Raw genomic sequence first — 115,343 nt, 5'->3', positions numbered from 1 at the left:
GATGAACTGGACGTACCGAGCTTGTCGCAACTGTCCGAGCGTGCGCGCACCGGCGAAGCGAGCGCGCTCTACAGCGTGGACGGGCGCGAATGGCTGGGCTTGTCATTGCCCTTCAACGTGATCGACGGCCATGCCCTCAAGCTCCTCATCGCCGCGCCTGGCGACGAACTGCTGGGCCAGCTGGACCGCAATCGCAAGACCATGGTGCTGGTGGCCTTGCTGCTGGTGCTGGCCTTCCTGCCGCTGGGCTGGTGGGCCGGACGCGCCATCGGCCGCAGCATGGAGCGGCTGGCGCTGCAGGCCGGGCGCATGTCGCGCTTCGATTTCCGCACCCAGGGCCGGGGCCGCAGCACCTTGCGTGAGGTCAACATGCTCACCGACATGGTCGATCACGTGAGCCTGACGGTGGAAGCCTTCCTCGACATCAGCGCCATCCTGAGCACCGAAACCCACGTCGAGGAAATGCTGCAGCAAGTGCTGGAAAAATTCGTCCAGGCCACGCGCTGCGATGGCGGCGCGGTCTACCTGTGGCAGCGTGAACAGCGGGTGATGCAACGTGCTGCGGCTTACGGCCAGCAATGCGGCCTGGCCGACAGCATGCCTTATGACGAACAGGAGAGCGCCGCCGATGAAGCGCGCGACACCGAAGATGGCCGGCTGCGCGTGGAACTGGACCTGCGCGGCCGCAATGGCTCGCTGGAGGGCCTGCTGGTGCTGATGCATGCGCACGACAGCGCGCATGAGGATCCGCGCTTCCTGGCCTTTGCACGTCGGCTCTCGGGCATGCTGGCCGTGGCCATCGAAACGCGCCAGCTGATCGCAGCGCAAAAGGCGCTGCTGGAGTCGCTGATCCGCCTGATGGCCGACGCCATCGACGCCAAGAGCCCCTACACCGGCGGCCACTGCGAGCGCGTACCGCACCTGGCCATCATGCTGGTGGAGAGCCTGGCCCAGGAGCGCACGGGGCCCTATGCGGCGTTCACCCTGAACGAAGACGAGCGCTATGCGTTCCAGTTGGCCGCGCTGCTGCATGACTGCGGCAAGGTCACCAGCCCCGAGCACATCGTGGACAAGGCCACCAAACTCGAAGTGATCCACAATCGTCTCCATGAAGTGCGCATGCGCTTTGAAGTGCTGTGGCGCGATGCCGAACTGGAGCTGCTGCGCGCCTTGCACACCAGCGTGCCGCCTGACCAGGCGGAGCGCTTGCGCGCACGTCTGGAAGCGCGGCGGCATCAGCTGCAGGAGGACTTCGCCTTCGTCGCGCAATGCAATGTCGGCGGCGAAGCGATGTCGGAGGAGGCCATCGCGCGGCTGCGCCAGATCGCCAAGCAGACCTGGCAGCGTCACTTCGATGACAGCCTGGGCCTGGCCGATGAAGAAAGCCGGCGCCTGCAGGCCACCCGCGCGGGGCAGCCCGCGCTGACGCTGCCGCAGACCGAACAATTGCTGGCCGATCGCCCTGAACACAAGGTCGTCTGGGATGACGAACATCGTCCTGCGGTCGAACGCGGGGACCCGCGCAATGTGCTGGGCTTCGACATGCAGTTGCCGCAGTACAGGCAGAACATGGGTGAGCTGCACAACCTGACCGTACGGCGCGGCACGCTGACCGAGGAGGATCGGTTCGCCATCAACAATCACATCGTGCAAACCCTGGTGATGTTGAAGAGCCTGCCCTGGCCGGAGTCGCTCAAGAGCGTACCCGATACCGCCGCCAACCATCACGAGAAAATGGATGGCAGCGGCTACCCGCGCCGCCTGCGGGCGTCCGAACTGCCGGTGCAGGACAGGGTGATGGCATTGGCTGACGTATTCGAGGCGCTGACTGCAGCAGATCGGCCTTACAAGCCGGCCAAGACCTTGTCGGAATCGCTGCGCATCATGGCCAGGATGTGCAGCGAGCAGCATCTGGACACCGAGCTGTTCCGCTACTTCCTGCGCAGCGGACTATGGCGCAGCTATGCGGACGAATTGCTGCGCCCGGCGCAGCGCGATGAGGTCGACATTGCGGCGATAGAAGATCTGCTGGAGACACAGTCCGCCTGACCAGGCTGACGCGGCGGGCCAAGCCGATTTCATCGTAAAATCTGCGCTCATTTGTTTGAGCACGTCGACGGGCAGACCTCCCGCCGATCGCCTGTTGTTGTTGCCATCTCCGCCCCGCCAAGATCATGACGCACAAACTCTTCTGGTCCGCGCCCTATCAGACCGAACTCGATACGACCATCACGGCGGTCGATGGTGATCAGGTACAAATCGCGCAGACCATCTTCTTCGCTTTCTCCGGTGGCCAGGAGAGCGACGCCGGCACGCTCGGCGGCCACCCCGTGCTGCAGGCGGAGAAGCGCGACCAGGCCATCGTCTACACGCTGCCCCCGGGGCATGGCCTGCAGGTTGGCGATGCGGTCCACCTGCAGATCGACTGGGCACGCCGCTATCGCCTCATGCGCCTGCATTTTGCGGCCGAGATGGTGTTGCAACTGGTCTACCAGATGCGGCCGGGCATCGAACGCATCGGCGCGCATATCGCCATCGACAAGGCGCGCGTGGACTTTGCCAGCGAGACCAGCCTGGCGCCCCTCTTCCCGGCCATCGAAGCAGCGGCGCAGGAACTGGTGGCGGCGGGCTTGCCTATCGTCACCGCATTCAGCGATGAGGCCGCCGGGCGGCGTTATTGGGAAGTGGAAGGATTTGCGCGCATGGCCTGCGGCGGTACGCATCCCCGCACCACGGCGGAGGTGGGAACGTTGCGGCTCAAGCGCAAGAACACGGGACGCGGCAAGGAGCGCATCGAGATCCTGCTCGATGCGGCCTGAACGTTGTTTTCAATTTCAATACGGTGACCTGAGCGTCTTGCTCAGGTCTTGTAGTCGTACTTCATCTGCTGCGCGATGAGGATGTCCTTGCTGGTGCGCTCGCACAGGGTCACATAATCGGTGAGCGGCCGGGGCGGGCGCATGCCCTCCTCGATCAGGCGCGCGTTGTCGAACAGCACTTCTTCCGCCGCAAAATAGCCATACGCACGGATCGCCTTCAAGACGATGCGCTTGTTGCAGGGACCGATGAGGTCCTTGAAGCGATCCTGCATCTGCAGGAAGCTTTCGTAATGGGTCTGGCGGTAACGGGACATCGGGCTCTCACCGGTGCCCACGCTGATGGCTTCATCGATCTGGCCGAACGTGCAGGAGTGGCTCGGGCCGGAGGAGATGTTATAGGCCGAGTATTTGAGCGTCGATTTATCCAGCAGCAGGTGCAATGCCTCGGCGCAATAGTCCACCGGAATCACGTCGATCTTCTGATCCAGCTCGCAGGGGAAAGCCTGCAGGGCGCGCGCCAAGCGGAACACCCAGTAGATGCTGCCGGAGGCGGCACAGCCCAGCTCGGTATGGCCGACCACGATGGAGGGGCGCGCGACGATCAGCGGCAGCTCGGGCAATTCCGTGCGCAGGCGCTGTTCGGCCTCGTACTTGCTGGCGGTGTAGTCGAGGTAGTGCTCGACATCGTCGCCGGGGGAATAATCTTCCGACACCGGGCGTGGCGCATTGCGCCCGCACGACATGCCGGTGCCGATCTGGATGAAGCGGCGCAGCTTGCGGCCGCGGCAGAGGCCGTGCGCCATGGCCAGCACGCCATCGACGTTGGTGGGGAAGATGGAGCGATGGGTCCCGAAGGAAGCCAGGGCAGCGGAGTTCACCACATCGTTGACCTGCAGCAAGCGGGGATCATCGATCCAGCGCTCCACACCGGTGAGGTCGCCGCAGATGATCTGGTCGGGGGAGAGACGCTGCAGGTCCTGCTCGCTCACGCCATGCAGGCGCAGGTTGGACGCCAGGCGCGCGCGGCCCTCGTCGCGGTTGGCCGAGCGCACCAGGAACAGTGAGCGCTCCCAGCGAGGCGTCTTGAGGAGACGAGCGGCCAGCGCTCCCCCGATGAATCCGGTACTGCCGGTGAGCAACAACATAGACGATGAGAGTCCCAAAGAATACGGAGAGAAAACCGGCATGCCCCCATGACGGCCGGTATCAACGAGGCGGAGAGCCCCTGCCCATTCCAGAAAAAAAATGGGGCAAAAAATTATAAGAGAGAAGTGCGTGGAATTGAAGCAGTCCAAACGGACTGGGCGCGCAAAAACTTCGGTGCCCGGGGCCAGGAATTTACATCCTGCAGCGGCATTTCAGTCCAAACGGACTGATTTCATTTGGGGACGCGAGCATTAGAATTTGATCAATGCCTCCCCTGACTTCCCTGCCTGCACTCTCAGCCGCGACGCGGCCACGAGGAGCCTTCCCATGCCGCTGGTGCCCGCCCTTCTCCTTCCCAGGTCGTCGGCCGTGAGCGAGCACGTCCATGTGCTGCCCCTCCACCGCCGCGTGCAGCTGACGATGGAGGCCGGCTTGGCCGCTGTCGGCGTGATGTTGCTGGCCATCACGTTGCTGGCGCGTTCGCTGCCGACCTATACCGCCTGCACGTCGGTGCTGACGGCGCTGCTGTGCGGCGGATGCTTTGCGCACCTGCTGGTGCGCGGGCGGCGCGGCCTGCCCGAGTCGCCACGCAAATCGACGATGCTGGCGACCTTGATCGTCTGCGTTTTCCTGGCGGGATTGTCGGATGCGGGGCTTGCCAAGGATCAACGTGTAGATTCGCTGGCGATGGCGGTGAGCGCATTGCGCCATGGGGTGTTGCCGCTGGGCATATTTACGTATTGGCTGGTGTTCTGCGGACCCGTGGTGCTGGTGTGGCGCACGGTGCTGCCCTTTGCACCGCTGCTGGGATGGCTGGGATTTGCGGTGATGCAGTCGGTCCAGGCGAGGCAGGTGCGATTTCCCTGGCGCGCGCCGGGCTGGCCGGCGTGGGCCGAAGCGGCAATGCTGGCGGGCTTGATGGTGGTGTTGTTTGCGGTGGGACTGCTGGTGCTGAAGGTGGTCAAGGATTGTCTGGTGGATGCGGGCAGGCGGTCGCGGGCGTTTGGGGATTGGGATGCGGCGAAGTCATCGCGGATGCTGCGTTGAACGCGGGCGATGACGAGGGCGGGACGGTCGTCGTTTTTGTCGCTGCGCATCGATTTCAGGTGGTGGTTTTTTAGCCGCCTACGGGGCGCAAACGCGGCGTTTGCACGCGTCGTATAATTTGCGCCGACGTGCTTTCTGTTCTGCCGCCACATCCCCTTTCCCTGCCTTCCATCGCCTGGAGTCAACGTGCGTGCGTTCCGTCTTTCGTTTTTCTTCGCTGCGAGTTTTTCGCTTATCTCCCCCTTTGTTGCCCTGCCCGCTTCTGCGGACGAACTCCGCGTGCTTGCCGCCGGCGCGATTGCGCCCATCGTGCGCACGGTAGCGGTCGATTTCGAACGGCGCAGCGGCATTCATGTGAAGGTCGACAATGCCACCGGCGGCGTAGTGGACAAGCGGGTGCGCTCCGGTGAACCGGCCGATGTAGTCGTGGCACCGGAGGGCGTCTTGCGCGGGCTGGGCAAGGATGGCTACCTGAACCTAGCCAGCGAGCGCGCGATTGCGCGCGTGGGGATCGCGGTGGCGGTCAAGCAAGGCGCGCCCTCGCCGGCCATCGCCACCGTGGCGCAATTCAGGAAGGCGTTGCTGGACGCGCCTTCGGTCGCAATGATCGATCCGAAGGCGGGAGGATCCAGCGGGATCTATCTGGAGAAATTGTTTGAACAGCTTGGCATCGCAGGCCAGATGCATGCCAAGGAAGTACTGGTGCCGGGCGGGTTGGTGGCGGAAAAACTGGTGGATGGAAGTGCCGTGCTGGCACTGCATCAGCAGAGCGAAATTCTGCTGGTCAAGGGGGCGAAGCTGGTGGGGCCGTTGCCGGCGGCCATTCAGAATTACACCGTGTATGTGGGGGCGGTGGGGGCGCGGTCTTTATCTGCGGTGGCGGGGCGGGCGTTTTTGACGCTACTGGGGGAGGAGGAGGCGCGCAGGGCGATGGTGGAACATGGGTTGGTGCCTGAGGTTCAGTGATGACGATGTCCAACCCGATACGCGCAATCGGCCCGAGGGCGGGATACTGCGAACAAACACTCCACATCAGGAGCCAGGCATCATGAGCGAACGTCGTGTTCCTCCCGTCAGTCCGATTCGCGGCATTCGGCCGCTATCGGAGGTCAGCGTCAAACGGACTTATTTTCGGCAGCTGAATCAATGGCGCAAGATGTCCGAGAAATATGCGAAAGAGAGGAAGGCGCGGGAGGGAAAGGGACCGGAAGAATAAGCCCGAAAACTAATTTCGCCGGTGATCACGGTGATAAATTGGCACATGCGGCGGCCAGTAGGGTGATCAGGAACATCTTAACCAAACTAGTCAACCTGAACGCAAGTAAAGTAGGAGCGATCTGAAGACATTATGAAAATTCAGTCCGAGCAATTAAAAATTTCTAATTGCTGAGATTAAGTATTTTTCACCTTGCAATGACCTCAGATCGCATCCTTAGAAAGGCAAATCGGAGTCATTGAAGAACCAAAGGTCCAAAGAAGATCGACTACCGATACTAAAGACAGAATCTTAAATTTTCGCTGAAACCAGATTACTACTTGAAACCCTTAATGCGTAATCAGAATAATGGGCACCGAACTCTGCTGGCAATCGAAGCGCTTTGCAGAGATAGCTACTAGCCATAACCAAAAACTTACTGGCATGGGGATTTTCGATCAAAATTTGCCTGCTCAAAAAAGTTCCATCTAGCCCATTAAGGAACATAAGACTTAATTCTCGAGCGAGTAATGACGCTGGAAGAGTTTGCTGAGGCGCCTGCAGAAGCTCTCGTACTAGCTGCTCAAATTTTCCAAGCTCAGGGAAAATATCCAAAGCGTCAGCAGCTTGAGAACCAGACGTAATTTTCTTTATTTTTTGTGCTGCCTCCAGATTTTCATAACCACCATATAAAAGCGCTAACAGAGGTGTTGAAAACTCATCTCTTGTGGTTGGTTTAAGCAGAACCAAAAATAATCGGCTTGCAAGCTCCGAAAGTGCTAAAAGAAAAAGACAAAGTGCATCACCAAAAATCGACAGATGATCTGCCTTAGCAGGATCTAATTCATTACGAATCGTTCTTAACTTTGCCACAATTTTCCTACACCTTTCCCCCGGATCTTTGATTATCCAATAGCGAGAGGAGGAAAATGCTAAATAGTCCGCAAGCAACGGGTGCTTGGATCTCATGGAGAAAAAAACTTCCCATGCATCGATATTCGCAGCTGCGGAATCAATGGGAAAAGTACTCCCTCCCATTCCTTTTGCCAGGTCTTCAAACTCCTCCTCCCTGAGCAGCGAGATATTCAAGTCGGTCGCACTTATCCGATGATCGTGACTAATAGCTACTTTGTTATTTAGTACAACAAACCCGTGTGTGGAACCAGCTTTCGTCATTACTCCATGGAGCCAGAAAGCTCGGCTCATGGCTGACTCCTTCGCACTGCTTTTGCAATCGAAAACGACACGGACATGCCCTCCAATTGGTGATGGGCATATCCCTAGAACATCTAAATCAGTTAATAGATACTTGATTTTTTCGGTTTGTCGATAAGGCTCCATAACAACTTCCGGTTGCGGAAGCCATCTTTTTGAGACACACAGCCTTAACGCCAGAATCTTTTGCGCGCGATCCTTAAGCATTCCTAGAACCCTTCTAAAAGAAGTTGTCGCACTTCAAATTCAGACTCTTCAGAAAGAGTGATTTTTTCTCTCTCGCGCATCAACCGTGCGCTAACGAGCGACTCGACATATTCTTGCGAGCCAGTCATCGCTCGCAAAGCATCATCATCAACCCCCTGCTTAGGAAGTGCTCCGTCGGTTATCAAACTGTAAGCGGCGTTCAAAGCTTCACGATTTTCCGGAGTATCAATGATTTGCAGTTGTTTATAACCGTTAGGAAGTGTGATCAGTTGAGCGATGCGAAGATAAACCAAATTTTGATATTGTTCACCGTAATCCGTCGTGGAACCAAGCTTCAAGTCTGTCTTCAATTTGTACAAGACCGCGCCAGGACTTCTTATAGCGAACTTATTTGGAAGTAATTGGCCTTGTCGAACAGCGGAGACGATCGCCAGAGATTTCTCATATTGATCTCGCTTGAGGGGACTTATATTAGTTCCCCCTGGAGTTGGGGTGAAGATGAAACTCGACTGACCAGAATGCGCTGTGGTTATGGAAGGCGGCTTAACCACGCCATCTTGAGCCAATTGTTTTAGCAGAAGAATGTCATCCGGTGATATTTTTGTCCCAGAAATTTCTCCAGTACGCTCTATGATGGGAAGCGGCCAACCTTGTGCCTTACGAATCAGCTCTAATGTTTTTTTTATGCCCGCACTGCCACACTTGGCGACATGATCGGCGAACAACTCTGCATTTTCAGAGAAGTATGTGGGATTAATTAGGATTGTCTTAGAACGGGCGCGTTTCGCTAAAAGAAAATTTCCTTTTTCCCCCAATTCGATACTTGCATTAAAGGCTTTTCTGTCAGCGCCCAATTGGCCAGCAAGTGAATCGGTGTTATGTGGGGATTGAGCTAGGCGATCGACAATTTGCAAAGTCAGACTTTCGAACTCATCTAACTCGCCCGACGTAACTAAATACTCTCCAATACCATCGTATAAATCATCAAAGAAGGGAACTAGAGGCAATATTGTCTCGATCTTTTTACCTGTCTTCTGAATCTTCACGAATTCAATCTCAGCTAGTAGATCGACAATTCTATCCACCGAGAGGCGAGGAATACCCAGCATCGTCGATGCGACTAGTTTTAATCGCTCGTAATCAACAATTGGAAGCCCACGAATATGCAGAGCTAGCTGAACGGCCATACCAATTTCAGGAATTCGCTCAAATCGAGGAACCTCCCTATCTTTAATTGCCAACTGAATTTCATGGCAACGTGCCACAGCAATTTTTCGATCCATTCCCCTCTCCAATTAAAAATTTTCTAAATTGTTAGCTCTCAGTCTATTTGCCGCGACTCCACCAATAGTCGACTTTTAAAGCTTAACTTAAAGTTAAAAATTGCGCTAAGAAATGGATGCTATGCTGATATCAACATTTCGCCCAAACAGTTTATCGGTTGGAAAACACCGGTTGTATCGAGGTATAATCCCGGCGTCTCGCGGGTGTAGCTCAATGGTAGAGCAGGAGCTTCCCAAGCTTAAGACGAGGGTTCGATCCCCTTCACCCGCTCCAGATCGCTTCCCTGCGGCCCTGTTCGCCCGTCCCTGACCGGTGCGACTTTGCGGGCCGCGCCTCAATTGCTTCGAGTCATCCATGTCTGAAAACAAATCCGGCAAGCCGCTGTTCTATGATCCCAGCGAGCGCCGCATCCGCAGCTTCGTCACCCGCGCCGGGCGTGTCTCGGTCGCGCAAGGACGCGCGCTGGAAGAACTGGGACCGCGCTTTCTGGTCCCCTACGACAAGGCCCCGCTGGACCTGGCCGCCACCTTCGCACGCCAGGCGCCGACCATCCTCGAAATCGGCTTCGGCATGGGCGAGACCAGCGCCAAGATCTCGGCCCTCATGCCCGAGAAAAACTTCATCGGCGTCGAAGTCCATACCCCCGGCGTCGGCAGCTACCTCAAGCTGATCGGCGAAGGCAACCTGGACAACGTGCGCATCATCCAGCACGATGCCGTCGAAGTGCTCACCAACATGATCGCCCCCGACTCGCTCGCCGGCGTGCACGTGTTCTTCCCCGATCCTTGGCACAAGGCGCGCCACAACAAGCGCCGCCTGATCCAGTCGCCCCTGGTGCAACTGATCAGCACGCGCCTGGCCCCCGGCGGCTATCTCCACTGCGCCACCGACTGGGAAGAATATGCCATCCAGATGCTGGAAGTCCTGTCGGCCGAACCGACCCTGAAGAACACCGCCACCGATCCCTCCGGCTACGTGCCGCGTCCGCACTACCGCGATACCACCAAGTTCGAAAACCGTGGCCTGCGCCTCGGTCACGGCGTGTGGGATCTGGTGTTTGAAAAGCGCGCCTGAGCACGCGCGCAGGATGCACGGTTCATGCATTGGATCGTGCATCCTGCAGGTGATGAAAGAAAGTGATCACATCGCGGAATCACCAAGGTGATGAATAAAAGCGATCACCTGAACTGATCACCCGTATCACCCAAGGATCGCAACAGCGGCATGCCACGACGGCATGCCGTTTTCATTTGCGCCGTGGCCTCACTTGAGCTTGAACACAGCCACCGCCTGTGACAGCGATTCCGCCTGGAACTGCAGGCTCTCCGCCGCTGCAGCAGCTTCTTCCACCAGCGCCGCATTCTGCTGCGTCACGCCATCCATCTGCACCACCGCCTTGTTGACCTCATCGATCTCTGCGCTCTGCTCGCGGTTGGCGACGTTGATGTCATCCATGATCTCTGCCACTTTGTGGATGGCCGTGATGATGTCTTCCATGGTGCCGCCCGCGCCATTGACCAGGGCCGAGCCGGCGTTGATCTTGCCGACCGAATCATCGATCAGTTCCTTGATCTCGCGCGCGGCCGTTGCGCTGCGCTGGGCCAGGCTGCGCACCTCCGAGGCCACCACCGCAAACCCGCGTCCCTGCTCGCCGGCGCGCGCGGCTTCCACTGCGGCATTGAGCGCAAGGATGTTGGTCTGGAAGGCGATGCCGTCGATGACGCTGATGATCTCGACGATGCGATGCGAACTCTCCTCGATGGCCTGCATGGTCTGCACCACTGCACCAACCATGTCGCCGCCCTTGCGCGCCACGCCCGAGGCATGGTCAGCCAGTTGATGGGCCTGGCGTGTGTTCTCGGCGTTCTTCTGCACGGTGGAGGTGATCTCTTCCATCGAGGCGGCCGTCTCTTCGAGCGAACCGGCCTGCTCTTCCGTGCGCTCCGACAAGTCACGGTTGCCGCTGGCGATCTCGGTGGCCGCCACCGTGATGGACCCCGTGCCGCTGCGCACTTCAGCGACGATGCCGGCCAGGTTGTCGTTCATCTCTTTCAATGAGTGCAGCAGTTGCGCCGTTTCGTCCTTGCCACGAATGACGACCTCTGAGCGCAGGTCACCGGCCGCTACCGTCTGGGCAATCTGCACCGCTTCGTCGAGCGGGCGCACGATGCTGCGCACCAAGGTCCAGGTGATGGCCAGGCCCAGCAGCAGCGACAGGCCGATCGAGACCAGCAGCAGCAAGCGCGCCTGCTGGTAGTCGAACAGACTGTCGGCATTGAGCGCTTCACGCGTCTTGCGGCTGTGCTCCAGCACGGCGACGACGATGTCATCGATCATCTTGGTCGGCACGCGATCCACTCCCTTGACCTGTTCATCCACCCGCGCGACCGAGGCGGGATCGTCGGCGGCGTAGAGCTTGAGGGCTTCCAGATAGCGATTGAGCAGCTCGGCATGGGCCTGCTGGGCCTTGCGGGCGGGCTCGGCCTCCATGCCGATGCGCGGCATCAGGGTTTCCAGGGTCTTGAGCTGCTTCTGGGTGGCGGCGCTTTCATCGATGAAGGCCTGGCGGTATTTGTTGAAGGCGGCGGGGTCCTTGCCGCGCAGCAAAGTGTTCTTCCACTCCTGCACCTGGATCTTGAATTGCACCTGGGCACTGCGGGCGACATCGACCGACTGCTCAATGAGGGCCCCCGTCTCCATCCCCTGCGCCCCCTGGCCGTAGACTTCCCCGACCGCCATCACGCCCCGGATGCCGACAAAGGCGATGGCCGCCAGCAGCAGTACCGACAGCATGCCCAGGCGCACGCCTATCTTCAGATCATTGAGTTTCATGTAGCCCCCCAGCTCACCTTGGTTGGTGTTGAACGCGATTCCCCGTGCTTGATCATATCGTCAGGGATGGTCAGCAAATCAGCGAAGAGGCCGGTAAAAGTGCCGTATGAAGGAAAGTTGTATTACAGGCGCAACGTCGCCCGCAAACGCCCGCCCGGCGCTGCACAGCGCTGGTGCGGATGGCGAAGGAAATGAAGAGATTTGACGAGAATCGACGAGTTTCCGTCATCGGCCCGTCATGCGTCGGCCGACGCCATGCCGGCGATCAGGTCGATGATCTGGGCACCATAGGTTTCCAGCTTCTTCTCGCCCACACCGGTGACGTGGCGCAGGTCGTCCAGCGATTGCGGCCGGGCCTTGGCGATCTCGCGCATGGTGGCATCGTGGAAGATGACGTAGGCCGGCACGTTGTGTGTGCGCGCGGTCTCCATCCGCCACCAGCGCAGCTTCTCGAAGAGCGCCTGCTCTTCGCTGCTGAGGTCGGTCTCGACGAAGGTGGAGCGCTGCGAGCTGCGCTTGGCTTTTTCGGGCTTGCGATAGCGGCGCAGCTGCACCTGCTGTTCTCCGCGCAGCACCGGGCGCGCCGCCTCGGTGAGCTTGAGGGCGCTGTAGTTTTCGGCATCCACCGTCAGCAAACCCAGCGCAATCACCTGGCGCAGGATGGCGCGCCATTCCGCCTCGCTGCGATCGCTGCCCACGCCGAAGACGGAAAGTTGATCATGGCGCCATTGCTTGACGCGCTCGCCATCGATGCCGCGCAAGACCTCGATCACATGGCCGGGAGCGAAGCGCTGGTCAACGCGATAGACGGTCGAGAGCAGCTTCTGCACCTCGACCGTGGCATCGAAAGAAACCGGGGGCGTGAGGCAGGTGTCGCAATTGCCGCAGGGGCTGGATTTCTCGCCGAAGTAATCCAGCAGGTGCACGCGCCGGCAGTGCAGCGTCTCGCACAGGGAGAGCATGGCATCGAGCTTGGTGCCGAGCACGCGCTTGAAGGTCTCGTCGGCTTCGGATTCGTCGATCATGCGGCGCTGCTGCACCACGTCCTGCAGGCCGTAGGCCATCCAGGCGTCGGCCGGCAGGCCATCGCGGCCGGCGCGGCCGGTTTCCTGGTAGTAGCCCTCCACGCTCTTGGGCAAATCGAGGTGGCAGACGAAGCGTACGTCGGGCTTGTCGATGCCCATGCCGAAGGCGATGGTGGCGACCATCACGATCTTGTCTTCGCGCAGGAAGCGCGCCTGGTTCCGGGTGCGCAGCGCGTAGTCCATGCCGGCGTGATAGGCCAGTGCATTGAGGCCTTCGCCACGCAGGAACTCGGCCGTCTCTTCGACCTTCTTGCGCGAGAGGCAATAGACGATGCCGGCGTCTTCCGGGTGTTCGTTCTTGATGAAGTCCAGCAACTGCTTGCGGCCGTTGGCCTTTTCCACGATCTGGTAACGGATGTTGGGACGATCGAAGGAGGAGACGAACTGGCGCGCATCTTCCAGCTGCAGGCGGTGGATGATTTCTTCGCGGGTCTGCTGGTCGGCCGTGGCCGTCAACGCGATGCGCGGGACCTGCGGGAAGCGCTCGTGCAGGATCGAGAGTTTGATGTATTCCGGACGGAAATCGTGGCCCCATTGCGAGACGCAGTGCGCCTCATCGATGGCAAAGAGCGAGATGCGGGCCGACTCCAGCAGATCCAGGCAGCGCGGCGTCATCAGGCGCTCGGGGGCGACGTAGAGCAGGTCCAGGTCGCCCTGGCGCAGGCGGCGCTCGATCTGCAGCGCTTCGTCGAAACTCTGGGTGGAATTGAGGAAGGCCGCCCGCACGCCGACTTCGGCCAACGCATCGACCTGGTCCTGCATCAGCGCGATCAGCGGCGAGACCACCACGCCGGTGCCCTCGCGCAACAGCGCCGGCACCTGGTAGCAGAGCGACTTGCCGCCGCCGGTGGGCATGAGGACAAGGGCATCCCCGCCCCCGGCGACGTGCTGGACGATCTCGCCCTGGTGACCGCGGAAGGACGAGTAGCCGAACACCGTCTCCAGCACGTGCAATGCACGTTCTTGCTGGGTGGCGCCGGGAGGCAGGGAATCGAAATCGACCATGGAAAAACCTGAAGCTGCTGCGTAGCGAAGGCGCTATTTTATTGCAGCCAGCCTCGCGACACCGCCAACAGCAGGAAAACACCCAGCGCAGCTCGATAGACGATGAAGGGCCATGTCGAGAAACGCTCCAGGAATTTCATCAATCCCCAGATGGCGGCGAAGGCCGACACGCTCGCCACGGCCAGCCCGAAGAGCAGCACACCCCAGGCTTCCAGCGGGATATGGGCGTGCAGCAAGACCGCCAGTTCCTTCAGTCCGGCCAGGGCGATGGCAGGCAAGCCCAGCAGGAAGGAAAAGCGCGCCGCTTCTTCACGGCGGAAGTTCAGGAACAGCGCGGCCGTGAGCGTGGAGCCGGACCGCGAGACGCCCGGGATCAGCGCGCCCACCTGGGCCAGGCCGACGATCAAGGCATCGCGCAGGCGCATCTGGTCGACGCTGCGGCGATGGCGGCAGACCATTTCGGAGATGGCCAGCAGTACCGCCATGACGATGCAGGACCAGCCGATCACGGTCAGGCTGCGCAGCGGCGAGCCGCAGGCATTCAGGACATGCGACAAGGCCAGCCCGGCAATGCCGATGGGGATGGTGGCCAGGATGATGGCCATGGCCAGCTTGAACATGGGATCGCTGAAATCGCGGCGGCGCCAGGCCGCCAGGCTGCCGCCGGTGACCGCGCTCACATCGCGCCGGAAGTAGCTGATGACGGCCGCCAGCGCGGCCAGCTGCATGGCCGCGGAGAAGGCCGAACCCGGATCATGCCAGCCGAGGAAGGCCGGCACCACGCGCATGTGGGCGGTCGAGGAAATGGGGAGCAGTTCGGTGATGCCCTGGACGATGCCGAGGAAACCGATCTGCGCATAACTGAGGGAGGCAAAGCCGATATCAAGCCCGGCGCTGCAGACGTTGGCCATGGGGTGTGCTCTGAAGGGAGTTGGCGAAAAGGAAGTTGTAGACCGTCGCCGGCAGCGAGGCCGGCCACGGGTGCTGCAGTGTACCGCGCCCGCCGGGGCGCTGGCTGACAGGCGCCTGACGCCCGCACAGTCCATGCACGGGCATCAGGCAGGGGGGCTTACTCCACCCAGGCGATAGCGCCGGTATAGGCGGTCACCAGGACGATGATGCCGAAGACGATGCGATACCAGGCGAAGAGGGTGAAATCGTGCGAGCTGATGTAGCGCAGCAGCCAGCGCACGCACAGGAAGGCCGAGACGAAAGCAGCCACGGTGCCCACGGTAAACAGCGGCACGTCGGCCGCCGACAGCAGGGCGCGCTCCTTGTAGAGCGAATAGATGGTGGCAGCGAACAGGGTCGGGATGGCCAGGAAGAACGAGAATTCGGTCGCTGCCTTGCGCGACAGGCCGAACATCATGCCGCCGATGATGGTGGCACCCGAGCGGCTGGTGCCGGGGATCAGCGCGAAGGCCTGGGCGATGCCGACTTTGAGGGCATCCAGCGGGGTCATGTCATCCACTGTTTCGACGCGCGCCGAGGCCATGCTCATGCGGTCCTTGTTGCGGCGTTCCACCCACAGGATGATGAGGCCGCCGACGATGAAGGCGATGGCCACCGAGACCGGGTTGAACAGCACATCCTTGATGCGGCGGCTGAACAGGAAGCCCAGGATGGCCGCCGGCAGGAAGGCCACGATCAGGTTGATCACCAGGCGCTGGGCCTTGCGGTCGGTGAACATGCCGGTCAGCACGGTGGCGATGCGGACCCGATACTCCCAGCACACCGCCAGGATGGCACCGGCCTGGATGACGATCTCGAAGACGTCGGCCTTTTCCTTGGAAAAACCGGGGCCGGTGAATTGCAGCAGGCTGTTGGCCAGGATCAGGTGGCCGGTGGAGGAAATGGGCAGGAATTCGGTCAGGCCTTCGACGATGCCCATGATGAGCGCCTTGAGCGCGAGGAGAGTATCCATACGGGTGCTGTGGGTGGCTGTTGATGTGGGGTTGAAGGGAAATGAAGGAAATGGCTGCTTTCAGGCCCGAAAGCCCGCTGATCCGCTTCGTTTGGCACCGATGACCGGGCAAATACGAAGCAATGGGCGGTTTTCTGGACGCCGGCGACGGCCGAACCCTGCAAAAATGCTGTTGAAGGGCCATCCGGAGTGAATTTCTACGCCCTGAAGCGGCCGTTCGACCACGGCAGGCTGAAAAAAGTGCACTCGGTGCGCTGCAACAAAAATGGATTTTACCTTAGCAGGGTGACAAAACTGACGTTTTACTGTCAGCTATCCGCGCTAAGATGGCTTTTTCATTCCCTCTTCCACCTGACGATATGAGCAAGAACACCGGCATCACGATCTATCACAACCCAAAGTGCGGTACCTCGCGCAACGTCCTGCAAGGGCTGCGCGACGGCGGCGTGGAGCCGACCATCATTGAATACCTGAAGCATCCGCCCGACCGCGCCACGCTCGAAGGCATCATCAAGGACATGGGCGTGCCGGTGCGCGAGGTGGTGCGCAGCAAGGAAGCGCTGTACCAGGAACTGGGGCTGGATGCGGCAGGCGTGACCGACGCGCAGCTCATTGACGCGATGCTGGAACACCCGGTGCTCATCAACCGCCCCATCGTGGTGGCGCCCAAAGGCACGCTGCTGGTGCGTCCGAGCGAAAGGCTGGCGGAAATCTTCCCCTGAGCACCGGAACGGGGCGCATCGGCCCGACATCAGCAGTCATTTGATGCCAAACTGGCCAGAAGCGCCCAATCCGTGGTACAAAGGCGGAGTTCCTCCCTCCCCCTATCGACTCAGGAGCAGCGGTGCATCATCGACACGAAGAAAGTACTGCCGATCTGAAGGAGCTGACCACCATCGCTCCCATCAGCCGTGAAGCCCATGCCGCACACCTCAAGGAAAAGGTGGATACCCGCCGGCTCATCGAGGATATCCGCGAAGAAGCCCGACGGCGGCGCGAGGAAGCCTTCTAGACAGGCTTCCCAGCTTCAGGTGCCCCACCTCGCCGGCCAGCTTGGCTGCCCGGCGCCGTCAGCGTCTCCAGTTCACTGAGCCAGGCGATGGCCTGACCGCGATTGTCTCCACACATCTCCACGGATGGCTGCAAGCCGGCGCAGAAGTCCGGACGTTCGGGCTGTCCGAAGATCTTGCAGCGCATGTCCTCGCCCAGTTGCACGCACGGCACGCCGGCCGGCTTGCCCTCGGGCATGCCGGGAATCGGGCTGGTGATGGATGGGGCGATGCAGCAGGCGCCGCATGCGTCTCGGCAGTTCATGGACTTTCCTGGTGGTAGGTGGCGCGGGGGGACTGCATTGTAGTGCATCGGCCGGCGCGCGGTGCCGGCGGCTTGATCTGCCGCTCTTGATCTGGCCGCTTGACGACGGCGCGGCTTGCCACTTACAGTGCCCCGTCCCGCTTATCTTGTCTCTCATGTCTGCATCGGCCAAAGAACCGCGTTGGGAACGACGCAAGCAGGACCGCCCCCAGGAATTGCTGGCGGCGGCCTTGGAATTGTTTGTCGAACGTGGCTACGCCGCTACCCGCCTGGAAGACGTGGCCACCCGCGCGGGCGTCTCCAAGGGTACGCTCTATCTCTACTTCGATGGCAAGGAAAGCCTCTTCAAGTCGGTGGTCCGCACCAACGTGCTGCCCCTGCTGGACCAGGCCGAAGCCCGCATCGAAGGCCACGCCGGCAGCAGCGCCGAACTGCTGCGTGATCTCATCCTGCACTGGTGGCAGTCCGCCTCGCACTTCGGCGTGGCCGGCATCGCCAAGCTGATGGTGGCCGAATCCGGCAACTTCCCTGAACTTGCGCGCTTCTATCATGATGAAGTCACCGCGCGCGGGGATGCGACCGTGGTGCGCGTGCTCGAACGCGGCATGGCACGCGGGGAATTCCGCCGGGTCGATGCCGAGGCCATGAAAAAAGTCATCGTCGCACCCCTCATCATGCTGATGCTGTGGGAGCAGTCACTTGCACCCTGCGCTGCCACGCCCATTGATCCGCTGGCCTACCTGGAGAGCATGATCGACCTTTGCCTGAACGGGCTCAAAGCCTGACATCGGCCTGTCGCGCTCGCATTGCATTGAGGAAAACCCGCAACAGAAGCGCCACCAGCGGTTTTTTCGGCGCATAGATGGGCTGATTAGCCGGGCGGTGTTTGCTAAAATGCTGCCTTTCCGTCGCTATTAGATTAGATCGAGCCAACGCCATGAATATCGAACAAGCCCGCTTCAACATGATCGAGCAGCAAATCCGCCCCTGGAACGTGCTGGCGCAAGACGTGCTGGACCTGCTGATGGTCGTCAAGCGTGAAGAATTCGTCCCGGCCGCCTATCGCAGCCTGGCCTTCTTCGACACCGAGATCCCGCTGCCGGGTGGTGAAAACATGCTGGCCCCGAAGATCGAAGCGCGCATCCTGCAGGAAGCCAATGTGAAGAAACACGAATACGTGCTGGAAATCGGCGCAGGTTCGGGCTACATGGCAGCCCTGCTGGCGCACAAGGCGCGTCACGTGACGACCGTGGAAATCTCGCCGGAACTGAAGGCCCTGGCCGAACAGAACCTGTCGGACTACGGCGTGGCCAACGTCGACGTGCAGCTGGGCAATGGCGCGCAAGGCTGGACCGGCGCCGATGGCAAGGCTGGCGAATACGACGTCATCGTCATCTCGGGCTCGCTGCCGCTGCTGCCGGAGTCCTTCGGCAAGCAACTCAAGATCGGCGGCCGCCTGCTGGCCATCGTCGGTTCGGCCCCGGTGATGGAACTGCAACTGATCACCCGCACCTCGGAACACGCCTTCGAGACCGTCAACATCGTGGAAACCCTGGCCAAGCCGCTGCACGCAGCGATCACGCCGTCCCACTTCACGTTCTGAGCCGGCAGGCCGAGACAGGAAAAGCATCATGGAGCACATCTCTGCCCCGGAACTGGCGGCCTGGATCAACGATCCCGACCGCCCCACCCCCTTGCTGCTGGATGTGCGCGAACCCTGGGAACACCAGACCTGCCACATCGCCGGCTCGCAGCTGGTACCGATGAACACCATTCCCGGCCGCTTCTCGGAGCTGGACGAGGAACAGCCGGTGGTCTGCATCTGCCATCACGGCGGCCGCAGCATGCAGGTCGCGGCCTTCCTGGAACGCCAGGGCTTTACCAAGGTCATCAACCTCAGCGGCGGCGTCCATGCCTGGGCTGCCCAGGTGGATCCTTCGATGCCGACCTATTGAGCCCGGTTTTTTGGTTTATTGATTCATATCGCATTCTGGCCGGCGGGCGCCATGCACATGGCGCAGGCCGGTCAGGCGGGGGCCGGGTTCTCCGGCCTGCCTGAATTCCCTTCCGTTTTATCCTGATTCTTCATATCGCCTGAAACCGCCTGGGTTAGGGGCTCACTCCGGCTGCGCCTTCTGCAGCGACGGTGCGGTCTTGAGCGCGTAGAGCGAGGCCGCCAGGATGCGCTCGCCATCCTTGACCAGGTCGAAACTGTCGGGGGAAAAGAACCAGTCCGTGAGCAAGCCGCTGAAGCTGGCATGCGCCGACAGACAGGCCAGGCGGATATCGAACGTGGCCGGAAGCTGGCCGCGTGCCACCGCATTGAGCAGGATCTGCTCCAGCCGCAGCAATCCGTCCACATGGCACTCGCGCTGGCGAATCAGGATGGGGTCATGCGCGTCGGCGAATTCACACTTGTTGAAGATGATGTCGAACACGCGCCGGCAGCGCTCATCGGTCGCCGCCATGGTCAATACATAGATGCCGCTGCGCAGGAACTGGCCCAGCGGGTCTTCGACCTGCGGGCTGGCGTTTTCTTCCAACACCGCTTCCATGGGCAGGCGCACGCGTTCACACATGGCGTCGAACAGGTCGCTCTTGTTCTTGAAGTGCCAGTAGATGGCCCCGCGCGTGACCTCAGCGGCTTTGGCCACATCGGCCAGCGAGGTCTGCGAGACGCCGCGCTCATGGAACACCTGCTCGGCCGCATCGAGGATGCGGGCACGCGTTTCCAGCGCTTCTTCCTTGGTCGATCGGGCCATGTCAGCAGACTCTCGTGTAAATGGCCATGGCGCAGGCCCTCAGGCGCACCACTGGGCGGCCGTGTTGCGGATGCACATCACCCGGAACCGGCGGAGTTTCGTCAAAGGCTTCATGTGCGCAATTATGGTCATGAAGAAGTAAGTGAGTTTCGTGCACAATATCAGGGCGTCAGATTCGTCTAACCAGCAGCTCGGCCAGTGGCTCGTGGGCATGGCAGAGCTCAGGTTCAGACCAGCGGAAACGGCATGAGAGTAGCTTTCGAACCAAAATGCAAGGAATCGCTCATATTTTGCTACGCCGTTTCGAACAAGTTTGATAAATTAATGTGATGTTGAGAAGAAATACATACATTCATGGATGTATGTATAATAGCATCCGCTTCAAGTCCCTGCCGTTCATCATCTGCAAAAAAATTCATCACCCTGGTAGGAAGGGGGTGGGGACTTTTTTGCATTGCAACAATCTGTGACCCGGCTCATCCATCCCCTCCACCACCGGATGACAGGCACAGCATCATCGTCGTGACCGGTTCTACCGAATTCGTTTCATCGCCGCCCCTGGCGGCTTCAACTTTACTTTCGTGCGAGATATCTATGAGCTCAGTCAGTCGTTTCACGCGCCTCACCATGACCGTCGCCGTTGCCGCCGCGCTGGTTGCCTGCGGACAGAAACCCGCCGCGCAAGGCGGCCAGATGCCGCCGGCCGAGGTGTCGGTGGTGACCATCGCCCCGCAGCGCGTGGCCATCACCAATGAACTGCCGGGCCGGGTGGAAGCTTTCCGCGTGGCGCAGGTGCGTGCGCGGGTGGCCGGCATCGTGCAAAAGCGCGTCTTCAAGGAAGGCAGCGAGGTCAAGGAGGGCCAGGTGCTCTTCAAGATCGATCCGGCCCAGTACAAGGCCAGCCTGGAAAGCGCACAAGCCACGCTGGCACGCGCCCAGGCCAACCTGACGCAAACCTCGCTGACCGCCCAGCGCTACAAGCCGCTGGTGGAAGTCAACGCCGTCTCCAAGCAGGAATATGACAACGCCGTGGCCGCCCAGAAGCAGGCCGAAGCCGATGTCGCCGCCGGCAAGGCCGCCGTGCAGACGGCCAACCTGAACCTGGGTTATGCCACCGTGACCTCGCCCATCTCCGGCCGCATCGGCCGCGCGCTGGTGACCGAAGGTGCACTGGTGGGCCAGGGAGACGCTACCCAGCTGGCCCTGGTGCAGCAGCTCGATCCGGTCTACGTCAACGTGACCCAGTCCAGCGCCGACCTGTTGAAGTTGCAGCAGGCCATGGCCGCCGGCCAGTTGAAGAGCGTGGGCGAGAACAAGGCCAGCGTGACCCTGGTGCTGGAAAACGGCCAGGCTTACGAACAGCCGGGCAAGCTGCTGTTCTCCGACATCAGCGTGGATGAAAGCACCGGTTCGGTCTCGCTGCGCGCCGAATTCCCCAACCCCAAGCGCCTGCTGCTGCCGGGTACCTACGTGCGTACCAAGATCGAGCAAGCCGTGGACGAACAGGCCCTGCTGGTGCCGCAACAAGCGGTCACGCGCGAAGCCGGCGGCTCCTCGGTGATGGTGGTCAATGCCGAGAGCAAGGTCGAGGCACGTCCGGTCAAGACGGGCGGCGCACGCGGCAACAACTGGCAGGTCATCGATGGTTTGAAGGAAGGTGATCGCGTCATCGTGGAAGGCCTGCAGAAGGTCCGCCCGGGCGCCACCGTCAAGCCGGTCCAATGGAATCCGGCGGGCGCTCCCGCACAAGCTTCTGGCCAGCCGGCCAAGCAAGAGGCGAGCGCCCAACCGAAAGCTAACTAAGAGGCTGCCAGATGGGAAAGTTCTTTATTGATCGCCCCGTATTTGCGTGGGTGCTAGCGATCTTCATCATGCTGGGCGGTGCGCTGGCCATTACCGGCTTGCCGGTGGCCCAGTACCCCAGCATTGCGCCACCGACCATCGTGGTCACGGCCACTTATCCGGGTGCGACCGCGCAGACCCTGGACGATTCGGTGACCAGCCTGATCGAACAGGAAATGAACGGCGCCGATGGCCTGCAATACATCGAGTCGCAAAGCCAGGCCAACGGCCAGGTGCAGATCACCATTACCTTCTCGCCGGAAACCAATCCGGACCTGGCGGCGGTGGATGTGCAGAACCGCTTGAAGCGCGTCGAGGCCCGCCTGCCGGCAGCCGTGACGCAACAGGGCGTGCAGGTGACCAAGTCGCGTTCCAACTTCCTGCTCTTCATCGGTTTGTCCTCCACCGATGGCAAGCTTGATCCGGTGGCGCTGGGTGACTACCTGTCACGCAACGTCTTGAACGAAATCAAGCGCGTGCCCGGCGTGGGCCAGGCGCAGCTGTTCGGTACCGAACGCGCCATGCGCATCTGGATCGATCCGAACAAGCTGATCGGCCTGAGCCTGACCCCGGCCGACGTGACGGCCGCCATCACCGCGCAGAACGCGCTGGTGGCCGGCGGCACCCTGGGCGCGCTGCCCAGCCCGGGTACCCAGCAGATCGCGGCCACCGTGGTGGTCAACGGCCAGCTGACCTCGCCCGAGCAGTTCGGCAACATCGTGCTGCGTGCCAATGCCAATGGTTCCAGCGTGCGCCTGCGCGACGTGGCCCGCATCGAAGTGGGTGGCCAGAGCTATGACACCTCCGGCCGCCTGGATGGCAAGCCTTCGTCGTTCATCGGCGTGCAGCTGTCGCCGACCGCCAATGCGCTGGGGACGGCTACCGCCGTACACAAGAAGATGGAAGAGCTGGCCAAGTATTTCCCGGCCGGCGTGAAGTACACCATCCCTTACGACACCTCCAAGTTCGTCAAGATCTCGATCGAGGAAGTAGTCAAGACCCTGATCGAAGCCATCGTGCTGGTGTTCCTGGTGATGTTCCTGTTCCTGCAGAACATCCGCTACACCATCATCCCGACCATCGTGGTGCCGGTGGCGCTGCTGGGTACCTTTGCCACGCTGCTGCTGTTCGGTTTCTCGATCAACGTGCTGACCATGTTCGGCATGGTGCTGGCCATCGGTATCCTGGTGGACGACGCGATCGTGGTGGTGGAAAACGTCGAACGCATCATGAGCGAGGAAGGTCTCTCGCCGGCTGACGCGACCCGCAAGGCCATGGGCCAGATCAGCGGCGCGCTGATCGGTATCACGCTGGTGCTCATCGCCGTGTTCATCCCGATGGCCTTCTTCGGTGGCGCCGTGGGCGCGATCTATCGCCAGTTCTCGCTGTCGATGGTGGCTTCCATGGTGTTCTCGGTGCTGATGGCCTTTACCCTCACACCGGCTCTGTGCGCGACCATCCTCAAGCCTGTTGAGAAGGGTCACCACCACGAGAAGAAGGGCTTCTTCGGCTGGTTCAACCGCAAGTTCAACGTCACCGCCAATGCCTATCAGGGCGTGATCGGCAAGATGCTCAGCAAGGCCGGCCGCTACATGATCGTCTACGTGGTGATCGTGGCCTGCGTGGGCTTGCTGTACGTGCGCCTGCCGGCCTCGTTCCTGCCCAACGAAGACCAGGGCTACATCATCACCAACGTCCAGCTGCCGCCTGGCGCCAGCACCGGACGTACGATCGAGGTGGTCAAGAAGATCGAGGAGCATTACCTGAAGGATCCGGCAGTGGAACACGCCATTGCGGTGCTGGGCTATTCGTTCTCCGGCAACGGCCAGAACGCGGCGCTGGTGTTCACCCCGCTGAAGGACTGGTCCGAGCGCGACAAGTCGCAATCGGCCGATGCGATTGCCGGCAAGGCCTTCGGGGCCTTCTCGCAGATCAAGGATGCGATCGTCTTCCCGCTGAACCCGCCGCCGATTCCGGAACTGGGTAATGCAACGGGCTTCACCTTCCGTCTGCAGGACCGTGCCGGCCTGGGTCACGCGGCGCTGGTGCAGGCACGCAACCAGATCCTGGGCATGGCCTCGCAGAGCAAGGTGCTGGCCGGTGTGCGTCCGGAAGGCCTGGAAGATGCGCCGCAGCTGCAACTGGACATCGACCGCGACAAGGCCAATGCGCTGGGCGTGCCGTTCTCGACGATCAACAGCGTGCTCTCCACGGCGCTGGGTTCGTCCTATGTGAACGACTTCCCCAACCTGGGCCGCCAGCAACGCGTGATCGTGCAGGCTGACGCCAACCGTCGCCTGCAACCTGAAGATCTGACCAACCTGTATGCCCGCAACGCCAACGGCGGGATGGTGCCCTTCTCGGCCTTCGTGACGGCCAAGTGGATCAACGGCCCCGTGCAGCTGATCCGCTACAACGGCTATCCGGCCATGAAGATCGCCGGTGGCGCAGCCCCTGGCCGCAGTACCGGTGAAGCCATGGCCGAGATGGAATCCTATGTGGCCAAGCTGCCGCCGGGCTTCGGTTTCGAGTGGACCGGCCAGTCGCTGGAAGAGAAGACCTCCGGCAACCAGGCTCCGGCGCTGTATGCCCTGTCGCTCATCGCCGTGTTCCTCGTGCTGGCCGCGCTCTATGAAAGTACCTCGATCCCGCTGGCGGTGATGCTGGTGGTGCCGCTGGGTATCCTCGGTGCGCTCTTGGGGGTGACGCTGCGCGCCATGCCCAATGACGTGTACTTCAAGGTGGGGATGATTGCGGTGGTGGGTCTGTCGGCCAAGAACGCGATTCTGATCATCGAGTTCGCCAAGGATCTGCAGGCGCAGGGCAAGGGATTGATCGAAGCGACGCTGGAAGCGGTGCACCTGCGCTTCCGTCCGATCATCATGACCTCGCTGGCCTTCATCCTCGGCGTGCTGCCGCTGGCCATCGCCTCTGGCGCCGGTTCGGCCAGCCAGCGCGCCATCGGTACCGGCGTGATGGGCGGCATGATCACCGCCACCGTGCTGGCCGTGTTCCTGGTGCCGATCTTCTTCGTGGTCGTGCGCAAGATTTTCAAGGGCAGCGAGCGTCAGCGCAAGTTTGACGCCGACCACTCGCCCAAGATCAATAGTGGAGAATGACAATGGCTAATCTGTCGTTGCCGCGCTCGCCTCGCCTGCTGCAGTTGTGCGCAGCGCTGATGGTGGCCGGTGTACTGGGGGGCTGCTCGCTGGCTCCCACCTATGAACGTCCGCAAGCCCCGGTGGAAACGGCCTACCCGGCCGATGCCGCCGGCCGTGCCGAACTGCAGGCCGTCAACCTGGGCTGGCGCCAGTTCTTCCCGGACCAGCGTCTGCAGCAACTGATCGCAGCGGCCCTGGAGAACAACCGTGACCTGCGTACCGCCGTGCTCAATATCGAGGAAGCGCGTGCGCAGTACCAGATCGCCCGCGCTGACCTGCTACCCAACCTGAACGTCACCGGCAGCGCCGCGCGCTCGCGCTCTTCGGCCAGCCAGTCGCTGACCGGACAGCCGTTCATCAGCAACAGCTATCAGGTGGGCCTGGCGGTGCCGGCCTACGAACTGGACTTCTTCGGCCGTGTGCGCAACTTGAAGGATGCCGCGCTGGCGACCTATCTCTCCACCGAAGAAGCGCAGAAGTCGGCGCAGATCAGCCTGGTTGCCCAGGTGGCCCAGGCTTATCTGTCCGAGCGTTCCTATGCGGAACAGCTGCAGCTGGCCAATGACACGCTCAAATCGCGCGAGTCCAACCTCGACCTGGCGCAAAAGCGCCTCGACGTGGGCGCCAGCTCGGCGCTGGATTTCCGCCTGACGCAGACGCTGGTGGAGTCGGCCCGTGTATCGAAGTCCCAGCTGGAACGCCAGCGCGCGCAAGCCGAGAATGCGCTGACATTGCTGGTCGGCAAAAAGGTCGGTGACCTGCCGCCGGCACAGCTGCTGACGGATGAAAAGATCGTCACCGATATTCCGGCGGGCTTGCCTTCCGATCTGCTGACCAATCGTCCGGACATCCGCTCGGCCGAGCAGAGTTTGCTGGCGGCCAATGCCAATATCGGCGCGGCACGAGCGGCGTTCTTCCCGCGCATTTCGCTCACCGGCAGCTTCGGCAGTGCCAGCAACACGCTCAATCGCTTGTTTGAATCGGGTTCGGGGGCATGGAGTTTTGGCCCCTCGCTGTCCTTGCCGATCTTCGACTTCGGCCGTAACAGTGCCAATCTGGATCTGGCTGAAGTACGCAAGAACAAGGCTGTGGTGACTTACGAGAAGACCATCCAGACGGCCTTCCGCGAAGTGGCTGACGCCTTGGTGGCGCGCGGGACACTGGACGACCAGGTCAAGGCCCAGGAAGCTTTCCTGGCAGCACAGCAGGAACGCCTGAAGCTGACCGACCTGCGCTTCAAGAATGGCATTGCCTCTTCGCTGGATCAGCTCGATGCGCAACGTGACCTGTTCTCGGCGCAGCAGGCCTTGATTCAGGCGCGGCAGCTGCGCCTGAACAATGCGATTGATCTGTACAAGGCGCTGGGTGGGGGCATGAATGAGAATACCGTGAGCGTGGCGGCGAAGCAGTAAATCGTCGTTCTCTCCGGGTCAGGATGCACCCGCGATAGCAATAAAAAAGCCGGCTTTGCCGGCTTTTTTATTGTCTGTAGTTTTGGAAGGGTGAGGTCGCGCTGCCAATGCCTGCGGTTGTATGTCAGCGCGTGAGTTGTTCCCGAATCTTAGATTTTTACCTGTGCATAAATTAACTGCTGCCGGGGCTGCTGGCGCAGGCTGTGTATAAATCTAAGGTTTGGATTCCCAGGCATCGCTTGTGATGGGCAGTTGCGGCCGATTGAGTGCCTTAGATCCTAAATGTCTGTCTATAAAAAAATGCACAGCGGCTGGCAGGATTCGCTTCTGGCTGTGAATAAAACTAAGAACAGACGTTGATCGTCGGCAGGAGGAGTTGGCAGTAGCAACAGTTTTTGGTGCGCTGATTGGTGGGGACTGCGTCTGGCACCGGCCAGACTGCATGCAGTGCATCGTTTCTGTGGCTGGCTGAACCTGGTTGCCCCGATCATCCGAACCGTACCTGGCCTCAACTGCCCTGCAGTCACAAACCGAACGCACAAAACAAAAACCCTCGCTACTTTCGTAACGAGGGTTCTTGAGGATAACAAGCCTGACGATGACCTACTTTCACACTGGTTGCAGCACTATCATCGGCGCGAAGTCGTTTCACGGTCCTGTTCGGGATGGGAAGGGGTGGTACCAACTTGCTATAGTCATCAGGCATAACTTGTAAAGCCAGTTGCTCTCGATGGAGCAGCAACTAACCCAAACTGGAAGAAGTATTTAATAGATTCTTGGGGTGTGATGCACTAGGGCAAACACAATATATGCTCAACTTGTCTATAACAGAGCTAATGTTATAGGAACAAGCCGCACGGGCAATTAGTATCAGTTAGCTTAACGCATTACTGCGCTTCCACACCTGACCTATCAACGTCCTGGTCTCGAACGACCCTTTAGGGGAATCTAGTTCCCGGGAAGTCTCATCTCAAGGCGAGTTTCCCGCTTAGATGCTTTCAGCGGTTATCTCTTCCGAACTTAGCTACTCGGCAATGCCACTGGCGTGACAACCGATACACCAGAGGTTCGTCCACTCCGGTCCTCTCGTACTAGGAGCAGCCCCCTTCAAACTTCCAACGCCCACGGCAGATAGGGACCAAACTGTCTCACGACGTTTTAAACCCAGCTCACGTACCACTTTAAATGGCGAACAGCCATACCCTTGGGACCGGCTACAGCCCCAGGATGTGATGAGCCGACATCGAGGTGCCAAACTCCCCCGTCGATATGAACTCTTGGGAGGAATCAGCCTGTTATCCCCAGAGTACCTTTTATCCGTTGAGCGATGGCCCTTCCATACAGAACCACCGGATCACTATGTCCTACTTTCGTACCTGCTCGACTTGTCAGTCTCGCAGTTAAGCACGCTTATGCCATTGCACTATTAGCACGATGTCCGACCGTACCTAGCGTACCTTCGAACTCCTCCGTTACACTTTGGGAGGAGACCGCCCCAGTCAAACTGCCTACCATGCACTGTCCCCGATCCGGATAACGGATCAAGGTTAGAACCTCAAACAAACCAGGGTGGTATTTCAAGGTTGGCTCCATAGGAACTAGCGTCCCTACTTCAAAGCCTCCCACCTATCCTACACAGATTGGTTCAAAGTCCAATGCAAAGCTACAGTAAAGGTTCATGGGGTCTTTCCGTCTAGCCGCGGGTAGATTGCATCATCACAAACATTTCAACTTCGCTGAGTCTCGGGAGGAGACAGTGTGGCCATCGTTACGCCATTCGTGCAGGTCGGAACTTACCCGACAAGGAATTTCGCTACCTTAGGACCGTTATAGTTACGGCCGCCGTTTACTGGGACTTCAATCAAGAGCTTGCACCCCATCATTTAATCTTCCAGCACCGGGCAGGCGTCACACCCTATACGTCCACTTTCGTGTTTGCAGAGTGCTGTGTTTTTATTAAACAGTCGCAGCCACCATTTTATTGCAACCCTTTTGTCCTTCTGGCGCAGGCCAGTCAAACTACTTGGGCGTACCTTATCCCGAAGTTACGGTACCAATTTGCCGAGTTCCTTCTCCCGAGTTCTCTCAAGCGCCTTAGAATACTCATCTCGCCCACCTGTGTCGGTTTGCGGTACGGTCTCGTTAGACTGAAGCTTAGAGGCTTTTCTTGGAACCACTTCCGATTGCTTCGCGAACAAGTTCGCTCGTCTCACACCCTTGAATTACGCTGCCGGATTTGCCTAACAGCCTTCTTCGATGCAAAAACCGACTATTCCAACAGTCGGACAACCTTCCGCGATCCGTCCCCCCATCGCATCTAACGACGGTGCAGGAATATTAACCTGCTTCCCATCAGCTACGCATCTCTGCCTCGCCTTAGGGGCCGACTCACCCTGCTCCGATGAACGTTGAACAGGAAACCTTGGGCTTACGGCGTGCGGGCTTTTCACCCGCATTATCGCTACTCATGTCAGCATTCGCACTTCTGATACCTCCAGCATCCTTTACAAGACACCTTCACAGGCTTACAGAACGCTCTCCTACCATATCCTTACGGATATCCGCAGCTTCGGTGACTGGCTTAGCCCCGTTACATCTTCCGCGCAGGACGACTCGATCAGTGAGCTATTACGCTTTCTTTAAAGGATGGCTGCTTCTAAGCCAACCTCCTGACTGTTTTAGCCTTCCCACTTCGTTTTCCACTTAGCCAATCTTTGGGACCTTAGCTGGCGGTCTGGGTTGTTTCCCTCTTGACGTCGGACGTTAGCACCCGGCGTCTGTCTCCCAAGCTCGCACTCATCGGTATTCGGAGTTTGCAATGGTTTGGTAAGTCGCGATGACCCCCTAGCCATAACAGTGCTCTACCCCCGATGGTGATACTTGAGGCACTACCTAAATAGTTTTCGGAGAGAACCAGCTATTTCCAAGTTTGTTTAGCCTTTCACCCCTATCCACAGCTCATCCCCTAATTTTTCAACATTAGTGGGTTCGGTCCTCCAGTGCGTGTTACCGCACCTTCAACCTGGCCATGGATAGATCACTTGGTTTCGGGTCTACACCCAGCGACTGAACGCCCTATTCGGACTCGATTTCTCTGCGCCTTCCCTATTCGGTTAAGCTTGCCACTGAATGTAAGTCGCTGACCCATTATACAAAAGGTACGCAGTCACCCCTTACGAGGCTCCTACTGTTTGTATGCACACGGTTTCAGGATCTATTTCACTCCCCTTCCGGGGTTCTTTTCGCCTTTCCCTCACGGTACTGGTTCACTATCGGTCGATTACGAGTATTTAGCCTTGGAGGATGGTCCCCCCATGTTCAGACAGGATTTCACGTGTCCCGCCCTACTTGTCGCAAGCCTAGTTCCACACCATCGATTTCGCATACGGGGCTATCACCCACTATGGCCGGACTTTCCATTCCGTTTTGCTATCGTTGATGCTAAATCTTGCAGGCTGATCCCATTTCGCTCGCCACTACTTTGGGAATCTCGGTTGATTTCTTTTCCTGTAGCTACTTAGATGTTTCAGTTCGCCACGTTCGCTTCGTTACCCTATGTATTCAGATAACGATGACCTTACGGCCGGGTTTCCCCATTCGGAAATCTGCGGATCAAAGCTTGTTTGCCAGCTCCCCGCAGCTTATCGCAAGCTACTACGTCCTTCATCGCCTGTAATCGCCAAGGCATCCACCATGTGCACTTATTCGCTTGTTCCTATAACGTTAGCCTCTTTTGCAAGAGCGTTATATGAAGCGTTGAGTTTTAGCGTTTGCCGTATTCCAAAGTAAGTCTTCTAATTGCTAAGATCACTTCGTAATACTTTGATTGATACAATCACACCCATTTTTACTTTCGCAAGAACCGAAGTCCTGGCGATCGTTTAAATGAATCTTTACTTCTTCCAGATTGTTAAAGAACAAAAACAGCCATTGATCGTAAAAGATCAAACCTAAATCACTACGTCATACGCATAACGCTGACTTAGGTTTGACATTTCTTGGTGGAGGTTGACGGGATCGAACCGACGACCCCCTGCTTGCAAAGCAGGTGCTCTCCCAGCTGAGCTAAACCCCCGAAACTTTGGTGGGTCTGGTTGGGCTCGAACCAACGACCCCCGCGTTATCAACACGGTGCTCTAACCAGCTGAGCTACAGACCCGCTTGGATCAGTATCAGTAGCAAGTCATCACAGCGTTGTGCTGCAGACCGTGCTTCACCAAATAACTGTTCTTGATTTACAGCCGATAAGTGTGGACGCTTAACTTCGTGCGCACTCTAGAAAGGAGGTGATCCAGCCGCACCTTCCGATACGGCTACCTTGTTACGACTTCACCCCAGTCACGAATCCTACCGTGGTGAGCGCCCTCCTTGCGGTTAGGCTACCCACTTCTGGTAAAACCCGCTCCCATGGTGTGACGGGCGGTGTGTACAAGACCCGGGAACGTATTCACCGCGACATGCTGATCCGCGATTACTAGCGATTCCAACTTCATGGAGTCGAGTTGCAGACTCCAATCCGGACTACGATACACTTTCTGGGATTAGCTCCCCCTCGCGGGTTGGCGGCCCTCTGTATGTACCATTGTATGACGTGTGAAGCCCTACCCATAAGGGCCATGAGGACTTGACGTCATCCCCACCTTCCTCCGGTTTGTCACCGGCAGTCTCATTAGAGTGCCCTTTCGTAGCAACTAATGACAAGGGTTGCGCTCGTTGCGGGACTTAACCCAACATCTCACGACACGAGCTGACGACAGCCATGCAGCACCTGTGTGATGGTTCTCTTTCGAGCACTCCCAAATCTCTTCGGGATTCCATCCATGTCAAGGGTAGGTAAGGTTTTTCGCGTTGCATCGAATTAATCCACATCATCCACCGCTTGTGCGGGTCCCCGTCAATTCCTTTGAGTTTTAATCTTGCGACCGTACTCCCCAGGCGGTCTACTTCACGCGTTAGCTGCGTTACCAAGTCAATTAAGACCCGACAACTAGTAGACATCGTTTAGGGCGTGGACTACCAGGGTATCTAATCCTGTTTGCTCCCCACGCTTTCGTGCATGAGCGTCAGTGTTATCCCAGGGGGCTGCCTTCGCCATCGGTATTCCTCCACATATCTACGCATTTCACTGCTACACGTGGAATTCTACCCCCCTCTGACACACTCTAGCCGTGCAGTCTCAAATGCAATTCCCAGGTTGAGCCCGGGGATTTCACATCTGACTTACACAACCGCCTGCGCACGCTTTACGCCCAGTAATTCCGATTAACGCTTGCACCCTACGTATTACCGCGGCTGCTGGCACGTAGTTAGCCGGTGCTTATTCTTCAGGTACCGTCATTAGTAATAGATATTAGCTACTACCGTTTCTTCCCTGACAAAAGAGCTTTACAACCCGAAGGCCTTCTTCACTCACGCGGCATTGCTGGATCAGGGTTGCCCCCATTGTCCAAAATTCCCCACTGCTGCCTCCCGTAGGAGTCTGGGCCGTGTCTCAGTCCCAGTGTGGCTGGTCGTCCTCTCAGACCAGCTACTGATCGTCGCCTTGGTAGGCTTTTACCCCACCAACTAGCTAATCAGATATCGGCCGCTCCAGGAGCATGAGGTCTTGCGATCCCCCACTTTCATCCGTAGATCGTATGCGGTATTAGCTAGTCTTTCGACTAGTTATCCCCCACTCTAGGGCACGTTCCGATATATTACTCACCCGTTCGCCACTCGCCATCAGGAGCAAGCTCCTATGCTGCCGTTCGACTTGCATGTGTAAGGCATGCCGCCAGCGTTCAATCTGAGCCAGGATCAAACTCTTTAGTTTAATCTCTGTTTTGTGTCATTTCTGACTACCCCGAAGGGCATCGCTCTCTCAAAATACTGACAGGTAATTTCTTGCGAACTTACCTATATTTCTTGTGAGCATTTAATATTTAAAGTTTCCAGAACCGAAGTTCTGTCGCACTTCATTAAACGCCCACGCTTATCGGCTGTTAATTTTTAAAGATCTTGTCTGCCGCAAACGCGCTTGGCGCTGTTTGCATCGCTGCGAATCGTTTTGTTCGTCAGCAGCAGAGAAACGAGAGTATGTAGCAGTTTGTTTATCGCGTCAACTACTTTTTTGCGATTCGTTTTAAATTTTTTTCGTCTTCGCTTTTGCTACCGCTTCGACTACTTCCATTTAAAACGCCTTACAACCTGCTTCACACCTCTTTGCTTCGCCCACCTTCGTCGCTCTGTTTTTCAACTTCGCTTCGTGTGTCGCGTCAGCAGGGGGCGAACTATAGCAACGGCCCACCCACCGCGCAAGTACTTTTTGAAAAATAATCGAAAATAATTTAGCTCGCGGTTTTCAGCCGGGTCCTGCCTGATCCAAAGGCATATGAAGATTGCGTCCCACCATCGGCATGGCGCGGGCATCTCCCCCGCCACCAAGAAAGAAATTTCCCCGGCCCGGTCCATGCAAATCAGCGGAGTCTGCTCAATTCCCTATATAGAGGGAGCGGCTCGGCCAGATGCTATCCTTGTCTCCCCTTAGTTTGCTCCTGTATCTATCTCATGCACATCCTTGTCACTGGCGCCTCGGGCTTCGTCGGCCAAGCCTTGCTGGGCCGACTCGCCTGGGAAGGTCAACACCAGCTACGTGCCGCTTATCGATCTGTGCCTGCGCCGCAGCCACTGCTCAAGGACGTCGACGCCGTGACCATCGGAGATCTGGGTGCCGAGACCGATTGGGCGCCAGCACTGCGGGCTATCGAGACCGTTGTTCATTGCGCCGCTCGCGTGCATGTCATGGACGATACCGCAGCCGATCCCTTGTCTGAATTTCGCCGCATCAACGTCGCCGGCACCCTGGCCCTGGCCCGCCAGGCCGAAGCGGCAGGCGTCAAGCGTTTCATCTTCATCAGCTCGATCAAGGTCAACGGAGAGAGGACCGAACCCGGGCGTCCCTACACCGCCGAAGACGCACCCGCCCCAGGCGATCCCTACGGCGTCTCAAAGATGGAAGCCGAACAAGCCTTGCTGGCGTTGGCGCGCACCGGTGAAATGGAAGTGGTGATCATCCGCCCCGTGCCGGTCTACGGACCGGGCGTCAAGGCCAACTTCCTGAGCATGATGCGGTGGCTGGATAGAGGCGTGCCCCGGCCCCTTGGCGGCATCGACACCAATCGCCGCAGCCTGGTTGCCCTGGACAACCTGGTGGATCTGATCCACGTGTGCCTGTCCCATCCTTGCGCGGCCGGGCAGATATTGCTGGCCTCTGACGGCGAGGACCTGTCGACCACGCAGATGCTGAGGCGGCTGGGAGGCGCACTGGGCAAGTCCCAGGCCTTGCTGCCCATGGATGGACACCGCCGTTATCGGTCGACGCCGCCTTCAGGAAGACCGTCGACGCCTATCGCCGCGCCTGAGCTTCATCCAGCAGCGGTGCCAGCAGCGCCATGGTGCGCGCAGTGGCCCCCTGGTGGCGCCGGGCAAAGGCCGAAGCGGCCCCCGCCATGTGCGCCATCTGGTCAGGATCAGCCACCAGCGCGCCCCATTGCCGCAGCAAAGTCACGGCATCCTCGACCCGAGAAGCAGCGCCAGCCCCGACGGCATCCTCGGTAGTGCGCTGGAAATTGAAAGTGTGCTCCCCGATGAGCACAGGTTTGCCCAGCGCCAGCGCCTCGATGAGGTTCTGTCCACCCAAGGGCAAGAGGCTACCGCCAATGAAGGCCACGTCACAGAGCGCGTAGTAAGCGAACATTTCGCCCATCGAGTCGCCGAGCAGCACGTCGACTTCGTCCCATGCACCGCCCGGCCCCAGTTCGGCACGCCGGCGCAGCCGCAAGCCATGCGCCTGGACCATCGCGGCCACCTCATCAAAGCGCTGCGGATGGCGCGGCACGATCACGGTCAGCCAATCGGTCCGTCCCAGCTTGGCGAGCGCATCCAGAATCAAGGCCTCCTCGCCCTCGCGGGTACTGGCGCAGAGCAGGATCTTGCGCTCGCCGATGGCACGTTTCCAGCCCAAGCCACGCTCGACCATCTCGGCCGGCGGCTGGACATCGAACTTGAGGCTGCCGGTCACCTCCACATGGTGCGCGCCAAAGGCCAGCAGGCGCTCGGCATCCGCCTCGGACTGGGCCGCGACCACATCGATTGCCTCGGCGGCCGGGCGCAACAGCGCGGCAAAGCGCAAGCCGCGCCGCAATGAACGCGCCGACAGGCGGGCATTGGCCAGCATCACCGGCACATGATGGCGGCGGCACTGCTCGATCAGGCTGGGCCAGACCTCGGTTTCCATCAGCACGCACACGGCCGGACGGAAATGGCGCAGGAAACGCCCGCACATCCACCCGGTGTCGTAAGGCAGGAAGCTCTGGACCACGCGTGCCCCGTGCTTCCCATAGACCTGAGCGCCGGTGGCCCGGCCCGTGGCCGTCATGCAGGTGAGCAGGATGGAATGCTGCGGATACTGCTGCAGCAAGGCGTCGATGAGCGGCTCGGCGGCGCGGGTTTCGCCCACCGAGACCGCATGAACCCAGATGAAACGCGCCTGTGGATCAGACAGGCGCGCATCGTATGAATAAAAACCCAGGCGTTCGGCCACGTGGGCCCGATAACCGGGCTCCTTGCGGCCGCGCCGCCACAGCCGCAGCAGCACCAGCGGCAGCAGCAGCCACCAGATGAAGGAATACAGCAGCCGCATCTCAGACCAGGGGATGGCCGACCAGGCGCGTCAAGATGGCCAGCGGGCTCGATTGCTGATCGTATTGCTGTTCCGGCGCCAGATGCAGGGTCTGTTCCATCATGTACTGGCCGGACATGACCGCATGCGAGGCCTGGTCCGAGAAACAGATCCAGACCGAGCCGGCGGCAAAGGGCATGGTCACCTGCTGGGCGTCTTGCTGGTACTGCATGTCGCCCTTCATGCCGTCATGCAACTGCAGCATGAGGTGATCGTATTCACTGCGCAAGGACTTGGTCACATGCAGCGCCTTGAGTACGCTGGCCTGCCAGCGCACATAAGGCTTGGCACGCGGCAGGAAACGCCGGGCCACGGTCTCGAAAGGCTCGCCCACGCGCCAGACGCGCGGCACGCCGTCCGGATTCACATTGGTGAAAACGCGCAGGATGCGTTCGCCATAGTTGGGGCGCGAAGGGAAGGCATCGACGTGCATGCGGCGGTCATCGGCGCGCCAGGACTGGGCGCGCGTTTCCACCTGCATCGGACGATAGCTGGTCGGGGCGATGCGCAAGGCATCGCGGTACTTGGGCAACAAGGTATGCACCAGCGCCAGCGCCTGCTCCCGAAAGCGCCCGACCATGGCGGCCAGGGCCAGCTGCTGCTCGGTCCCGCCGGCGGCGCCCTTGATATGACCACGCGCATCCAGGCTGATATTGCGCGACTTCGGATCGCGCACGGCCGGATCGAGCAGCTTGCGCTCGGACGCCATCAGCTGGAAAGCCAGATGCGGGAAATACAGCACCTTGCCGGCTTCCAGCGCGGTGATCCATTCCTGATTGGGATTGTCGACCTGCCATTCGGTCAAGCCGATCTCGATAATTTGCGATTCCATGGCGCGTATTATGCCCGCAAGCGCCCTGCCCGTGTGGTCAAGACCGCCGCGTCGGCACGCCGGGAAGGCAAGCTGGATGCGGCTCGTCACGCATAGTTGGCGCTTTGAGCGGGACGTTTGATCTGCTTCAACGCATGCCCAAGTGGCGCTGGGCGCGGGCGATGAAGCTCAGGCCAGGAGATCCAGCGCGGCCTGCAACACCTCGTCCTCCGCAGGCGGCTTGCCCAGGTCGCCCAGATTGCGGATGGAGGGCGACCAGTTGCCCTCGGTCTTCCAGCGCGGCGAATCGCAGTAGAGCTCGACGGTGGGCCTGCCATAGGCGGCGGCGATATGGGTCAGGCCGGTATCTAGCCCGATCACCAGCCGCGCCTGCTGCACCAGTGCGACTGCCTGCATCATCGGCAAGGCCGGCAGGACGGTAGCGCCGGGAATGCCGGCGGCCAGCTGGCGCGCGGCCTCCTGCTCCTTGGCACTGCCCCACGGCAGCAGGACCGGCATGCCGCGCGCGGCCAGGGCCTGGCCCAGCCGGATCCAGCGGTCCTGCGGCCATTGCTTGGCCGCACGGGCGGTGCCGTGGAAGAAAACGACATAGGGCTGCTCGGGCATCCAATCCCACCGCGCCGGCTCGGGCGGCCGCAGGGCGAAGTCGGGCTGCCCTTCCATCTGGTAACCCAGCGCACCCGCCGCCACCAGGCGGGCCCGGGTCACGGCGTGCGTACGCAGGCCTACCGGGATGCTCTGGTCGTGGAAGATGCGGGAGACAGGTTCATATCCTGAACCCTCTGTTGCATTGGCCAGGCCGATACGGCGGCCTTGTGGGGCCAGGCGGGCCATGCGCATGACCACGCTGGTCTTGAGCAGGCCCTGGGTATCGAACACGAGGTCATAGCGCTCGGAGCGCAACTTGCGGCGGAAAGCCCCGATCTCGGCGCGGGTGGCCGCCGAGAAGAGAGTCTTGCGCCAGCGGCGCAGGGCGATGGGAATGATGCTGTGGACGTAGCCGTTCAGGCCCACCAGGCTGGTATAGGCCTCTTCGACCACCCAATCGATCTGGGCACCGGGGAAATGACGATGGATGTCCGCCACCATCGGCATGTTATGGACGACGTCTCCCAGGGAGGAGACACGGACGATAAGAATCTTCAAGGCTGACCCACGTTGGCGTGACTTTAATGGTGGGCCAGCATCTTACCTCATCGGCAGATCAGAACGGCAGAGTCACATCCGGGCGTGCCGCCAGGATGACCTTGCGGAACTCACCCTGGATGCGCTCCAGCGCTTGCGGCGTCTCGGCCTCGAAACGCAGCACCACTACCGGCGTGGTGTTGGAGGAACGCGCCAGGCCGAAACCGTCGGCGTATTCCACGCGCAGGCCATCGATGGTGATGATGTCCTGGGCGCCCTCGAACTTGGCATCGCTTTGCAGCTTGCCGATGAGCGCGAAGTTCTCGCCTTCCTGCAGCTTCAGTTGCAGTTCCGGGGTGCTGACCGATTGCGGCAGGGCGTTGAGCACGGCCGACGGGTCGCTCTGGCGGGCCATCAGTTCGAGCATGCGCACGCCGGCGTAGAGGCCGTCGTCGAAGCCGAACCAGCGGTCCTTGAAGAAGATGTGGCCGCTCATTTCGCCGCCCAGCGGGGCGCCGGTTTCACGCAGCTTGGCCTTGACCAGGGAGTGCCCGGTCTTCCACATCAGCGGCTGGCCGCCGCGCGCGGTGATCCAGGGCGCCAGGTGACGAGTGCACTTGACGTCGTAGAGGATTTCCTTGCCCGGGTTGCGGGTGAGCACGTCTTCGGCGAAGAGCATCAGCTGGCGGTCCGGATAGATGATCTGGCCATCCTTGGTCACCAGGCCGAGGCGGTCGCCGTCGCCATCGAAGGCCAGGCCGAGTTCGTTGTCGGTCTCCTGCAGGCAGCGGATCAGGTCCTGCAGGTTTTCCGGATGAGCGGGATCTGGGTGGTGGTTGGGGAAATTGCCATCCACTTCACAGAACAGTTCGGTGACTTCACAGCCCAGCGCGCGGTAGATTTCACCGGCAAAGGCGCCGGCCACGCCGTTGCCGCAATCTACGGCGATCTTCAGGGGACGCGCCAGTTTCACGTCCGAAATCATGCGGGCAATGTAGGCAGCCTTGATGTCGTGCGTGCTGTAGCTGCCGGCGCCTTGGGGGAATTCGCCCTTGACGATGGCCTGGTACAGTCCCTGGATGGTCTCGCCGTGAATGGCTTCACCGGCCAGCACCATCTTGAATCCGTTGTAGTCCGGCGGGTTGTGGCTGCCGGTGACCATGATGCCCGATTGCGTATCAAGCACGTGGGTACCGAAGTAGACCATGGGCGTGGCGACCATGCCCAGGTCGATCACGTCCACACCGACGGCCTGCAGGCCCTTGGCCAGCGCGGCCGACAGCGAGGGACCGGAGAGCCGGCCATCACGTCCGATCACGACTTTCTTCTGGCCCTTGGCGAGGGCGGCGGCGCCGAAGGCCTGGCCGATCTGGAAGGCCACCTGGTCGTCCAGGGTTTTGTCGATGATGCCGCGGATGTCGTAGGCTTTGAAGATGGAAGGGGATAAAGTGTGAGCCATAGAAATAATCAAAGTAGTAGGTCTTGATAGGAATCTGAGTCCGCGATCCGGCGCAGCTTGTGCAAAACTATTTGCGAGGGAAATGACAAGACCCGAGGATCCACTTTACCGCAGCGCAGCATAAAAACCATTTTTACAACACAGTTGAATTTCGCCTTAGCTGATGAGCTGGTCTATCCACAGCCCTATTTCATTGCAATTTATTCAACCAATCACCCTAATTCTATCCGACTATCCGCGTGCAAAATATATACATTGACAACTTCTTGCAGGCGCGTTTTAGCCATCAGTGCCTCCAATCATACGCCCCACCCTTGCAATGATTGATGCCACGCAGCAGTTACATGTAAACTAACAACATCTCACGCCGCCGGAGAACAAATCGATGCATTGGCATCTCGTACATACGAAGCCCAAGCAGGAGCTTTGCGCGCTGGAAAATCTCCAGCGCCAAGGGTACCGGGGCTATCTACCGACAATCAAGATCGAAAAGGTTCGCCATGGCAAGGCGGTGACGGTACCCGAACCGCTATTCCCACGCTACCTGTTCGTTCAGGTGAACGATAATTATTTCGGCACAAATTGTAGCCCTATACGCTCAACCAAAGGCGTAAGCAGGCTAGTGACCTTTGGCTCGGCAGCAGCTAAAGTTGACGACAGCCTGATCAGCCAGATCCGCGAGCTAGAGCAGTCAGCAAATACATCTACGCCTACACCTTTCGACACGGGGGAGGAGGTGATGATAGTCAATGGGCCCTTTGGAGGCCTGCGCGGCATATTTGACATACACGACGGAGAGCGGCGGGTAATCGTGCTGATCGACCTGTTGAGCAAAACAGTGCGTGTCAATTTACCCGCAACGAGCTTACGGAAAGTAGGTTAAGTCTAGTTACTTATCTATCCCTGTGACATAATAATGCGGCTGTTGGGCGTGAGCTAAGTATGTCGCGTGAGTTGATTTCTGAAATATTCATTAAATTCGCGCTTGCTGATCGTGACACCGCACGGCGGTAGCATGCCTAATCGAGCCAAATCAGACGTCGCCCTGGCGGCATGTTTGATTTATCTGGACGCATAAAACTCATTTGCAAAAGTCAAAACGGCCGCGGGCTGGAATCTGCAACTGCATTGGGATTTGCTGATTAGCCGTGTTTCCACGAATTCGCCGTTCTTCCCACGCCCGATAACTCGAATAATAGCGGCGGCTATGCTTCCTGCGCGCCCATGAAAAACAAATTGCAAGCAAATTGCGCGATCAATTGCCAGCAACGGAATTGATCAAGTCAATTCTTATTCTACTAATAAGATCAGTGAGGCCTCCCCTTGAGCATTGCCCCAAAAATCTACGTTGCCGGGCATCGGGGCATGGTTGGCTCTGCCATCATGCGAGCGTTGCAACAACAAGGCGATGTAAATGTTATTACACGCAGCCACAATGAGCTGGACCTGACGGACCAGCAAGCCGTGCGCAATTTCTTCAACGCAGAGAAGCCAGATCAGGTTTATCTCGCTGCCGCAAAAGTCGGGGGCATTCATGCCAACAGTACTTATCCTGCCGACTTCATCTATGCGAACTTGATGATTCAAGCGAATGTAATCGAAGCAGCTTTTCGACACGGCGTGAAGAAGTTGCTCTTCTTGGGTTCAAGTTGTATTTACCCCAGATTAGCGCCACAACCGATGGCGGAAAATTCTTTACTTACGGGCACACTGGAAGCAACAAACGAACCGTACGCAGTTGCAAAAATTGCTGGCATCAAACTCTGCGAAAGCTACAACCGCCAATACGGCGCCAGCCTCGGAATCGACTACCGTAGTGTGATGCCGACCAATCTCTATGGTCCCGGGGACAACTATCATCCAGAAAATTCCCACGTCATCCCCGCGCTAATCCGCCGTTTTCATGAAGCAAAGGTAAAGGGATTGCCTTCCCTGCCTATCTGGGGCACGGGCAACCCTAAGCGAGAGTTCTTGTTCGTGGACGATATGGCAAGCGCGAGCCTAACCGTGATGAATCTGGAGAAATCAATCTATGAGGCGCACACGAGCCCCATGTTGAGCCACATCAATGTGGGTTGCGGCTACGACATCACCATCAAAGAGCTCGCAGAGACCATTCGAAAAGTAATAGGTTTCCGGGGTGAGATCACATTCGACACGAGCAAACCTGATGGTCCGCCACGCAAGCTAATGGACAGTGAGCGTATTCACTCCCTCGGTTGGCGCCACAAGGTCGAATTGGAAGATGGCTTGCAAATCGCGTATGAAGACTTCCTAAAAAACAATAGTAGTGAGCGCTAGAAAGAGAATCATGACGGAACAAAATAAAGTAGCTTTGATTACCGGTATCACTGGACAGGATGGCAGCTACCTTGCCGAATTTCTTCTAGAGAAAGGCTATACCGTCCATGGTATCAAGCGCCGCTCTTCGTCCTTCAATACCACCCGCGTCGACCATATCTACCAAGACCTCCATGTAGCTAACGCACGTTTCAAGCTTCATTATGGCGACTTGAGCGACACCAGCAATCTCGTGCGGATCATCCAGGAAACGCAGCCGACCGAGATCTACAACCTCGGCGCCCAGAGCCATGTTGCCGTCAGCTTCGAAAGCCCTGAATATACGGCTGACGTTGATGCAATGGGGACGCTGCGTATCCTTGAGGCCATCCGCATTCTCGGCATGGAAAAAAGAACGCGATTCTATCAGGCGAGCACAAGCGAATTGTATGGGCTGGTTCAGGAGACACCCCAGCGGGAAAGCACGCCCTTCTATCCGCGGAGTCCGTATGCGGTTGCAAAACTTTATGCCTACTGGATCACGGTAAATTACCGCGAGGCCTACGGAATGTACGCATGCAACGGAATTCTGTTCAACCACGAAAGCCCACGTCGAGGAGAAACTTTCGTCACGCGGAAGATCACTCGTGGATTGGCCAATATTAGCGAAGGCTTGGAAACGAGTCTCTATATGGGCAATATCGATGCGCTTCGTGACTGGGGACACGCCAAGGATTACGTACGCATGCAATGGCTCATGCTTCAACAAGATCAGCCTGAGGACTTCGTCATTGCGACCGGAAAGCAATATAGCGTGCGCCAATTCATCGAGTGGACTGCCGAAGAACTAGGCATGAAACTGCGATGGGAAGGTAAAGGCGTCGAGGAGAAAGCCTATTGGACAAATCGTCCGCACAATCTGGGAGGCAATGAGATACCCGTTGTGCAAATCGACCCGCGCTATTTCCGCCCGGCTGAAGTTGAAACATTGTTAGGCGATCCCACTAAAGCCGGCGAGAAGCTTGGCTGGAAGCCAGAGATAACTGCTCGAGAAATGTGTGCAGAAATGGTGGCATCTGACCTGGCCCAGGCTAAGCAACACGCATTACTCAAACATCATGGCTATGATGTCAACGTCAGTGCCGAGTAAGCTTACGCATTATAAATTTCTTACCAAATAAAAATAGATACGCATGATAAATTTCGCTCTCATAGGTTGCGGCCGAATTGCCAAGCGTCACGCAGAGTTGCTCGGCACAGGACAGATTGCAGGTGCACGACTGGTAGCGGTGTGCGATAACCAAGCTGATCGAGCGGATCGATTTGGTCAAACCTACAATGTCCCGTCTTTTCATTCGATAGATGAACTTCTCCTGCAAGAAAATATTGACGTCGTCTCTATCCTGACGCCCAGCGGGATGCATGCGGAGCATGCGATTGCTGCTGCCAACGCACACAAGCACGTGGTAGTAGAAAAGCCGATGGCGCTGACCCTTGATGATGCAAACGCGATGATCGCTGCGTGCGACGCCAATGGCGTTCGCTTGTTCGTCGTCAAGCAAAATCGCTTTAATGTTCCTGTCATGAAGGCACGAGAAGCCTTGGAGGCTGGGCGCTTCGGCAAGCTGGTGCTTGGTACGGTTCGAGTGCGCTGGTGCCGTGACCAAGCCTATTATGATCACGACAGCTGGCGCGGTACTTGGGCTCAGGACGGGGGAGTTCTTTCGAATCAGGCCAGCCATCACGTCGACATGCTTAGCTGGTTCATGGGCGAAGTGGAGAGTGTTCACGCACGTGGCGCGACCGCGCTGACTCGTATGGAAGCCGAAGATACTGCGGTGGCCACTGTGAAATTCCGAAACGGAGCTCTAGGCATCATTGAGGCCACTTCAGCCACGCGCCCTCGAGACATGGAAGGTTCACTTTCAGTGCTGGGGGCTACTGGAGCAATAGAGATCGCAGGATTTTCCGTTAACAAAATTCGTACATGGCAATTCACCAATCCATTGGATTCGGACCACGACGTGATTGAGAATTTCTCCGTCAACCCGCCTAACGTCTATGGTTTTGGCCATCAAGCGTACTACGAACATATAGTGGATTGTTTCAACAACGGGACCGAGGCTTTGGTGGATGGCCATCAAGGCAGGCAGAGCCTTGAACTGATTATGGCGCTGTACGAATCAATTGCCTCGGGCAAGGAAGTGACGCTGCCTTTAAAGGTAGATCAATGCAAACTCGGACGCAGGCAATGAGAACCCCAACCCTGCTGACGGTTTGCGTTCGTGATGTCATCGCAGGCGTGGGTGTGCGTATCGTAGAACCAGCCAATGTCTACGAATGCGAATTAGGCGACCACTGCTTCGTAGGGCCATTTGTAGAAATTCAAAAAGGGGTACGCATTGGAGCGAGAACCAAGATCCAATCGCATGCCTTTGTGTGTGAATTGGTAGAAATTGGAGCGGACTGCTTTATTGGTCACGGAGTAATGTTTACCAATGACGTTTTCGCGAAGGGCGGGCCTGCCCGTGGAGACAGGAGCCTATGGAAGACCACGCGGATAGGTGATCGCGTGTCGATCGGATCCAATGCAACACTTCTTCCTATCTCGATTTGCAATGATGTCGTCATCGGCGCTGGCTCTGTGGTGACTCGCGACATTACCGTAGCAGGTGTTTATGCGGGTAATCCGGCACGCATAATTCGCGAATTGCCCGGCAAATGAAACTGAAATGTTCCATGACAGTAGTTTATGGATCGTTTATCTCAATTTGCCAGATCCTAAAAAAAACTTCCTGGTGATTAAGTTTGGCCTGCGTTGTTGTTCCCATGGATAGGGACCGCAGGCGACCGCTTAACGTTGCAATCTGGGACATACGTATCTCATCTTGCTGTACTAATTTTTTATTGCTGACTTTTGACGCAGCAGGCCGCAGCGGAATAGCTATGCAGAGGGAGGCCTTGGTCGATAAAGCCATAGCCTCTCTCCGATATGATCCGGCTTTTATCTGCTGTTCCTGCCAGCAATTTGCATGCTCGCAGGACAGTCAGCCTGAATTTCACCGGCGATTGACATTCGGCTTGCAGCAGCAACTTCTGGCGAGACCCTCTTCTGGGCGGCCGTTAGTTTGAAATCTATGGAACGACCATTGGTTCGTTGCGGTCGCTTTCCCCTCATTGACTCGTATCATCTATCAGAAAGAAACTCATGAACGTGCCATTTGCAGACCTGCACAGCCAATACCTGTCCATACGCGAAGACATTGACGCTGCAATTGCGGCGGTAATTGCGAGCTCAGCATTCATCCGAGGCCCATTTGTTCAAAAATTTGAAGAAGAATTTGCCGCAGCCGTAGGTGCTGAGCATTGCGTTTCTTGTGCCAACGGAACTGATTCACTTTACATTGCGATGCATGCCTTGGGTGTGAAGGCAGGTGATGAAGTCATTACCACCGCCCACTCTTGGATCAGCACGAGCGAGACAATCAGCCAAGCCGGGGGCACCCCTGTTTTCTGCGACACGGACGCTGAATCGTTCACCATTGATCCTGCCAAAATCGAAGAACGCATCACTGCGAAGACCGTCGGCATTATCCCTGTTCACTTGTACGGACAGCCCGCTGATATGGATAAGATCATGGCGATCGCTCGCAAACATAAGCTTTGGGTCATCGAAGATTGTGCGCAAGCCCACTTGGCGAAATACAAGGAGAAATTAGTGGGGAGCTTCGGCAATGCGGCCTCTTACTCTTTTTATCCCGGCAAGAACCTTGGCGCCATGGGTGACGCAGGCGCAATTACCACCAACGATGCAGATCTCGCCAAGAAGATGGCGATGTTTGCCCGTCACGGCGGGATCACGAAAGGCGACCACCAGATCGAAGGTATCAATAGCCGCTTAGATGGCATGCAAGCAGCGATTTTGTCGCAGAAACTTCCTCACTTGGCCGCATGGACGAAACGTCGGCGCGAGATCGCAGCACGCTACGATACTTTGCTGGCTGACATTCCTGGCATCACCTGCCCACCGACTTTTGCGGAGCGGGAAGCTGTGTATCACCTGTATGTCATTCGTCATGAACAACGTGATGCACTGGCCAAACACATGAATGCACAAGGAATCCAGACAGTGATCAGTTATCCGATCGCACTTCCTTTCCTGCCCTGCTATGCCGGCTTTGGGCATGATCCTAGTGACTTCCCCAATGCTTACCATAATCAGTCCCGCATATTGTCCATCCCTATCTTCCCGGAGATGAGCGATGCGCAGATTCAAACTGTGGTTGACAGTATCCGCAGCTTCGAAGCCTGATGCCTAACAAAGCAATCGGCACATCCAAGGGAGGACTGCTCTCCAACTCTCGTTGGAATCTGCTGGCATTTGGGATCGCGCTCATTGCACAATTCCTGAGCATCCCCTTCGTAGTGCGCTGGATAGGCCTCGAAGAGTTCGGGATTGCTGCCGTACTTATTGCTGTCTGCGCCCCGATGACCTTGATCGGCACGGTTTTGGGACAAGCATTGACGCGCGAAGTCGCATCTAGCGCTACGATTGATGATCTCAGCCTGTCCAGAATGGTAGCGGCCACCTTGCGACTCGGATTAATCTCGTGCGGTGGCGGGGCCATCTTATTGCTCTGTGTCGCGCCATTCATTGCTCACCGTCTGATCGGCTCGAGCGTGCAGGTCACCACGTTCGACTATGTGGCTCCTTTGCTGATTGTGACTGCAGGATGCATAGCACAACAGGTATCGCTCATCTTGCAGGGTATCAGCGCAGCCAAGCAGGACTATCGCTCGATTGCCTTCATCACGCTGTTTTCTGCCGTTGCAGGGACTGGCGTCACATTGATCCTGACGCGACTCCTTCCTTCAAGCACCGGCTATTTATTGGGATTGTCCAGCAGCTTCGGCATTACCATGGTGATCTGGTTTTTTAGATGGCGTAGTTCTATTGATTGGCACCAGGTACTCACTTCCGGTCACGCTGCCACCTCTGCTCCATTGATGCGCTTCGGGAAATGGCAAGGTTTGGCACAACTTGCCGGAATGCTCGGAAACCAGATCGACCGGTATGCATTAGGCGTATTGGCTCCAGTTACGATCGTGGGCCAGTACTCCATTGCCAATCGTCTGCAAGAAGCTGCCTACATTGGGGTCGTTAAAGTGGGGGAAGTATTGTTCCCGCGTTTCGGCGCCATGAGTGATCATTCGCTCCCTGAGCGGCAGCAGTTCTTTCAACTATGCTCGTGGAGCCTGGGGGTGATCAGCACGTCGATGCTTGTGCCCCTGGCTCTTCTGGCCCATGACGTGTTGAGTTTGTGGGTGGGGAAAGAGGTTGCCGCTGGCGGAGATCGAATTCTCGTTGTGCTGGTGCTGGGGGGCGTTGTTGGCGCTGCCTCCAACGTATTTACGTATTACGCAATGGGTATGGCCCGCAACGTCGCAGTAGCAGCGATTTCAGTATTGTTTTCCGTACTGACCGTTTCGCTAACCGTTATTTTCATTGCGACCATAGGTGCAGCGGCCGCCGGTGTGGGCTTGCTATTGGCCAGCATTGCGCGGGTGGCAGCTTCCATGATCCTGACACGACGCATTTTCTTCCCGTCTCTGCTGTGGAAAGATCTTTTCGTGTCCACCGCACTCCCCGTAGGTATCGGAATTGCAGTCACCATCCTGTGCAGAAACTTTGTGGACTTCAACGTCAATAGCTGGTTCAGTCTCATCCCCATATATGCTGCATTAGCTACGCTGATCATGGCCATCTGCGTTGCCCTAAGTTGTCTCACGTCATGCGGACGTGAATTCATTCAATTAATCGCTTCCTCAATCAAAAGGCATCGTTACCCATGATCACAGTTGTAGACTATGGCGTTGGCAATGTCGGCGCAATCATCAATATGCTTGACTACCTTGGCATTGATGCCAGGTCGTCGAGCGATCCAAAACAGATTGCAAACGCAGACAAATTGATACTCCCAGGCGTCGGGGCTTTTGACAAAGCAATGTTGACGCTTCGGGAGCGAGAACTGATCCCGTATCTGAATACAGCCGTATTGGAAAGAAACGTACCGGTACTCGGCGTCTGCCTTGGAATGCAGCTGCTCGGACTATCCAGCGAAGAGGGGCGAGAAGCAGGCCTCGGTTTCATCAATGCTCGCTCTGTCCGCATCAACGTTTCCGATACCTCGAATCTCAAGGTCCCGCACATTGGATGGATGGAAGTCAGTCCCACAGGAAACGGTCGCCTCTTTGCGCCCGCAGATACTCAGGAAAGATTTTATTTCGACCACAGCTACCACGTGGTGTGTGATGACCAACATGCAATCAGCGCGACCATTCCATATGGTGCGCAGCTGGCTTGTGCAGTCGAGCACGCCAATATTTTTGGCGTCCAATTCCATCCTGAAAAAAGCCACCGGTTCGGCATGCGCGTGCTGACCAGCTTCGCCCAAATATGAGGAAACGCATTATTCCTGTGCTGTTGTTGGACAAACGCCGACGCCTGGTAAAAACGATCAATTTCGGGGCCCGGACCTATGTGGGCGATCCCTTTAATGTAATACGGCTCTTTAATGAAAAAGAAGTAGACGAGATATGTATTCTCGACATTGATGCGAGCCCCAGTAACTGTGGACCGGATGTCGGGTTCATGAAGGAACTTGCTAGCGAATGCTTCATGCCATTGGCCTATGGTGGCGCATTGAGCAATCTCGCGCAGTGCGAAGAGCTCAATCGGGCAGGCGTCGAGAAATTCATCCTCGGCCGGGCCGCTAAAGATACCAACTTCATTAATACTTTGGTGAGCGATCTGGGCAGTCAAGCCGTTGTGGCATGTGTTGACGTCGAGGGGACCGGAACGCAAGCGCGATGCCTTTCGAATAGAAATTCTAATGATCGGCCTACGCCACTGGCCGAATGCCGGCGGCTTCAAGATTTGGGTGTGGGTGAAATCATCCTCCAATCGGTGGATCGCGACGGCCTGCGCACCGGCTATGACCTGGACCTCATACGTTCGGTCGCACCGAATCTATCTATTCCCACCGTCGCTCTGGGCGGCGCTGGCGAAGCCCTGCATCTTGCCCAAGCGCTGGCAGCAGGGGCGTCAGCAGCTGCGTCGGGAAGCGCATTCGTATTCATCGGAAAGCTTCGTGCCGTCTTGGTGAACTATCCAAGCATGCAGCAAATGGACTCAGTGATCGCGTCATTGCCATGAACAACACCTATCAGATTTGTACATTCTGCGTAATGGACAGCTCAAACCCTGCCATCAAATTTGACGAGAAGGGGCAGTGCAATTGTTGCAAAGACGCTCTGGCGCGTCGCTCTAGCGAATGGTGGCCCAATCCAGAAGGCGCGCAACGAATGGACCGTCTTGTCGCGCACCTCAAGCGGCAAGGCCAGGGCAGACCGTATGACGCAATGGTCGGACTCAGCGGTGGGATTGACAGTGCCTATCTTGCACATCTGGCGAGCAAGAAATACGGGTTACGACTGCTGGCCGTACACGTAGACGGAGGATGGAATTCGGAGCCAGCCGTGGCCAACATCGAATCCATGGTGAGAGGCCTCAATATAGACTTCCACACGCATGTTATCGAATGGCAGGAGATGCGTGATCTGCAGGTAGCTTTCCTGAAAGCATCTGTGTTGAATCAGGACATGCCCCAAGATCACGCCTTCTTCGCAACGTTGTACCGGACCGCTAGCCGGTTCAAGATTCGCGACTTCCTGAGCGGTGTAAATTTCTCATCCGAGAGCATAGTGCCTCCAGGATTTGGCCATCCATCCATTGACGGCAAGCACATACGTGCCATCCATGATGAGTTCGGTCATTCGGAATTGAAGTCCTATCCATTCATGGGAGTAGTTGAGTACTTGTGGCTGACCCGGGTTCGTCGCCAGCTGACGATCCATCGTCCGCTGAATTACTTTGACTACAACAAAGAACTTGCTCAAGCGGAGCTAAGGTCGGAATACGGATGGCGCGACTACGGTGGCAAACATAGCGAGTCCCGATTTACCAAGTTCTACCAAGATGTTTACTTGCCCAGAAAATTCCGCTTCGACAAACGTCGCCTACACCTGTCCAGCCTGATTGTCGCGGGACAGACCAGTCGCAGCGAGGCGTTGGAAGAGTTGGAACTGCCGCCTATCACTGAAATACAAGCAAGGCGAGACATCAAATTCGTCGCCAAGAAACTGGGAATGACAGAAAAGGACCTGGCAGGTCTCATTGAGGCGCCTGCAAAGCAGCATGCTGATTACCCAAATCATCTGGCTCTTTTTTTAGCGATGCGAGATATGAAAACATTGCTCCGCAAACGATCCTCGGAAAGAAAATAATGACGGCTAGTCTCACTTTTTTCATCGCAGCGGATATTGCGGCGTTTATCTTCTTGCTGCGCTACCTGAAACCCACACTTTCCTTGAGCTCAACGGCTCTGGGCATGCTGCTGTTTTTCCACGGTCCGGCTTATTGGTATTACACGCGGCGCTGGGCCTTTGGAGAAGGCGTGGCCGTGGCTGCATACAACAAAGCCTGGCCGCAAGGAGGCGGCGGATCTGCACCTACAACTGCCCAACTGGAGTGGAGCAGCAATTTTTATACGAACATGACCATCGCAGTACGCAACCCGGACATTGTCAGCAACATGGATATTGCACTGGGGCTGACCATGCTGCTGTTTTGTCTCGGGGTCTGGTTGGTTGATCGATTGTACAAATATGGCCCCGCTGCAAATGGTGCAGCCATCAACCGGTGGAGTAACGCCGCCTATCTGCCATTAAAGCAGGGGCCGTCAAACCGCATTCTGGCGGCAGCAGTTCTCGGCACCCTGTTCATGCTCTATTTCATGGTACGCGACGCACAACTAGAGAAGATTTTTACCTACTTTGCCAGCAATTTAGGTGAATTCGACAAGATTGCGATGCGTAGAAGCATGGGGGGATCCAAGAGCTACTTCTTCAATCTCATGCTTGGAACCTTGCTACCTTTTACCGCATTCGCTCTGTGGGCAGAGTGGAGAGACAAGGGTGGGATGAAACTTGCGATCGCAACGACGGTGTTCATTGTGTTGGTCATCACCGCCAAACTTGCGACGCTTAGCAAAGCACCCGCTGCTGTCTTCGTGATTCAGTTGATCGTCATAGAAATCCTGCGTCGATCGCTCACTATCAGCCCTCGGCAGGTCTTTGCCATTGTCTGTGGAAGTACTCTCCTGTTCTCGATCATGGCCTTCGTCGCCAACTCGGATCTGGGCGGTGCGAGGCAAGCGATAATATTTCTCTTTTATCGGATCTTGATGATCCCGAATGAAAGTCTGCTTGAATACTTTGCAGCTTTCCCTTGGCGCATACCTCATACGCACGGCATGGACATCCGGTGGTTGGCTGGACTATTGGGGCTCGATACACTGCAGCCTAGCTATTTCCGCGTGGCTGAGCTGCATCGAGGAGCCCCGGGCTCCTCCACCACAGCGATGTTCATGGCCGATGGCTGGGCGGCCTTCTCCTGGGTGGGCGCTACTACCGTGTCCTTGGCATTCGGAGCCTTGCTGCGCTGGATCGATATTCAGCTCGTCGAAAAACGAGGGCGCTCCGGACTGACCATTGCCGCATTTGGCATGGGCCAATATGGAATCTTCATCGCATTGTCCACGGCCTTCCAAACAGCATTGCTGACCGGCGGCTTAGGTCTGATCGTACCGTTGCTACTTCTGCTCGAAGGAGTATCTCCTTGGCACCAGAGGGGTAGCTTCAGACAAACGATCCCAAAATAACAAACATCATCTATGCGTATTTTTCAAAACTCAGGTGTGTATCCCGCCTATAGAAAACGTTTGGCCAGCCTTCGCAAGAACGACAGCACATTCAAAGAATTGATGTCGACATTCATGGCCGATCGCTACGCTGTGGCTCACTATCTGCTACCGGTCCTAAATGAAGCGCCCGATGCATATTTTACTAACGGGGATGACGAGGACGCTCAACGGGTATGGGCTGTCGAAAACGGAATGTCCCGGAAGGCAACGCCCCAGCAGATCCTGCGAGCGCAAATCGAGCACCATCGGACAGAAGTATTTTATAACCTGGATCCGATGCGCTATGGCAGCGACTTCATTCGTACGCTTCCAGGATGCGTCAAGCGTTCATTCGCATGGCGCGCCGCGCCGTCGCGCGGAGCCGACTTCAGCGCGTACGACCTGATGCTATGCAATTTCCCGAGCATTCTTGAAAGTTACCGCGAGCAAGGTCTGAAGGCGGCCTATTTCTGTCCAGCACATGACCCCGTCATGGATAAATTTGCCGCCAATGAAGACCGTCCAGTCGATGTATTGTTCGTTGGGGGGTACACGAGGCATCATAGCCGTCGGGCAGTCTTGCTCGAAGAAGTGGCAAAGCTCTCAGGGGAATTCAACGTCAAGTTTCACCTGGACCGTTCAAAAATGACCCGTCTGGCAGAATCGGCTCTCGGTCTTGCACTACCGCTGGGGAAATACAAGCGACCGCAAGCTATCCGCGAAGTGAGTCAAGCGCCAGTATTCGGCCTCGATCTTTATGGTGCATTGGGCAACGCAAAGATAGTCTTGAACGGCGCCATCGATATGGCCGGTGCTGACAGGGGAAACATGCGCTGCTTTGAGGCAATGGGATGTGGTGCCTTGATGGTAAGCGACACAGGAATTTACCCCGCTGGCATGAACGATGAAGAAAGCATGTTCACTTACGACAATGCGGCCGAAGCGGTCTCCCGCATTCGCCGGCTAATCGCTGACGGATCAACGCGTACACGCGTTGCCAAACGAGGCCACGAAATCATGCAAAGCATCTACTCGAAAGCTCAGCAATGGCAAGCCTTTGAGAACCTCGCAGGATGATCGCGATGAAGATGCTTCGTAATCTCTCAGCCTGGATCTTTCTTCAGTTATTGAAACGGCGTGTCAGCCTCACGCTTGGAAGAAACGTGAAAGTTCATTGGCCAAGGCTAATGAGAACCAAAGGAGGCGTTCTGGCGATCGGAGAAAATTCGATCGTGAACGCGAAAATTGATTTCGATGGCCCGGAAGGATTCGTCAGTATCGGCCAACGCTGTTTTATCGGCGCCAGTCACCTCGTATGTCGTGAACGTATCTGCATCCACGATGATGTCGTAATCTCTTGGGGGGTCACCATTGTCGATCACAACTCCCACTCACTGTTTTGGAACCATCGGAGCAAAGATGTCCTGGACTGGGCCAATGGCCGCAAAGACTGGAGCAACGTCCAAATCAGACCTGTAGAAATCCATGAAAAAGTGTGGATAGGTTTTGGCGCATCAATACTGAAGGGCGTCTCGATTGGAGAAGGGGCAGTAGTAGGCGCCTGCGCAGTGGTGACACGAGACGTACCTCCTTACTCGGTAGTCGCAGGCAATCCTGCGCGCATCATTAAACAGATAGAAAAGAGTGAATCCAATGGAACAGAAGATTAACGGACCTCACTTCTCGAGTTGGGAAAGTGCGGTTCAATGGCTTCGTAATCAGCCGGACCGTCAAGATCTCGTCCGCTCAGCCTATTACGATGATCCGTTATCCGAAGCGGTCGATCGCTATTATCGTAGCGAAGAGTGGGCCGAAATTTCCCTCATGCTTCCTGCATCGCGCGGCCAGGCCTTGGACGTCGGCGCCGGACGGGGCATCGCAAGTTATGCACTAGCCCGTGAGGGCTTTAAGGTCACCGCTCTCGAACCCGATGATAGTCAGGTGGTAGGAGCCAACGCAATACGGGCGATGGCTGAAGAAACTGGTGTCGACATTGAAGTCATTCAGGATTTTTCTGAAAAATTGCCTTTCGCAGATCACCAGTTCGACGTAGTTTTTGCTCGCGCGGTACTCCATCACACACGAGATCTACAAGCCGCTTGCGCAGAATTCTTTCGGGTATTGAAGCCGGGCGGAAGGCTTATCGCAGTGAGAGAACATGTAATTTCCCGCGATGAAGATTTACAGGCCTTTTTGGACATTCATCCTCTTCACAAATTGTATGGTGGAGAGAATGCGTTCCGATTGGCGCAATATGAGTCGGCAATTAGAAAAGCAGGGTTTCTTCTGGATCGCGTCAGCAGTCCGTTGGAAAGCCCCGTTAACTATTTTCCCTATACGCTACGTAGCCTGCAAAGTGAAATTGCGATCAAGGTGAGTCGAAATCTACCAGTGCTTCGCACCCTGCTAGAGCATCTTCTCCGCCAACCGTTCATTTGGGCCATGGCGCTGCCCCTCTTGACGAGATTGGACAGGCGTCCTGGACGTCTCTATTCTTTCCTCGCAACACGTCCGGCTTGATCATGGCACGCATTCTCATTACCGGCGCACATGGTTTTATCGGGAAACATCTGGCTCGTCATCTCGCGCTGGAAGGGCATCAAGTCAGCGGCTTGGGGCACGGCATCTGGCCGCCCATCGAAGCCTCAAAATGGGGAATAGCGCACTGGCTCAATGGCGAAGTGCAGGCAGCCAATTTGCGTACGCTACAGCTGCGCAACGATCCCGATATCGTTTTTCACCTCGCAGGTGGCTCATCGGTCGGTGCCGCAATTTCCAATCCCCGCGAGGACTTTTCACGAACGGTATCTGGCACTGTCGAGCTGCTGGAATGGTTGCGCCTTGACGCGTCAAAAGCACGTTTGCTCGCGGTCTCAAGCGCGGCCGTATACGGAGCGGGCCATGAAGGGCCGATTGCAGAGCACGCAATGGGCACACCTTATTCACCTTATGGCCATCACAAACGCATGATGGAGATGTTGTGTCAATCGTATGGTGACACCTACGGGCTCCATTACAGGATCGCGCGCCTTTTCTCGGTATTTGGTCCGGAACTGAAGAAACAACTCCTTTGGGATATTTGTACCCGACTGAACGCAGGGGAAACAAATATTGTTCTGGGAGGAAATGGAAATGAGTTAAGGGATTGGACTTTCATTTCCGATGTCGTTCGCGCACTCGCATTGCTGGCGAAGGTCGACGATGCACCATGGAGTGGCCTGACGGTGAACGTCGGTACGGGGGTCCCGACTTCGGTAAAAGAGATTGCCCAAAAAGTGACAGACGCGTGGATATCCGCCAGCAATGGCATGAAGCCGTCGATTTCGTTCTCTGGTCAGTCAAGAACCGGCGATCCATTTAGCCTGGTAGCCGATCCGAAAAGACTTGAAGATCTCGGCTTCATTTGGTCCTCGGTGTTGGACGAGGACATTGCATCTTTCGTGCGCTGGTTCCGGCAGATCGCTATTTAACATGATAAGAATTGCATTTACTCTGATAGGCGGGAAGTCTTGGACTGGTGGCTACAATTATCTTCTCAACCTGCTTCGCGTAGTGACTGAAAAGCGTCCGGGAGCGCTTCAACCAGTCTTGTTTTTTGGCACGGATATAGATCCCGAAGACGCTGCCCCTTTTGAGGAGATCAAGGGAGTAGAGATCATCCGGTGCCCGCTGATGAATATGGACAGGCGCAATAGCAACTTGCTCAAAAGCTTGGTGTTGGGTGCATCGCCTGCAATTCGCAATTTGTTTCAACAGCATCGGATTGATGTGCTTTTTGAGAACGCTCAGTTCTACGGGCGAAACATTGGGGTCCCTGCCATCGCATGGATACCGGACTTTCAACACCGAGAACTATCTCATCTGTTTTCCCGTGGCGCGTGGTGGAAACGTGAATTAGGCTTTCGGGCCCAGATACTTGGCTCACGCACGATCATGCTCAGTAGCAACGATGCGCGTAGTAGCTGCGAGTCTTACTACCCGAATACGAAAGGCCGCACTCATGTTGTCAGATTTGCCGTACCGCCTTCCCACATACCCGATGCCAATGAAATAGCGTCAGTACGAAGCACCTATGATCTGCCGGAACGCTATTTCTACCTTCCGAATCAGTTCTGGCAGCACAAAAATCACTTGTTGGTCATCGACGCGCTTGCACTGTTGAAAGCGCGTGGAGAGAAAATTCTGGTTGTAGCCTCAGGAAACCAGCGCGACCCCTATCGGCCTGAGCATTTTGAGAAGATACGGACAAGGTTGCAGTCAACCGGTGTCAGTGACCAGTTTCGGATGCTCGGCCTTATCCCGTACAAAAACATCGCTCCACTGATGGCAGGAAGTATTGCTTTGCTAAATCCGTCACTGTTCGAAGGATGGAGTACTACTGTTGAAGAGGCTCGTGGATTGGGAGTGCCCATGATACTTTCCAACCTGCCGGTGCATCGAGAACAAGCCGATGGCATCGCGCGTTTCTTTGATCGGCATACTGCGGCAGATTTGGCTGAGACCTTGCATTCAGCGTGGATTGACTCAGCAAATTTCTGTCCGTCGGCTGAAAATCCTCAGAAAGACCAACTCGATCCTGTGCAGCGTTTCGCCGATGATTTCGTGACGCTGGCAGAGCAAGTCAGCATGCAACACATCAAAAGAACCAAAAGATCAAAGTGAAAATTTCTGTCATTACTACTACCTTCAATAGCGCTGCAACCATTGGCGACACGATGAAATCGGTGGCAAGCCAAACCTATGAAAACGTGGAGCATTTGGTCATTGATGGTGCTTCAAAAGACCGCACGCTCGACATTGTCAGAGAATTTTCAAGCTCGAGAACACGCGTTTTCTCCGAACCCGACAAGGGCATTTATGATGCGATGAACAAAGGGTTTTCTCAGGCAGAAGGTGAAGTGATCGGATTTCTGAATTCCGATGATCTCTTTGCCGACAATGATGCCTTGGAACACGTGGCTCAAGCATTCAAGGATCCGGAGGTCGACGTTTGCTTTGGTGATCTGGTTTATGTCACCGAAGACAATCTCAAGATCGTTCGTTATTGGAAATCCCAGCGATATATTCCGGGGACATTTGCACGTGGCTGGGCTCCGGCTCATCCAACATTTTACGTCCGCCGGCGCGCTCTTGAACGTCTCGGAAATTTTGATCTGAACTATCGCTTGGCTGCGGATGTAGAGTTCATGGTGCGCTATCTGGAGCGTGGACAGCTGCGCTCTGCGTACATTCCACGCGTTCAGGTCCGAATGCGCCTCGGAGGCGCAACGAATCAAAGTTTTAAAAATATCGTGCGCCAAAATAGAGAAGTACTTCATTGCCTTCGGAAAAACGGAATCTCTTATTCACCCCTGTCATTCATTATTCATAAATTGCTGAATCGTATATGGCAACGTTGGGCTGGATCAAAACTATAAAGAACGATCACGAAAAAATTAGAACCACAACATATCCTGCTCATCCGCTTCAGATGGTGAGCCGTCTCCCAGGCAGAAGGTGGCTTTTTCCGCAAGTCATGCAAAGCTAACAAAATGTGTTCCAATTAACTGGGCAGTTTCAAATGCTGATACGTTTTTTCGATTTCTTCTTCTCCCTATGCGGCCTTCTACTCGGTTCGCCCATCCTGCTGATACTTTGGCTGCTCGGTGTATTCGATACCGGCTCTCCGCTATTTCGCCAGCAAAGAGTGGGACTCGGCAAAAAGCCCTTCACTCTTGTCAAGTTTAGAACCATGGCACCCGATACCGCTTCGGTGGCGACGCATCTGGCAAACGCCAGTGCGGTTACAGCGTACGGAAGCTTTCTGCGTCGGAGCAAACTCGATGAGTTGCCCCAACTTTGGAATGTGCTCAAGGGAGAAATGAGCTTGGTTGGGCCTCGCCCCTGCCTGTTGAGTCAAGAAGAACTCATCGCTGAGCGCACGGCACGCGGTGTCTTCAACGTCAGGCCAGGCATTACGGGGTTAGCCCAGATTCGCGGAATCGATATGTCAACACCTACCAAATTGGCGGAGACAGATGCTCAGATGATCAGCAGCCTCTCGGTTACCTCATATTTCCGGTACATATTGCTGACCGTTGTGGGGAAAGGATCGGGCGACCGAATCAAATCAGACTCGTTCAAATGACATCGACCATGCTGAGGAATTACCTTTCGCGGCTAGCACCGCCAATACTCGGATTACCCAGACCAGCCAAGCGTATGGTTGTCATGCTGTTGGACATATGTCTTTGCATTCTAACGGTCTGGCTGGCTTACTACTTGCGTCTCGGCGAGTTCATCAGCTTCAACCGAAGCAGTCAATGGGGCTCCGGAGCCAGCTGGGCTGCAGCCGTATCCATTGTATTTGCGCTTCCCCTTTTCATCGTCAGCGGATTCTATCGGGCAATTTTCCGCTACGGTGGCTGGTCGGCCTTGGTGACTGTAGCGCGCACCATTGGCAACTATGGGCTGATTTACATATGCATCTTTACCGCAATCGGTATAGACGGCGTTCCTCGTACCATAGGGATCATTCAACCGATATTGCTATTGCTTTTCGTGGGAGCATCCAGAGCGCTGGCGAGGATATGGCTCGGAGATCAGTATCGACTCCGGCTTCGACACGCTGCACGACCTAAGGTATTGATTTATGGTGCGGGAACGACTGGTCGCCAGCTGGTTGCGGCGATGTCCAACAACCATGAAATGCAGGTTGTCGGATTTCTCGATGATGATGATCGGCTGCACGGACACGTTCTCAATGGCCAGCCGATTTACAATCCTGTTGACCTGCCGGAGCTTGTCTCGAATCTGGCAATCAGCAACGTGTTGCTAGCCATGCCAGGCATAACACGTCATCGTCGCAATGAAATCCTGACAAATATTCGAGGGGCGAGAGTATCGGTAAGAACGCTCCCAAGCGTGACGGACCTAGCACAGGGTAGAGTGAGCGTATCGGATCTGCGAGACCTGGATATTGATGATCTTTTGGGACGGGAGCCCGTCGTACCGAATCATTTGCTGCTCACGATGAAGGTGGCGGGAAAGGTCGTCATGGTTACTGGTGCCGGCGGATCCATAGGCAGCGAACTGTGCAGACAAATTATTTCCCTCGCTCCTGCGAAATTGCTCTTGATCGAGCAAAGTGAATTCGCACTCTATGCAATTCACCAGGAACTTGAACAGCGCACGGGAAATAGTGGCATCAGTATCGTACCGCTGCTCGCCTCGGTTCAGGATGAGGACAAGATGCGAGAAATCATGGCCACTTGGCACCCGGATACTGTCTATCACGCTGCTGCGTACAAGCACGTACCCCTGGTAGAACATAATCCGGCAGCGGGGATAAAGAACAATGTATTTGGCACATTGCGAACCGCGCAGGCTGCGGCTGAAAGCGGAGTCGCAGATTTCGTGCTTATTTCTACCGACAAAGCAGTTCGGCCCACCAATATTATGGGTGCAAGCAAACGCCTTGCTGAAATGATCTTGCAGGCCCTGGCTGCTACCAATCCGGCGACGAAGTTTAGTATGGTTCGTTTTGGCAACGTATTGGGCTCGTCCGGCTCTGTCGTGCCAAAGTTTCGCCAACAGATCAGGGACGGTGGACCCATCACTCTGACCCACCCGGAGATCACTCGCTACTTCATGACCATTCCTGAAGCCTCGCAATTGGTAATCCAGGCGAGTGCCATGTCCAAAGGTGGGGACGTATTTGTCCTAGACATGGGGACATCGGTAAAAATCATCGATTTGGCGCTAAGAATGATCGAGCTGTCCGGACTGACCGTGAAAGACGCGACAAACCCCGAAGGCGATATTGCTATCGAAATTACCGGCCTGCGTCCTGGCGAAAAATTGTATGAAGAGTTACTCATCGGCGACAATCCCAGTCCGACCCCTCACTCTCGTATCATGAAAGCACATGAAGAGTTCATTCCGTGGGAAACGCTCGAATCCGGCCTTCGCTCATTGGAAATGATCCTGAATGTGAATGACAGCGGCGTCATTCATTTGATGATGGAGAAATTGGTCAACGGCTATACGCCAAGCAAAGAAATTGTCGACTGGATCTACTTGGAACAACAAGCTGAGGCGAAGTCTCTCGGTTTCAACGATTGAAGCAATACCCGAACCCGATAACACCACGCTTCATGGACAATTCGCACATTTTCGTTGTCGGTGACCTCCAAGGTTGTGCAGAACCATACAATCGCCTGGAGAGGATGTTGGAGTCTGCGGATAGCAGCGCGCAAATTATCTTCGCCGGCGACCTCATCAACCGCGGCCCCCAGTCCCTGCAAACCCTGCGCACCGTGATGCAGATGGGCGAGCGCGCCCAGTCCGTGCTGGGCAACCATGACCTGCACCTGCTGGCCGTAGCCTGCGGCATCCGCCCGGCGCACCGCGACGACACCCTCGACGAGATCCTCAACGCCCCCGACCGTGAGGAGCTTATCGACTGGCTGCGCCACCGTCCCCTGGCCATCCACGAACAAGGCCACCTGATCGTGCATGCCGGCGTGCTGCCCCAATGGGACCTGCAACAAGCCCTGGCCCTGGCCAGCGAAGTGGAAACCATGCTGCGCAGCGACCAGTGGATGGACTTCCTGCGCCACATGTACGGCAACCAGCCCGACCGCTGGAGCGACGATCTGGCCGGCCACGAACGCCTGCGCTGCATCATCAATGCCTTCACCCGGCTGCGCTTCTGCCAGGCGGACGGGACGATGGATTTTGCGGTGAAGGAAGGCGCGGCGGCCGCGCCGGAAGGACTGATGCCCTGGTTCGAGGTGCCAGGGCGAAGAACCGAGGACGTGACCGTGGTCTTCGGTCACTGGTCCACACTGGGCTTGGTGATGCGCCCCAACCTGATCGCCCTCGACACCGGATGTGTCTGGGGCGGCAAGCTCAGTGCGGTGCGACTTGAGGATCGGGCGCTGTTCCAGGTGCAGTGTCCGCAGGCGCGGCGGCCGGGCTGAGCGATTCCAGCGAATAACCCAGGCCGGTGGCAATGACTTCACGTGCGGTGCGCGCGAGGTCGCGGCGATGCGCGCCGTCCGTGCTGATCAGGGGCAATTGCTTCAGTTCGGCCGTCATCCCCCTGGACTTGAGGATGCTCATGATGCTCTCGGCAATGGACATGTCCCCGATGAAATCAGCCGCCGCATGCAGCCGGCCCTCGCCATCCACATAACGCAACGCATACGGCTGCACCGGGGCTTTGGCATCGATGGCGGCCTCGAACAGGTTGGCGTGGAAAGGCAGCAGCGTGCCCTGGGCGGCCGTTGTGCCTTCGGGGAAGAAGGCGACGTGCTCGTCCTTCTCGATGCTTTCCACCAGGCCTTTGAAAATGCGCCGCACGTCGCTGGCCTTGCCGCGCGAGATGAAGATGGTGCCGGTCTTGGCGCACAGCCAGCCGATCAGCGGCCAGCTGCGGATTTCCGACTTGGCCACGAAACGGCAGGGCTGCAGCGAATTGACCACGAAGATGTCCAGCCAGCTCACGTGATTGGACACCAGCAACGAACGCGGAATCGGCAGCGGGCTGTCGATCTTGATGGCGATGCCGCAGATGCGCAGCAGCTTGCGCGACCAGCGCCGGATGTGCGCCTCCCGCCCCTTCTCGGAGGTGAACGGGAACAGGAAGGCACAGACCGCCATGCCCTTGAAGAGATGCGCGATCAGGCGCAGCAAACGGAAAACGAACATGGCGTATTCGGGTCTTGATGAGGTCGTGATCGAATCGTTGCGACGAAAAAAAGCTTGATCGAAATTCACTATCGAGGTTGCCCGCAGTCAACTATCGATCAAGAAGGAATCAAGCTGAAAATCAAGCGACAGGTTTTCAGCGCTCGAAGGCAATATGCCCCGAGACGATGGTCGCCTTGACTACACCCGGCAGCTCATAGCCCAGGAACGGGGTGTGCTTGCCCTGGCTGGCCAGTGCCGAGCCCTGCACCTTCCACAAGGTATTGGGATCGAACAGGCACAGGTCGGCCACGCTGCCCACGGCCAGGTTGCCGGCCTTCAAGCCCGCCACCTTGGCGGCGCGGTGCGTTACTTTCGAGATCGCCTTGGAGAGCACTTCCTTGCCCTCGCCTTCGGTCTCCAGCGCCCACTTCAGCGACAGCGACAGCAGCAGTTCGAGGCCGGTTGCGCCCGGCGAGGCTTCGCCGAAGGGCAGCAGCTTCTCATCGTCATCGACCGGGGTGTGGTCCGAGCAGACGGCATCGATGGTGCCATCCAGCAAGGCCGCGCGGATCGCTTCACGGTCGCGCTGCGCGCGCAGCGGCGGCGTCATGCGGGCATTGGAATCGAAGAAGCCGATGTCCAGGTCGCACAGGTGGATGTGGTGTACACCCACATCGCAGGTCACCGGCAGGCCTTCGCTCTTGGCCTGGCGCACCAGCTCCAGACCGGCGGCCGAGGACATGCGGCACAGGTGGACGCGGGCACCGGTGGCGCGCATCAGTTCGAACAGGGTGTAGAGCGCAATGGTCTCCGACATCACCGGCACGCCCGACAAACCCAGGCGCGAAGCGGCCGGGCCGCTGTGGGCGATGCCGGTGCGGCCCAGGTGCGGGTCCTGCGGGCGCAGCCAGACGGTGTAGTTGAAGGTCTTGGCGTATTGCAGGGCCGACAGCAGCACGGTGGTATCGGTGATCGGCTCTTCGGCTTGCGAAAAGCCGATGCAGCCGGCTTCGGTCAGCTCGGCCATTTCGGTGAGCGCCTTTCCCTTCAGGCCGGCGGTGAGCGCGCCCAGCGGATAGACGTGGGCCTGGTTCAGCGAACGGGCGCGGTGCTTGAGCATTTCCACCAGGCCGGGTTCGTCCAGCACCGGATCGGTATCGGGCGGGCAGACCAGGCTGGTCACGCCGCCCTGGATGGCGGCCTGCATTTCGGATTCCAGCGTGGCCTTGTATTCGTAGCCGGGCTCGCGCAGGCGGGCCGACAGGTCCACCAGGCCAGGGGCCACGATCAGACCGGTAGCGTCGATGGTCTTGTTGGCCACGAAGTCGGCCGGGGCCTGGCCGACGCCGACGATCTTGCCGGCGGCCACATACACATCCTGCTGGGCATCGATGCCGTTGGCCGGGTCGATCAGGCGGCCGTTCTTGATATGCAGTTTCATCAGTTCTTGTCTTCTTAACGGATCGTTCAAAACGTCGCGGTGATGGTCGTCGTCACCCGGGTTCAATTGCCAGCCACGATGCTCATGACCGCCATGCGCACCGCAATGCCGAAGGTCACCTGCGGTAGGATCACGGCCTGTGCGCCATCGGCCACGGCCGAATCGATTTCCACGCCGCGGTTCATGGGACCAGGGTGCATGACGATGGCGTCCGGCTTGGCCAGCGCCAGGCGTTCCGGGGTCAGGCCGTAGCTCTTGAAGAACTCCTGGGCCGAGGGCAGCAAGGCACCGCTCATGCGCTCGTTCTGCAGGCGCAGCATGATGATGACGTCCACATCCTTCAAGCCCTCTTCCATGTTGTGGAAGACGCGCACGCCCATCTGCTCCAGGCCGCTGGGCAGCAAGGTGCGCGGGCCGATGGCGCGCACTTCGGGCACGCCCAGGGTGGTCAGCGCGTGAATGTCCGAGCGCGCCACGCGGCTGTGCAGGATGTCGCCGACGATGGCCACACGCAGGTTGGTGAAGTCTTTCTTGTAGTGACGGATGGTGTACATGTCCAGGAGACCCTGGGTCGGGTGCGCGTGGCGGCCGTCACCGGCGTTGACCACGTGGACGTGTGACTGCTTCGTATCGATCAGGTGCTTGGCGATCAGGAAGGGCGCGCCCGATTGCGCATGGCGCACCACGAACATGTCGGCGTGCATGGCCGCCAGGTTGTCGATGGTGTCCAGCAGCGACTCGCCCTTGCTGGTGCTGGAGGCCTGGATATTGAGGTTGATCACGTCCGCCGAGAGGCGCTTGGAGGCGATCTCGAAGGTGGTGCGGGTGCGCGTGGAGTTCTCGAAGAACAGGTTGAAGACGCTCTTGCCGCGCATCAGCGGCACCTTCTTGACTTCGCGGTCGCCGATGCTGACGAAGGACGAGGCGGTATCGAGGATGTGCGTCAGGATCGAGCGCGGCAGGCCCTCGATGGTCAGCAGGTGTTGCAGTTCGCCGTTTTTGTTGAGTTGGGGATTAAGCATGGACCACCGTAAGGGAGAAGCGGCCGTCGTCGGCGCGTTGCAGTTGCAGGTTTTCTTGTTTGCTCAGTTCGACCGAGGCCGCCACGAAATCGGCGGCGATGGGCAGCTCGCGGCCACCGCGATCCACCAGCGCCGCCAGCAGCACGCGCGCCGGACGGCCATAGTCGAACAGTTCGTTGATGGCGGCCCGCGTGGTGCGGCCGGTGTAGAGCACGTCGTCGACCAGCAGGATGGTGGCCCCCTCGACATCGAAGGGAATCTGGCTGGGCTTCACGTCAGCGCGCAGGCCCTTCTCGGAAAAATCGTCGCGGTAGAAGGACACGTCGACGAAGCCCAGGCGCTCGGCCAGGCCCAGTTCGCTGGCCAGGCGCTCGGCCAGCCAGGCACCACCGGAGTGGATGCCCACCAGCGCAACCTCGGTTGCGCCCTGCAGGCCGGCTTTGATCTGCTGCACCAGGGTCTGGTACAGCGCTTCTGCATCAAGCTGGGAAGGTGTTGTGCTCATGAATGTGCGTCGTCAAAGTATTGCTGCAAAATGATGGCGGCCGCCTGGTCGTCGATCTGTTCGCCGCGCTGGTGCTGGATGACCGCCGAACTGTAACGTTCATCCACCAGCGTGACCTCGATGCCGTAGCGGCCGTGCAACTGGTTGGCAAAGCGGCGGCAGCGCACGCTCATCTCGTGCTCGGCGCCGTCCGGATGCAGGGGCAGGCCGACCACGCAGCGTGCCGGTTGCCACTCCGCAATCAGGCGCGCAATGGCCGCGAACTTGCCGTCGTTGGTCGCTTCGCTGATCACCGCCAGCGGCTGCGCCTGCTTCAGGCCCGTATTGCCCACGGCCACGCCGATGCGCTTCAAGCCGAAGTCAAAGGCCAGGATGGTATCCAAACGTCCCCGCTCCCTCAGGCCCGGCCGGCGTCGCCGGACAGCATCACCGGATCGATGCCCAAGAGGGCCAGCGCCGCCGTGAAGCGTTGCTCCACCGGCAACTCAAAAATAATGGCCGGATCAGCCTTGACGGTCAGCCAGCCATTGCGGCCGATCTCGCCTTCGAGCTGGCCCGGGCTCCAGCCCGAACAACCGAGGGTGACCAGCACACGCTCGGGGCCATCACCGTGGGCTACCGCTTCGAGCACGTCCTTGGAGGTCGTCAGCGCGACCTCATCGGTGACCTGCAGGGTCGAGGAATACTTTTCCGAGGTCGAATGCAGCACGAAGCCGCGCTCCACCTGCACCGGGCCGCCGAACATGACCGGGCGGCGATACAGCTCGGGCATGGCGTCGGGGGTATCGGGCTGGATCTCGAGCTTGAGGTTGATGCGGTCGAACAGCACATCCATGGTCATGTCGGTGGGCTTGTTGATGACCACGCCCAGCGCGCCGTTGTGGTTGTGCTCGCAGAGATAGACCACGGTGCCGCCGAAGATCGGGTCCAGCATGGACGGCATGGCGATCAGGAAATGATTGGTCAGGTCCAGTTCCAGCGGGGGACGGACCTCGTCAGCGGCATCGTCGCCCTCGGCCTGGCTGCTGGCATCGGAGCCGGCAGCGTGGCGGGAAGGAGCGTCGGAATGGAATGGGTCGAAAGCGCCAAAGGAATCCACGGATTCATCGAAATCCTCGGCTGAGAAACTGAAGGGAGAATTGCGTCTCTTGATCATCCCGGCATTTTAGCAGTTTTGGCCGGGATCCCATGTGGCTCGTGGGGCAGCGCGCGTAAAGCCGGTCGCATGCAGCCGGCTTTACTGGCCTCAATTGCCTTCGAGCATCTTTTTGACAGCCTGCCTCGCCTGCGCACCGAGTTCGGCCAAATCCACGCCGGGGATGGCGTCATCGCGGACCACGGCGCGGCCACCGACCCACATTGCCTTCAGGAAAGGCCGGCCACCCGAGGCCACGGGACCGATGGCCGGATCATGCAAGCCGAAATAGCGAGGATCATCCAGCCGGTACAGAGCGATGTCAGCTTGCTGACCCACCTGCAGGCCCTGCAACCCCTCCAGGCCGAGCACGCGGGCCCCGCCGGTCGTACCCCAGCGCACCACATCCTCCACCGTCGCTTCGTCGGCACCGCCTTCGAAGGCCCCGCCCCGGAACGACGGCGTGGCCTCCTGGCCGCGCCGGGCGCGCTGCATCAGCCAGGCGGCGTGCGTTTCCGAGATCATGTCGGCTGCCTCGTTGGAGGCCGCGCCATCCACGCCGATGGACACCGGCACGCCCGCCGCCTCCAGCGCGCGGATCGGGGCGATACCGCTGCCCAGGCGACCGTTGCTTTGCGGGCAATGGGCGATGCCGGTTCCGGTACTTCCCAGCAAGGCAATTTCCTCGGCATCGAGCTTGACCAGATGCGCAAACCACACGTCCGGCCCCAGCCAGCCGATGCGCTCGCAGAATTCCACCGGGCGGCAGCCATGCATGGCGTGTGCGCTGTCCTGGTAGCCGACGGTCTCCGAGAGATGGCTGTGCAGTCGCAAACCCAACGCCCGCGCGGCATCGGCGATAGCGCGCATTTCCTCCGGGGCCGCCGAATACAGCGGCGTGGTCGGTGCCATCACCACGCGCCGCATCGAAGCGGGCGCGGGATCATGGAAGCGCCTGGCCAGGCGCTGCATGTCGGTCAGGAAAGCATCGAGCGTCTCCGGACGCAGTGCACTGGGCAACTCCGCCTCCAGCTGCCGCGTGCGGGTGGCGGTGCCCCGGCACAGGACGAAACGCAGGCCCAGCTTTTCCGCTTCCTCGAACAGGATCTCCGAGGTATCGAAGGGCATGCCGGGGTAATACAGGTAATTGTGATCGGCAATCGTGCCGCAGCCCGAGCGCATCAGTTCGACCATGCCGATGCGTGCAGCCAGGCGGAACAGCCCGGCATCGAATTTGGCGCGATAGCGATAAGGCGTGGCCGCCAGCCAGTGGGTGAGCGTGGCATTGATGCCCAGCGGATCACCCTTCAACAGCGACTGGAACAGGTGATGATGGGTATTGACCCAGGCCGGATAGGCCACGCAATCGCCGGCATCGATCACGTTCTCACCAGGCAGTGCATCGAGCTTTCCGATGGCGGCGATCACGCCGTCGGCCACACGGATGTCGGGACCGGCGTGGCGCGCGGCCTCACCGGGCAGGCCGGTCAGGATGGCCTGCAGGTTGCGGATCAAAAAAGTGTTCATGACAGGTCGGCTCCTTGGACAGTCGTCATCATGCCATCTCGCTCTCATGCCAGCCGGCCAGCATGGCGCGCGAGAGCGCACTCATCAGCCAGAACAGCAGGATGCCGGTCAGCGTGATGAGCAGCAGGGCCGCAAACAGACGCGGAATGTTGAGCTGGAAACCCGCCTGCAGGATCTGGTAGGCCAGTCCCGATCCGGTGCCACCGGTGCCCGCCACGAATTCAGCAACGACGGCCCCGATCAGCGCCAGCCCGCTTGAAATACGCAGGCCGCCAAAGAAATACGGCAAGGCACTGGGAATGCGCAGGCGGCGCAAGGTCTGCCAGCGCGTGGCCTTGTTGAGCCGGAACAGGTTGAGCAGGCCCGGATTGACGCTGCGCAGTCCCAGCGTGGTGTTGGAGATGATGGGGAACAGCGCCATGATGGTGGCGCATACCGTCAGCGCGGCCGTGGTGTCCTTGACCCAGATGATGATGAGCGGGGCGATGGCGACGATCGGTGTGACCTGCAGGATGATCGCGTAAGGAAAAAGGCTGACCTCGATGAAGCGGCTCTGCACGAACACGAAAGCGATGGACACCCCCAGGATCACCGCCAGCACGAAGGCCAGGAAGGTGATCTTCAGCGTCACCAGCAGCGACTCCATCAGCATGCCCCAATCGGCCACCAGGGTCTTGGCAATCAGCGCGGGCGTGGGCACCAGGTAAGGCGGCACCTCCAGCAGCGTGCAGACGATCTGCCACATCAGCAGCAGGGCGATGCCAATGGACAGCGGCGCCACCACGCGCCAGAACCCGGGTCGATTGACCAGCGGATCAGTGTTGGGCTTCATGGCCGTCTCCTTGCTGGTTGGCCAGCGTGAGGTAATCGGAAAGCGTCTTGCAGTACTGCATGAAGGGGGCCGAAATACGGAAAGCTTCATCGCGCGGACCGTCCACCTCGATGGCCACATCGGCAATCACCCGCCCGGGGCGGGCTGCCATCACGATCACGCGCGAGGACAGGAACACCGCTTCATAGATGCTGTGGGTGACGAAGACCACGGTCAGGTCCTGCTTGCTCCAGATGTCGCGCAGGTCGGCATCGAGCTTGTTGCGGGTGAATTCATCGAGGGCACCGAAGGGTTCATCCATCAGCAGCAGGTTGGGCGAGGTCGCCAGCGCACGGGCAATGGAGGCCCGCATCTGCATGCCGCCCGAGAGTTCGCGCGGCAGCACCTTGTGGAATTTTTCCAGGCCCACCAGTTTCAAGGCCTCGGCCACGCGCGCATCGGCCTGCGCGCGCGGCACGTGGCGCAGCTCCAGCGGCAGCCTTGCATTCTGCTCCACCGTGGCCCAGGGCATCAGGGTGGCTTCCTGGAACACCATGGCCAGCGTGCGTTCGGGCGTACCCACCGTGGCCAGGTTGCCGCCCCACCAGCGGATGTGGCCGTGGGAGGGTTCTTCCAGCCCGGCAAACATCTTCAGCAAGGTGCTCTTGCCGCAACCCGAGGGGCCCAGCAGCGAGACGAACTCGCCGCGCCCGATATCGAGCTTCACCTCGTCGAGCGCACGCGTGCCGTTGCGATAGGTCTTCTCCACCCGCTGTGCCGAGAGCACCGGCGGCGCATCAGACACAGCGGCCACCCTCTCCTGCTCCCATGCCGCGGCCTGCGACATGGCGAATTCATCTCTGTCCATGGGATCTCCTGGCGGGTTCATGCAGCGGGGTGGATGCGGAACACTTCGGATTCGCCGTGCTCTTCCAGCAATTGCAGCAGCATGCGGCGCATGATGAGGCCGGGCCGATCCGAGGCCATGTGGAATTCCTGGCGGCGGCGCACGTCGATGCAGGCATCGGGGTCGGTGGCCTCCAGGATCTCGCGGTCTTCCACCAGGATGGGCGCATCCCAGGCGATCAGTTCGGCTTCCGAACAATCCTCCTCGGTGTCGTTGCGATAGAGCCATTGCGACAGCATGATGGAACCATCATCGATGGGCGTGGCGCAGTTGTAGATGATGTGATGGCGGCCGCTCTCCGGATAGGTGCAGCCGAAGCGGCGCACGAAGGGCAGGTACCAGCGGTTGAACATGTGGCGCACCGTGGTGTCGGCGGTGCTGCCGGTGACGCGATGGCTGGCCGGGACGTTCTTGATGGGCACGCGGGTTTCGGCTTCGAAGCCGTAGTCGGTTTCCTCGATCTCGTATTTCTCCGGCTTGGGCTGGTCATACAAGCCGAAGGTGGCACGATGCACGTAACTGAAGTGCGAATTGTCGAAGGAGTTTTCCATCATGCGCAGGGCACTGGTTTCCCAGCGCTCGTAGAACTGGAAGATGCGCCGGTAGCCGGGCGCCCCATCCTCGGGAAACTCCGGGATATCGCGCAGCGGTTCTTCCAGCGCCACCCACACATATCCGTAGCGCTCCTTGCAGAAATACGACTTCACGCAGGCGCCTGACGGCACGCTGCCATCCACGCTCTGCGGCACGCGCACGCAGGCGCCCTCGCCGTTGAAGGTCCAGCCGTGATAGCCGCAGACGATGTTGCCGTTTTCCACGAAGCCCTTGGACAACCTGGCCGTGCGATGGCAGCAGCGGTCCTGCAACGCGGCGGGTGAGCCATCCTCCTTGAGCCACACCACCAGCTTCTCACCCAGGAGCGTGAAGGGCTGCGGACCGTCCTTCAATTGCGTGACGGGCATGAGCGCGTACCAGAACTTGCGCAAGACTTTTTGTTGAGTTACCAGCATGAGGCTGCTCCTTCTGCTTGGACTGCGAACGCCATGGTTCGCAGTGGTCCGGCCGGCGTGCCAACACGGTCGCCTTCGCCGAAATACATTGGCTTCGGGGTGTCATACGGCAGCTCAGGCCGCCGCTACCACCCCGAAGGTCTGCTTCACTTTCATTTCCAGGTAGTCACCGATGGTGCAGGGGACGTAGCGCGCCGGGCGTTCATCGCTGCAGCAACTGGGCAGGCAGGCCACCACGGCCGCCTGGTCGCCATCCTGGAAGAACGGCAGGGAATAGCGCGGTGCACTGCCCGCGTTGAGCACGCGATGCGCATTGCTGTGATACAGGTCATTGCTCCAGCGCTGCAACAGGTCGCCGATGTTGACCACGAAACTTTCCGCGATGGGAGGCGCGCTCACCCATTGGCCATCGGCATTGCAGATTTCCAGTCCGCCGATGTCGTCCTGCGCGAGGATGGTGACCAATCCCCAGTCGGTATGGGCACCGGCACCGATCTGGTTGTGCCGGGCACCGTCAGGCTGGGGCGGATAGTGCAGCATGCGCTGGGTGGCGATGGGTGCCTGCAGCACCGGCTCGAAGAAATCCTCGGGCATCTCCAGCGACAGTGCGATCACCCCCAGCAGACGATGCGAGAGTGCGCGCACGGCGTCGTAATACAAGCGTGAGTGCGCCTCGAAACCGGGCAGGTCCTGCGGCCACAGGTGGTGGCCATAGCGCAGCAGGCCGCGCTGCACATAAGGATGATCGGGTGCGATGTCAAAGCCGAACTGGAAGCCTTCCTTCAGGTCAGCGGGCGATCCTTCATCGAGGGCCTGCGCCCCCATGCGCTCGTATCCGTAGCCGGACGGAGAGTGCCGCATGTCGATGGCCGATTTGCTGGCCTGGGGCAAGGCAAAGAAACGCCGCGCCCAGTCGAACTGCTGCTCGACCAGCGAGGGCGCGACACCGTGATTGACGAGGTAGAAGAAACCCACGTCGCGCGAGATCTTGTGGATCTCCCAGGCCAGCGCCTCGCGGCGGGCCAGTTCGGGCGAGAACGCATCGGCGAAATCGATCACCGGAATGCGGCGCGCGGTCATGGGTACTGTGTAGGGAATCATGGCGTCCTCACGCTAAGGAGATCGCTGATGCGGACAACACATGGCAGCAGCGACCAGCGGGTCACAACATCAGGGCATGACCTTCATGTCCTTGACGAACTGGGTGGTGTAGGCCTTGTGATAATCGGTACCCGCCTTGAGCAGCCCGGTGGCGACCATGACGTCATAGGTCTGTTTCCAGCGCTCATCGGTCATCACGCCGATGCCCAGCTTGGCCGCATCCCCCCCGGTGACGACCTTGAGTTCCTTGAGCTTGCCCAGCGCATAGGCCAGTTGCTCATCCCCCATGTTCTTGTTGTCGGCCTTGATGAGGGCATTGGCCGCTGCCGGATCTTCCAGGTAGCTCTTCCAGCCTTCGGCGGTGGCCTTGACGAAGCGCTGCACCAGGTCAGGCTTGGTGGCCACCGTCTTCTGTAGCGTGACGATGGTGGTGCCATAGGGCGGATAGCCATCGCTGGCGAAGAGGAAGAACTTGCTCTTCACGCCGGCCTTGTCGGCCTGGAACAGTTCGGACGAAGGATAGGCCTGCTGCGCGATATTGGGATCTGCAAAGAAGGGCTGCAGGTTGAAGGTGTAGGCTTTGGACTGCGCATCGGTGTAGCCATACTTGGACTTGAGCCACGGCCACCAGCTCGACTGGCCCGAGCCCGCGACCAGGATGGTCTTGCTCTTCAGGCCGCCCAGGCTGCTGACATCGTCGTGCGTCATCATGCCCTGCAGGTCGGACTGGAAGGACGTCCCCACGGTCACCAGCGGCAGCCCCTGCTCGATGCCCTTCATCACGGCGAAGTCATAGCCCATGCTGAAGTCAGCCTGCCCGGCCACCAGGATCTGCATGTTGTTGACCTGCGGACCACCCATCTTGATGGTCACGTCCATCCCATATTTTTTATAGATACCCTTGGCCACCGCCTGGTAGAAGCCGCCGTGCTCGGCCTGCGCATACCAGTTCGACAGCAGCGTGACCTTGTCCTCGGCGAGGGCCAGGCCCGTCACCGACAGGGCAGCCGCGCCCAGCCACAGCGCGGCCAGCTGCCGCAGGAATGTCCGCTTTTGCATCGATTGCTTCTTCATAGCCTTCCTCTCCAGGTGGGTTGAACTTGCTTTGCGTGCTAACCAATTACAGATCCAGAACCAATCGCGTGCCGGCACAGCGCGATACGCAGGGCAGGATGCGGCGGCCACTGGCGCGTTCGGCGTCAGAGAGCACGCTGTCGCGATGCAGGGGCTGGCCTTCCAGCACGGTGCTCTCGCAACTGCCGCAGAACCCTTCGCCGCAGGAGGTGCCGATGACCACGCCCAGTTGCGCGGCGGCAGCGACGATGCTCTGGCCGGGCTGCACCTCGCAGCGCAGGCCGGAACGGTGCAGGACCAGTTCGAAGACGTGCTCTTCGGCCTGAGCCTGCGCGGCGGATTGCGTTTCGGCATTGGCCATCACGGGCGCCGCGAACCATTCGAAATGAATGTCCTGCTCGCGCCAGCCCGCCCGTTGCGCATGACGGCGCGCGGCTTCGATGAAAGGTGCAGGTCCGCACACGTAGAGCGGCGACGAAGACGGCACGGCGGCAAGGGCCGCTGCAATGGCGCGCTCGGTCTCACTACCGTCCAGCCCCAGGTGCAGCGACATGCCTTGCGAACAGGCGGCCAGTTCATGGAAAAACGCGGCGTGTGCCAGGCTGCGCGCGAAGTAATGCAGGCGATGACGCCGGCCCTGCGCGGCCATCTCGGCGGCCATCGCATGCAGCGGCGTGATGCCGATACCAGCGGCCAGCAGCAGCGGCGCACGCGGGTCGGCGATGAGGGGAAAGGCATTGACGGGAGACGATGCGCTGATCGAATCGCCCTCCTGCACCTGTTCATGCAGATAGGCGGAACCACCGCGCGAATCGCTCTCGCGCTTGACGGCAATCACGTAGCAGTCGCGTTGTTGCGGCGTATTGCAGAGGGAATAGGCACGCACCAGACCGTCCTGCAGATGCAGGCGCAAGTGCGCGCCCGGCGTCCAGGGCGGCAACGCGGCGTGGTCTTGCGCCACCAGTTCAAGGAGACGAATCCCTTCGGCCGCGTGACGCACTGCCCTCACCCGCAAACGCAGCGTGGTGGCGGCACTGCCGTTGAAACGATCGGTGACGGCGTTCATCGCCCACCTCGGATGGCATTGCCGGAAAGGGAATCGATCAAGGGAAATGCTGCGAAAAACGGCAACACAGAATGAGAGGGCGCTCGGGCAATGTGCATGGTCTCGTGTCCTGTCAAAAGAGAGGGACCATCGGAAGGCTCCGATGGCATCACGAGCAATGCCCCGCAAGAAGGTAAGTGTCTTCGTTACCGACTGCTAGCCGCTTCTACTCAATCGCTTCTTTAGCAAACGGCGTGCCAAGGCCGGCAGCGCCGTAAACCCATGTGTACTTACTGAGATTCAATGAAAAAGGGACGGAAAATTCCGTCCCTTTGCCTGCGCGCTGCACATCTTGGTGCGCCCTGCCTTGATCTGCATCAGAAGCGCACCAACAAGAAGCTCGCTGAATTATTGCATCAGCATCAGGCCACGCCATGCTGCTTGAAGAAGGCCACGACCTTGCTCCACGCATCCTTGGCATCCGCCTCCACATAGCTGGGGCGGTAGTCGGCGTTGAAGGCGTGGCCCGAATTGGCGTACACGTGGAATTCGGATTTGTTGCCCGCCTTCTGCAGGGCTTCCTTCATCTGCTCCACGGTGGAAACCGGGATGCCCTGGTCCTTGCCGCCGTAGAGGCCGATGACCGGCGTCTTCAGCGTCGGCGCGATATCGATGGGCTGCTGCGGGAACAGCGCGGTCTTGTCGCCCACCAGGCGGCCATACCAGGCGGCTCCGGCCTTGACCTGGGGGTTGTGGGCGCTGTAGAGCCACACGATGCGGCCGCCCCAGCAGAAGCCGTTGATGCCCAGGCGCTTGATGTCGCCGCCGTTCTCGCCGGCCCACTTTACATAGGCATCGATGTCGCCCATCACCTGCGCATCGGGGACCTTGGAAATGATTTCCTTCTGCAGCTCGGCAATGGAGGTGTAGGCCATGGGATTGCCCTGGCGCACGAAGAAGTCCGGCGCGATGGCCAGGTAGCCCAGCTTGGCGAAACGGCGCGCGATGTCGGCGATGTGCTCATGCACGCCGAAGATCTCGGAGACCACGATGATGACCGGCAGTCCGGTCTTGCCCTCGGGCTGGGCGCGATAGGCCGGCACGCGCTGGCCGTTGACCTCGATGGAGACCTCGCCTGCGGTCAGGCCCTGGGTATCGGTCTTGATCATGGTCTGGGCGCACACCGGCAGCACGGCGGCGGCAAAGCCGGTACCCAGGGCGGTCTTGAGGAAGGTGCGGCGATCAGCGTTGCCGGACAGGTTGCTCTGGCCCAGCAGGCTGTTGAAATCATTGCGAAGGTCGTTCATCGGGTTCTCCATCTTGGTGGCACTTGGCCTCGTTGTGGTGGAAGTGATGGTGATGCGGGGGAGCGCCAACATGAAAAAGCGGTCCTTGCAGACCGCTTTCATGGCACCGGACAAGCTGGTATTTTTCGCACGCTGGCTTCATCCCCTGCCGGAGTCTAACCGCAATCGGCAGAACGTGTTGAGCGCGGCTTGACCAGGTTTTGACCCTGCTTCATCCCTGCACCGCCAGTGCCGCATTGCCGCCCGGCAGCTCCGGCGCACCGGGCGTGACGTCGACGACGCGCTCAGCCGAAGCCGGTTGTGCATAAGTTGCAGAAGTGGACGAAGTCACGCGCGCCTGTGTCGCATCGATGCGGAACACGCTCACCAGTTGCTGCAACCCGGCTGCCTGTTCCTGCAGCTGGCGGGCAGCCGCCGCTGCCTGTTCGACCAGGGCGGCGTTCTGCTGGGTCATGTCGTCGATCTGGATGATGGCCTCGTTGACCTGTTCGATGCCGCTGCTCTGCTCGCGGTTGGCGTGGGTGATCTCGGTCATCACGTCGGTGACGCGGCGGATGCTGGTGACGATCTCGGTCATGGTGCTGCCGGCCTGCTCGACCAGCTTGCTGCCGTTTTCCACCTTGCCGACCGAGTCGCCGATGAGCACCTTGATTTCCTTGGCGGCCGAGGCCGAGCGCTGCGCCAGCGAACGCACTTCGGACGCCACCACCGCAAAGCCGCGCCCCTGCTCGCCCGCACGCGCCGCTTCCACTGCGGCATTGAGCGCGAGGATATTGGTCTGGAAGGCGATGCCATCGATCACGCTGACGATGTCGGCCACCTTCTGCGAGGAGGCATTGATGGATTGCATGGTCTCCACCACCTGCGAGACGATGCTGCCACCCTGCACCGCCACGTCGGAGGCGGCCAGCGCCAGGTCGTTGGCCTGGTGGGCGTTCTCGGCATTCTGTTTGACGGTGGAATTGAGCTGCTCCATGGAGGAGGCAGTCTCTTCCAGCGCACCGGCCTGCTGCTCGGTGCGGCCGGAAAGGTCGAGGTTGCCGCGTGCAATTTCGGTGGAGGCGGTGGTGATGGTTTCAGAACCGCGCCGCACTTCCGAGACGATCGCGGCCAGCTTGTCGCGCATCACGCGCATGGCCGCCAGCAGGCTGTCGCTGTCACCGGCGCGGGTATCGATCACCACCGCCAGATCGCCTTCGGCAATCTGGCCGGCGATCTGCACCGCGTAGTCCGGTTCGCCACCCAGCTTGCGCAGCAGCTGGCGCGTGATCCAGATCGCTGCCAGGATCGCGGTGACCACGCCGATGGCGCTGATGAGCAGCATCAGCAGGCGCGCACGGGAATAGGCGGCGGCGCTGCTGTCGGCGGCTTCGCGGTTGAGCTTGTCTTCCAGTGCGGCCAGCGCCTTCAGTTCGACCTGCCAGGATTTCTGCACCGGCAGGTATTGCTCCTTCAGGAATTGCGCCAGCTCATAGGCTTCGCGGCGCTTGCCGAATTCGACGGCTTCGTTGATGAGCTTCTCGGCGGTCGCGGCCTGCGCCTGGATCTTGGGCAGGGCCGCCTTTTCTTCCTCGGAGGTGTCGGCGGAGTCGGCAAAGAGCTGTTGCAGCTTCTGCGCGGCGACCTTGTATTTCTGGGTCTGGCCTTCGATGTATTGCGCCTCGATGTCCACGTCTTCGGGCGCGGCGGGCAGCATGAGGTTGCGCAGCGAGATGGAGCGCTCGCCCACCGTCTCCAGCATCTCCTTGACCAGTGCGCTCTCGGGATTCTTGACCTCCACCACGTGGGTGAAGCGTCCCTGTACCTGGTGCATGTTGTAGATGCCGAAGCCGGTCACCAGCACCAGCAGCAAGACCACCCACGCAAACCCCAGCCCCAGGCGCGTACCTACCTTCATTCCTGACTTCATGACGTCTCCTCCCATGTGTTCATCGGAGGCCGGACGGAAAGACGGAGATGACAACGGCCACGGACCGCATGCGGTCATGGCCGGTAATGAATGTGCTTGTCCCCTGCCTTCCTGCCTCAGCCTCGGTTGCCCGGACCCCGTCCGGTACCACCCAGGGCGTCATCCCGTCTTTGTTCGTCTGCGGTTGCGACGCCGGTCTGCTTGTCTTGTCATTCAGGTGCTGGCTTGGACGGCGGTGCTGACCCCTGCTGACCACGCGGGTCGCGTCAGGGCGTGAGCTTGCCTTCCTGCCAATCTTGCTTTTTACCCAATCCTTCACGCCCCACGCTGGAGGGCGGCGCAAAGCCGCGTGTTTCCGGAGGGGGTGTGAAGATTAATGCGCTTCGTCCCAATTCTTACCGATTCCGACCTCGGCAAGCAAGGGAACTTTCAGCTCCGCAACATTTTTCATCAATTCAGGCAGCTTTTCACGCACCACCGCCAGCTCATCCTGGGGCACTTCCAGCACCAGTTCATCGTGGACCTGCATGATCATGCGGCTCTTCATGCCGGTCGACTCCAGCCAGTCCTGCACGGCGATCATGGCCAGCTTGATGAGGTCGGCGGCAGTGCCCTGCATGGGCGCATTGATCGCCGCGCGCTCGGCGCCTTGCCGGCGCGGGCCATTGGGCGAGTTGATCTCGGGCAGCCACAGGCGGCGGCCGAAGACGGTTTCCACGTAGCCGCGCGCCTTGGCCTGCAGGCGCGTTTCATCCATGTAGCGCTTCACGCCCGAGAAGCGCATGAAGTACTTGTCGATGTACATCTGCGCGGCAGAACGTTCGATGCCCAGGTTGCCGGCCAGGCCGAAGGCGCTCATGCCGTAGATCAGGCCGAAGTTGATGACCTTGGCATAGCGGCGCTGCTCGGACTCGACCTGCTCGGGCGCGATGCCGAAGATTTCGGCGGCGGTGGCCTTGTGGATGTCTTCGTTGTTGGCGAAGGCCTTCAGCATGTTCTCGTCTTCGGAGATGTGCGCCATGATGCGCAGCTCGATCTGCGAATAGTCGGCCGAGACGATCACGCAGCCTTCGGGGGCGACGAAGGCTTCGCGGATGCGGCGGCCTTCGGGCGTACGGATCGGGATGTTCTGCAGGTTCGGTTCGTTGGAGGACAGGCGGCCAGTGACTGCCACCGCCTGTGCATAGTTGGTATGCACGCGGCCGGTGGCCGGGTTGATCATCTTGGGCAGCTTGTCGGTATAGGTGGACTTGAGCTTGGCCAGGCCGCGATAGTCCAGCAGCACTTTGGGCAGCGGATAATCCTCGGCCAGTTTCTGCAGCACTTCCTCATCGGTGGACGGTGCGCCCGAGGCGGTCTTCTTGACCACCGGCAGCTCCAGCTTGCCAAACAGGATCTCGCCCAGCTGCTTGGGCGAATTCAGGTTGAAAGGCTGGCCGGCCAGGTCGTAGGCCTGCTGTTCGATTTCCAGCATGCGTTTGCCGAGATCGTGCGATTGCTGGCCCAGGCGCTCGCTGTCGATCAGCACGCCATTGCGTTCGATCTTTTGCAGCACCACCGAGGTCGGGACTTCGATCTTCTCGTAGATGAAGCGCAGCTTGTCATCATGCTCGATCTGCGGCCACATGGCGTGATGCAGGGCCAGCGTGACTTCCGCATCTTCGGCGGCGTATTCGGTGGCGCGTTCGATGGCTACTTCATTGAATCCGATCTGGGACGCACCCTTGCCGCACACTTCGGCATAGGTGATGGTCTTGCGCTCCAGGTGGCGCGCGGCCAGGCTGTCCATGTCGTGCGGACGATGTGATTCGAAGACATAGGATTCCAGCAGCGTGTCGTGCTTCACGCCGGCCAGACGTACGCCGTAGTTGGCGAAGATGTGGCTGTCGTATTTCAGGTGCTGGCCGAGCTTGGGCTTGCTGGCGTCTTCCAGCCAGGGCTTCAGTTTGGCGAGCACATGCTCGCGCGACAATTGTGCGGGCGCGTCCTGGTAGGTGTGTGCCACCGGAATGTAGGCAGCACGGCCCGGCTCGCAACACAGCGAGATGCCGACCAGCTCGGCCTGCATCGCATCCAGCGAGGTGGTCTCGGTATCGACGGCGGTCAGTTCGGCGGCGTTGATGGCGGCGATCCACTGATCCAGTTGTGCATCGGTGAGCACGGTCTCGTACTCGACCTTGGGCGCAGGGGCGAAGAGGCCACCCTGGGCCGGCGCTTCCAGTGCCGCCGCGGCGCTGGCACCAACCAGCGGGGCCTTGGCACCGGTGGGCTCGCTGCCCTCGCCCAGTTCGCGCAGCCAGGTGCGGAAGTTGTAGCGGGTGAAGAGATCCTTGAGCACTTCCTTGTCGACCGGCTGCATGGTCAGCGATTCGAGGATGGACTTCATGTGCTCCGACAGATCGCAATCGGTCTTGACGGTGACCAGCACGCGGCCTTGCGGCAGCCAGTCCAGGGCTTTGCGCAGATTTTCGCCAACCACGCCGCTGATCTTGTCGGCATTGGCCATGACGCCATCGAGCGAGCCATAGGCGGAGAGCCACTTCACGGCGGTCTTGGGACCGCACTTTTCGACGCCGGGCACGTTGTCGACGGTGTCGCCGATGAGGCTCAGGTAATCGACGATGCGCTCGGGCGGCACGCCGAATTTTGCAGTCACGCCGGCAATGTCGAGAACTTCATTGCTCATCGTGTTGACCAAGGTAACGTGTTCGTTGACCAATTGAGCCATGTCCTTGTCGCCGGTGGAGACGATGGTGTCCAGTCCGGCGGCGGTGGCTTGTACCGAGAGCGTACCGATGACGTCATCGGCCTCGATGCCCTCGACCATCAGGATCGGCCAGCCCAGGGCGCGCACGGCGGCGTGGATCGGTTCGATCTGCAATGCCAGGTCTTCCGGCATGGATTTGCGGGTGGCCTTGTAGTCGGGATAGAGATCATCACGGAAGGTCTTGCCCTTGGCGTCGAACACACAGGCAACGTAACTTGCGGGATAATCGTTGCGCAGTCGGCGCAGCATATTGATGATGCCGTACAGCGCACCGGTGGGCGCGCCTTCCGCGTTACGCATATCGGGCAGTGCATGGAAGGCCCGATAGAGGTAACTGGAACCATCAACTAACAACAAGGTTTTTTGCATATGGAACAGAGAGGAAAAAATGTCCCGCGTCTGCGGGAGGTGGGGGACATCGAACGCGCGACGGCCAAGAAGGCGCGCGAGTCGTGGCATGTACTCACGATTATGGCAGAATTCATCGAATCGACCGAACGTCTCTCCGAGCTGCGTCCTGCCGTTTCCATCTTCGGTTCTGCCCGGATCAAGCCCGACAATCCCCATTATCAACTGTGTGTGGAGATCGCCCGTCTGATCTCCGACGCCGGCTATGCCGTCATCTCCGGCGGCGGCCCCGGCATCATGGAGGCTGCCAACAAGGGCGCCTACGAAGGCGCTTCGCCCTCGGTGGGCCTGAACATCGAACTGCCGCACGAACAGCACGGCAATGCCTGGCAGGACATCTCGCTGTCCTTCCGCCATTTCTTCGCGCGCAAGGTAGCGTTCGTGAAATACGCCGATGCCTACGTGGTGCTGCCGGGCGGTTTCGGCACCCTCGATGAGCTGACCGAAGCACTGACCCTCATGCAGACCGGCAAGTCGCGCATGATGCCGGTGATCCTGGTGGGCAGCGAGTTCTGGGCCGGCCTGGTGGACTGGATCAAGACCCGCCTGGTGGACGACGGCATGATTTCGCCCAAGGACGTGAACCTGCTGCAGGTGATCGACGAACCTGCCGAAGTGCTGGCAGCGATCCAGAAATTCCACGCCGAGAAGTCCAAACCGGCGGAAACCCAGCAGGAGGCGGAGCGGCAGAGCGGGATGTATCTGTAACCCTCCCGCTCTCGTTGTCCCTTCGAAGGCCGGCGCGCAGCCATGCGTGCCGGCCTTTTTCTTTGCCACGCGCCAGGCCGCATCGCGCCATCGATAAGCGAAACAAAGTTCACTTCCCCTCACCAACGTACGATTTTAAACAACCGTTCAAGAATTCATGATGCAAGGCAACTACATGAAGGTTCCCTCCATTCTCCTACCTTTGCATCGCCATGCCCGTCGCCCGCGCCTATTTCACGCAGCTCTTGCTGAGCACGCTCCATGCGGCGCTGTTGCTGTGCATGCCGCCCCTGGCCGCAGGCGCCACCCTGCTGCTGCTGCCCTACGAGCTGCTGCAGCAATGGGGATGGAATCACTGGCACAGCGCGCTGCAGCAGCATCGTGAAACGCTTTACTGGCTGGCAGCCATGCTCATGGCGGCCACCCTGGCCTGGTTCTATTACGGCATGGGCCGCATCATCGTGCTGGCCAAACCGCGCTGGCGTCCGGCCTACCAGACCACCACCCTGCTGTACATGCTGGTGATGAGCTATGGCGTGGCCATCGCGGTAGTCACCGCCACCCGCCCGCACTACCAGCAATGCGCGATGTACACCGAAAAACTCAACGGCGGCCAGCGCCACTATCGCGGCGAACATTTCATGGTCGAGCTGTGCGGCACCGGCAGCAATGCGGACCGGCGCGATCACATCCGCCTGCGCATCTTCGATGAGCAGGGCCGCTGGCGCGCGGTACGTTACTTCACCGTGCACTGGGGCGGCCCCTACCCGCAGCTGATCGACTACGCCCGCGACCACCTGGCCTACTTCGACGCCAGCGAAGGCGAAGAGGAAGATTTCGTCAAAGTCGTCCCCATGCCGCCCACCCTGGCCGATTGGCTCAGTACCCGTATCCCGCTGCTGGACTAGCGCCGCACGTGGGGCACACGTAAAGCGGCTCCCCGCACTCGCGTTCTTCTGTTGCCTTATTGATCATTCCCATGAAGAAACGCGAGGGTCCCGCCTTGATGGTTTGCTACAATGAAGAAAACGACACCCCCCTTTTTCTTCACAAGATCATGAAACCATCCCAACTCCGGTTCAAAGAGTCCCTGGCAGCCGTGCTGCTGTGCGCATCGGCTGGCCTGGCCGCACCGCTGGCCGTAGCGCAAACGCCGCCTGCCGGCCTGGCCGCCCAGCCGGCCCCGCCGCCGCCCGAACTGGAGAAGCTGGAAGAAGGCGAACCGCCGGCCGTGACCATCCGCAAGCCGGGCGAAGACAGCCGCACCCAAGGCAACAGCATCAAGGAACGCCGCGACCACGGCCAGACCAAGGAAATCGAAGTCAAGTCCGGTCCCAGCACCTACTACGTGCGTCCCAACCCGCAACTGGGCGGCTCCACCCCGGGCGACGCACAAAGCCCGCCGCCGAGCTCGGCCCAATGGAAGGTCGGCGAGTTCGACTGGGGCGTCAAGAAGCCCCAGGAAGGCGACACCGACGGCACCACCAAGAAGTGATCCCGTGATCGCGCCCCTCGCTACGCGGTGAGGGTGCGCCATCCACAGCGATCAAGCGCATCACCCGGCCGCACTGCGCGGCCGGTTCAGGAACAGGAAGGACGGCGCATCTGCCCTCCCCCTCGCGCAGCGGCCGGACTTGCCGGCAGCGCGCCCCAGCCAGCATCCTCTATTCATTTTCGTCATGGCAGTCTTTACACCGGTCAGTCTGGAACAACTCTCGGACTGGATTGAACAATTCCCGCTCGGCCGCGCCACCTCGATCAAGGGCATCTCCTCGGGCATCGAAAACAGCAACTTCTTCATCGGCACGGAGCAAGGCGAATACGTGCTGACGCTGTTCGAGAAACTGCATATCGAACAGTTGCCCTTCTACCTGGAACTGATGCGCCACCTGGCGCAGCGCGGCATCCCGGTGCCGGCGCCAGTGCCCAATGACAAGGGCGCCATCGTCAACCTGCTCAACGACAAGCCGGCGGCCATCGTCAGCAAGCTCGAAGGGCAGTCGCAGCTGGATCCGCAACCGGTGCACTGCGCCGCGCTGGGCGACATGCTCGCGCGCATGCACCTGGCAGCCAAGGATTTCAAGATCCTGCAGCCCAACCTGCGTGGCCTGGCCTGGTGGCTGGAAACCACCCCGGCGGTACTGCCCTTCCTGCCGGCCGAGCTGGGCCAGCTGCTGGCCAGCGAAGTGCAATACCAGAAGGACTTCGCCGCCACCCCCGACTACCGTGCCCTGCCGCGCGGACCGGTGCATGCGGACCTGTTCCGCAACAATGCGATGTTCGTGGGCGAACAGCTCTCGGGTATCTTCGATTTCTATTTCGCCGGCTGCGATACCTGGCTCTTCGACCTGGCCGTCACCGTCAATGACTGGTGCGTGGACCTGGAGACGGGCGTGCTCGACACTGCCCGCAGCGAAGCCATGCTGGCCGCCTATCGTGCCGTGCGTCCGTTCTCGGAGGCCGAACGCATCGCCTGGCAGCCCATGCTGCGTGCCGCCGCGCTGCGCTTCTGGCTCTCGCGCCTGTACGACTTCTACCTGCCGCGCGAAGCCGAAATGCTCACGCCGCACGATCCCACGCACTTCGAACGCATCCTGCGCCTGCGCATCCAGGATGCGCCACCGGCGCTGTAACCACTGGAGCTATGGAAAAGATCCCCGCACACACCGGCTGGTCCTGGGTCAAACAGGGCTTTGTCCTGTTCAGAAAACAACCGGCCGAGATCTCGACGCTGTTCCTGGCCTACATGTTCCTGATGCTGGCCCTGGGCATCATCCCGGTGCTCGGCCAGATGCTGCCGCTGATCCTGATCCCGCTGTTCTCGATGTCCTTCATGCAGGCCTGCGCGCAGATCGAGCGGGGTGAACGGGTCTTCCCCAACCTGCTGTTGATCGCTTTTCGCAACCCGGCGCGCAATACGCTCTTGAAGCTCGGCCTGCTCTACCTGCTGGTGGCCACGCTGGTGGTGGCGGCCTCGGCCCTGGCCGATGGCGGCACCTTCTGGAAAGCCATGATGGGCGGTGGCCTGTCGACCCAGGAACTGGAAAGCGCCGCCGGCAGCATGCGCATCGCCATGCTGGTGGCAGCTGCCCTCTACGTGCCGGCGGCGATGGCCTTCTGGTATGCGGCGCCCCTGATCATGTGGCAGCAGATGCCGCTGGGGAAGGCGCTGTTCTACAGCTTCTTCACCGTGCGCCGGGCCGGCCGGGCCTTCCTGGTCTACGGCCTGGCCTGGATCGTGATCGCCATCGTGGTGCCCACGGTCATCAGCATGGCCATCACGCTGCTGACCGGCAGCATTGCGGTGGTGTTCTTCATCCTGCTGCCGATCTCGATAATATTGACGGTCATCATGTACTGTTCCTTCTATCCGACCTACACTAGCGTCTTCGGAAAGCCCCGCAGAGGGTCCGACAGCCCGCACAACGGAGACAATCCCATCGTCTGACGCGTCATTCCCGTCAGGCAGGACCTTGCGCCAGGCTGTCGCTGCCTGGCGCGCCTGGTCCGACGTGTTCGCAAGGGAGAGGCGAACACCTTCGGCACCACCGCCCGCCCCCGCCAGCTGGACTTTCCAACAACACAGCTTCTTACACGGGGGTATCAGATGCGCATGAACATGCCGGTCACAGGGCAGGAACGCCTGCTCATCGATGGCAAGGCCATCGTTTCCAAGACCGATCTCCAGGGCAACATCACCTACGTCAATCCTTACTTCATCGAGATCAGCGGTTTCGAGGAAGAGGAATTGCTGGGCGCGCCGCAAAACCTGATCCGCCATCCGGACATGCCGCCGGAGGCCTTCGCCGACATGTGGGCCACCATCAAGGGCGGCACCCCCTGGACCGGACTGGTCAAGAATCGCAGCAAGAGCGGCGACCATTACTGGGTGCGTGCCAACGTGACGCCCATCCGCGAGAGCGGCCAGGTGGTCGGCTACATGTCGGTCCGCACCAAGCCCGAACGCGCGGCGGTGGAAGCGGCCGAGAAACTTTACGCAAGCATGCGCCGTGGCCAGGCCAAGGGTATTGCCCTGCATCGTGGTGAAGTGGTCCGTACCGGACTGGCCGGATGGCTGGGCAAACTCGGGCGCATGCAGTTGAACACCCGCCTGAACTGGTCGATGGGCGTGATGCTGGCGATCCAGATCGCCGTCGTACTGGCCGGCATGATGGCGCTGCACCAGTGGTGGATCAGCGCGCTGGCGGCGGCGTCAGCGCTGCTGTCCATCGTGCAGTGGATCGCCCTGCGCGCCGCGCTCATCAAACCGCTGCAGCAGGCGCTCGATATCACCCACGCCATCACCGGGGGCGACCTCTCGGTGCGCATCGAGACCGGCCGCCATGATGAACTGGGCCGCCTGCTGGCCTCGCTGCGCCAGATGAACGTGAACCTGACCGCCATCATCGGCGACGTGCGTTCCAACGTCGAGACCATCAACCTGGCGACCCGTGAAATCGCCACCGGCAACATGGATCTCTCACGCCGCACTGAACAGCAAGCCGCGAATCTGGAAGAAACGGCATCGAGCATGCACCAGCTGGCCGGCACCGTGCGCCAGAATGCGGATCACGCGGGCCAGGCCAACGAGCTGGCCGGGACCGCATCGTCCATTGCCATGCGCGGCGGCGATGCCGTGGCCAGTACCGGCACGACGATGAACGAGATCAGCGAATCCTCCAACAAGATCGTGGACATCATCAGCCTGATCGACAGCATCGCCTTCCAGACCAATATCCTGGCGCTCAATGCGGCGGTGGAAGCGGCACGCGCCGGCGAACAGGGACGCGGCTTTGCGGTGGTGGCCTCGGAAGTGCGCATGCTGGCGCAGCGCTCGGCCGCGGCGGCCAAGGAGATCAAGCAGTTGATCGACGACTCGGTGGCCAAGGTGGAAGTAGGCAATCGCCAGGTCGAGCAGGCCAGCAGCACCATGCGCGACATCGTGGCCTCGGTGCAGCGGGTCTCGGGCATCATGAGCGAGATCAACGAGGCGACCCAGCAGCAGAGTGCGGGCATCAACCAGGTGCATGAAGCCATCACGCAGATGGATGCCAGCACCCAGCAGAATGCCTCGCTGGTGGAAGAAGCGGCGGCCGCGGCCACCAGCCTGGAAGAGCAGACCATGCGCCTGCTGCAGGCCATTTCGGTGTTCAAGTTCAACCGGCGATGAGGCGCTACCGCCCGGGCAGCGGATCTACAGCGGGAGGCTCAATCAGGGCTGGTCAGCTCCCTCCAGCACTTGGTGATAAGTGATATAGACTTGCTCCCGCTCATAGCCCAGCGCTTCGTAAAGCCGCTGGGCGGTCACGTTGGTCGTGGCGGTATCGAGAGTGATCCTTTGCGCTCCCCGCGCGCTGAAGTGATCGCGAAGGTACTGCATCAGCCTGCGGCCATGGCCTTGCTGGCGCGCAGTGTGAATGACATACAGGTCGGAGAGATACTGGTAAGGACGCATGCTCAGTGAACAGGTTGCGGGATAGCACTGCGCGAAAGCAAGCGCGCTTCCCGCGTCATCAATCAGCAAGAACATCGAAGACCGCCGCAGCCGCAAGTTCTCTTCCAGAAAGTGACGACATGCCGGCAAGTCGTCCTCATATTCATAGAAAATCCGGTAATCGTTGAACAAGCCGGCCAGGATATCGAGCTGGGCTTCACTGCATTCGATGACCTGCATATTTCTCCTCTGATTGAAGTTAAGCGCCCTCCCCATACAAGGGCGCAAACGGCGCATAGATCGCCCGATAGCGTTGCAGCCGCACCTGCAAGGCCGCATGCCGTGCCGCATCGGGCTGGTACAGCGCCTGCTGTGCCGGCTTGCGGCACACCTCGGCTTCATCGCCGCCATCGGCCAGCCAGGCCAGGCGCGCCGCACCCAGCGCACCACCGGCCTCGCTGCCCACATGGGTGACGATGCGCACCTGCAGCGCATCGGCCAGCAACTGTGCCCAATAAACGCTGCGCGCACCACCTCCTACCAGCGACAATTCGGCCACATCCGTGCCCGCTGCGCGCAGCGCATCGAGTCCATCCACCATGCCGAAGGCCACGCCTTCCAGCACCGCATAGCCGAGTGCAGCGCGCTGGTGTTCGGGTGTGAGCCCGTGGAAGACGCCGGTAGCATAAGGATCGTTGTGCGGGGTGCGCTCACCTGACAGGTAAGGCAGGAACAGCGGCGCATTGTTGCGCGCTTCCTCGTCGAGCTGTTCGATCTCGGCCAGGAGGCTCTTCTCATCCACGGAACACAAGCGGCAGAACCAGCGCAGGCAACTGGCCGCCGAGAGCATCACGCTCATCTGGTGCCAGCGCTGCGGCAGGGTATGGCAGAAGGCGTGAATGGCCCGCCCCGGATTCGGACGGAAACGGTCATTGACCACGAACAGCACACCGGAAGTACCCAGCGAGAGGAAGCCATCCCCGGGCTTGACCGCACCGATGCCCACCGCACTGGCCGCGCCATCACCGGCACCACCGGCCACGATCACGTCCGCACGCAAGCCCCAGGCCTGCGCCACTTCCGGCAGCAGCGTGCCGGAGACCGCACTGCCATCGACCAGCGCCGGCATCTGATCGCGCCGCATGCCGGAGGCGGCCAGCAATTCGTCGGACCAGTTGCGGCCTTCCACATCCAGCCACAGCGTGCCGGCGGCGTCCGAGGGATCGCACACCTTGCGCCCGGTCATCATGAAACGCAGCCAATCCTTGGGCAGCAGCACGGTCGCGATGCGCGCAAACAGTTGCGGTTCATGGCGCGCCACCCACAACAGCTTGGGCGCGGTAAAGCCCGGCATGGCCAGGTTGCCGGCGATGCCATGCAGGCGCGGGGCGCGGCGTTCCAGCTCGGCGCATTCGGGGGCACTGCGCGAATCGCTCCAGAGGATGGCCGGACGCAGCACCGCATCCTGCGCATCCATGAGCACCGCACCATGCATCTGCCCGGACAGGCCGATGGCGCGGATGCGGCCGAAGCGCTCACTGCCGAGCTGCTCGCGCAGCTTGTCCACGGTGGCACAGGTGGCCTGCCACCAGTGGTCCGGACTCTGCTCGGACCAGCGCGGATGCGGACGCGACACCGTCAGCGTACTGCCGGCCAGTGCCAGCAGCGCGCCCGTCTCATCGATCACCACCGCCTTGACCTCGGACGTACCCAGGTCGATCCCAAGATACATGGTGCTCCTCGTTATTCGTTATTGAATGGCAATTCTATGACGCCCTGGGCACAAAAGGCAGCGTCAGTGCGCCTGCCCCAGCCACTGCTGCACGCGTCCGTAAGCCGAGCGCACCAGCGCCACCAGACGCGCATCCCCGGCCAGTTCGCCCCACAGCACGGCATCGGCGCAGAAGGCCTGCACTACATCCTCTGCGGCCAGCATGCGGCGCGCGGCGGCGGCGTCGAAGATGCCGTCCTGGTATTCGTAAGGCAGCTCACCGGCCGCCCAGCGCTGCAGGAATACCAGGAACAGCGCAGGCAGCATGGCCGTAGCCTGCGGATCGCGGCCGGCCGCCAGGCTCTCCTGCAGGGTCGGGCGGATGAAGCCGGGGATCTTGGAATAGCCATCGGCAGCCACGCGCTGGTTGGTGTCCTGGATGGCCGGGTTGGAGAAACGGGCCAGCGTCGTATCGCGGTACGCCGCCAGGTCGATCGGGCTGGGCGTGAGGCAGGGGATCACGTCCTGCGTCACGTAGTCATGCGCCATCTGGCGAATGTCCTCGCGCAGCGTGCCTTCGTGGATGTATTGCAGCCCGGCCAGCGTGCCGGCCCAGGCGATGCAGCTGTGGCTGGCGTTGAGGATGCGGATCTTGGCTTCTTCATAGGGCAGCACCGATTGCACCATCTCCACGCCAGCCGCTTCCAGGCGCGGACGGCCGGCCTGGAAGTCGTCTTCGATCACCCATTGGATGAAGGACTCGCCCATCAGGGCGCAGGGATCGTCGACCCCTGTATTTTCTTTCACCCGGGCCGCAACCGCCGGTGTGGGGCGGGGGGTGATGCGGTCCACCATGGCGTTGGGACTGGTGGTATGGGCGTCCATCCAGGCCACCAGTGCGGTCTCGCCACGCAGGGTCAGGAACTGGCGCAGGCCGTCGCGGAAGCGCTCGCCGTTGTGACGCAGGTTGTCGCAGTTCAGAAGCGTCAGCGCCGCCTGCGGATGCGCCTGGCTGCGTGCATGCAGGATGGCCGCAATCGCGCCGTAGATGGTGCGCGGTGCACCACTGCCATCGAGGGCGCAGCGCAGGTCGTCGGCCAGGTCGGCGTTGCCGGTGTCGAGCTGGTAGTGATGGTCGAGGTAGTAGCCGCCCTCGGTGACGGTGAAGGAGACGATGCGGGTGCGTTCTTCGGCACCGGCGGCGATCAGTTGCGTGAGCCGTTCATCCCAGGGCAGGATGCGGCCGATGGAGGCGATGCGCTGGTAGCTGCGTTCACCCTGGGGCGTGACGGTCTCCAGCGTGTACTGGCCCTGCTGGCGGGCCAGCGCTTCGAGGAGCGGGCTCATGTCGGCGCGGATGTTGGCCAGCGCCAGTTGCCAGCGGCGGTCGGCACCACTCTCGCGCAGCGCGTTCAGATAGACCGCCTGGTGGGCGCGATGGAAAGAGCCGGCACCGATGTGCAGCCAGGTCAGGCTATCGGCGGCGTCCTGGTCGAGGGAAGTGGCGGAACTGGTCATGCCTGGTCCTTGTCGAGGAAGTGAATGGGCGAAGGGATCAATGCGGGCGCGGCGCGGCCACGCTCGATGCCAGGCGCGGCAAGGCCTGGCCGTCGGCACCGAACAGATGGCAGCGCGCCGGATCGGCAGCCAGTTGCAAGACGCTGCCGTGCGGCGGATCGAGGCTATCTGGTACGCGCAAGATCAGCGCATCGTCGCTGCCTTCCTGGGCCGCATAGAGGTAAGAGAAATCACCCAGCAGTTCCAGCGCCGTGCAGCGTGCCTGCAGCGCGGCCTGGCCCCGGGCGATGTTGAGATGCTCGGGACGCACGCCCAGCGTGACCTTCTGCCCCGCTTGCAGCGTGCTGCCGTCAACCGCAGCCCACTGCAGACCGCCACCAGGCAATTGCACCTGCACGCCATCGGCCTGCACGGCCGCCACGGTGCCATCGATGAAGTTCATCTTGGGCGAACCGATGAAGCCGGCCACGAAACGATTGGCCGGATGGTGATACAGCTGCTGGGGCGAACCGACCTGTTCGATGCGGCCCTCGGAGAGCACCACGATCTTGTCGGCCAGGGTCATGGCTTCGATCTGGTCGTGGGTGACGTAGATCATGGTGGTCTTGAGGTCATCATGCAGCTTGGCGAATTCCAGGCGCATCTTCACGCGCAGCGCGGCATCGAGGTTCGACAGCGGCTCATCGAAGAGGAACACGCTGGGCTGGCGCGTGATGGCGCGGCCGATGGCCACGCGCTGGCGCTGGCCGCCGGAGAGCGCGCGCGGCTTGCGGTCCAGCAGGTGATCGATGTGCAGGATCTTGGCGGCATGCTGGACGGCGGCATCGATCTCGGCCTTGGACTTGCCGGCAATTTTGAGGCCAAAGGCCATGTTGTCGTACAGGCTCATGTGCGGATAGAGGGCATAGGACTGGAACACCATGGCCACGCCGCGCTTGGAGGCGGGCACATCGTTCATGCGGCGCGTGCCGATGTCGAGGTCGCCATCGCTGATCTCTTCCAGGCCCGCGATCATGCGCAGCAAGGTCGACTTGCCGCAGCCCGAGGGGCCGACGAAGACGACGAATTCGCCATCCTCGATTTCCAGATTGATGTCGCGCATGACTTCGTTGTCGTCGTAGCGCTTGGCCAGGTTCCTGATGCTCACGGCTGCCATGGGGTTCTCCTCGTTCTCTTGTAGGGGGACTGCGCGCTCTTTGCTCAGCGCAGCCAGATCAATTCACTCACCAGTTGCGGAAACTGTTTCATGTCCTCGAATACCTGATGCGCGCCGGCATCCTTCAGCTTGCGCGCCATCGTCTTGCGGTCGTGCGCCACGCCGGTAAAGCCCAGCACGTGCATGCCGGCGGCTACCGCTGCACGCACGCCGGTGACGCTGTCATCGACCGCCACGCAGCGCGCCGGATCGACCTTGAAGCCCGCCGCTGCCGCCAGATACACATCCGGTGCCGGCTTGGGATGGGCCACATCGTGACCGCTGTAGATGCGGCCGGCGAATTGCGGAAACAGGCCGCAGCGGCGCAAACCGGCTTCGATGCGCGGCGCATCGCTGTTGCTGGCCACCGCGCGCGGCAGGCGGATGGCCTGCAAGGCCTCGACCACGCCCGGCACCGGCTGCGCTTCTTCGCCGCAGGCCACGGCCACGGCCTGGTGGATGCGCTCGGCGGCGGCGGCATCCAGGCCCAGTTCGAATTCCAGATCGACTTCGCCCAGCAGGATGTCGGTGTACATGCCCAGCCGGTGCGCGATGGCAGTGTGCAAGGCCTGGCTGCGCTGCGCTTCCTGCTCTTCATCGTCAGCGCCGCTCCAGGCCGGCAGCAGCGGCAGCAATTCACGATGCAGCACGCGCAGGGCAATGCTCTCGCTGTCGAGCAGCACGCCGTCGCAGTCGCAGATCAGGTGGGTGATCGCCTGGCGCGCCATCATCACTTCACCGCTCCGAAGGTCAGGCCGCGCACCAGCTGCTTCTGCGCCAGCCAGCCCAGCGCCATGATGGGCGCAATCGCCAGCAGGGAGGCGGCCGACAGCTTGGCCCAGAACAGGCCTTCCGGATTGGAATAGGAGGCGATGAACACCGTCAGCGGCGCCGCATTGACGCTGGTGAGGTTCAGGCTCCAGAAGGCTTCATTCCACGACAGGATGATCAGCAGCAAGCCCGTGGAAGCCAGGCCTGGCATGGCGGTGGGCAGCAGCAGGTAAATCATTTCCTGCCAGGCGTTGGCCCCGTCGATGCGGGCCGCTTCGAGGATTTCCTTGGGCACGTCATTGAAGTAGGTGAAGGCCATCCATACCGCGATGGGCAGGTTGATGAGCGTATAGATGATGGTCAACCCCGTTACCGTATCAAGCAGGCCGGTATTCTTGGCCAGCAGATAGATGGGGATCAGTACGCCCACGGCCGGCATCATCTTGGTCGACAGCATCCACAGCAGCAGCTTCTGGGTGCGCCCGGTCGGGAAGAAGGCCATCGAATACGCCGCCGGTACCGCCAGCAGCAGCGACAGCAGCGTCGAGCCCAGCGAGACGATCAGCGAATTCTGCACGTAGCCCAGGTAGTGGCTGCGGCTGAAGACTTCGCGGAAGGTCTCCAGCGTGGGCAGGAACACCAGCGAGGGCGTGTAGGCCTGGGACTCGGTCTTGAAGGCCGTGACCGCCACCCAGAAGATGGGGAAGAACAGCACGATGGCGCAGGCCCAGCCCAGCACCGCCACCCACAGGGGGCTTTTCTTTGGATCGCTCATTTTTCGTTGACTCCCTTGAGGTTCCTGGCCAGCATGCGCACCAGGAAGAACGAGACGATGTTGGCCAGCACGACCGCGAAGATGCCGCCGGCCGAAGCGATGCCGATGTCGAACTGCTGCAGGCCGATCGAATAGACCAGGAAGGTCAGGTTGGTGGTGGCCGTGCCCGGACCGCCCGCGGTGGTGGTGAAGATTTCCGCGAAGACCGAGAACAGGAAGATGGTCTCGATCATGATGACCACCGTAATGGCGCGCTTCAGGTGCGGCAGGACGATGTAGAAGAAGATGCGCACCGGTCCCGCGCCATCGAGCTGGGCGGCTTCCTTCTGATCGGTATCGAGCGACTGCAAGGCCGTGAGCAAAATCAGGAAGGCAAACGGAATCCACTGCCAGGCCACAATGATGATGACCGACAGCATGGGATACTCGGCCAGCCAGTCGATCGGCTCCAGCCCGAGGTGGCGCATCACGTAGGCCAGGATGCCGTAGACCGGATGCATGATCATGTTCTTCCAGATCAGCGCGGCCACGGTGGGCATGACGAAGAAGGGGCCGATCACCAGCAGGCGTGCAATGCCGCGCCCGCGGAAGGGCTGGTCGAACAGCACCGCCAGCAGGGTGCCGCCGATGACGCTGATGGCCAGCACCGACCCGATCAGCAGGGCGGTGTTGCCGATGGAGGGCCAGAAGGCCGGGTCCTGCAACAGGAAGATATAGTTTTCCAGACCCACGAAACCGGTCTGGTCAGGGGCCATCAGGTTGTAGCGATTGACCGAAAAATAGATGGTCATCACCAGCGGAACGATCATCCACGCCAGAAGGATCAGCACCGACGGCGTCTGCATCAGGCGAATGGGATTGAAGCGCTCCTTGCGCGGCGGACGGGTCTGCTGCTTGCGTGCAGCAGGCGGGGAAGAACTCTGCATCATCGGTGAGGTGGACGACACCTGGGTGGAGTGGATCGTGGACATGACGGCCTCGGGATTTCAATCCGGGCGGCGCACGCAAGGTGCGCACAGCCGGGGAGAACGGCGCGATGCAGCCGTCATGCAGGCATGACGGTCACATCGCGCGCGGGACATGCAGCACGGGCTGCATGCCAGCGGAACCACAAGCGGCAGGGCTTACTTGATGTAGCGGCCCTGGCGCATCATCCGCACTGCCTGCGCCTGGGCAGCATCCAGGGCGGCGTCCGCGCTGGTCTTGCCGGCCAGTGCACCGGCAATGGCCTGGCCGGTCACGGTGCCGATCGACTGGAACTCGGGGATGGTGGCGAACTGCACGCCGGTATAAGGCACCGGTTTCACGGTCGGCTTGTTGGCGTCGGCAGTCTGGATCGCATCCAGCACGAAGTCAGAGAACGGCGAGACCTTCTTGTACTCCGCCGACGCGTAGGTCGAGTTGCGCGTACCCGGCGGCACCAGGGCCCAGCCGGAATCCTTGGCCACCAGATTGATGTATTCCTTGGAGGTGGCCCAGGCGGCGAACTTCTTGGCGGCGTCCTGCGACTTGGAGGACTTCGGCACGGCCAGCGACCAGATCCACAACCAGTGCGAACCCTTGTCGGTTACCTGCTGCGGCGAGGGCGCGAAGGCGGTCTTGTCAGCCACCTTGGAATCCTTGCCGTGATAGAGCATGCCGGCCGCCACGGTGGCATCGACCCACATGCCGCACTTGCCGCTGGAGAACAGCACCAGGTTTTCATTGAAGCCGTTGGAGCTGGCGCCGGGCGGGCCGTACTTGCGCATCAGGTCGACATAGAAATTGACCGATTTCTTCCATTCCGGCGAGGACAGCTGCGGCTGCCATTGCTCGTCGAACCAGCGGCCACCCCAGGCATTGGCCATGGTGGTGATGATGGCCATGTTCTCGCCCCAGCCGGCACGGCCGCGCAGGCAGATGCCGTAGACGCCCTTGGCCGGGTCATGCAGTTGCGCGGCCAGCTTGGCGACCTCATCCCAGGTCGGATGCTGCGGCATGGTCAGCTTCTTCTGCTCGAACAGATCCTTGCGGTAGTAGGTCATCGAGCTTTCGGCGTAGAAGGGCAGCGCATAGAGCTTGCCGTCCACGGTCAGACCCTCGCGCACCGGCTTGATGAGATCGGCCTCATCGTAGTCCGCCGGCAGGCCGCTCATCGGTGCCAGCCAGCCCTTCTTGGCCCAGATCGGCGCTTCATACGCACCGATGGTCATCAGGTCGAACTGGCCGCTGTTGGTGGCGATGTCGGTCGTCAGGCGCTGGCGCAGCACGCTTTCTTCCATGGTGACCCAGCGCAGCTTGATGTCGGGATTGGCCTTCTCGAACGCCGGTGCCAGCTTCTGCAGTTCGATCATGTCGGGGTTATTGATGGACGCGATGTTCAGCGTCACCGGCTCGGCTTGCGCCAGGCCGGCGGCAAACAGGGCCGAGACGGCCGCAGCGGCCAGGGTGAAGCGAATGCGGGTAGCGCCGGACGCACGGGTGCGCACGAGTTTGGACATGCTGGTCTCCGAATGTTATGTGCCCTCCTGCACGTTCTTCCTGGGGTGGCCGCGGCAGACGATGCCAGGGCACACATGCAGGGGAAGGCGGTTTTCGTGAACGACTTTTTTGAGCAAATATTATTTTTATGGGCAAATATTCATCGATTCTCGAATTCGTGTCAAGCATTTGCTTTTTGATTGAGCATTTGCCCAAGCTTGGCAATAATGGAGGGGCCAAGTCGCCGTAAAATGGCGACCCTACAGGGGATTCACCGGGAAGCCCCCGCAACCAACATCACAGCAACAGCACACGCCCGCCTGTACCTGCAGCCGGGCCGGCTGGCGAGGAGAACATGTCTAGCAGCGCATCCAAACTGGACCTGGCGGCGCGTGCCGCGTGGATGTACTACGTGGCCGGCAATACCCAGAACGAAATCGCCGAGCGGCTCGGCATCTCGCGCCAGATGGCGCAGCGCATGGTGGCCTATGCGGCCGATGCCAACCTGGTGAAAGTGCAGATCACGCACCCGGTCTCTTCCTGCCTGGAACTGGCGCAGGGCCTGCAGGCGCGTTACGGGCTGGAGGTGTGTCGCGTGGTGCCGGGCGCAGGCGGGGCAGAGAATCCCAACGAATCACAGGAAGTGCAGCAGATGCTGGCCGTGGCCGGGGCCGAAGTGATGGAGCAATACCTCAGTTCGGAAGCCCCGCTGGTGGTCAACGTCGGCTCGGGGCGCACGCTCAAGGCCGCCATCGAGCGGCTGACGGAACTGGAGCGCCCGCAGCACCAGATCGTCTCGATGATCGGGGCCTTCGCCTCCGACGGTTCGGCCAATCGCTACGACGTGGCCCTGCAAGCCGCAGAAAAACTGGGCGCGCGCTTCTACCTGCTGCCCGCCCCGCGTGTGGCCGAGAGTGAGCGCGACCGCCAGCAATGGTGCAACCACCGCGCCTACAAGATCGTGACCGGCCTGGCCGAGCGCGCCGATGTGACTTTCCTGGGCATCGGCACCATCGCCCTGCAGGGCGCGATGCACGAAGACGGTTTCATCGATGACGAGGAGGTGGCCGACCTGCAGCGCCAGGGCGCGGTAGGCGAGATGATTTGCCACGCCTTCGACATCGACGGCGTCATGCTGCCCTCTTCGCTGGCCGAGCGCGTGACCACGCCGCCGCTGGCGCAAGCGCCGCAGCGGCCGGTGATCGCGCTCTCCGGCGGCAGCAAGAAAGCCGACGCCGTGCGTGCCGCCTTGCGCGGTGGCTGGCTCACGGGCCTGGTGACCGACGAGACCTGCGCGCGCCACGCCTTGCAAGACTGAACCGACCATTCATTGCTTACCCCCATAACGACAAACCCACGGAGACCAGCATGACCCAGAGCGCCGCATTCGTCGTCTTCGGCGAAGCCCTCACCGATTTCATCCGCCAGCCTGACGGCCAGTGGCGCGCCATTCCCGGCGGTGCCTGCTGGAACGTGGCACGCGCCGCCGCCCGCCTGGGCGTGGCCACCGGCTATGCCGGCAGCGTCAGCACCGACGTCTTCGGCGCCGAACTGTATGCGCTCACCGAAGCGGCCGGACTGGACATGCGTTTCACCCAGCAGCACGCCAAGGCACCGCTGCTGGCCATGGTGACCTCGACCACGCCGCCCGATTATTTCTTCATCGGCGATGACAGCGCCGACCTGCATTTCGACCCGCAGCGCCTGCCCGCCGGCTGGATGGACGCGGCCCGCGTGCTGCACTTCGGCTGCATCAGCCTGGCCCGCGAACCGCTGGCCTCGCGCCTGCTGCAGATCGCCCAGGAAGCGGCGCTGCGCAACAAGAAGATCGCCTTCGATCCCAACTGGCGCAAGTTGATGGACAGTCCCTCCTATCGCATCCTGCTGCAGCAACTGCTGTCGCTGTCGCATTACGTGAAGGTGTCCGACGAAGACCTGGAGCGCCTCTTCCCCGGTGACGGCAATGCGCTGGCCACACTGCAAGCGCTGGCTCCACAGGCGGAAATCCTCTACACCCTGGGGGCCAAGGGCATGCAGTGGATCAAGGGCGGGCAGGTCATCGACCAGCCGGCCTATCGCGTCGAGGTGGTCGATACGGTCGGCTGCGGCGATGCCTCCATGGGCGGCTGGATCGCCAGCCAGTTGCGCCAGCCCGAGGCCCCGGCGCAGGTCCACCTGCAATGTGCGGCGGCCGGTGCGGCCATTGCCGCTTCCAAGGCCGGGGCCTATGCCGCGACCTGGGACGAAGTGCAGGCCATGATCGCCGGGGCCTGAGGCTGGGGACTGCGCTTGTGGGCGCGTGAGCGAATGGCTAGAATCCGGCACCACTGCTCTTCTTTGTCTCCATGAACAAGCCCACCCCGCAAACTGTTGCCATCGTCGATGGCCAATCCGCCATGCGCCTCTCTCCGGCTCAGGAACAGTTCAATGCGCTCATCGACGCCATCGGTACGCGCCGCGCGCAGCTCAAGGAGTGGGAAGCGGCCAGTGATGAATTCCACAAGAAGTTCGCGGCGCAATACGTACCGCTGGAACAGGAAGTCCTGGGCCTGAAACGCCAGGTGGTCTATCGCCTGCACTCCGCCTGGCCCGACAAGGCACTCGGCAAGGGCGAGCGCATCGCGCTGTCGGCGCTGATCGCGGACATGGCACAGGCGCTGTTGCAGCGGGCCGATGATGCGGAGCTGGCGCTGATCTACCAGCAGCATGCGGAGGAAGAGGAGACGGAAGCACCAGCCTCCTTGGCGGAGGTGCGCGAAGACAAGGCTGCACAAGCAGAACCCGTCATCGCCGAAGACGACTTCACCACCGGCACGCCCGAAGAAATCATGCAACGCATGGAAGCGATGCTGGAACGCCAGGAGCGTGAACGCATGCAAGCCGCGCAAGCGCGCGAGGCCCAGCGTGCCAGCCGCAAGAAGCCGCCCAAGCAGCGCGCCGCTGAAGCCCGGCAGCAGGAACAGCGCATCGAATTGAGCCAGTCGATTCGCGCCGTTTATCGCCGGCTGGCCAGCGCCCTGCATCCGGATCGCGAACCCGACGAGAGCGAACGCGCTCGCAAGACGACGCTGATGCAACGGGTCAACCAGGCGTATAAAAAGAATGATTTGCTGACGCTGCTGGAATTGCAGCTGGAACTGGAACACATCACCCGGCAGACGCTCAACGAAGTCAGCGAGGCCCGGCTGGCGCACTACAACCAGATCCTGCAGGAACAAGTGGCCGAGCTGGACCAGGAAATCACACACCTGCAACGGCAGTTCCGTCACAGCTATGGCCTGCCATCGAGCGCACGGCTGACGCCGGAGAAGGTGATGCGCTACCTGAACCGGGGCATCACGGCGCTACGCCAGGAGGGCCAGGACCTGCGCGTGGCCCTGGGGGCATTCGGCGACATCGATCAGGTCAAGGGCTGGCTGGCACACGCACGGCGCCAGCGCAGCCACGGCTGGGAAGACGATTGAGGCCGCATCACGGCCACGTCTGCCTCGCATCCTGATCAGATCTTCTCCAGCTTCGCCACCGACAGATCCAGCAATTTCATCCCGAACTTGCCAAAGTTGATCTGCGCCCGCGCCGCACCGCCGCCGCCTTCGATGTTGACGATGACGCCCTCGCCGAACTTGGCATGGGACACGTTCTGTCCGATGCGCCAGCCGGAATCGGTCTGGCGCGAGAAGTTCTGCGCAATGCGGTTGTTGCCCGCTTCCGGCACTTCATCCCAGGCCGACTTGGGATTGGCGAACCAGTGATGCTGGGCGATCTTGGGCGAGAGCCACTTGATCGACTGCTCCGGCATCTCATCGAAGAAGCGTGAACGCATGTTGTAGCGCGTCTGGCCGTGCAACATGCGGGTCTGCGAGAAGGTCATGAAGAGGCGCTTGCGCGCCCGCGTGATGGCCACGTACATCAGGCGGCGCTCCTCTTCCACGCCGCCCTCTTCCTTGGCACTGTTCTCGTGCGGGAACAAGCCCTCTTCCATGCCGGTGATGAAGACCGCGTCGAACTCCAGCCCCTTGGCCGAGTGCACCGTCATCAACTGCAAGGCATCCTGGCCGGCCTGCGCCTGGTTGTCGCCGGCTTCCAGCGAGGCATGCGAGAGGAAGGCCGACAGCGGCGACATGATGGTCACCAGCGGCGCATCGGCATCGAGCACCTCCACGCCATCGGCGGTGGTGATGGCCGTGCCGGCCGAGGCCTGCGCCTGCGGGCCGAGGAAGGCCGGGGCATCCAGGCCATAGCCTTCTTCGGAGACAAATAGCGTAGCGGCACTCACTAATTGCTCCAGGTTCTCGATGCGGTCGGCGCCTTCCTTTTCGTTGCGATAGTGGGTCATCAAGCCGGACAGGTCCAGCACCACCTTGACCATTTCAGGCAGCGGCAGATGCTGGGTTTCGAAACGCGCGCCTTCGATCAGCTTGATGAAAGCGTTCAGCGATGAGCCCGCCTTGCCCGCCACATAAGGCACGGCGGCATAGAGCGAGCAGCCATACTGGCGCGCCGCATCCTGCAGGGACTCCATGGCCTTGGCACCGATGCCGCGCGTGGGGAAGTTGACCACGCGCAGGAAGGCCGAGTCATTGTGCAGGTTGTCCATCAACTGCAGATAGGCAATGGCGTGCTTGATTTCGGCGCGCTCGAAGAAGCGTTGGCCGCCATAGACGCGATAGGGAATGGCCGAGCTGAAGAGCGCGTGTTCCAGCACCCGCGACTGCGCGTTGGAACGATAGAGGATGGCGATCTCGCTGCGCGCCCAGCCCTCGGCGATCAGGTCCTTGACCTGTTCGATGATCCACTGCGCCTCCTGCAAATCGCTGGTGGCTTCATAGACGCGCACCTGCTCGCCGTGGCCGGCATCGGTGCGCAGGTTCTTGCCCAGGCGCTTGCTGTTGTTGGCGATCAGTTCGTTGGCGGTGTCCAGGATGTGGCCGTGCGAGCGGTAGTTCTGCTCCAGCTTGATCAGGTTCTCCACATGGAATTCCTGCTCGAAGGCCGACATGTTGCCCACGTTGGCACCACGGAAGGCATAGATGCTCTGGTCATCATCGCCCACCGCGAAGACCGCGCCGTGCTGGCCGGCCATGAGCTTCAACCATTTGTATTGCAGGTCGTTGGTGTCCTGGAACTCGTCGACCAGGATGTGGCGGAAGCGGCCCTGGTAGTGCTCGCGCAGCGGCTGGTTGCGCGAGAGCAATTCGTAGGTGCGCAACAGCAGCTCGGCGAAATCGACCACGCCTTCGCGCTGGCATTGCTGGTCGTAGAGCTCGTAGAGCTCGACGAACTTGCGGTTGTAGTCGTCGTAGGCATCCACATCCTTGGCGCGCAGGCCCTGGTCCTTGGCGCTGTTGATGAAGTACATCAGGTTGCGCGGCGGATACTTCTCGTCATCCACGTTCATCTGCTTCAGCAAACGCTTGATGGCCGAGAGCTGGTCCTGCGTATCCAGGATCTGGAAGGTCTGCGGCAGTCCGGCATCTTTGTGATGCGCACGCAGCAGGCGATTGCACAGGCCGTGGAAGGTCCCGATCCACATGCCGCGCGTATTGATGGGCAGCATGCCCGACAGGCGCGCGGTCATTTCCTTGGCGGCCTTGTTGGTGAAGGTCACCGCCAGGATGCCCGAGGGCGAGACCTGCCCGGTCTGGATCAGCCAGGCGATGCGGGTGGTCAGCACACGGGTCTTGCCGGAACCGGCACCGGCCAGGATCAGCGCCGATTGCGCGGGCAGCGTCACGGCGGCGAGCTGCTCTTCATTGAGGTTGTGGAGAAGATTTTGCATCCCGCGATTATAAAGGGCGCGTGCCCTGACCGGGCGGGCAGGCGCGGCGCTATACTGCCGCACAGTTGATTTATCCACAGCCGCACCCGGCACTCACCTCAGCAATCGACTCTTCCGACCATGCGCCGCCTGTCTTCCCGCTGCTTCGCCGCCCTGCCCCTGATCGCCACCCTGCTGCTCGCCGCCTGCGCCACCACGCCGCCCCCGGCCGCGCGCAGCGATGTCGGACAATTGCTGAGCCTGCAGAAGACCCGGCTCGACGTGGCCGCTCCGGTGGCGCGCAGCAAATGGAATTCGCATGCGCCCATCGATGATCCCGCACGCGAGGCGGTGATCCTCGACGACGTGGCTGCCCGCGCACAGAAGCTGGGACTGGATGCGGCATGGACGCGGCGCTTCTTCCAGGACCAGTTCGAGGCCGGCAAGATCGTGCAGCGCGACCTGCATCGCCAGTGGCGCGTGGAGCAGCGAGCGCCCTTCGCCAATCCGCCGGACCTGGCGCTGCAAGTGCGCCCGGTACTGGACCGCCTCACCCCCGCCCTGCTGGCAGCCCTGGCCCGCCTCAACGGCCACTGGTGCGAACCGGCCGTGCAGCGCGACCTGGCCGAGCTCGATCCCGAGATCCTGGGCGCCGACTACGCCCCCGCCGTGCGCGAACGCGCCACCGAAGCACTGCGTTGCCAGCGCTGAATTGCAGCCTTTAAGCGACATGACGTCGCACAAAAACGACTAAGTTGCTGAATTGACAGGCAAAAATCTTTTGCTGTCCTGCAGCATTTTTAGGGCGGGAGTAAAATTCGGTCTGGCTGTTCACGCGCACACCGGCGCGCGCGGCCTGCTCATTCCGGTTTGCCCATCCGGATTCACATTCCGACTTCCCCGCCATGTCCGACGATTCCTGTAGTCCCAGTACCACCGGCACGCCCGTGCCCGCCGCCCCGCCGCGTCCGCTGACGCCGGCCAAGGTCACGCGGCAGATCATTGCCACCGCCTTCTTCACCTTCCTGGTTTATCTGGCCATCGGTATCCCGATGGCGGTGCTGCCGGGTTACATCCACCTCGATCTGGGCTACAGCTCGGTGATCGCGGGCCTGGGTATCAGCGTGCAGTATTTCGCGACCTTCGTGAGCCGCGCCAATGCCGGCCGCATGATCGATACCATGGGCGCCAAGCACACCGTCATGCGCGGCATGTTGCTGTGTTCGGCCAGCGGCGGCTTGTTGCTGCTCTCGGCGCTGGCGCAGCCGCTGCCCTTCCTGTCGCTGGTGCTGCTGTTTGCCAGCCGCGCCTTCCTGGGTCTCGGCGAAAGCCTGGTCGGTACCGGCGCCATCATGTGGGGCGTGGGCCGCGTGGGTGCCGAGAACACGGCCAAGATGATCTCCTGGAACGGCATCGCCACCTATGCGGCGCTGGCCATCGGCGCGCCGCTGGGCGTGGTGCTGGACCGCTCGCTGGACTTTGCCGTGATCGGCCTGACAGGCATGCTGCTGACCGTGCTGGGCTACGTGCTGGCGCGCGGTGGTCCGGCAACGCCCGTGGTCCAAGGCGAACAGCTGTCCTTCAAGCTGGTGCTGCGCAAGGTGTTTGCCTATGGCATGGGGCTGGCCTTTGGCACCATCGGCTTCGGGTCGATCGCTACCTTCATCACCCTCTATTACGCCGATCAGCACTGGAGCGGCGCGGCCTTCGCGCTGACTGCGTTCTCGTCTGCCTTCGTCGGTGCGCGCCTGCTGTTCGCCAATGTCATCACGCGCTTCGGTGGCTATCGCGTGGCGGTGGTGTGCTTCCTGACTGAATCGGTCGGCCTGCTGCTGCTGTGGAGCGCGACCACGCCCGCGCTGGCATTGCTGGGCGCGGCGCTGGCCGGGTTCGGCTTTGCGCTGGTGTTCCCTTCGCTGGGGGTGGAAGCCGTCAACCTGGTGTCGCCGGCCAATCGTGGCGCGGCATTGGCGGCGTATTCGGTGTTCCTCGACCTGGCGCTGGGCATCACCGGCCCGCTGGCCGGGGCCATCGCGGGACAGCTGGGATATCCCCAGGTGTTCCTCTTCGCCGCCATTGCGGCCATCGGTGGCGTGGCCTTGTCGCTGTCCTTGTATCGCAGTGCGCAGCAGGGCGCAAAATCCTGATCGGATTGCCGTTGCAGTCGATGAGAAGTCGGGCCGATAGATTTTGATTTATCGGCCCGATTGATTTATAGCCGTGCATTTATCTCCAAAATCGATTGAAATGGGGAACGTCGGCCCCATCCTTTCATCAATACTTGCGTGGTCGCAGTTTGTCCGTTTGCGATTTGCAATAGAATCGCGGTGTTGCGCAGTGTATGAACCCGCTTACGAAAAACCGAACAGCTAAGGAGCGAATAATGGCAAAGAAGAATGTGGCAGCCCCCTCGATCAACATCGGCATCAACGACAAGGACCGCAAGAAGATTGCAGACGGCCTGTCCAAGCTGCTGGCAGACACCTACACGCTGTACCTGAAGACCCACAACTTCCACTGGAACGTGACCGGTCCGATGTTCAACACCCTGCACCTGATGTTCGAAGGCCAGTACAACGAACTGGCGCTGGCAGTGGACCTGATCGCTGAACGCATCCGCGCGCTGGGTTATCCGGCACCGGGTTCGTACAAGGAATTCGCCAAGCTGTCTTCGATCCCTGAGGCTGAAGGCGTGCCCAATGCACAAGAGATGATCGCCCAGCTGGTGGCCGGCCAGGAAGCCGTGACCCGCACCGCACGTTCGATCTTCCCGACCGTCGATGCCGCCGCTGACGAACCGACCGCCGACCTGCTGACCCAGCGCATGCAGCTGCATGAAAAGAATGCGTGGATGCTGCGCAGCTTGCTGGAAGGCTGATAGGAGAGCTGGCTCCTTTTGCGAGGCACGCAAGGCGCTCGCACGCTGTAACCTGCAGCCCCGGTCGTTCACACGGCCGGGGCTGTTTTTTTATCGAGCGATAGCGTCGGCAGGCCCGGTGTCAGTCAGTCGGGTCTTCAGCGCTTCATTGCCGAAGTCGTCATTGGGCAGTTGCCAGTTTCCATGTGGAAACACTACAATGCGGGCCAGTGTTGCATCAGGGAGGGATACTTGATGAGCACAGGATCTTCGCATGCCCAAAGCGCCCCCGGGTCTGGAACAGCTGCTTCCGGACACTCTCTCCGTCCGCATTCTGCGGCGGGTTTCCCCGTTTCACCTCGTCTCCCAACATGAACGGCTAGTCAACCGGCTTGACGCCTGCGCGCGGTTGCCACGCGACTTCGCGCCTGTTCTTGGGCGCTTGGCCGATCACACCTGGCTTGGACTAAACGACTTGCCCTGCGCCCCGGTCGACATGACGCGGGATGCGGTGTCATGACGACCAAAGGCGTCATCCTCGAACAGGCTGACAGGTCGTTCACGCACATCGAGCCGCACGGTGGCGGAGCCAATGCAGCCATCAAGGCAGAGACTGCGGCCGAGAAAACGTTTTGGCAGAAGTCCAGTCCTTGGGTGCACGGTGTGCTGGGCGTGGCCAGTTTCGTTCCTGGCTTGTCGGTCATCACGGGTGCGATCGACGCGGCGATCTATACCGCCGAGGGCGACTACGTTGAAGCGGGGATTGCTGCTGCGAGCATGATCCCGGGTGGCAAGGTAGTGACCACAGTTGGCAAGGTCGCCAAGCGTGCGGTCGGCATGGCAAAGGGTGCAGGAATGGCATCCCGGGTTGGCAAAGGTACGCATGAGGCAGAAGAACTCGCCAAAGCAGCCAAGTCGGCAAAGGAAGCAGAAGAAGCCGCCAGAGCTGCTCGCGAAGCTAAAGTCGCCAGAGAAGCTGCACCTGGGCCCCAAAAGCCCAAGGACCCAAAGAAGGATGTCACCGTCAAGGCCCGGCCATTCAAAGTGCCTTGCTTCCATCCCTATGACAAGAAACAATTCATGCGGATGAGCAAGGAGGAACAGAAGGCATTTCTGAAAGAAATGGCGGAGCAACTTAGACGTCAAGAGGAGGCCATCAATAGTCTGACCGCAAGCGAATATGCGATGGCGAGAGATGCGTTTAAGAGAATGAATCGCAATCCGGCGGCCAACGCCGCGCAGGACAGGCATCGGAAACAAGTCCTTGATCAAATCTCGAATAGTATTGCCGACAGCCTGCATAACCAAGGCGTGAGTGATGCAAAGGTAGAAAAACAGGCCGAAATTCGTGCAAAAGAACTGATGGGAAAATTAGCTGCACTGCATGAGCCAGACATGGTCGCAGGAGGTTGGATGCAACATAAAACGACGAGTATCGGCCGCGCCGACGTGAATAAGTCAATTGGAGCAAGCTGGAACCAGGCTTACACGCCACCCGGAAGCCAGAATTCGGGGCAGAAACCGCTGACCAGGGTGCAGGAGATGGATCGCGAAGCCAAGCATGCCATCGATAACGGTCGAGGAAATCAGAAAATGAATGTCAAACTGGAGCCTTGCCGTGGCAGGGGAATGAGATGAGAGACGAAGGATTCGAATATTTTATTAGCAAATTTGGCGAAGCCACCCAGCAATCCCCCGTGCCCGCCGCAAGCCTTGAAAAATGGCGCGGTAAGCTGCCAGAAAAGTTATTGAAATACTGGGAGCTAGAAGGATGGTGCGAGTATGCGAATGGCCTCTTTTGCACAGTTGACCCTGATGACCATGAAGACCTAGTTGATGAGTGGCTAGCCGACACAGGCCTGGATGCAATTGACGCGTTCCATGTAATTGCAAGATCGGCATTTGGCACTCTCTATGTATGCGGCGAGAAGACCGGGTGCAGCGCCACGATTCATTGCGCGCTCAATATGGTCACCGCTTTACAAAACGAATTGAAAACAAAAACTAAGGAACGCCAGGATTCTTCCGTCCGTTCGTTCTTCGCATTCAGCAAGCCAGCCAAGTTTGACATGGAAGACGAGAACGGACAGCCGCTCTTTGAACGCGCCAGATCCAAGCTAGGCCGGCTTGCACCGCATGAAATATATGGTTTCGAGCCCGCTATCGTATTAGGAGGAAAAATTCTCCTCGAAAATGTAGTCAAGGTGAATGCCAATGTGCACCTGACGATTCTCCGCCAGTTCGCGGAGCCGGAATTACCACTCTCCGGGATCGATATCGAACAGTTGCTCGACTCTTGAAACGTACCGCCGTGACAGATCAAGTATGCGAGAACACACCATCACATCGTACGTAGGCGTCGGGCCGCTCAAATTTGGAATGACTCGGGACGAGGTTCATCAACTACTAGGCAAGCCGCAATCTTCAAAAAAAAGCCGCTTCTTCGAAGAATCGAGGGAATGTTGGAGCGACAACGGCTTGCAGCTAACTTTTTCGGAAACGGGGGATGGGCTATTGGAGATTGGCTTGTGTCCCAATCTCGCCAACGTCCAGTTCAATGGACTCCGATTGTTCGAGGTGCCGGGAGCGGATGTGTTCAAGGCCCTCCATGATTGGGACGATGCACCACTAGATAGAACTGGAACAAGTGTCTTTTCTTAAACTCGGATTGGCTGTGCATGGTTTTTTGGACGACGATGACAGTGACAAGGCAGTCGCCGCTTTTGTAAAAGGAAGATGGGATGAATAAGCATACGCAAAGGAACTTGCATCCTCTTATCTCGCGCTTTCTTATTCATCGCCTCCATCGGCCAGGGACCGACAAGCCGGCAAAAGCGAATCCAATATGCACCTGATTTTGATATTTCTCGAAGGGCAGTGCTTACTGCCTTGGACTCTAGTATGAGAGAACACATCATCATGTCATACGTCGGCGTCGGACCGCTCAGGTTTGGAATGACTCGCGACGAGGTTCATCAACTTATAGGCAATCCTCTATCTATCGATAAAAGCGTGGGCTCCGATGAGTTGACAGAATATTGGAGCAACAACGGTCTGCAACTAACCTATTCGGAAATGGATGAAACATTGTTAGAAATCAGCTTGTACCCCAATCTCCAAAACGTCCAATTGAATGGACTTAACTTGTTCGAGGTTCCGGGCACGCAGGCATTCAAGCTTCTGCACGATTGGGACAACGCACCGCTAACAATAGTTGGCGTGAGTATTTTTCTCAAACTGGGATTAGCAGTGAATGGATTTTTTCACGACGATGACGGTGCCAAGTCGGTAACGGCTTTCGCAAAAGGAAGATGGAATGACTGGCCACCAAAAGAAAAATGAAGCCTTATCTTCCGAGACCTTTACAAAATAAATGGCTCACCCAAGTGAAAAAGACTATGGAATTCGCGAATATAAAAAATATTCCAGATGTCGGAGCTGACGACGATTTAGCATTCTCTGCTTTTTCTCGCCGTCATTGGGACGAAAATCTTGAGAGCATGAAAGCGGATCAACGTTGATCTTCTCGATAAGTAGCAAGTCCCTGAATACTTCAAATACCGCGAAAAGAAAACGTTTTAAGGTAGCGAAAATTGAATGAAAAAGAATCGTTCGAACTCGTCCCGCATATTGGAGCAGGAAGAATATGCTTCGGTATGACGCCTCAAGAAATTGAGAAAATTTATGGTGCCGCAGACAGCGTCACCTTCAATCATCTGAAGCAGAAAGTGGAATTGCGCAGCTTCATGAATCTAGGCTATTCGCCGGGTTCTGCAGAAGCCTTATCTCATATCGGCTTCGGGCGGCAAATGAAAAACATCCGATTCAAGGACAATAATCTGTTTCTTGATGACGAAAGCGTCATTCTTGCGAAGCTGGTCGCGGAAGACGGAAATCCACTCACCTGCCTTGGTTTCATCGTGTTTTTCAATCTTGGAATAACCCTCACCGGATTTCACGACCAAAACGTTTCCCAGAAGGCGCTGACCATGTTCCCGCGCGGCGCTTGGGACAAGTGGATACCAAAACTCAAACCGTTTACCCAAAAGCATTGAAGAGGAAAGGCACGACCAAAGATTTCTTCCTTTCTTGACACTGGCCGACCTAGTTGCGGCGTATCGAAGGCGCAGCTGCACTGGAGTGTCTTCGGTGCGTCTTCGATACGACCCTGCGGGTCTACTCAGTCCGAACTGTCAGAAAGTATGAAGATGCGCCTCAGCGATACAAATCCGCCAACTGCCGCGTCTTGCGTTCCTCTACCGGCACCAGATAGACGCTACTGATGACCGCCACCATATCAGCCCCCTGTGCCACCAGCGGCGGCGCGTTCTCCAGCGTGATGCCACCGATCACGACCACCGGCAAGGGGATCTCGCGCTTGGATTGCGCAATGATTTCCGGGGCGGTCCGGAAATCATATTTTTTCACGCGCGACGGATAGAAGCCGCCGAAGGCCACGTAACTGGCCCCATCGCGATACGCCGCATGCGCCAGCTCCAGCGTGCCGTAGCAGGAGGCCCCGACGATGCGGTCGGGCCCCACGGCCTTGCGCACCTCGGCAATGGAGGCATCGGTGCCGCCGACGTGAATGCCATCGGCATCGATCTCCAGGCACAGGTCCACGTGGTCGTTGATGATGAGCGGCACATCATATTGCCGGCACAGCGCCAGCAATGCCGAAGCCTGTGCGCGGCGTTGCTCCACGCCGGCGGTCTTGTGGCGGTACTGCACCAGCGCAGCACCGTTCTGCAAGGCCAGCTCGGTAGCGGCCAGCAATTGGGCGGTGTCATCCCAATCCGGCGTGACGATGTAGAGGCCACGCAGATGCCTTGCGTACTCGGGTTTCATGTCAGGCTCCTGCCGCAACGGCGGCGTCAATAACAGGTTCAAAGGCAGGCACGCGATTGGGAATGCGCTGCCCCTCGGCAATCGCATAGGACGTCGACAGCGCGTGCTGCGTGTACTGCTGCGCCAGGTCGATGGCCTCGCGCATGGGCAGCCCGCGCGCCAGGCAGGCCGACAACGCGGCCGCCAGCGTGCAGCCGCTGCCGTGGAATTCATCGGGCAGGCGGGTCCAGCGCCAGCGTGCGCTCTCGATGGCCTCCTCGGCAAACTCGGAACGGAACATTTGTCCGTACCAGCGATTGATCACGTCCTGCTCCTGCGGACCATGGCCGCCCTTGAGCAGCACATGCGCGCAGCCGCGTTGCATCAGCAGCGCCGCCTGCCGCGCCGGTTCCACATCGCCGCAGAGGCGGCGCGCCTCGTTGAGGTTGGGCGTGATGACGGTGGCCAGTTCGTACAAGGGTTCGATCACGCGCGCGGCATCATCGCGCGAGAGCTGGTCACCCTTGCCGTTGGCCAGCACAGGATCGAGCACCACCGGCAAGTGCGGCTTGCGCGCGCGCAATTGCCGGATCAGGCCGGCGATCACTTCGGCATTCTCATGGCTGCCTGCGATGCCCAGCTTGACGGCAGCGATGTCGAATCGATTGATCAGCACCTGCGCCTGGTAGCGCACCAGGTCAGGATCGAGCGCATGCACGGCAAAGACGCTGACGTTGTCCTGTACCGTCAATGCGGTCGGCACCGACAAGGGATGCGCACCCAGTGCCGTGATGGCCGGGATATCAGCCTGCATGCCGGCCCCGCCGCTGGGGTCGGAGCCGGAGAAGACCAGCACGCAGGGTGGCGTGGTGCGATAAGCTGCCTGCATGCTCACGCCACGCGGCCGGCCATCGGCGAGGACGGTGAGGCCGCAAACTTGCGCGGGACGCGGCCCGAAAGGAAGGCTTCTCGGCCCGCTTCCACCGCCAGCTTCATGGCGCGCGCCATGCGAATCGGATCGCGTGCACCGGCAATGGCCGTATTCATGAGCACGCCATCACAGCCCAGTTCCATCGCAATGGCCGCATCAGAAGCCGTGCCCACGCCGGCATCGACCAGCACCGGCACGCGCGCCTGTTCGATGATGAGCGAGAGATTCCAGGGATTCAGAATGCCCATGCCCGAGCCGATCAGCGAGGCCAGCGGCATGACGGCGGCTACGCCCAGGTCTTCCAGCATGCGCGCCTGGATCGGATCGTCGCTGCAATAGACCATCACGTCGAAACCATCCTTGACCAGGGTCTCGGCAGCTTTGAGCGTTTCGGGCATGTTGGGAAACAGCGTCTTCTCGTCGCCCAGCACTTCCAGCTTGACCAGCTTGTGGCCACCCAGCAGTTCACGCGCCAGTTGCAGCGTGTAGACCGCATCGGCGGCGTTGTAGCACCCCGCCGTATTGGGCAGGATGGTGAATTCGGAGGGCGGCACCGCATCCAGCAGGCTGGGCGCATTCGGGTCCTGGCCGATGTTGACGCGGCGGATTGCCACCGTGATGATCTCGGCACCGCTGGCGACCGTCGCCGCGCGGGTTTCGTCGAGGTCCTTGTATTTGCCGCTGCCCACCAGCAGGCGCGAGCGATAGGTCTTGCCGGCGATGGTCAGGCCCTTGTCCTCGCTCAGGAGGGGGGCGTCGTTCATGTTCATGTCGTTTCCTTGTCTGTGAGAGCTGCATGCCACGGGAGGCGGCCGCTGGCGACATGCACGTGCCGCAGCGGAACAATCGTTCATCCGCCCCCGATGGCGCGCACTACGTCTACCTTGTCGGCCTCGGCCAGCGCGCGCGCAGGCCATTGCGCGCTGGGCACCACCTGGCGGTTCACCGCCACGGCCACCGCCTTGCCGGCCAGTGACAGGCCGGCAATGAGCTGGTCCAGCGTGGCGCCGTCAGGCAGCGGGTGAGGCTTGCCGTTCAGTTCGATCTGCATGGCGCTTACTGCTTCGAATAGATCTCGGCGCCCATCTTGACGAACTCGACCGATTTCACCTGCATGCCTTGCTTCAAGGCGTCGATCTCGGAGATGCCTTCCTTGGCGGCGTAATCGCGCACTTCCTGGGTGATCTTCATGGAGCAGAAGTGCGGGCCGCACATGGAGCAGAAGTGCGCCACCTTGGCCGAATCCTTGGGCAGGGTTTCGTCGTGGAATTCGCGCGCCTTGTCCGGGTCCAGGCCGATGTTGAACTGGTCTTCCCAGCGGAATTCGAAGCGCGCCTTGGACAGCGCGTTGTCGCGGATCTGCGCGCCCGGATGGCCCTTGGCCAGGTCGGCGGCGTGGGCGGCGATCTTGTAGGTGATGATGCCGTCCTTCACATCGGTCTTGTTGGGCAGGCCCAGGTGTTCCTTGGGGGTGACATAGCACAGCATGGCCGTGCCATACCAGCCGATCTGCGCGGCACCAATGCCGGAGGTGATGTGGTCGTAGCCGGGCGCGATGTCGGTGGTCAAGGGGCCGAGGGTGTAGAACGGCGCTTCATGGCACTGCTCCAGCTGCAGGTCCATGTTCTCCTTGATGAGATGCATGGGCACGTGGCCGGGGCCTTCGATCATCACTTGCACGTCGTGCTTCCAGGCGATCTGGGTCAGTTCGCCCAGGGTGCGCAGCTCGCCCAGTTGGGCTTCGTCGTTGGCGTCGTAGATCGAGCCGGGACGCAGGCCGTCGCCCAGGCTGAAGCTGACGTCATAGGCTTTCATGATCTCGCAGATCTCTTCGAAGTGTTCGTAGAGGAAGGATTCGCGGTGATGCGCCAGGCACCACTTGGCCATGATGGAACCGCCCCGCGAGACGATGCCGGTCATGCGCTTGGCCGTCAGCGGGACGTATTGCAGACGTACGCCGGCGTGGATGGTGAAGTAATCCACGCCCTGCTCGGCTTGCTCGATCAAGGTGTCGCGGAAGATTTCCCAGGTCAGGTCTTCGGCACGGCCGTTGACCTTTTCCAGCGCCTGGTAGATCGGCACGGTGCCAATGGGCACCGGCGAATTGCGGATGATCCATTCACGGGTCTCGTGGATGTTCTTGCCGGTGGAGAGGTCCATGACGTTGTCGCCGCCCCAGCGGATGGCCCAGGTCATCTTCTCCACTTCCTCGCCGATGGAGGAGGTCACGGCCGAGTTGCCGATGTTGGCATTGATCTTGACCAGGAAATTGCGGCCGATGATCATCGGTTCCACTTCCGGGTGGTTGATGTTGGCGGGAATGATGGCGCGGCCGCGTGCGACTTCGTCACGCACGAATTCCGGAGTGATCTCGGCGGGAATGGACGCACCGAAGGACTGGCCGGGATGCTGGCGGCCCATCAGGTCGGCCAGCTTGTTGCCCATGGGGCCGGAGGCCTTCAGTTGCTCCAGGTACTCCTTGCGGCGCAGGTTTTCGCGGATTGCGATGAATTCCATTTCCGGCGTGATGATGCCGCGGCGCGCATAGTGCATCTGGGTCACATTGGCTCCGGCCTTGGCGCGGCGCGGCTTGCGGTGCAGGTTGAAGCGCAGCTCGGCCAGGGCCGGGTCGTTCAGGCGCTGCTGGCCGTATTCGGAAGTCGGGCCGGGCAGTTCCTCGGTGTCGTTGCGTTCCAGAATCCAGGGCAGGCGCGGGGTGGAGAGACCAGCGCGGATGTCGATCTTCACATCCGGGTCGGTATAGGGGCCGGAAGTGTCGTAGACATAGATCGGCGGATTCTTTTCGGAACCGAACATGGCCGGCGTGTCGGCCTGGCTGATCTCGCGCATGGGCACGCGGATGTCCGGGCGCGAGCCGGTCACATAGATCTTGCGGGAATTCGGCAGAGGCTGGACGGCTGCCTCATCGACGGTGGCCGTCGCGGACAGGAATTTCGGGTTGGCATTCATTTCGGCTCCTTTGCTTGATGACTCTTGGCTCGGAGCCAGCAAAGGAGGTTGCGGAAGAGGACGGACGGCGTGGCGGTAATACAGGGCCGTAGGTGCGTCATGCTGCCGGTTGCTTCCCTTCGCTGGCATTATCCAGATCAGGTTCAAGGGTATTTCTCACCCGGCTGCCAGAGCATGTGCTCCGGTGCCAGGACCCCTAGCGATGCGACGCGGGCCACTTGCGCAGCCCTTGTCGTGGGCCGGATTCTACTCCAATTGGCGTGAGGAACAAGGCTTCATTTCGGATGGGCTGGATGTGCAGCGCAGCATTCTGACCGGGCAACATGCCCTGGGGCAATGGATTGGCGGGCGGCCCAAGACCGGCGTTGAGCGCGTCAATTTCGCGCCTGTGGTGAGATTTGCCCTGTCCGTCCCTTATAATCTTGGGTTTCGCAAAAACACACGTCAAATCATGGAATTAGCCAAGTCGTTCGAGCCCGCCGAGATTGAGAAATTCTGGCGCGAGGAGTGGGAAAAGCGCGGTTACTTCGCCGCCACCACCGACGCGGAGAAGCCCTCGTTTTCCATCCAGCTGCCGCCGCCCAATGTGACCGGCACCCTGCACATGGGTCACGCGTTCAACCAGACCATCATGGATGGCCTGACGCGCTACCACCGCATGCGCGGTCACAACACTGCCTGGATCCCCGGCACCGACCACGCCGGCATCGCTACCCAGATCGTGGTGGAACGCCAGCTGGATGCGCAGAAGATCTCGCGCCACGACCTGGGCCGTGAAAAATTCGTCGAGAAGGTGTGGGAGTGGAAAGAAAAATCCGGCTCCACCATCACCGGCCAGATGCGCCGCATGGGCGCCTCCACCGACTGGGCCCGTGAATACTTCACGATGGACCCCAAGATGTCCAAGGCCGTCACCGAAGTCTTCGTGCGCCTCTACGAGCAGGGCCTGATCTACCGTGGCAAGCGCCTGGTGAACTGGGACCCGGTGCTGGGCACCGCCGTCTCCGACCTGGAAGTGGTGTCGGAAGAAGAAGACGGCTCCATGTGGCACATCAAGTACCCGCTGGCCGATGGCAGCGGCCATATCGTGGTGGCCACCACCCGTCCGGAAACCATGCTGGGCGACGTCGCCGTGGCCGTGGACCCGACCGACGAGCGCTACGCCGCGCTGGTGGGCAAGATGATCAAGCTGCCGCTGGTGGGCCGCGAGATCCCCATCATCAAGGATGAATACGTCGACAAGGAATTCGGCACCGGCTGCGTGAAGATCACCCCGGCGCACGACTTCAACGACTACCAGGTGGGCGCACGCCACAACCTGGAAATGATCAGCGTCTTCACCTTGAAAGCCACCATCAACGAGAACTCGCCCGAGAAGTACCAGGGCCTGGACCGCTTCGAGGCGCGCAAGCAGATCGTGGCCGACCTGGACGCACTGGGCCTCTTGGAACAGGTCAAGCCGCACAAGCTGATGGTGCCGCGTGGCGACCGTACCGGCGTGGTGATCGAGCCGATGCTGACCGACCAGTGGTTCGTGGCCATGAGCAAGCCGGCACCGGAAGGGACTTACTTCCCCGGCAAGTCGATTGCCGAAACGGCGCTGGAAAAAGTTGCCTCGGGCGAGATCAAGTTCGTCCCCGAGAACTGGACCAACACCTACAACCAGTGGCTCAACAACATCCAGGACTGGTGCATCTCGCGCCAACTGTGGTGGGGACACCAGATCCCGGCCTGGTACGACGAGGACGGTGGCATCTACGTCGCCCGCACCGAAGAAGAAGCGAAGAAGCAAGCCGGCGGCCGTGCCGTCAAGCGCGATGAAGACGTGCTCGACACCTGGTTCTCCTCGGCGCTGGTGCCCTTCTCCACCCTGGGCTGGCCGGAAGAAACGCCGGACTACAAGCTGTTCCTGCCCTCCTCGGTGCTGGTGACGGGCTTTGACATCATCTTCTTCTGGGTGGCGCGCATGGTCATGATGACCACGCACTTCACCGGCAAGGTGCCGTTTGACACCGTCTACGTGCACGGCCTGGTGCGCGATGCTTCTGGCCAGAAGATGTCCAAGTCCAAGGGCAACACGCTGGACCCGATCGACCTGATCGATGGCATCGGCGTGGATGAACTGGTGGCCAAGCGCACCGTCGGCCTGATGAATCCCAAGCAGGCAGCCAGCATCGAGAAGGCTACCCGCAAGGAATTCGCCGATGGCATCCCGGCCTTCGGCACCGATGCGCTGCGCTTCACCTTCGCCTCGCTGGCGACCCTGGGCCGCAACATCAACTTCGACCTGAACCGCTGCGAAGGCTATCGCAACTTCTGCAACAAGCTGTGGAACGCCACCCGCTTCGTGCTGATGAATACCGAAGGCCAGGACTGCGGATTCGACGGCCACGAGAAGGGCGTCTGCGACAAGGAAAAACTGCAGTTCTCCAAGGCTGACCGCTGGATCGTGTCGCTCTTGCAGCGTACCGAAGCCGAAGTCGAAAAGGGCTTTGCCGACTACCGCTTCGACAACATCGCCACTGCCATCTACAAGTTCGTCTGGGACGAGTACTGCGACTGGTACCTGGAAATGGCCAAGGCCCAGATCCAGAGCGGCAATGAAGCGCAACAGCGCGCGACCCGCCGCACGCTCTTGCGCGTGCTGGAAAGCGTGCTGCGCCTGGCGCATCCGGTGCTGCCCTTCATCACCGAGCAGCTGTGGCAAAGCGTGGCCCCGCTGACCGACCGCAAGCCGGATCCGGCGGGCGACTCCATCATGCGCCAGGCCTATCCGCGTCCCGACCTGGAAAAGATCGATACCGATGCCGAAGCCTGGGTTGCCCAGTTCAAGGCCTACACCGATGCCTGCCGCAACCTGCGCGGCGAGATGCAACTGGCGCCGTCGCTGCGCGTGCCGCTGATCGTGGAAGCCGCCGATGCGTCGGCCGTGGAATCCTTCCTGCCCTACCTGCAAGGCCTGGTGCGCCTGTCGGAAGCCACGGTGGTGCCGCAACTGCCGGAGTCGCCGGCACCGGTGGCCATCGTCGGCGAAGTCAAGCTGATGCTGAAGGTGGAAATCGATGTGGCCGCCGAGCGTGAACGCCTGGGCAAGGAAGTCACCCGCCTGACCGGCGAGATCGCCAAGGCCAACGGCAAGCTGTCCAATGAAAGCTTCGTGGCCCGTGCGCCCGAGGCCGTGGTGGCGCAGGAAAAGGAACGTGTCGCCAACTTCAGCGCTACGCTGGAAAAGGTGAAGGAACAGCTGGCCAAGCTCAAGTAAGCCGGCCTGTTTCTTCATGAAGCCGTCGTCCCCTTGCGGGCGGCGGCTTTTTTTTGTGCTTGCCTTGCAGCGCGGGCTTGTCTAGACTGGATCGAAAAAATTAGAACAATCGTGCTTTTTTATGGCATTCGACTTGATAACAGGAGACCAGCATGAACCGTATTTCCTCCCCTTCCCGCCTGGCCACGCTGTCGCTGCTGGCTGCTACTTTGCTGGCCAGTGCTGCCGCCTGGGCCGATGGCTCGCCGTTGGGCTTGTGGAAGAGCATCGATGACGCCACCGGCAAGCCCAAGGCGCTCATCCGCATCAGCGAGAACAATGGCGAACTGAGCGGCAAGATCGAGAAGCTCTTCCGTGCGCCGGAAGAAGACCAGAACCCGGTCTGCCAGAAGTGCGAAGGCGAGTTGAAGGACAAGCCGGTCATCGGCATGACCATCCTGTCGGGCCTGAAGAAGGACGGCGAGGAATACAACGGCGGCCAGATCATCGATCCGGCCAATGGCAAGGTCTACAAGAGCAAGCTGACGGTCGTCGATGACGGGCAAAAGCTCAATGTGCGCGGTTATGTCGGCATGCCGATGCTGGGCCGCACCCAGACCTGGCTGCGGGAGCAGTAACGCCGGCCCGATCAGGCCGGACGTGAAGCTTTGAGCACGTAACGGTCCAGCTCGCGGGCGAAGGCGCGGCCGTCGCTGGCGCTGAAGGCGGCCGGGCCGCCGGTCTCCACGCCGCTGCTGCGCAGCTCTTCCATGAAATTGCGGGTGCTGAGGTGATGGCCGATGTTCTGCGCCGTATAGAGTTCGCCGCGCGGATTGAGCGCCAGCGCGCCCTTTGCCACCACATCGGCGGCCAGCGGGATGTCGGCGGTGATGACCAGGTCGCCGGGTTCACATTGGCGGGCGATTTCCTTGTCGGCCACGTCGAAGCCGGCCGGCACCACCATGGATTTGATGTAGCGCGAAGGCGGCGTGCGCAAGGGACGGTTGGCCACCAGCGTCACGATGATCGTGGTGCGCTCAGCCACCCGGAACAGCATGTCCTTGATGACGCCCGGACAGGCATCGGCATCCACCCAGATCGCCATCAGTGTGCGTTCGCCCGCGTCAGACGAAGGACACGGTCAGGCCCGGCAGGGTCACGCCCGAGAAAGCGGTGGTCCAGGTCTGGCCGGGCTCGATGGGACAGGCATCGGTCCAGGTACCGGTACTGATGATCTCGCCGGCCTGCAGCTGGCGGAAGCGCGACTGCTTCTGCAGCAGCTGGTGCAGGTGCCACAGGGCGTGCAGCGGGCTGTCCATCTCGTCGTTGCAGAAGCCGGCGGCACGCAGCACGCTGGAGGACTCCGTATTGCAGGACAGGGATACGCTGGCGCTGGCCAGGATCTGCGGCAGGTGGTGCTTGGTTGCCGAGGACAGCACATGGGGCTCGCCCACGATCAGGGTGCCATGCAGGCCGAAGGCGGCAATCGAATCAGCTACGGTGAATTCCCAGTTGGGGAAAGGACAGACCACGATCTCGAAGCCATGCGCCATCCACTCCAGGCAATCGGCCAGTTCAATGAGCGAGGCCCCGGGCGCCGGGGTCTTGCCAAGCTTGAAGACGATCTCCGGCTCGATGCGCGGCTGCACCGCACCGGTAAGCGATTGCGCGCCGTGGTTGTCTTCGGCGAAGCGCACCGTGGCGTCGTACATCGGCGCCCAGGTCGGGATGCGGGCATCGTCGATGATGCCGTAGCGCTCCCAGTTCTTGCGCACCACAAAGCCGATCTTGCGGCCGATCGGCTGCTCGCCTTGGGCGACACGGATATTGCGGATGTTGTGGGCGATTTCGTAGGCGTCTTCCACCGACAGCGGCTCGGACTCGGAAATGCGCGGGATGATCCGGGACTGGGCGCGGGCATCCAGCAGCTGATGCGCGTATCGAAGGGCTTGGCTCGACATTAGCATGGAGGGCTCACATCGAAAGATAGTGAATAGCTATCCATTGTCGATGACGATTAATTTTTGCACAAGCAAAAACTCGCTTTTATACGAGATCTGACAAAAATTTCATCT

The 115,343-nt window shown here is 59.9% G+C and carries 98 protein-coding genes, 3 tRNA genes, 3 rRNA genes, 2 pseudogenes and 1 riboswitch (1 of these 107 cut by a window edge); of the genes and pseudogenes, 55 read left to right on the top strand and 51 right to left on the bottom strand.

The window, feature by feature from the left end; genetic code table 11:
- Together ACLRDN_RS02665 and ACLRDN_RS02660 are read left to right on the top strand one after the other, a co-directional pair.
- A protein-coding gene (locus tag ACLRDN_RS02665; protein ID WP_413458855.1) for an HD domain-containing phosphohydrolase crosses the window boundary here: on the top strand, nt 1-2,049 show its 3' portion. The gene continues 873 nt to the left of window position 1, outside the view; 2,049 of the gene's 2,922 nt are visible here — the last part of the coding sequence; its start codon lies beyond the left edge, outside the window; the stop codon is at nt 2,047-2,049.
- A gap of 125 nt (nt 2,050-2,174) precedes the next feature.
- Nucleotides 2,175-2,819 carry an alanyl-tRNA editing protein gene (locus ACLRDN_RS02660; protein ID WP_413458854.1) on the top strand — a complete coding sequence of 215 codons (645 nt, stop codon included), beginning with the start codon at nt 2,175-2,177 and terminating at the stop codon, nt 2,817-2,819.
- Between the two features lie 41 nt (nt 2,820-2,860).
- Here the strand turns inward: ACLRDN_RS02660 and ACLRDN_RS02655 are convergent, their stop codons facing one another.
- Nucleotides 2,861-3,964 (bottom strand): SDR family oxidoreductase, encoded by a 1,104-nt coding sequence (locus ACLRDN_RS02655; RefSeq protein ID WP_413458853.1) that lies wholly within the window; start codon nt 3,962-3,964, stop codon nt 2,861-2,863.
- A gap of 328 nt (nt 3,965-4,292) precedes the next feature.
- On the opposite strand from ACLRDN_RS02655, the gene ACLRDN_RS02650 reads away from it, so the two are divergent.
- From ACLRDN_RS02650 to ACLRDN_RS02640, 3 genes are all read left to right on the top strand, one after another.
- Nucleotides 4,293-5,012, top strand: a complete 720-nt coding sequence (locus ACLRDN_RS02650) for a hypothetical protein (RefSeq protein ID WP_413458852.1) — start codon at nt 4,293-4,295, stop codon at nt 5,010-5,012.
- Between the two features lie 186 nt (nt 5,013-5,198).
- A complete protein-coding gene (locus tag ACLRDN_RS02645) occupies nt 5,199-5,978 on the top strand; it encodes a molybdate ABC transporter substrate-binding protein (protein ID WP_413458851.1) in 780 nt (259 codons plus the stop codon).
- An 82-nt stretch (nt 5,979-6,060) separates the two neighbouring features.
- Nucleotides 6,061-6,228 (top strand): hypothetical protein, encoded by a 168-nt coding sequence (locus ACLRDN_RS02640; protein ID WP_413458850.1) that lies wholly within the window; start codon nt 6,061-6,063, stop codon nt 6,226-6,228.
- Nucleotides 6,229-6,519: 291 nt separating this feature from the next.
- Here ACLRDN_RS02640 and ACLRDN_RS02635 read toward each other — a convergent pair whose 3' ends face one another.
- Both ACLRDN_RS02635 and ACLRDN_RS02630 read right to left on the bottom strand, forming a co-directional pair.
- On the bottom strand, nt 6,520-7,413 hold the full coding sequence (locus ACLRDN_RS02635; protein WP_413458849.1) for a hypothetical protein: 894 nt from the start codon (nt 7,411-7,413) through the stop codon (nt 6,520-6,522).
- A gap of 218 nt (nt 7,414-7,631) precedes the next feature.
- Complete coding sequence (locus ACLRDN_RS02630) at nt 7,632-8,912, bottom strand: hypothetical protein (RefSeq protein WP_413458848.1); 1,281 nt, start codon at nt 8,910-8,912, stop codon at nt 7,632-7,634.
- Nucleotides 8,913-9,112: 200 nt separating this feature from the next.
- On the opposite strand from ACLRDN_RS02630, the gene ACLRDN_RS02625 reads away from it, so the two are divergent.
- A tRNA-Gly gene (locus ACLRDN_RS02625) sits at nt 9,113-9,186 on the top strand.
- A gap of 81 nt (nt 9,187-9,267) precedes the next feature.
- A complete protein-coding gene (trmB, locus tag ACLRDN_RS02620) occupies nt 9,268-9,987 on the top strand; it encodes a tRNA (guanosine(46)-N7)-methyltransferase TrmB (RefSeq protein WP_413458847.1) in 720 nt (239 codons plus the stop codon).
- 189 nt (nt 9,988-10,176) lie between these two features.
- Here trmB and ACLRDN_RS02615 read toward each other — a convergent pair whose 3' ends face one another.
- The 4 genes from ACLRDN_RS02615 to ACLRDN_RS02600 all read right to left on the bottom strand — a co-directional run bounded on the left by ACLRDN_RS02615 (nt 10,177) and on the right by ACLRDN_RS02600 (nt 15,759).
- Nucleotides 10,177-11,745 carry a methyl-accepting chemotaxis protein gene (locus ACLRDN_RS02615; protein ID WP_413458846.1) on the bottom strand — a complete coding sequence of 523 codons (1,569 nt, stop codon included), beginning with the start codon at nt 11,743-11,745 and terminating at the stop codon, nt 10,177-10,179.
- 236 nt (nt 11,746-11,981) lie between these two features.
- Nucleotides 11,982-13,835 carry a DNA helicase RecQ gene (recQ, locus tag ACLRDN_RS02610; protein ID WP_413458845.1) on the bottom strand — a complete coding sequence of 618 codons (1,854 nt, stop codon included), beginning with the start codon at nt 13,833-13,835 and terminating at the stop codon, nt 11,982-11,984.
- A gap of 38 nt (nt 13,836-13,873) precedes the next feature.
- Nucleotides 13,874-14,746: an undecaprenyl-diphosphate phosphatase gene (locus ACLRDN_RS02605; protein WP_413458844.1), complete on the bottom strand. Its 873-nt coding sequence runs from the start codon at nt 14,744-14,746 to the stop codon at nt 13,874-13,876.
- A gap of 158 nt (nt 14,747-14,904) precedes the next feature.
- Nucleotides 14,905-15,759: an undecaprenyl-diphosphate phosphatase gene (locus ACLRDN_RS02600; RefSeq protein WP_413458843.1), complete on the bottom strand. Its 855-nt coding sequence runs from the start codon at nt 15,757-15,759 to the stop codon at nt 14,905-14,907.
- 359 nt (nt 15,760-16,118) lie between these two features.
- On the opposite strand from ACLRDN_RS02600, the gene arsC reads away from it, so the two are divergent.
- Both arsC and ACLRDN_RS02590 read left to right on the top strand, forming a co-directional pair.
- Nucleotides 16,119-16,481, top strand: coding sequence for an arsenate reductase (glutaredoxin) (gene arsC, locus ACLRDN_RS02595; protein ID WP_413458842.1), 363 nt, complete (start codon nt 16,119-16,121; stop codon nt 16,479-16,481).
- A 122-nt stretch (nt 16,482-16,603) separates the two neighbouring features.
- Nucleotides 16,604-16,771, top strand: a complete 168-nt coding sequence (locus tag ACLRDN_RS02590; RefSeq protein ID WP_008325257.1) for a hypothetical protein — start codon at nt 16,604-16,606, stop codon at nt 16,769-16,771.
- On the opposite strand, the gene ACLRDN_RS02585 is transcribed toward ACLRDN_RS02590, so the two are convergent.
- Entirely contained in the window at nt 16,768-17,073 is a 306-nt protein-coding gene (locus ACLRDN_RS02585) for a YkgJ family cysteine cluster protein (RefSeq protein WP_413458841.1), read from the bottom strand. The two genes, ACLRDN_RS02590 and ACLRDN_RS02585, sit on opposite strands and share 4 nt — an antisense overlap.
- A gap of 155 nt (nt 17,074-17,228) precedes the next feature.
- Here ACLRDN_RS02585 and ACLRDN_RS02580 point away from each other — a divergent pair, with 155 nt between their 5' ends.
- The 3 genes from ACLRDN_RS02580 (at nt 17,229) to ACLRDN_RS02570 (ending at nt 19,028) form a co-directional block, all read left to right on the top strand.
- Nucleotides 17,229-17,858, top strand: coding sequence for a TetR/AcrR family transcriptional regulator (locus ACLRDN_RS02580; RefSeq protein ID WP_413458840.1), 630 nt, complete (start codon nt 17,229-17,231; stop codon nt 17,856-17,858).
- Between the two features lie 152 nt (nt 17,859-18,010).
- Nucleotides 18,011-18,676 carry a protein-L-isoaspartate O-methyltransferase family protein gene (locus ACLRDN_RS02575; protein WP_034338812.1) on the top strand — a complete coding sequence of 222 codons (666 nt, stop codon included), beginning with the start codon at nt 18,011-18,013 and terminating at the stop codon, nt 18,674-18,676.
- A gap of 28 nt (nt 18,677-18,704) precedes the next feature.
- Nucleotides 18,705-19,028, top strand: coding sequence for a rhodanese-like domain-containing protein (locus tag ACLRDN_RS02570; protein ID WP_134135591.1), 324 nt, complete (start codon nt 18,705-18,707; stop codon nt 19,026-19,028).
- A 162-nt stretch (nt 19,029-19,190) separates the two neighbouring features.
- Here the strand turns inward: ACLRDN_RS02570 and ACLRDN_RS02565 are convergent, their stop codons facing one another.
- Complete coding sequence (locus tag ACLRDN_RS02565) at nt 19,191-19,835, bottom strand: TetR family transcriptional regulator (protein ID WP_413458839.1); 645 nt, start codon at nt 19,833-19,835, stop codon at nt 19,191-19,193.
- 594 nt (nt 19,836-20,429) lie between these two features.
- On the opposite strand from ACLRDN_RS02565, the gene ACLRDN_RS02560 reads away from it, so the two are divergent.
- From ACLRDN_RS02560 to ACLRDN_RS02550, 3 genes are read left to right on the top strand one after another with little or no spacing between them, the layout of a single operon-like run.
- The gene (locus ACLRDN_RS02560; protein ID WP_413458838.1) at nt 20,430-21,638 is read left to right on the top strand and encodes an efflux RND transporter periplasmic adaptor subunit; all 1,209 of its coding nucleotides are present in this window, start codon (nt 20,430-20,432) and stop codon (nt 21,636-21,638) included.
- A gap of 11 nt (nt 21,639-21,649) precedes the next feature.
- On the top strand, nt 21,650-24,796 hold the full coding sequence (locus tag ACLRDN_RS02555; RefSeq protein WP_413458837.1) for an efflux RND transporter permease subunit: 3,147 nt from the start codon (nt 21,650-21,652) through the stop codon (nt 24,794-24,796).
- A 2-nt stretch (nt 24,797-24,798) separates the two neighbouring features.
- Nucleotides 24,799-26,250: an efflux transporter outer membrane subunit gene (locus ACLRDN_RS02550; protein ID WP_413458836.1), complete on the top strand. Its 1,452-nt coding sequence runs from the start codon at nt 24,799-24,801 to the stop codon at nt 26,248-26,250.
- A 590-nt stretch (nt 26,251-26,840) separates the two neighbouring features.
- Here the strand turns inward: ACLRDN_RS02550 and rrf are convergent.
- The 5 genes from rrf to ACLRDN_RS02525 all read right to left on the bottom strand — a co-directional run bounded on the left by rrf (nt 26,841) and on the right by ACLRDN_RS02525 (nt 32,062).
- Nucleotides 26,841-26,953 (bottom strand): 5S ribosomal RNA (gene rrf / locus ACLRDN_RS02545).
- Nucleotides 26,954-27,093: 140 nt separating this feature from the next.
- Nucleotides 27,094-29,965: ribosomal RNA gene (locus tag ACLRDN_RS02540) — 23S ribosomal RNA — on the bottom strand.
- A gap of 284 nt (nt 29,966-30,249) precedes the next feature.
- Nucleotides 30,250-30,325, bottom strand: a tRNA-Ala gene (locus ACLRDN_RS02535).
- 7 nt (nt 30,326-30,332) lie between these two features.
- A tRNA-Ile gene (locus tag ACLRDN_RS02530) sits at nt 30,333-30,409 on the bottom strand.
- Nucleotides 30,410-30,529: 120 nt separating this feature from the next.
- Nucleotides 30,530-32,062, bottom strand: a 16S ribosomal RNA gene (locus ACLRDN_RS02525).
- The 16S, 23S and 5S rRNA genes sit together here with 2 tRNA genes alongside, the layout of an rRNA operon.
- Nucleotides 32,063-32,796: 734 nt before the next feature.
- Here ACLRDN_RS02525 and ACLRDN_RS02520 point away from each other — a divergent pair.
- Nucleotides 32,797-33,417 (top strand): annotated as a pseudogene (locus ACLRDN_RS02520) (NAD-dependent epimerase/dehydratase family protein); the annotation flags it as partial.
- Nucleotides 33,418-33,634: 217 nt separating this feature from the next.
- Here ACLRDN_RS02520 and waaA read toward each other — a convergent pair.
- From waaA to ACLRDN_RS02500, 4 genes are all read right to left on the bottom strand, one after another.
- Nucleotides 33,635-34,930, bottom strand: coding sequence for a lipid IV(A) 3-deoxy-D-manno-octulosonic acid transferase (gene waaA, locus ACLRDN_RS02515; RefSeq protein ID WP_413458835.1), 1,296 nt, complete (start codon nt 34,928-34,930; stop codon nt 33,635-33,637).
- A 1-nt stretch (nt 34,931) separates the two neighbouring features.
- Entirely contained in the window at nt 34,932-35,801 is an 870-nt protein-coding gene (locus ACLRDN_RS02510; RefSeq protein WP_413458834.1) for a Kdo hydroxylase family protein, read from the bottom strand.
- 168 nt (nt 35,802-35,969) lie between these two features.
- Nucleotides 35,970-36,947 (bottom strand): lipopolysaccharide heptosyltransferase I, encoded by a 978-nt coding sequence (waaC, locus tag ACLRDN_RS02505; RefSeq protein WP_413458833.1) that lies wholly within the window; start codon nt 36,945-36,947, stop codon nt 35,970-35,972.
- A gap of 58 nt (nt 36,948-37,005) precedes the next feature.
- The gene (locus tag ACLRDN_RS02500; RefSeq protein WP_413458832.1) at nt 37,006-38,385 is read right to left on the bottom strand and encodes a phosphomannomutase/phosphoglucomutase; all 1,380 of its coding nucleotides are present in this window, start codon (nt 38,383-38,385) and stop codon (nt 37,006-37,008) included.
- 385 nt (nt 38,386-38,770) lie between these two features.
- Between ACLRDN_RS02500 and rfaH the strand changes: the two genes are divergently transcribed.
- The 5 genes from rfaH to ACLRDN_RS02475 all read left to right on the top strand — a co-directional run bounded on the left by rfaH (nt 38,771) and on the right by ACLRDN_RS02475 (nt 43,390).
- Nucleotides 38,771-39,268: a transcription/translation regulatory transformer protein RfaH gene (gene rfaH / locus ACLRDN_RS02495; RefSeq protein ID WP_413458831.1), complete on the top strand. Its 498-nt coding sequence runs from the start codon at nt 38,771-38,773 to the stop codon at nt 39,266-39,268.
- 440 nt (nt 39,269-39,708) lie between these two features.
- Nucleotides 39,709-40,686, top strand: a complete 978-nt coding sequence (fcl, locus tag ACLRDN_RS02490) for a GDP-L-fucose synthase (RefSeq protein WP_413458830.1) — start codon at nt 39,709-39,711, stop codon at nt 40,684-40,686.
- A gap of 10 nt (nt 40,687-40,696) precedes the next feature.
- Nucleotides 40,697-41,815, top strand: coding sequence for a GDP-mannose 4,6-dehydratase (gene gmd, locus ACLRDN_RS02485; protein WP_413458829.1), 1,119 nt, complete (start codon nt 40,697-40,699; stop codon nt 41,813-41,815).
- 43 nt (nt 41,816-41,858) lie between these two features.
- Entirely contained in the window at nt 41,859-42,920 is a 1,062-nt protein-coding gene (locus tag ACLRDN_RS02480) for a Gfo/Idh/MocA family protein (RefSeq protein ID WP_413458828.1), read from the top strand.
- Entirely contained in the window at nt 42,917-43,390 is a 474-nt protein-coding gene (locus ACLRDN_RS02475; protein ID WP_413458827.1) for an acyltransferase, read from the top strand. The genes ACLRDN_RS02480 and ACLRDN_RS02475 overlap by 4 nt, the downstream gene beginning before the upstream one ends.
- Nucleotides 43,391-43,415: 25 nt before the next feature.
- Here the strand turns inward: ACLRDN_RS02475 and ACLRDN_RS02470 are convergent, their stop codons facing one another.
- Nucleotides 43,416-43,643 (bottom strand): hypothetical protein, encoded by a 228-nt coding sequence (locus tag ACLRDN_RS02470; RefSeq protein WP_413458826.1) that lies wholly within the window; start codon nt 43,641-43,643, stop codon nt 43,416-43,418.
- A 230-nt stretch (nt 43,644-43,873) separates the two neighbouring features.
- On the opposite strand from ACLRDN_RS02470, the gene ACLRDN_RS02465 reads away from it, so the two are divergent.
- The 15 genes from ACLRDN_RS02465 (at nt 43,874) to ACLRDN_RS02395 (ending at nt 59,431) form a co-directional block, all read left to right on the top strand.
- Nucleotides 43,874-44,977, top strand: coding sequence for a DegT/DnrJ/EryC1/StrS family aminotransferase (locus tag ACLRDN_RS02465; RefSeq protein WP_413458825.1), 1,104 nt, complete (start codon nt 43,874-43,876; stop codon nt 44,975-44,977).
- Complete coding sequence (locus tag ACLRDN_RS02460) at nt 44,977-46,518, top strand: lipopolysaccharide biosynthesis protein (protein ID WP_413458824.1); 1,542 nt, start codon at nt 44,977-44,979, stop codon at nt 46,516-46,518. The genes ACLRDN_RS02465 and ACLRDN_RS02460 overlap by 1 nt, the downstream gene beginning before the upstream one ends.
- Nucleotides 46,515-47,126 carry an imidazole glycerol phosphate synthase subunit HisH gene (gene hisH / locus ACLRDN_RS02455; RefSeq protein WP_413458823.1) on the top strand — a complete coding sequence of 204 codons (612 nt, stop codon included), beginning with the start codon at nt 46,515-46,517 and terminating at the stop codon, nt 47,124-47,126. The genes ACLRDN_RS02460 and hisH overlap by 4 nt, the downstream gene beginning before the upstream one ends.
- Entirely contained in the window at nt 47,123-47,881 is a 759-nt protein-coding gene (locus tag ACLRDN_RS02450; protein ID WP_413458822.1) for a HisA/HisF-related TIM barrel protein, read from the top strand. Before hisH ends, ACLRDN_RS02450 begins: the two co-directional genes overlap by 4 nt.
- Complete coding sequence (locus tag ACLRDN_RS02445; RefSeq protein ID WP_413458821.1) at nt 47,878-49,011, top strand: N-acetyl sugar amidotransferase; 1,134 nt, start codon at nt 47,878-47,880, stop codon at nt 49,009-49,011. The genes ACLRDN_RS02450 and ACLRDN_RS02445 overlap by 4 nt, the downstream gene beginning before the upstream one ends.
- The gene (locus ACLRDN_RS02440) at nt 49,011-50,447 is read left to right on the top strand and encodes a hypothetical protein (RefSeq protein ID WP_413458820.1); all 1,437 of its coding nucleotides are present in this window, start codon (nt 49,011-49,013) and stop codon (nt 50,445-50,447) included. Before ACLRDN_RS02445 ends, ACLRDN_RS02440 begins: the two co-directional genes overlap by 1 nt.
- A gap of 12 nt (nt 50,448-50,459) precedes the next feature.
- Nucleotides 50,460-51,545, top strand: a complete 1,086-nt coding sequence (locus ACLRDN_RS02435) for a glycosyltransferase (protein ID WP_413458819.1) — start codon at nt 50,460-50,462, stop codon at nt 51,543-51,545.
- A 5-nt stretch (nt 51,546-51,550) separates the two neighbouring features.
- Nucleotides 51,551-52,138 (top strand): acyltransferase, encoded by a 588-nt coding sequence (locus ACLRDN_RS02430; RefSeq protein ID WP_413458818.1) that lies wholly within the window; start codon nt 51,551-51,553, stop codon nt 52,136-52,138.
- On the top strand, nt 52,122-52,988 hold the full coding sequence (locus ACLRDN_RS02425) for a class I SAM-dependent methyltransferase (protein ID WP_413458817.1): 867 nt from the start codon (nt 52,122-52,124) through the stop codon (nt 52,986-52,988). The genes ACLRDN_RS02430 and ACLRDN_RS02425 overlap by 17 nt, the downstream gene beginning before the upstream one ends.
- Before the next feature lie 2 nt (nt 52,989-52,990).
- On the top strand, nt 52,991-53,938 hold the full coding sequence (locus ACLRDN_RS02420; protein WP_413458816.1) for an NAD-dependent epimerase/dehydratase family protein: 948 nt from the start codon (nt 52,991-52,993) through the stop codon (nt 53,936-53,938).
- A gap of 1 nt (nt 53,939) precedes the next feature.
- Complete coding sequence (locus ACLRDN_RS02415) at nt 53,940-55,130, top strand: glycosyltransferase family 4 protein (protein WP_413458815.1); 1,191 nt, start codon at nt 53,940-53,942, stop codon at nt 55,128-55,130.
- On the top strand, nt 55,127-55,885 hold the full coding sequence (locus ACLRDN_RS02410; RefSeq protein ID WP_413458814.1) for a glycosyltransferase family 2 protein: 759 nt from the start codon (nt 55,127-55,129) through the stop codon (nt 55,883-55,885). The genes ACLRDN_RS02415 and ACLRDN_RS02410 overlap by 4 nt, the downstream gene beginning before the upstream one ends.
- Nucleotides 55,886-56,028: 143 nt before the next feature.
- Nucleotides 56,029-56,595, top strand: coding sequence for a sugar transferase (locus ACLRDN_RS02405; RefSeq protein WP_413458813.1), 567 nt, complete (start codon nt 56,029-56,031; stop codon nt 56,593-56,595).
- A 74-nt stretch (nt 56,596-56,669) separates the two neighbouring features.
- Nucleotides 56,670-58,571, top strand: a complete 1,902-nt coding sequence (locus tag ACLRDN_RS02400) for a polysaccharide biosynthesis protein (RefSeq protein ID WP_413458812.1) — start codon at nt 56,670-56,672, stop codon at nt 58,569-58,571.
- 32 nt (nt 58,572-58,603) lie between these two features.
- The gene (locus ACLRDN_RS02395; protein ID WP_413458811.1) at nt 58,604-59,431 is read left to right on the top strand and encodes a symmetrical bis(5'-nucleosyl)-tetraphosphatase; all 828 of its coding nucleotides are present in this window, start codon (nt 58,604-58,606) and stop codon (nt 59,429-59,431) included.
- On the opposite strand, the gene ACLRDN_RS02390 is transcribed toward ACLRDN_RS02395, so the two are convergent.
- From ACLRDN_RS02390 to polA, 16 genes are all read right to left on the bottom strand, one after another.
- Nucleotides 59,361-60,161: a lysophospholipid acyltransferase family protein gene (locus tag ACLRDN_RS02390; RefSeq protein ID WP_413458810.1), complete on the bottom strand. Its 801-nt coding sequence runs from the start codon at nt 60,159-60,161 to the stop codon at nt 59,361-59,363. The genes ACLRDN_RS02395 and ACLRDN_RS02390 overlap by 71 nt on opposite strands.
- Nucleotides 60,162-60,297: 136 nt before the next feature.
- Nucleotides 60,298-61,584 (bottom strand): dihydroorotase, encoded by a 1,287-nt coding sequence (locus ACLRDN_RS02385; protein ID WP_413458809.1) that lies wholly within the window; start codon nt 61,582-61,584, stop codon nt 60,298-60,300.
- Nucleotides 61,585-61,646: 62 nt separating this feature from the next.
- Entirely contained in the window at nt 61,647-62,606 is a 960-nt protein-coding gene (locus ACLRDN_RS02380; RefSeq protein WP_008334861.1) for an aspartate carbamoyltransferase catalytic subunit, read from the bottom strand.
- Nucleotides 62,599-63,111 (bottom strand): bifunctional pyr operon transcriptional regulator/uracil phosphoribosyltransferase PyrR, encoded by a 513-nt coding sequence (pyrR, locus tag ACLRDN_RS02375; protein ID WP_134221250.1) that lies wholly within the window; start codon nt 63,109-63,111, stop codon nt 62,599-62,601. Before pyrR ends, ACLRDN_RS02380 begins: the two co-directional genes overlap by 8 nt.
- Nucleotides 63,108-63,494: a Holliday junction resolvase RuvX gene (ruvX, locus tag ACLRDN_RS02370; protein WP_088756179.1), complete on the bottom strand. Its 387-nt coding sequence runs from the start codon at nt 63,492-63,494 to the stop codon at nt 63,108-63,110. The genes pyrR and ruvX overlap by 4 nt, the downstream gene beginning before the upstream one ends.
- A 14-nt stretch (nt 63,495-63,508) precedes the next feature.
- Nucleotides 63,509-64,267 (bottom strand): YqgE/AlgH family protein, encoded by a 759-nt coding sequence (locus tag ACLRDN_RS02365; protein WP_413458808.1) that lies wholly within the window; start codon nt 64,265-64,267, stop codon nt 63,509-63,511.
- A 90-nt stretch (nt 64,268-64,357) separates the two neighbouring features.
- Nucleotides 64,358-65,773 (bottom strand): amidohydrolase family protein, encoded by a 1,416-nt coding sequence (locus tag ACLRDN_RS02360; RefSeq protein WP_413458807.1) that lies wholly within the window; start codon nt 65,771-65,773, stop codon nt 64,358-64,360.
- 28 nt (nt 65,774-65,801) lie between these two features.
- A complete protein-coding gene (locus tag ACLRDN_RS02355; protein WP_039789316.1) occupies nt 65,802-66,605 on the bottom strand; it encodes an ABC transporter permease in 804 nt (267 codons plus the stop codon).
- A complete protein-coding gene (locus ACLRDN_RS02350; protein WP_413458806.1) occupies nt 66,589-67,452 on the bottom strand; it encodes an ABC transporter ATP-binding protein in 864 nt (287 codons plus the stop codon). Before ACLRDN_RS02350 ends, ACLRDN_RS02355 begins: the two co-directional genes overlap by 17 nt.
- Before the next feature lie 17 nt (nt 67,453-67,469).
- A complete protein-coding gene (locus ACLRDN_RS02345; protein WP_413458805.1) occupies nt 67,470-68,501 on the bottom strand; it encodes a Rieske 2Fe-2S domain-containing protein in 1,032 nt (343 codons plus the stop codon).
- A 114-nt stretch (nt 68,502-68,615) separates the two neighbouring features.
- Nucleotides 68,616-69,602: an isopenicillin N synthase family dioxygenase gene (locus ACLRDN_RS02340; protein ID WP_413458804.1), complete on the bottom strand. Its 987-nt coding sequence runs from the start codon at nt 69,600-69,602 to the stop codon at nt 68,616-68,618.
- A gap of 69 nt (nt 69,603-69,671) precedes the next feature.
- Nucleotides 69,672-70,661, bottom strand: coding sequence for an ABC transporter substrate-binding protein (locus ACLRDN_RS02335; RefSeq protein ID WP_413458803.1), 990 nt, complete (start codon nt 70,659-70,661; stop codon nt 69,672-69,674).
- A gap of 61 nt (nt 70,662-70,722) precedes the next feature.
- The gene (locus ACLRDN_RS02330; protein ID WP_413458802.1) at nt 70,723-71,742 is read right to left on the bottom strand and encodes a PDR/VanB family oxidoreductase; all 1,020 of its coding nucleotides are present in this window, start codon (nt 71,740-71,742) and stop codon (nt 70,723-70,725) included.
- Between the two features lie 401 nt (nt 71,743-72,143).
- Nucleotides 72,144-73,028 (bottom strand): dienelactone hydrolase family protein, encoded by an 885-nt coding sequence (locus ACLRDN_RS02325; RefSeq protein ID WP_058894097.1) that lies wholly within the window; start codon nt 73,026-73,028, stop codon nt 72,144-72,146.
- Nucleotides 73,029-73,239: 211 nt separating this feature from the next.
- The gene (locus ACLRDN_RS02320) at nt 73,240-74,937 is read right to left on the bottom strand and encodes a methyl-accepting chemotaxis protein (RefSeq protein WP_413458801.1); all 1,698 of its coding nucleotides are present in this window, start codon (nt 74,935-74,937) and stop codon (nt 73,240-73,242) included.
- A gap of 373 nt (nt 74,938-75,310) precedes the next feature.
- Complete coding sequence (gene polA / locus ACLRDN_RS02315) at nt 75,311-78,073, bottom strand: DNA polymerase I (protein ID WP_413458800.1); 2,763 nt, start codon at nt 78,071-78,073, stop codon at nt 75,311-75,313.
- Here polA and ACLRDN_RS02310 point away from each other — a divergent pair, their 5' ends adjacent.
- From ACLRDN_RS02310 to ACLRDN_RS02285, 6 genes are all read left to right on the top strand, one after another.
- Entirely contained in the window at nt 78,074-78,820 is a 747-nt protein-coding gene (locus tag ACLRDN_RS02310; protein WP_039789301.1) for a TIGR00730 family Rossman fold protein, read from the top strand.
- Nucleotides 78,821-79,032: 212 nt separating this feature from the next.
- Entirely contained in the window at nt 79,033-79,728 is a 696-nt protein-coding gene (locus ACLRDN_RS02305; protein ID WP_413458799.1) for a hypothetical protein, read from the top strand.
- A gap of 149 nt (nt 79,729-79,877) precedes the next feature.
- On the top strand, nt 79,878-80,315 hold the full coding sequence (locus ACLRDN_RS02300) for a hypothetical protein (RefSeq protein WP_413458798.1): 438 nt from the start codon (nt 79,878-79,880) through the stop codon (nt 80,313-80,315).
- Nucleotides 80,316-80,499: 184 nt separating this feature from the next.
- Nucleotides 80,500-81,453: a homoserine kinase gene (locus ACLRDN_RS02295; RefSeq protein WP_413458797.1), complete on the top strand. Its 954-nt coding sequence runs from the start codon at nt 80,500-80,502 to the stop codon at nt 81,451-81,453.
- Nucleotides 81,454-81,464: 11 nt separating this feature from the next.
- A complete protein-coding gene (locus ACLRDN_RS02290) occupies nt 81,465-82,268 on the top strand; it encodes a BPSS1780 family membrane protein (RefSeq protein WP_413458796.1) in 804 nt (267 codons plus the stop codon).
- 159 nt (nt 82,269-82,427) lie between these two features.
- A complete protein-coding gene (locus ACLRDN_RS02285; RefSeq protein WP_413458795.1) occupies nt 82,428-83,990 on the top strand; it encodes a methyl-accepting chemotaxis protein in 1,563 nt (520 codons plus the stop codon).
- Nucleotides 83,991-84,032: 42 nt separating this feature from the next.
- On the opposite strand, the gene ACLRDN_RS02280 is transcribed toward ACLRDN_RS02285, so the two are convergent.
- The 8 genes and pseudogenes from ACLRDN_RS02280 to ACLRDN_RS02245 all read right to left on the bottom strand — a co-directional run bounded on the left by ACLRDN_RS02280 (nt 84,033) and on the right by ACLRDN_RS02245 (nt 92,704).
- Nucleotides 84,033-84,494 carry a GNAT family N-acetyltransferase gene (locus ACLRDN_RS02280; RefSeq protein WP_413458794.1) on the bottom strand — a complete coding sequence of 154 codons (462 nt, stop codon included), beginning with the start codon at nt 84,492-84,494 and terminating at the stop codon, nt 84,033-84,035.
- Between the two features lie 19 nt (nt 84,495-84,513).
- Complete coding sequence (xylB, locus tag ACLRDN_RS02275) at nt 84,514-85,986, bottom strand: xylulokinase (protein WP_413458793.1); 1,473 nt, start codon at nt 85,984-85,986, stop codon at nt 84,514-84,516.
- Nucleotides 85,987-86,049: 63 nt separating this feature from the next.
- Nucleotides 86,050-87,483 carry a D-arabinitol 4-dehydrogenase gene (gene dalD, locus ACLRDN_RS02270; RefSeq protein WP_413458792.1) on the bottom strand — a complete coding sequence of 478 codons (1,434 nt, stop codon included), beginning with the start codon at nt 87,481-87,483 and terminating at the stop codon, nt 86,050-86,052.
- A 37-nt stretch (nt 87,484-87,520) separates the two neighbouring features.
- On the bottom strand, nt 87,521-88,639 hold the full coding sequence (locus ACLRDN_RS02265) for an ABC transporter ATP-binding protein (RefSeq protein WP_413458791.1): 1,119 nt from the start codon (nt 88,637-88,639) through the stop codon (nt 87,521-87,523).
- A gap of 44 nt (nt 88,640-88,683) precedes the next feature.
- Nucleotides 88,684-89,409, bottom strand: coding sequence for an HAD family hydrolase (locus ACLRDN_RS02260; protein ID WP_413458790.1), 726 nt, complete (start codon nt 89,407-89,409; stop codon nt 88,684-88,686).
- Nucleotides 89,409-90,188: pseudogene (locus ACLRDN_RS02255) on the bottom strand (carbohydrate ABC transporter permease); the annotation flags it as partial. The gene ACLRDN_RS02260 and the pseudogene ACLRDN_RS02255, both read right to left, overlap by 1 nt.
- 32 nt (nt 90,189-90,220) lie before the next feature.
- On the bottom strand, nt 90,221-91,195 hold the full coding sequence (locus ACLRDN_RS02250; protein ID WP_413458789.1) for a carbohydrate ABC transporter permease: 975 nt from the start codon (nt 91,193-91,195) through the stop codon (nt 90,221-90,223).
- Between the two features lie 153 nt (nt 91,196-91,348).
- Nucleotides 91,349-92,704: an ABC transporter substrate-binding protein gene (locus tag ACLRDN_RS02245; protein WP_413458788.1), complete on the bottom strand. Its 1,356-nt coding sequence runs from the start codon at nt 92,702-92,704 to the stop codon at nt 91,349-91,351.
- 335 nt (nt 92,705-93,039) lie between these two features.
- Between ACLRDN_RS02245 and ACLRDN_RS02240 the strand changes: the two genes are divergently transcribed.
- From ACLRDN_RS02240 to ACLRDN_RS02230, 3 genes are all read left to right on the top strand, one after another.
- Nucleotides 93,040-94,002, top strand: coding sequence for a sugar-binding transcriptional regulator (locus ACLRDN_RS02240; RefSeq protein WP_413458787.1), 963 nt, complete (start codon nt 93,040-93,042; stop codon nt 94,000-94,002).
- 50 nt (nt 94,003-94,052) lie between these two features.
- Complete coding sequence (locus ACLRDN_RS02235; protein ID WP_413458786.1) at nt 94,053-94,958, top strand: carbohydrate kinase family protein; 906 nt, start codon at nt 94,053-94,055, stop codon at nt 94,956-94,958.
- Nucleotides 94,959-95,029: 71 nt separating this feature from the next.
- Entirely contained in the window at nt 95,030-96,148 is a 1,119-nt protein-coding gene (locus ACLRDN_RS02230; RefSeq protein WP_413458785.1) for a J domain-containing protein, read from the top strand.
- Between the two features lie 35 nt (nt 96,149-96,183).
- Here the strand turns inward: ACLRDN_RS02230 and ACLRDN_RS02225 are convergent, their stop codons facing one another.
- Nucleotides 96,184-98,463: a UvrD-helicase domain-containing protein gene (locus ACLRDN_RS02225; protein WP_121042681.1), complete on the bottom strand. Its 2,280-nt coding sequence runs from the start codon at nt 98,461-98,463 to the stop codon at nt 96,184-96,186.
- Nucleotides 98,464-98,583: 120 nt separating this feature from the next.
- Here ACLRDN_RS02225 and aroQ point away from each other — a divergent pair, with 120 nt between their 5' ends.
- From aroQ to ACLRDN_RS02185, 8 genes are all read left to right on the top strand, one after another.
- A complete protein-coding gene (gene aroQ / locus ACLRDN_RS02220; protein WP_413458784.1) occupies nt 98,584-99,153 on the top strand; it encodes a gamma subclass chorismate mutase AroQ in 570 nt (189 codons plus the stop codon).
- Between the two features lie 194 nt (nt 99,154-99,347).
- Nucleotides 99,348-100,589 carry an MFS transporter gene (locus tag ACLRDN_RS02215; RefSeq protein ID WP_413458783.1) on the top strand — a complete coding sequence of 414 codons (1,242 nt, stop codon included), beginning with the start codon at nt 99,348-99,350 and terminating at the stop codon, nt 100,587-100,589.
- A gap of 236 nt (nt 100,590-100,825) precedes the next feature.
- Nucleotides 100,826-101,320 (top strand): Dps family protein, encoded by a 495-nt coding sequence (locus ACLRDN_RS02210; RefSeq protein WP_008334773.1) that lies wholly within the window; start codon nt 100,826-100,828, stop codon nt 101,318-101,320.
- Between the two features lie 495 nt (nt 101,321-101,815).
- The gene (locus tag ACLRDN_RS02205; RefSeq protein ID WP_413458782.1) at nt 101,816-102,937 is read left to right on the top strand and encodes a polymorphic toxin type 15 domain-containing protein; all 1,122 of its coding nucleotides are present in this window, start codon (nt 101,816-101,818) and stop codon (nt 102,935-102,937) included.
- The gene (locus ACLRDN_RS02200; RefSeq protein WP_413458781.1) at nt 102,934-103,599 is read left to right on the top strand and encodes a GAD-like domain-containing protein; all 666 of its coding nucleotides are present in this window, start codon (nt 102,934-102,936) and stop codon (nt 103,597-103,599) included. The genes ACLRDN_RS02205 and ACLRDN_RS02200 overlap by 4 nt, the downstream gene beginning before the upstream one ends.
- A gap of 601 nt (nt 103,600-104,200) precedes the next feature.
- The gene (locus ACLRDN_RS02195) at nt 104,201-104,641 is read left to right on the top strand and encodes a hypothetical protein (RefSeq protein ID WP_413458780.1); all 441 of its coding nucleotides are present in this window, start codon (nt 104,201-104,203) and stop codon (nt 104,639-104,641) included.
- Entirely contained in the window at nt 104,638-104,820 is a 183-nt protein-coding gene (locus ACLRDN_RS02190; protein ID WP_413458779.1) for a hypothetical protein, read from the top strand. The genes ACLRDN_RS02195 and ACLRDN_RS02190 overlap by 4 nt, the downstream gene beginning before the upstream one ends.
- A gap of 72 nt (nt 104,821-104,892) precedes the next feature.
- Nucleotides 104,893-105,354, top strand: a complete 462-nt coding sequence (locus ACLRDN_RS02185) for a hypothetical protein (RefSeq protein ID WP_413458778.1) — start codon at nt 104,893-104,895, stop codon at nt 105,352-105,354.
- A 160-nt stretch (nt 105,355-105,514) separates the two neighbouring features.
- Here ACLRDN_RS02185 and thiE read toward each other — a convergent pair whose 3' ends face one another.
- From thiE to thiC, 5 genes are all read right to left on the bottom strand, one after another.
- Complete coding sequence (gene thiE / locus ACLRDN_RS02180) at nt 105,515-106,147, bottom strand: thiamine phosphate synthase (RefSeq protein WP_413458777.1); 633 nt, start codon at nt 106,145-106,147, stop codon at nt 105,515-105,517.
- Between the two features lies 1 nt (nt 106,148).
- On the bottom strand, nt 106,149-107,015 hold the full coding sequence (thiD, locus tag ACLRDN_RS02175; RefSeq protein WP_413458776.1) for a bifunctional hydroxymethylpyrimidine kinase/phosphomethylpyrimidine kinase: 867 nt from the start codon (nt 107,013-107,015) through the stop codon (nt 106,149-106,151).
- A 2-nt stretch (nt 107,016-107,017) separates the two neighbouring features.
- A complete protein-coding gene (locus tag ACLRDN_RS02170) occupies nt 107,018-107,827 on the bottom strand; it encodes a thiazole synthase (protein WP_413458775.1) in 810 nt (269 codons plus the stop codon).
- A gap of 80 nt (nt 107,828-107,907) precedes the next feature.
- Entirely contained in the window at nt 107,908-108,108 is a 201-nt protein-coding gene (gene thiS / locus ACLRDN_RS02165; RefSeq protein WP_121042669.1) for a sulfur carrier protein ThiS, read from the bottom strand.
- Between the two features lie 5 nt (nt 108,109-108,113).
- Nucleotides 108,114-110,027 (bottom strand): phosphomethylpyrimidine synthase ThiC, encoded by a 1,914-nt coding sequence (gene thiC, locus ACLRDN_RS02160; RefSeq protein ID WP_413458774.1) that lies wholly within the window; start codon nt 110,025-110,027, stop codon nt 108,114-108,116.
- A 97-nt stretch (nt 110,028-110,124) separates the two neighbouring features.
- Nucleotides 110,125-110,235: riboswitch (TPP riboswitch) on the bottom strand.
- Between the two features lie 243 nt (nt 110,236-110,478).
- Between thiC and ACLRDN_RS02155 the strand changes: the two genes are divergently transcribed.
- The gene (locus tag ACLRDN_RS02155; RefSeq protein ID WP_413458773.1) at nt 110,479-113,289 is read left to right on the top strand and encodes a valine--tRNA ligase; all 2,811 of its coding nucleotides are present in this window, start codon (nt 110,479-110,481) and stop codon (nt 113,287-113,289) included.
- 152 nt (nt 113,290-113,441) lie between these two features.
- Complete coding sequence (locus tag ACLRDN_RS02150; RefSeq protein ID WP_413458772.1) at nt 113,442-113,906, top strand: DUF2147 domain-containing protein; 465 nt, start codon at nt 113,442-113,444, stop codon at nt 113,904-113,906.
- Nucleotides 113,907-113,917: 11 nt separating this feature from the next.
- Here ACLRDN_RS02150 and ACLRDN_RS02145 read toward each other — a convergent pair whose 3' ends face one another.
- Nucleotides 113,918-114,373 carry a YaiI/YqxD family protein gene (locus ACLRDN_RS02145; protein ID WP_413458771.1) on the bottom strand — a complete coding sequence of 152 codons (456 nt, stop codon included), beginning with the start codon at nt 114,371-114,373 and terminating at the stop codon, nt 113,918-113,920.
- Nucleotides 114,374-114,392: 19 nt separating this feature from the next.
- Complete coding sequence (locus tag ACLRDN_RS02140) at nt 114,393-115,235, bottom strand: 2-keto-4-pentenoate hydratase (RefSeq protein ID WP_413458770.1); 843 nt, start codon at nt 115,233-115,235, stop codon at nt 114,393-114,395.
- Nucleotides 115,236-115,343: the final 108 nt, after the last annotated feature.

The sequence above is a fragment of the Herbaspirillum huttiense genome (assembly GCF_047300815.1).
GTDB classification, from domain to species: Bacteria; Pseudomonadota; Gammaproteobacteria; order Burkholderiales; family Burkholderiaceae_D; genus Herbaspirillum; species Herbaspirillum huttiense_A.
This window is presented reverse-complemented; position numbering and strand designations above follow the sequence as displayed.

Bases quoted from the DNA above. Each gene is read 5' to 3' on its own strand.
- ACLRDN_RS02550 (WP_413458836.1), top strand. From the start codon at position 24,799: ATGGCTAATCTGTCGTTGCCGCGCTCGCCTCGCCTGCTGCAGTTGTGC.
- ACLRDN_RS02350 (WP_413458806.1), bottom strand. From the start codon at position 67,452: ATGGACAGAGATGAATTCGCCATGTCGCAGGCCGCGGCATGGGAGCAG.
- dalD (WP_413458792.1), bottom strand. From the start codon at position 87,483: ATGACCAGTTCCGCCACTTCCCTCGACCAGGACGCCGCCGATAGCCTG.
- ACLRDN_RS02450 (WP_413458822.1), top strand. From the start codon at position 47,123: ATGAGGAAACGCATTATTCCTGTGCTGTTGTTGGACAAACGCCGACGC.
- trmB (WP_413458847.1), top strand. From the start codon at position 9,268: ATGTCTGAAAACAAATCCGGCAAGCCGCTGTTCTATGATCCCAGCGAG.
- ACLRDN_RS02325 (WP_058894097.1), bottom strand. From the start codon at position 73,028: ATGAACGACCTTCGCAATGATTTCAACAGCCTGCTGGGCCAGAGCAAC.
- ACLRDN_RS02265 (WP_413458791.1), bottom strand. From the start codon at position 88,639: ATGGCAGCCGTGAGCATCAGGAACCTGGCCAAGCGCTACGACGACAAC.
- ACLRDN_RS02360 (WP_413458807.1), bottom strand. From the start codon at position 65,773: ATGAACACTTTTTTGATCCGCAACCTGCAGGCCATCCTGACCGGCCTG.
- ACLRDN_RS02145 (WP_413458771.1), bottom strand. From the start codon at position 114,373: ATGGCGATCTGGGTGGATGCCGATGCCTGTCCGGGCGTCATCAAGGAC.
- arsC (WP_413458842.1), top strand. From the start codon at position 16,119: ATGAGCAAGAACACCGGCATCACGATCTATCACAACCCAAAGTGCGGT.
- ACLRDN_RS02305 (WP_413458799.1), top strand. From the start codon at position 79,033: ATGCCCGTCGCCCGCGCCTATTTCACGCAGCTCTTGCTGAGCACGCTC.
- ACLRDN_RS02580 (WP_413458840.1), top strand. From the start codon at position 17,229: ATGTCTGCATCGGCCAAAGAACCGCGTTGGGAACGACGCAAGCAGGAC.
- ACLRDN_RS02630 (WP_413458848.1), bottom strand. From the start codon at position 8,912: ATGGATCGAAAAATTGCTGTGGCACGTTGCCATGAAATTCAGTTGGCA.
- ACLRDN_RS02310 (WP_039789301.1), top strand. From the start codon at position 78,074: ATGGAACAGAGAGGAAAAAATGTCCCGCGTCTGCGGGAGGTGGGGGAC.
- ACLRDN_RS02575 (WP_034338812.1), top strand. From the start codon at position 18,011: ATGAATATCGAACAAGCCCGCTTCAACATGATCGAGCAGCAAATCCGC.
- ACLRDN_RS02355 (WP_039789316.1), bottom strand. From the start codon at position 66,605: ATGAAGCCCAACACTGATCCGCTGGTCAATCGACCCGGGTTCTGGCGC.
- ACLRDN_RS02480 (WP_413458828.1), top strand. From the start codon at position 41,859: ATGATAAATTTCGCTCTCATAGGTTGCGGCCGAATTGCCAAGCGTCAC.
- ACLRDN_RS02345 (WP_413458805.1), bottom strand. From the start codon at position 68,501: ATGCTGGTAACTCAACAAAAAGTCTTGCGCAAGTTCTGGTACGCGCTC.
- ACLRDN_RS02170 (WP_413458775.1), bottom strand. From the start codon at position 107,827: ATGAACATGAACGACGCCCCCCTCCTGAGCGAGGACAAGGGCCTGACC.
- ACLRDN_RS02430 (WP_413458818.1), top strand. From the start codon at position 51,551: ATGAAGATGCTTCGTAATCTCTCAGCCTGGATCTTTCTTCAGTTATTG.
- rfaH (WP_413458831.1), top strand. From the start codon at position 38,771: ATGCATTGGCATCTCGTACATACGAAGCCCAAGCAGGAGCTTTGCGCG.
- ACLRDN_RS02615 (WP_413458846.1), bottom strand. From the start codon at position 11,745: ATGAAACTCAATGATCTGAAGATAGGCGTGCGCCTGGGCATGCTGTCG.
- ACLRDN_RS02660 (WP_413458854.1), top strand. From the start codon at position 2,175: ATGACGCACAAACTCTTCTGGTCCGCGCCCTATCAGACCGAACTCGAT.
- ACLRDN_RS02300 (WP_413458798.1), top strand. From the start codon at position 79,878: ATGAAACCATCCCAACTCCGGTTCAAAGAGTCCCTGGCAGCCGTGCTG.
- ACLRDN_RS02560 (WP_413458838.1), top strand. From the start codon at position 20,430: ATGAGCTCAGTCAGTCGTTTCACGCGCCTCACCATGACCGTCGCCGTT.
- pyrR (WP_134221250.1), bottom strand. From the start codon at position 63,111: ATGAGCACAACACCTTCCCAGCTTGATGCAGAAGCGCTGTACCAGACC.
- gmd (WP_413458829.1), top strand. From the start codon at position 40,697: ATGACGGAACAAAATAAAGTAGCTTTGATTACCGGTATCACTGGACAG.
- ACLRDN_RS02650 (WP_413458852.1), top strand. From the start codon at position 4,293: ATGCCGCTGGTGCCCGCCCTTCTCCTTCCCAGGTCGTCGGCCGTGAGC.
- ACLRDN_RS02555 (WP_413458837.1), top strand. From the start codon at position 21,650: ATGGGAAAGTTCTTTATTGATCGCCCCGTATTTGCGTGGGTGCTAGCG.
- ACLRDN_RS02250 (WP_413458789.1), bottom strand. From the start codon at position 91,195: ATGTCCACGATCCACTCCACCCAGGTGTCGTCCACCTCACCGATGATG.
- ACLRDN_RS02395 (WP_413458811.1), top strand. From the start codon at position 58,604: ATGGACAATTCGCACATTTTCGTTGTCGGTGACCTCCAAGGTTGTGCA.
- ACLRDN_RS02435 (WP_413458819.1), top strand. From the start codon at position 50,460: ATGCGTATTTTTCAAAACTCAGGTGTGTATCCCGCCTATAGAAAACGT.
- ACLRDN_RS02405 (WP_413458813.1), top strand. From the start codon at position 56,029: ATGCTGATACGTTTTTTCGATTTCTTCTTCTCCCTATGCGGCCTTCTA.
- ACLRDN_RS02440 (WP_413458820.1), top strand. From the start codon at position 49,011: ATGACGGCTAGTCTCACTTTTTTCATCGCAGCGGATATTGCGGCGTTT.
- recQ (WP_413458845.1), bottom strand. From the start codon at position 13,835: ATGGTCGATTTCGATTCCCTGCCTCCCGGCGCCACCCAGCAAGAACGT.
- hisH (WP_413458823.1), top strand. From the start codon at position 46,515: ATGATCACAGTTGTAGACTATGGCGTTGGCAATGTCGGCGCAATCATC.
- ACLRDN_RS02470 (WP_413458826.1), bottom strand. From the start codon at position 43,643: ATGGCTTTATCGACCAAGGCCTCCCTCTGCATAGCTATTCCGCTGCGG.
- ACLRDN_RS02510 (WP_413458834.1), bottom strand. From the start codon at position 35,801: ATGGAATCGCAAATTATCGAGATCGGCTTGACCGAATGGCAGGTCGAC.
- ACLRDN_RS02140 (WP_413458770.1), bottom strand. From the start codon at position 115,235: ATGCTAATGTCGAGCCAAGCCCTTCGATACGCGCATCAGCTGCTGGAT.
- thiS (WP_121042669.1), bottom strand. From the start codon at position 108,108: ATGCAGATCGAACTGAACGGCAAGCCTCACCCGCTGCCTGACGGCGCC.
- ACLRDN_RS02230 (WP_413458785.1), top strand. From the start codon at position 95,030: ATGAACAAGCCCACCCCGCAAACTGTTGCCATCGTCGATGGCCAATCC.
- ACLRDN_RS02245 (WP_413458788.1), bottom strand. From the start codon at position 92,704: ATGTCCAAACTCGTGCGCACCCGTGCGTCCGGCGCTACCCGCATTCGC.
- ACLRDN_RS02285 (WP_413458795.1), top strand. From the start codon at position 82,428: ATGCGCATGAACATGCCGGTCACAGGGCAGGAACGCCTGCTCATCGAT.
- ACLRDN_RS02205 (WP_413458782.1), top strand. From the start codon at position 101,816: ATGACGACCAAAGGCGTCATCCTCGAACAGGCTGACAGGTCGTTCACG.
- ACLRDN_RS02390 (WP_413458810.1), bottom strand. From the start codon at position 60,161: ATGTTCGTTTTCCGTTTGCTGCGCCTGATCGCGCATCTCTTCAAGGGC.
- ACLRDN_RS02415 (WP_413458815.1), top strand. From the start codon at position 53,940: ATGATAAGAATTGCATTTACTCTGATAGGCGGGAAGTCTTGGACTGGT.
- ACLRDN_RS02635 (WP_413458849.1), bottom strand. From the start codon at position 7,413: ATGAGCCGAGCTTTCTGGCTCCATGGAGTAATGACGAAAGCTGGTTCC.
- ACLRDN_RS02385 (WP_413458809.1), bottom strand. From the start codon at position 61,584: ATGAAACTGCATATCAAGAACGGCCGCCTGATCGACCCGGCCAACGGC.
- ACLRDN_RS02260 (WP_413458790.1), bottom strand. From the start codon at position 89,409: ATGATGGCGCGCCAGGCGATCACCCACCTGATCTGCGACTGCGACGGC.
- ACLRDN_RS02605 (WP_413458844.1), bottom strand. From the start codon at position 14,746: ATGGCCAACGTCTGCAGCGCCGGGCTTGATATCGGCTTTGCCTCCCTC.
- thiC (WP_413458774.1), bottom strand. From the start codon at position 110,027: ATGAATGCCAACCCGAAATTCCTGTCCGCGACGGCCACCGTCGATGAG.
- ACLRDN_RS02460 (WP_413458824.1), top strand. From the start codon at position 44,977: ATGCCTAACAAAGCAATCGGCACATCCAAGGGAGGACTGCTCTCCAAC.
- ACLRDN_RS02290 (WP_413458796.1), top strand. From the start codon at position 81,465: ATGGAAAAGATCCCCGCACACACCGGCTGGTCCTGGGTCAAACAGGGC.
- ACLRDN_RS02150 (WP_413458772.1), top strand. From the start codon at position 113,442: ATGAACCGTATTTCCTCCCCTTCCCGCCTGGCCACGCTGTCGCTGCTG.
- ACLRDN_RS02445 (WP_413458821.1), top strand. From the start codon at position 47,878: ATGAACAACACCTATCAGATTTGTACATTCTGCGTAATGGACAGCTCA.
- ACLRDN_RS02210 (WP_008334773.1), top strand. From the start codon at position 100,826: ATGGCAAAGAAGAATGTGGCAGCCCCCTCGATCAACATCGGCATCAAC.
- ACLRDN_RS02200 (WP_413458781.1), top strand. From the start codon at position 102,934: ATGAGAGACGAAGGATTCGAATATTTTATTAGCAAATTTGGCGAAGCC.
- ACLRDN_RS02190 (WP_413458779.1), top strand. From the start codon at position 104,638: ATGAAGCCTTATCTTCCGAGACCTTTACAAAATAAATGGCTCACCCAA.
- ACLRDN_RS02600 (WP_413458843.1), bottom strand. From the start codon at position 15,759: ATGGATACTCTCCTCGCGCTCAAGGCGCTCATCATGGGCATCGTCGAA.
- ACLRDN_RS02330 (WP_413458802.1), bottom strand. From the start codon at position 71,742: ATGAACGCCGTCACCGATCGTTTCAACGGCAGTGCCGCCACCACGCTG.
- aroQ (WP_413458784.1), top strand. From the start codon at position 98,584: ATGCGCCGCCTGTCTTCCCGCTGCTTCGCCGCCCTGCCCCTGATCGCC.
- waaA (WP_413458835.1), bottom strand. From the start codon at position 34,930: ATGCGGCTGCTGTATTCCTTCATCTGGTGGCTGCTGCTGCCGCTGGTG.
- ACLRDN_RS02655 (WP_413458853.1), bottom strand. From the start codon at position 3,964: ATGTTGTTGCTCACCGGCAGTACCGGATTCATCGGGGGAGCGCTGGCC.
- ACLRDN_RS02155 (WP_413458773.1), top strand. From the start codon at position 110,479: ATGGAATTAGCCAAGTCGTTCGAGCCCGCCGAGATTGAGAAATTCTGG.
- ACLRDN_RS02425 (WP_413458817.1), top strand. From the start codon at position 52,122: ATGGAACAGAAGATTAACGGACCTCACTTCTCGAGTTGGGAAAGTGCG.
- thiE (WP_413458777.1), bottom strand. From the start codon at position 106,147: ATGAAACCCGAGTACGCAAGGCATCTGCGTGGCCTCTACATCGTCACG.
- ACLRDN_RS02640 (WP_413458850.1), top strand. From the start codon at position 6,061: ATGAGCGAACGTCGTGTTCCTCCCGTCAGTCCGATTCGCGGCATTCGG.
- xylB (WP_413458793.1), bottom strand. From the start codon at position 85,986: ATGTATCTTGGGATCGACCTGGGTACGTCCGAGGTCAAGGCGGTGGTG.
- ACLRDN_RS02235 (WP_413458786.1), top strand. From the start codon at position 94,053: ATGACCCAGAGCGCCGCATTCGTCGTCTTCGGCGAAGCCCTCACCGAT.
- ACLRDN_RS02340 (WP_413458804.1), bottom strand. From the start codon at position 69,602: ATGATTCCCTACACAGTACCCATGACCGCGCGCCGCATTCCGGTGATC.
- ACLRDN_RS02400 (WP_413458812.1), top strand. From the start codon at position 56,670: ATGGTTGTCATGCTGTTGGACATATGTCTTTGCATTCTAACGGTCTGG.
- ACLRDN_RS02475 (WP_413458827.1), top strand. From the start codon at position 42,917: ATGAGAACCCCAACCCTGCTGACGGTTTGCGTTCGTGATGTCATCGCA.
- polA (WP_413458800.1), bottom strand. From the start codon at position 78,073: ATGCAAAAAACCTTGTTGTTAGTTGATGGTTCCAGTTACCTCTATCGG.
- ACLRDN_RS02195 (WP_413458780.1), top strand. From the start codon at position 104,201: ATGAGAGAACACATCATCATGTCATACGTCGGCGTCGGACCGCTCAGG.
- ACLRDN_RS02295 (WP_413458797.1), top strand. From the start codon at position 80,500: ATGGCAGTCTTTACACCGGTCAGTCTGGAACAACTCTCGGACTGGATT.
- thiD (WP_413458776.1), bottom strand. From the start codon at position 107,015: ATGCAGGCAGCTTATCGCACCACGCCACCCTGCGTGCTGGTCTTCTCC.
- ACLRDN_RS02335 (WP_413458803.1), bottom strand. From the start codon at position 70,661: ATGCAAAAGCGGACATTCCTGCGGCAGCTGGCCGCGCTGTGGCTGGGC.
- ACLRDN_RS02500 (WP_413458832.1), bottom strand. From the start codon at position 38,385: ATGGCTCACACTTTATCCCCTTCCATCTTCAAAGCCTACGACATCCGC.
- ACLRDN_RS02570 (WP_134135591.1), top strand. From the start codon at position 18,705: ATGGAGCACATCTCTGCCCCGGAACTGGCGGCCTGGATCAACGATCCC.
- ACLRDN_RS02215 (WP_413458783.1), top strand. From the start codon at position 99,348: ATGTCCGACGATTCCTGTAGTCCCAGTACCACCGGCACGCCCGTGCCC.
- ACLRDN_RS02225 (WP_121042681.1), bottom strand. From the start codon at position 98,463: ATGCAAAATCTTCTCCACAACCTCAATGAAGAGCAGCTCGCCGCCGTG.
- ACLRDN_RS02380 (WP_008334861.1), bottom strand. From the start codon at position 62,606: ATGCTTAATCCCCAACTCAACAAAAACGGCGAACTGCAACACCTGCTG.
- ACLRDN_RS02365 (WP_413458808.1), bottom strand. From the start codon at position 64,267: ATGATCAAGAGACGCAATTCTCCCTTCAGTTTCTCAGCCGAGGATTTC.
- ACLRDN_RS02280 (WP_413458794.1), bottom strand. From the start codon at position 84,494: ATGCAGGTCATCGAATGCAGTGAAGCCCAGCTCGATATCCTGGCCGGC.
- ACLRDN_RS02565 (WP_413458839.1), bottom strand. From the start codon at position 19,835: ATGGCCCGATCGACCAAGGAAGAAGCGCTGGAAACGCGTGCCCGCATC.
- ACLRDN_RS02465 (WP_413458825.1), top strand. From the start codon at position 43,874: ATGAACGTGCCATTTGCAGACCTGCACAGCCAATACCTGTCCATACGC.
- ACLRDN_RS02320 (WP_413458801.1), bottom strand. From the start codon at position 74,937: ATGAAGTCAGGAATGAAGGTAGGTACGCGCCTGGGGCTGGGGTTTGCG.
- ACLRDN_RS02240 (WP_413458787.1), top strand. From the start codon at position 93,040: ATGTCTAGCAGCGCATCCAAACTGGACCTGGCGGCGCGTGCCGCGTGG.
- ACLRDN_RS02420 (WP_413458816.1), top strand. From the start codon at position 52,991: ATGGCACGCATTCTCATTACCGGCGCACATGGTTTTATCGGGAAACAT.
- ACLRDN_RS02585 (WP_413458841.1), bottom strand. From the start codon at position 17,073: ATGAACTGCCGAGACGCATGCGGCGCCTGCTGCATCGCCCCATCCATC.